This window comes from Paraburkholderia dipogonis (assembly GCF_046027395.1).
In the GTDB taxonomy this organism is placed as follows: Bacteria; Pseudomonadota; Gammaproteobacteria; order Burkholderiales; family Burkholderiaceae; genus Paraburkholderia; species Paraburkholderia dipogonis_A.
In genome coordinates this window covers 1-113,506 of sequence record NZ_JAQQEG010000026.1, presented here as the reverse complement: position 1 = coordinate 113,506, position 113,506 = coordinate 1, and the positions used below count along the sequence as shown (strand labels likewise).

Below are 113,506 nucleotides of genomic sequence, written 5' to 3'. Positions count from 1 at the left end.
GCGTTCTCGACCGATTTATCGGGCCGACCGTGCGCGCCCATGCGTTCGCGCGACACGCGAGCCTCGATAGCGAACATGCGCGACAGCATCGTGACGATATCGGCGTCATCGCGTCCGCACGCGATCTTCATACCGTCGCTTGTGATAAGCACATGAGAAACAAGTGTTTTACGCGCGTCGCGGAGACTGGTTAGATCGCTAGATCGGCTGACCGTCAGCCACTTCAGTTCAATCGCATTCTTGCCGGTCAGCGCTGACCCTTCTCGTCCTCAATCGTCCTCACACCAGGAGCTGCATAGCATGTCGAACCTCAGCCTCGCGACGTCCAACGCACTGGACATTCATCCCGTCACCGGCCGCATCGGCGCGGAAATTCGCGGCGTACGGCTGTCGAGCCAACTCGAAGCGGCCACCGTCGAAGCGATTCGCGCGGCGCTGGTACGTCACAAGGTGATCTTTTTCCGCGGCCAGACGCACCTGCAGGATGCCGATCAGGAAGCTTTCGCCAGGCTGCTCGGCGAGCCGGTTTCGCATCCGACGGTGCCCGTGGTGGACGGCACGGACTATCTGCTCGAACTCGACTCGCATCGCGGCGGCCGCGCGAATTCATGGCACACGGACGTGACTTTCGTCGACGCTTATCCGCAGGCGTCGATCCTGCGTGGCGTGACGATTCCGGAAGTGGGCGGCGACACGGTGTGGGCCAACACGGCCACCGCTTACGACGATCTGCCGCCGCCGCTCAAAGCGCTCGCCGATCAACTCTGGGCCGTGCACAGCAACGACTACGACTACGCGAATCACACCAGCGTCGGCGAGCGTGGCCGCGACGCCGAAGCGATCAGGCGTCACCGCGAGGCGTTCGTGTCGACACGTTACGAGACCGAGCATCCGGTCGTGCGCGTGCATCCGGAATCGGGCGAAAAGACGCTGATTCTCGGGCACTTCGTGAAGAGTTTCGTGGGTCTCGCGCCGAGCGCGTCGGCGCATCTGCTGGAACTGCTGCAAGGCTATGTGACGCGCCTCGAGAACATCGTGCGCTGGCGCTGGCAGGCCGGCGACGTCGCGATCTGGGACAACCGCGCGACCCAGCACTACGCGGTCAACGACTATGGCGACGCGCACCGCGTAGTGCGCCGCGTGACGCTGAAGGGCGACGTGCCGGTAAGCGTCGACGGCCGCCGCAGCTTCACGCGCAGCGTACAGCCGAATCCGGCGGCGAAGGCGGCCTGACGGCTTGAAATTCAGCCCGGCTCGGCGGCGATCTGTTCCGGCGCCGTCGCTTCGCGATAACCGAGCCGCGTCGAGATCGCGAGGCCCGACTTCCTGAGCAGCGCGACATAGTGCGACTTCGTGTCGGCGCCGCATCGCATGGTCGGAAACGAAATCGACAGGCCGGCGATCACGCGGCCGAAGCGGTCGAACACCGGCACCGCGAGGCATTGCAGACCTTCTTCCTGTTCCTCGTTGTCCTCGCCGTAGCCTTGCTCGCGCACGCGCGGCAAGATGCTCAGCACGGCTTCGGCGGACGAGAGCGTCTTTTGCGTCGACTTGCGGAATTCGACATGCGAGAGCACTTCGCGCGCGTCGGCCGGGTCCATCGAGGCGAGCAAGACTTTGCCGATCGCGGTGCTGTGCAGCGGATTGCGCCGGCCGATGCGCGACTGCATGCGCAGCCCGTAATCAGCGTCGATCTTGTGAATGTAGATGATGGCGTCTTCGTCGAACGCGCCGAGGTGCACCGCTTCGCGCGTCGCTTCGCCGATGCGGCGCATCTCGACGTCGGCCTCGCGCACCAGATCGACACTTTCCAGCGCCTTCGCGCCGAGCTCGAACAGGCGGATGGTCAGCCGGTAGCGCTCGGTTTCCACTTCCTGCGTCACGTAGCCGAGCGCCTTTAACGTCTGGATCACGCGGTGGACGGTGGTCTTCGACATGCCGAGCCGTTGCGACAGTTCGCTGATGCCGATCTGTCCGCTGTCGCCGATCGCGCCGAGAATCGCGAAGACGCGGCCGATCGACGAGGCCGATTCGCCCCGCTCGCCGCAGTCGGCATTCTCCGCGTCTTGCGCCTGGGCGCTGCCGTCGTCCTTGCGCTGTTTGCCTGTTGATGCCATTTCCGTCTTCCCTGTCTATCCGTTCCCGCGACGTTCCCGCGAAGTTCTCGCGAAGTTCTCGCGTTTCCTGGCGCATGCGCCGGCGAGGCGCCGAGAGCATACCCCGTCCGGCGCCCGCTGCCGAGTCAGCGCGCGAGCCAGCCGCCATCCACCGCCAGTGTATGCCCATGCACGTAGTCCGAAGCCGACGACGCGAGGAACACCACCGGTCCCGCGAGATCGTCCGGCGTGCCCCAGCGGGCGGCCGGAATGCGGCCGAGAATCTCGTCGTTGCGCTGGGCGTCGTCGCGCAGCGCCGCTGTGTTCGCGGTCGCCATGTAGCCCGGCGCGATCGCATTGACGTTGATGCCTTGCGCCGCCCATTCGTTCGCGAGCAGCCGCGTGAGGCCGAGCACGCCGCTTTTCGACGCCGTATAGGACGCGACGCGGATGCCGCCCTGAAACGACAGCATCGACGCGACGTTGATGATCTTGCCGCCGCTTTGCTGCTTCACGAACTGCCGCGCGGCGGCCTGCGAGAGAAAGAACAGGCTTTTCAGATTGACGTCCACCACGGCGTCCCAGTCGGCTTCGGTGAAATCGAGCGCGTCCTCGCGGCGGATGATGCCCGCGTTGTTCACCAGCACGTCGATGCGGCCGAACGCTTCGACAGCGGCGCGCACGATGTCCTCCACCGGCGCGATCGAGCCGAGATCGGCGCGCACGTCCGCGAAGCGGCGTCCGCGGGCTTCGACACGCGCGGCGGTGTCGCCGGCGTCGGCCCGGCTCACGCCGACGATGTCGCAGCCGGCCGCGGCGAGCGCGACCGCCATGCCAGCGCCGAGGCCCGCGTTGCTGCCGGTGACGATGGCGACGCGGCCGGTGAGATCAAAGGGGTTCACGGTGTTCGAGCCCATGTCGTGCGGTCGTAATGGCTGAGGTCAAAAAGCGGCGTAAAAAAGCGGCCCATCAACGCAAGTCCCGAACCGCGACGTGATCCATGTCGCTGAACACCTGGTTTTCACCGACCATGCCCCAGATGAACGTGTACGCCTGCGTGCCGACGCCCGAGTGAATCGACCAGCTCGGCGAGATCACCGCCTGCTCGTTGTGCACGAGAATGTGCCGCGTCTCGTTCGGCTCGCCCATCATGTGAAAGACGGCGGCGTCGTCGGCGACGTTGAAGTAGAAATACACCTCCATACGGCGCTCGTGCGTATGGCACGGCATGGTGTTCCACAGGCTGCCGGGTTCGAGTTTGGTCATGCCCATGGAAAGCTGGCAGGTGGGCAGCACCTCGGGAACGATGAACTTGTAGATCGTGCGGCGGTTGCTCGTGGCGGGGTCGCCAAGAGTTTGCGGCGAGGCCTGCGCGAGCGAGATAGTGCGGGTCGGATACGACGTGTGAGCAGGCGCGCAGTTCAGATAGAACTTCGCCGGACGTGCGGCGTCGTCGCTGCCGAAGGCGATGGCCTGCGCACCTTGGCCGATGTAGATCGCCTCTTCGTTGCGCACTGTGTAGCGCGTACCGTCCACGTCGACCCAGCCGTCGCCGCCGATGTTGATCGCGCCGAGTTCGCGCCGCTCCAGCAGATAGCTCACGCCGATCGTCTTGCCGAGCGAACTGGGCACCTCGACCGCGCGTGCCACCGGCATCACGCCGCCGACGATGATCCGGTCGATATGGCTATAGGTCAGCTTCAGCGCATCGCGCTCGAACACCTGATCGACCAGAAACGCCTTGCGCAGCCCGTCGGTATCCAGCGTCTTCGCGTATTCGCTGTTGATGGCCTGTCTCACTTCCATTGTTCTTTCTCCGCTGGGGTTGTGGGCTCGACTGTAGCGCAGAAATATCGTTTCGGAACAGTGGTCCGAAAATATTGCGACGCCGCATCATGACTGGCAAGGCTTTTGAAGATCACACGGGTAAACGATGAGCGAGATTTCTAACAGAAACGGAACAGCGTTCCTTTCGCGGTGCTATATTGCGCCGAAAGGGAGCAGCCCGGCGTCAGAACGGGGACATTACCCAGGGTGAATTACCCAATAACTGGACGCGAAGTCCATGGAGGAGGCATGAAGCTCAAGAAGGCCATCGACCGCATTCCTGGCGGCCTGATGTTGGTGCCGTTGCTGCTCGGCGCCTGCGTCCACACGTTTGCGCCGGGCGCGGGCAAGTACTTCGGCTCGTTCACCAATGGGTTGATCTCCGGCACCGTGCCGATTCTGGCGGTGTGGTTCTTCTGCATGGGCGCGACCATCGATCTGCGGGCGACCGGCACGGTGCTGCGCAAGTCGGGCACGCTGCTGGTGACGAAAATGCTCGTGGCGTGGATCGCGACCGTTATCGCCTCGCACTTCATTCCGATCGACGGCGTCAAGGCGGGGCTCTTCGCCGGCCTCTCGGTGCTGGCGATCACGACGTCGATGGACATGACCAACGGCGGTCTCTACGCGGCCGTGATGCAGCAATACGGCACCAAGGAAGAGGCGGGCGCGTTCGTGCTGATGTCGATCGAATCGGGCCCGCTCGTCAGCATGATCATTCTCGGCGCAACCGGCGTGGCGTTCTTCGAGCCGCGTCTGTTCGTCGGCGCGGTGCTGCCGTTTCTGATCGGCTTCGCGCTGGGCAATCTGGATGGTGAGTTGCGCGAATTCTTCGGGCGTTGCGTGCATCCGCTGATCCCGTTCTTCGGCTTTGCGCTCGGTAACGGCATCGACCTCAGCGTGATCGTGAAAAGCGGTTTGCCGGGGATCGTGCTGGGTCTCGTCGTGATCGTCGTGACGGGCATTCCGCTGATTCTCGCGGACCGCTGGATCGCGGGCGGCAATGGGGCGGCGGGGCTGGCGGCTTCGTCGACGGCGGGGGCCGCGGTGGCGAATCCGGCGATCATCGGCGAGATGATTCCGAGCTTCAGGCCGCTGGTGCCGGCCGCGACCGCAATGGTTGCGACGGCCTGCCTCGTGACGGCCATTCTGGTGCCGATCCTCACGGCGATGTGGGTGCGCCGCCATCATGCGCGCGATGCGTTACGCGAGGAGTTCAAGGCGGCGAATACGCCGCCGCTCAATGAGCGGGATGTGCATGTGTAGAGCAGGGTGAGGGCGGCTCGCTTGCGCTTTTCAGTCGGGAGCGCGAGCGGGCCGAGCATTTGCTTTCACCGCCCCAGCTTCGCCTCCAGCATCGCCTTCACGTCACTCCATTCCTCATCAATGATGCTAAAGCGCACCGAGTTGCGCTTACGCCCATCCGGCATGATGCGTTCGTGGCGAACCACGCCTTCCTGTTTTGCGCCGATGCGCAGAATCGCCGCGCGCGATTTCTCGTTGAGTTCGTCCGTGGTGAATTGCACGCGCACGCAGTGCATGGCTTCGAACGCGTGGGCGAGCAGCAGGTACTTCGCCTCCGTATTCACCGCCGAGCGCTGCACCGATTCGCTCAACCACGTGTGGCCGATTTCGAGCTTGCGATTCACCCGGTCGATCTTCCAGAAGCGCGTGCTACCCACGATCGCGCCGGTGTCGCGCCGCACGATCGCGCCGGTGTCGCGCCGCACGATCACGAACGGCATCACGGTGCCGGCCGCGCGGCCCTCGAGCGCCGTTGCGATATAGCTGTCGATGGTGCCGGGTCCGGGCACCACGGTCAGCTTCATATTCCACAGTTGCCCGTCCGCTGCGGCATCGAGCAAACCTTGCGTGTGTTCCCGCTGAAGCGGCCGCAGTTCCACGGTCTTGCCAGTCAGCGTGGGCTGCATGAGTCTTGAAGTCGTATCGTTCATGGCAATAAAAAAGGTCCGCGAGCAATGACTCGCGGACCCGGTACGGTGGTGTAAAAAGAGGCGGCTGGTAAGCCGCCTCTGTCCGCCTTAAACCGACATCACCGATACCGCCTTGGTGACCAGATAGCCTTCCATCGCTTCCGGACCACCTTCCGAGCCATAGCCCGAATCCTTCACGCCGCCGAACGGCATTTCCGGCGACGGCGTGGCCGGCTGGTTGATCCACAGCATGCCGACTTCCAGTTGCTGCGACAGCAGATGCACGTTGGTGAACGACTTCGTGAACGCGTAGCCCGCGAGACCGTACGGCAGACGGTTCGCTTCGGCGATCGCTTCCTCGAGCTTGTCGAAGCCGCGAATCGCGGCGATCGGGCCGAACGGCTCGTTGTTGAACACATCCGATTCGAGCGACACGTTGGTCAGCACGGTCGGCGCAAAGAAGTTGCCTTCCGAGCCCACGCGTTCGCCGCCCGTTTCGACCTTGGCGCCCGTCTTGCGCGCGTCGTCGAGCACCTTGCTCATCGCCGTGAGGCGGCGTGCGTTGGCGAGCGGGCCGAGCGTGGTGCCTTCGGCGAGGCCGTCACCGAGCTTGAGACTTTCAGCGTGCTTGACCAGCGCCGCGGCGAATTCTTCGCGGATGCTGTTGTGCACCAGGAAGCGCGTCGGCGAGATGCAGACCTGGCCGGCATTGCGGAACTTCGCGCCGCCCGCGGCCTTCACGGCGAGCGCCACGTCGGCGTCTTCGGCCACGATGACGGGCGCATGACCGCCCAGTTCCATCGTCGCGCGCTTCATGTGCGCGCCGGCCAGTGCCGCCAGTTGCTTGCCGACCGGCGTCGAGCCGGTGAAGGTGACCTTGCGGATCACCGGATGCGGGATCAGGTAGCTCGAAATTTCGGCCGGGTCGCCGAACACCAGGCCCACCGTGCCCGCCGGCACGCCGGCTTCGACGAAAGCCTGCAGCAGTGCGGCCGGCGACGCCGGGGTTTCTTCCGGCGCCTTGACGAGGAACGAGCAGCCGCACGCGAGTGCGGCGCTCAGCTTGCGCACCACCTGGTTGACCGGGAAGTTCCACGGCGTGAAGGCCGCGACCGGGCCGATCGGTTCCTTGAGCACCAGTTGCTGCGCTGCGAGGTTGCGCGACGGCACGATCCGGCCGTAGACACGGCGGCCTTCGTCGGCGAACCATTCGATGATGTCCGCCGCCGCCAGCACTTCGACGCGTGCTTCGGCAAACGGCTTGCCCTGTTCCAGCGTCATCAGGCGGCCGATGTCCGAGGCGCGCTCGCGCACCAGCGCGGCAGCCTTGCGCATGGTCGTGGCGCGCTCGTTGGCCGGCACTTTGCGCCAGGCTTCGAAGCCGCGCTGCGCGGCGGCGAGCGCCCGGTCCAGGTCGGCAATGCCGGCGTGCGCCACTTTGCCGATGGCCTTGCCGGTAGCAGGGTTGATGACGTCGAGGGTCTTGCCGCTGGCGGCGTCGCACCACTCGCCATTGATCAGAAGTCGGGTATCGGTGTAGCTCGAGGTGGCCATGCTGGGGTTCCTGTGTAGGGGAAAACGACAGGTCGCGCGGTCTTGAAACATTGGGCTGGACTTGCGCGGCCATGGATGGACTGCCGATAACCGATCATCTTATCCGATTGTGCGAAATCGCACCGGCGGCCTTGCCGGCCGTGGTGCGCGGCATGCGTCTTGCGGCATGGCTGCTGCGGCGGCGGAAAACCGGGCAAAGCAGCGCCGCGCAAAGAAGCGTAGAGTCGAGCAGCGGTGACAGGATCCGGCGCACACCCGCGGCGGCGGGCGAAGCTCGGCGAATGCTGCCCAATCAACCCAGATGCACAGAGGAATCAACATGCCAACCGGTACAGTGAAATGGTTTAACGACGCAAAAGGCTTTGGCTTCATCACCCCCGACGATGGCGGCGAAGATCTGTTCGCCCACTTCTCGGAGATTCGTTCCGAAGGTTTCAAGTCCTTGCAGGAAAACCAGAAGGTCAGCTTTGAAATCAAGCAGGGGCCGAAGGGCAAGCAGGCGGCGGATATCAAGCCGGTCTGACGTCATGGCCGGTTCGCGCGCGCAACGCGTGCGGCCGGCCATCATTCTGCGTGATCCAAACACCGAAAAAAGCGGCTCGTTCACACGCGTGACATGAAGTGCCGCGAGCGGGATTTTGCCCGCTCGATCCTCTCTGCTGCACCTGTTCCGACGCCTGTTTCGAAGCATATTGGACTGCGCCGCCGGCATTGTCAGCGCCCGCCTTTTCCTTAAGGTTTCCTTCAGCTTTGCTCCGTAGTATTTGCGCGATTCCCCCGCCTCCTGGCGGGCAATAGTTCCGATAGTTTGTCGACAGAGAACTGAAAGCGCCAGTCAATGGCTCGCTGGAGCATCCATGAAAACCCTGTTCTTGCAGGCACCGTCATTCGACGGTTTCGATGGTGGCGCGGGTTCGCGTTACCAGAACAAGCGTGAAGTCCGTTCGTTCTGGTATCCGACGTGGCTCGCGCAGCCCGCCGCACTCATCCCCGATAGCCGTGTGCTCGACGCACCCGCCGACGGCCTGTCCGTCGAGGCATCGCTCGACATCGCGCAGCACTACGAGCTGGTAGTCATTCATACCAGCACCCCGTCTTTCCCCACCGACGCTTTTTTTTCCGAACAACTCAAGAAGCGCAATCCTTCGGTCCTGATCGGTATGGTCGGCGCGAAGGTCGCGGTCGACCCGCACAATTCGCTGACAGCAAGCGACGCGATCGATTTCGTGTGCCGCGAAGAATTCGACTTCACCTGCCAGGAAGTCGCCGAAGGCAGGCCCTTCGACCAGATCCAAGGCCTGAGTTATCGTGCGCGCGACGGCTCGATCGAGCACAACGAAGCGCGCCCGATCCTGGAGAATATGGACGAGCTCCCCTTTGTGGCGCCAATCTACAAGCGCGATCTAAAGATCGAAAATTACTTCAACGGCTATCTGAAGCACCCATACGTATCCATCTACACCGGGCGGGGCTGCCGGTCGAAGTGCACCTTCTGCCTGTGGCCGCAGACGGTGGGCGGCCATCGCTACCGCACGCGTTCGGTCGAGAACGTACTGGCGGAAGTGAAGTGGATTCGCGACAACATGCCTGAAGTCAAGGAGATCATGTTCGACGACGACACCTTCACCGACTTCAAGCCGCGCGCGGAGGAAATCGCTCGCGGTATGGGGAAGCTGGGCGTGACATGGTCATGCAACGCGAAGGCCAATGTGCCCTATCCGACGCTGAAGATCATGAAGGAGAATGGCCTGCGGCTGCTGCTGGTGGGCTACGAATCCGGCGACGATCAGATACTGCTGAACATCAAGAAGGGGCTGCGTACCGATATCGCGCGGCGTTTCAGCGAGGATTGCCGCAAACTTCGCATCAAGATTCACGGCACCTTCATTCTCGGGTTGCCGGGCGAAACTCGGGAGACGATCCAGAAGACCATCGAATACGCGAAAGAAATCAATCCGCTAACGATCCAGGTGTCGCTCGCCGCGCCCTATCCGGGCACGACGCTGTATAACCAGGCGGTCGAAAATGGTTGGCTGCAGGAGAACAAGGTCATTAATCTTGTCAGCAAGGAAGGCGTGCAACTCGCCGCGATCGGCTATCCGCACCTGTCGCGCGAAGAGATTTATCACCAGCTCGAAAACTTCTATAAGCGTTTCTATTTCCGCCCGTCGAAGATCTGGGAAATCCTGCGTGAGATGTTGACGAGTTGGGACATGATGAAACGGCGCTTGCGTGAAGGCGTCGAATTCTTCCGTTTCCTGCGCGCCCACGAGGCGTGAGCGCCGCGCACCTGCTCGCCGTCACGCTGGCCTACGCTTGCGCGGCGGGCGCAGTTTTCGGCGTTGGCTATACGGTGCTCGCCGGCGCGTTGATTGGACGGTTCTTCGCGCGAGCGGTGTCCGAGCCGACCGCCTTTCCGCCGGTCACGATCGTCAAACCGCTGCACGGCAATGAGTGGGCGCTGCTCGCCAATCTGTCGAGCTTCTGCCGGCAGGATTATCCCGGACCCGTGCAATTCCTGTTCGGCGTGCACGACTCGGCCGACCCCGCGCTGCAAGCCGTCGACGACCTGCGACGCCTCTATCCCGAAGCGGACATCACCGTCGTGGCCGACGCGCGGCTATACGGCCCGAACCGCAAGATCAGCAACATCCTCAACATGCTGCCGCAGGCGCGGCACGACGTGCTCGTTTTCGCCGACAGCGACGTGAGCGTCGGCCCGGACTATCTGCGCAATGTGATCGGCGAGTTGCAGAAGCCGGGCGTCGGATTGGTCACCTGCGCGTATCGTGGGCAGCCCGATCCGGGCTTCTGGCCGCGCCTGTCGGCTAAGGCGACCAACTATCAGTTCCTGCCGGGTGTCGTGACCGGTCTCGCGCTCGGGCTCGCGCGCCCATGCTTCGGGCAGAGCATCGTGATGCGGCGCGAGACGCTCGAAAAAATCGGCGGTTTTACGCCGTTCGTGCGGCATCTGGCCGAGGACCATGCGATCGGCGAGGCGGTGCGCCTGATCGGCGAGAAGGTGGTGATTCCGCCGTTCACCATTTCGCACGCCTGTGTCGAATCGAGCGCGGCGCAACTGATCGCGCATGAACTGCGCTGGAGCCGCACCATTCGCCGCATCGATCCGCTCGGCCATCTCGGCTCCGCGCTGGTTCATCCATTCGCGTTCGCGCTGCTCGCGGTCATTTTCTCGGCCGGCGGGTGGTGGGCGTGGTCGCTCGCGCTGGCCGCCATGTGCGCGCGGCTCGCCTTGAAACTGCTGTCCGATCGCGCGTTGAAGCAGGCGCATCGCGATCTGTGGCTGCTGCCGCTATGGGATATCGTATCGTTTGCAATCTTCGTCGCGAGCTTCCGGTCGTCGCGCGTGATCTGGCGAGGCTTCAGCTTCAAGGTGGATGGCGACGGCCTGTTGTCGGCGGCACAGGACGAATGAACGGCAGCACGGATCGGTCATGATGCGCAGATTCTTTAAAGCAGCGGTTAAAAGCAGGGCAATGCGCCTGAAGCGCACGCGCGAGGTGTTCGCGTGATGAAGCATTTCGGCCGCATCGCCGCGCTAGCCGGCTTGCTGGTGTCGCTCTGGCTCGTCTGGCAGGACAATCCCGGCGCCGTGCTCGGCGCGTTGCGCGCGGCCGGCGCGGGACTGTTGCTGGCGGCGCTCGCGCACGTGCTGCCGATGCTCGCCAACGCTTGCGACTGGCGTTCGCTGATTCGCGGCGCGAACCGTCCCGGTCTCGTCAATATGCTGCACCTCGTGTGGGTGCGCGAATCGGTGAATAGCATGCTGCCGGTGGCGCGCATCGGCGGCGAAGTGGTGTCGTTTCGCATGCTCAAACGCTGGGGCGTGCGGCCGTCCACGGCGGTGGGCAGCATCATCGTCGATATGCAGCTCACGGTGATCAGCCAGTTGCTCTTCACGATGGTCGGCATCGGCTTTATGTTCGCGCACGCGCATTCCGACACGCTGCGGCTCGCCGGACAACTGGCGTGGGGCGTGGTGGTGCTCACGCCGTTGCTGGTGCTGTTCGCGCTGGTGCAGCACGCGAGTCCGTTCGAGCGCATCACGCGCGCGCTCAATCATCTGACGAGCGGCAAGCTTGCCGCGCTAGTCGGCCAGTCGGCGCAGATCGATCAGGCCATCAAGCTCATCTGGCGCCGGCGTGGCGCGGTGCTGCGCTATCTGTTCTTCTGGCAGCCGCTGCAGTGCTTCCTCACGTCGCTGGAAATCTGGCTGGCGCTGCACTTTCTCGGCGTACAGGTCACGCTCGTGGAAGCGGTGGTGATCGAATCGCTGATCCAGGCGATCAGCAGCGCGGCCTTCTTCGTGCCGGGCGGTCTCGGCGTGCAGGAGGGCGGCTTCATTCTGATCGGCGGCGCGCTGGGCCTCGATCCTTCCATCTGTCTCGCACTGGCTGGCGCGCGCCGTATTCGCGATCTCGTGATGTTCGTGCCGGGGCTCATTGCGTGGCAGTTCGCAGAGTCGTCGAGTCGGGCACCGCAGCGGGAGTTCGAGCGCGCGCCTTAGAGATGAACGGGCAGGGCGCGTGGGCCTGATGGAGCGCAGCGTCGCGAGCGGGGCGAGCAGGCGCGGCGCTGCTCGGCAATCTGCTCAGTTCGCCTGCGCATAAGCGGGAAACGACACCTCGACCGCGAGCCCGCGCTCGCCGATGCCCGTGCCCAGACGCAAGCTCGCGCCGAAATGCTCCGCGATCCGCGCGACGATCGAAAGGCCCAGCCCGCTGCCGGTGGCCTGATTGCCGGTTGCGCGAAAAAAACGATTCGTCAGACGGTCGAGATCGCCCGGCGCGACCCCGGGGCCGTCGTCGCGCACGGTCACCTGCACCCGGTCTTGCGCGTGCTGCACCGCCACTTCGATGCTGCCGCCGGCGTGCCCGTACTTGATCGCGTTATCGAGCAGATTGTCGAGCAGGATGCCGATCAGCACGGGCTCCGCGTTGATCTCTGCGCGCAGGTCGCCCGACAGCATCACATGAATGTTTTTCTGCTGCGCGTTGCGCTCGTTGGCGAGCAGCGCATCTTTTGCCACCGTTGCCGGTTTGAGCGGCGCCGTCGAGATTTTTTCATGCACGTCCAGACGCGCGAGCAGCAGCAATTGCTCCGCGAGCCGCGCGCTGCGATCGACGCCTTGCACCACACGTTCCATTGCCAGCCGCTGGCGCGCCGTGTCCGTTTCCGCCAGTGCGACCTGCGCCTGCACCTTGATCGCGGCCAGCGGCGTTTTCAGTTCGTGCGCGGCGTCGGCGGTGAACGCGCGTTCGCGCTCGAGTGAATGCAGCAAACGCGACAGCAGCAGATTGATCGCATCGACGAGCGGGCGCACCTCGGTCGGCGCGCGGCCGATATCGACCGGTTCCAAACGGTTGACGTCGCGTGAACGGATAGCGCGCGAGAGCAGCCTGAGCGGCGCCAGACTCCAGCCGATGCTGAACCACACCAGCACCGCCAGCACCGGCAGCGCGACCAGCGTGGGGCGGGCGATCCGGCTCGCGACGCCGCTCACCAGGTCGCTGCGCGTGTTGGCCGGTTCGAACACGCGCACGGTGTGGCCGAGCGCGGTGTCGCGCAAGGTGAACGAGTGGTACATCTGGCCGCCGAGCGTGATGTCCAGCGTACCGCTCACGGCCGGCACCGGCAGATCCCATGCCTTGAGCTCGCGCAATTGCGGGCTGCCCGCCAGCACGGCGCCGTTCGGGCCGCGCACCTGGAACAGCGCGTCGCGCGGCAGCGCGTCGTCGTCGTCGCTGTCATTGGCGCCGGGCTCGCCGCCTTTTTCTTCTTCGCGCACGTCGATGCGCGCATTGGCGAGCGTGGTCAGATTGCGCTGATCGAGCAGGGCGAGAATCTGCGCGAGTTCCGCGAGACGCGCCTCTTCCCATTCGGCGACTTCGCGGGTGGCCTGACGATAACTCGACACCAGCGCAATGCCCCAGACCAGCGCGATGCTGGTGAGGACCAACAGCACGAGACGCCGGCGAATCGACGCGCCCATCATTCTTTCTCCACCACGTAGCCGATATTGCGCACCGTCTTGATCAGCTTCGCGCCGAGTTTCTTGCGCAGATTGGATACGTGCACCTCGATCGCGTTGCTCTCGATTTCTTCCTGCCAGCCATACAGGCTCTCTTCGAGACGCGAGCGCGACTGGGGAATCCCCTGATTGGTCAGCAACTGCAACAGGATCGCCCATTCGCGCGAGGTGAGGGACACGCGCGTCGTGCCCACTTCGACGGTTTGCGCGGCCGGGTTGACCGTCAGATCCTGATAGCGGATGTGCTCGACGCTGCGGCCCTGCGCGCGGCGCAGCAAGGCGCGGCAACGGGCGATCAGTTCGGTCAGATCAAAGGGCTTGCCGAGGTAGTCGTCGGCGCCCGCTTCGAGGCCGCCGACACGGTCGACCACCGTGCCCCGCGCGGTCAGCACCAGCACCGGCACGTCCTTGCCCGAATCGCGCAGCCGTTTCAGCAGTTCCATGCCCGACACGCGGGGCAGGCCGAGATCGAGCAGCACCAGCGCGTAGGCGGTGGTGTCGAGCGCGAGACCGGCCTTGTGGCCGTCGCGAGCCCAGTCGACCGTGAAGCCGGCCTGACGCAGTCCCGCTTCGATACCGCAGCCGATCAGGTCATCGTCTTCTACGAGGAGTACGCGCATGAGTCCATTATTTCCGTTCGATGTTTCATTGCACAGCAGCCGCGATATTCAAGCAGGCGCCGGACTGTAATCCGAAGTTTAACCATGCTGTTCATCACCCGCTTTATACGCCTTCTTCCTTAAGTTTTCCTTCAGCTTGGATCGCTACTATCGCCCCTCAACAGGTCGCTGTCGCGGCGTCATCGCGGGCACGCGGCGGCGGGTCTGTTACGACGTTGTTGCAGTTCAATCGTAAGCACATCGATGGGATGGACAGTCGGTGCTTTTCCACGCCGACGAGTTGCGTCGAATCAGGGCGCCGGGCATTCCGTCAGGTCACGAGACCCAGCCATGAAGCCAGTCACCGTCGACATGCTACGCGCCCACCTGATGGTGGCTTCGCTCACCGCCATGGGCGCCGAGCTGCTCGCGTGCCTCGCGCTGCTGGTGCTGCCGGTTTCGCAGAGCGCCTTCAGTTCCATGCCGTTCCGGCTGCTCGCCATCGCGGTGATCGTGAGCGGCGTGATCGTGACGCGCCAGTTTGCGCACGCCGCCTTCGAACTCGCGTTGCAGGGGCATTACGCGACTGGGACCAACCGCCTCGCGCGGCCGGTCACGATCGCCTCGGATTGTCCGCGGCGCTGGCTCGTGATTCTTCATCTGCGCCTGACCGGCAGAGCGTTCGTGCTGGCCGAGTACTGACGGAACCGGACGATGGCGGCGCACGCAGTGACGGCATCCCAATGGATCCTGCTAGCCGGCTGCGCATGCGCGTCGCTTTATGCGCTGCTGGCGGCGGTCGCGATGCCGTTTTTTTGCTTGCACCGTGGCGCGGCCGGTCGTGCCTCTTATTCCGCCTCACAAGCTTCGCAGCCGCTGCATCGGTTCGCGCGTGTCGGCGTCAGCGTACTCAAGCCGCTGTGCGGCGCGGAGCCGCGTCTGTACGACAATCTGCGGACCTTCTGCGACCAGCGTCATGAGCATTTTCAACTCGTGCTCGGCGTGTCGTCACCGGACGATCCCGCAATTGCCGTGGTGCGCCGCTTGCAGGCCGCCTATCCCTTGCACGACATCGAACTCGCGATCGACACACGCGTGCACGGCAGCAATCTCAAGGTCAGCAATCTGATCAACATGGCGGCGCGGGCACGCCATGACGTGATCGTGATTGCCGATAGCGACATTGCCGTCGAAGCCGATTATCTCGACAGCGTGGCCGCGCCGCTCGCGGATGCGCGGGTGGGCGTGGTCACGTGCCTTTACGTGGCGCGGGGCATTGGCGGCTTCTGGCCGCGCGTGGGCGCGCTCTTCATCAACGAATGGTTCGCGCCGTCGGTGCGGGTCGCGCACGCGGCCGGCTCGCGCCGCTTCGGCTTCGGTGCGACGCTCGCGTTGCGGCGCGCGACGCTCGAGCGCATCGGCGGTTTCGAAGCGCTGAAAAACTGTCTCGCGGACGATTACTGGCTGGCCGAACACGTGCGCGCCCTCGGCCTGCAAACCGTGCTCTCGCGCGTGATGGTAGCCACCGACGTGATCGAGCCGACGTTTTCCGCCCTGTGGCAGCGCGAAACACGCTGGTTGCGTACGATTCGCTCGGTGAATGCATCGGGTTTCGCGTTCCTCTTCATCACGTTTTCCACGCCCTGGCTGGTGGCCGGCGGGTGGCTCACGGCCGGCCTCGCGGCCGGTTCGTCCGACGCGCTGCACGCGTGGGCCGCGTTCACGAGCGCATCCGGCACCGCCGCCGGCCTGGCCGCGCGTCTGTTGATGCATCTGCGCTCGGCGCGTCGTGAGCGTACGTTCTGGCGAGATCTGCCGCTGGTGCCGTTGCGTGATACGTTGCTGGCGTTGCAGTGGTGCGCCGCCATGTTCGGCTCGCATGTGATGTGGCGCGGTGCGCGCGTGCCCGTCGGGGCTTCCACGTCGAGGGCCGCGCGCAACGGCGCGTTGAACGTGATGGATGTCATGGAGGCGTCGGATGGCGGCTAAGCCACGCGCGTTGATCGTGACGGCCGACGATTTCGGCCTGCACGCGCGGGTGAACCTGGCGGTCGAGCGGGCGCATCGCGACGGCGTGCTGACGGCGGCGAGCCTGATGATCGGCGCGCCGGCTGCCGACGACGCGGTGGCGCGCGCCCGCGCCTTGCCGCGACTGCGCGTCGGCCTGCATCTGGTGCTCGCCGACGGCGACGCGGTCACGCCGCGTGCGGGGATTGCCGCTTTGCTCGACGAGCATGGCCGCTTCGGCGACAACATGGTGCGCGACGGCGTGCGGTTTTTCTTTTTGCCGCATGTGCGCGAGCAGCTTGCGCGGGAAATTCGCGCGCAGTTCGAGGCCTTTGCGCAGACCGGTCTGACGCTCGACCATGTCAACACGCACAAGCATTTTCATTTGCACCCAACGGTGCTCGGACTGATTCTGGAGATCGGCCGCGAGTACGGGATGAAGGCGATGCGCTTGCCGTTCGAAGCGAATGCGCCGCTGTGGTTGCGGCCGTGGATCGCGCGGGTCGCGGCACGTCTGGATCGCGGCGGCATCGCGCATAACGATTATGTAGTGGGGATCGCGGATAGCGGCCGGATGGATGAGGCGGCGTGGCTGGCGGCGCTCGCCGATCTGCCGCATGGGGTGGGGGAGATTTACTGCCATCCCGCGGTGGCTGGGGAAAGGGCGTTGAGTGACGGGATGAGGATGTATCGGCACGAGGATGAACTCCGTGCGTTGTTGTCGCCGAAGGTGGCTATGGCGATTCGGGCGGCGGGGGTGCGGGTTGGCGGGTTTGGGGATGTGCTGAAGGCGTAGGTCTCTCACTGCGTCAACTGAATCCGCGGTGCGCCCGCGGCGAGCCACGGGCGCACAAACAGGCAGCCGCGCAGGCCGCATAGCGCAGCTTAGATCGCCTCCTTCTTCATCAACAACTTCAACAACACCGGCAGCAACAACAACACCAGCGGCAACTGAACAATCAACCCCGAAATAATCGCGATCGCCAGCGGCTGCTGCATCGCCGAACCCTGCCCAAGTGCAAAGGCCAGCGGCAGCAGCGCCAGAATCGCGGCAATCGTCGTCATTGCGATGGGCCGCAGACGATTGCGCCCGGCGCTCAGCAGCGCGTCTTCGAACGGCATCTCGTCGTCCCGCACGAGCCCCTGCAACTCCGATACATAAAAAATCGCCACCTCGGTCACGATGCCGATGATCATCGTCATCCCCATCATCGCGGAAATGTTCAACTCGATGCCAGTGATCCATAAGCCGATGAACACCGCGCCCGCCCCCAGCAACGGCATCGCCATGACCGCCAGCGCGACGCGAAAGCGCTCGTACAGAAACAGCAGCAAGCCGAACACCAGCGCGATCGCCGCGCCGAACACGCTCAGCAGCCCCTTGAACGCGATCTGCTGTTGCTGATACAGGCCGCCCAATTCGTAATACACGCCGCTCGGCAACAGACTCTTATCGCTGAGCGTCTTCTGCACGTCGGCAATTGTCGAGCCCAGATCGCGGCCGTCGATGCGAGCGGTCACCGCCACCATCCGTTTCAGATTGTCGCGGCTGATCTCCGGCTGGCCGGTCACCGTCACCTGATCGGCGACGCGATCGAGCGCGAACAGGTGGCCGTCCGGCGCGCGAATCTGCAACTGTCCCAGTTGCGTATCCGTGAGCTTCATCGCGCCGGCCACGCGCACGCGCACGCCAACCGTTTTCGGCCCGCTCTGGAATTGCGTGGCCAGATTGCCTTCGACCATATCGGACACGGCCTGTGCGATCGATTGCGGGTCCATGCCTTCGGTGGCCGCCGCTTCCGGGCGGATGTGCAATTCGAGGGCGTCGCCGGCCGGATTGATGCCGTCGTTCACATCGACCACGCCCTGAATCTTGCCGATTTGCGCCGCCACCTTGCGCGCGGTCGTGTCGAGCGTGTTCGGGTCGTCGGAATAGATCTTGATCTGGACCGGTTGCGGCACCGCGGTCAGGTCGCCGATCAGATCCTCCATCAACTGCGCGAGTTCGATACTCACGCCGGGCACCTGAATCTCGATCTTCGAGCGGATTTCTTCCATCACGGTGTCGATCGGTTCGCGATTGCCCGATTTCAGCCGCACGAAGAAGTCACCCTTGTTGGGTTCGTTCAGATCGCCGCCGAGGCCAGCGCCGGTGCGGCGCGAATAGGTCGCGACATTCGGATTCGCGCGAATGATGCCCTCGATCTGCTTCATCAACCGGTCGGTTTCGGTCACGGACGTGCCCGGTTCAGTGTGATAGTCGAGCACGAAACCGCCTTCGTCCATGCTCGGCATGAAACCGCTGCCCACTTGCGTGAACGCGAACGCGGCCACGACGATCAGCGGCAGCACGCCCAATAACACGAGCACCGGCCGCGCGGTGACGCGCTCGACCAGAAGCGCGTAGCGCCGGTTCATCCACGAGGCGAAGCGAGTTTCCTTGTGTTCCTCGGCGTCTTTCGGTCTCAGCCAGCGGTCGCACAGAATCGGCACCGCGAGCCACGTGACGAGAAACGAAATGAACAGGGCGCTCGCCATGGTCACGGAGAGCGCCTTGAAGAACGCACCCGTCACGCCCGATAGAAACGCCAGCGGCACGAAAATGATCAGCGTCGCCGCCGACGACCCGGCCAGCGGCCGTGTGAATTCGAGCGCCGCCGCCATCACGCGCCCATGAAAAGCACGTGCGCCGCCTTCTCGCATGCGCCGCACGATGTGTTCGATCATCACGATCGCATCGTCGATCACGAGACCGACGGCGGCGGCCATGCCGCCGAGCGTCATGATGTTGAAGCCCATGCCGAACACGTCGAGCAGGAGGATCGTCGCGGCCATCACCACCGGCACGAGCGCGACCGCGATCGCGGTGATCTTCCAGTTGCGCAGAAAGGCGAACAGCGTCAATGCTGCCAGCACCACGCCGATCATGATCGCGTCGCGCACGCTGGTGGCCGACGCGATCACCAGTTCGCTCTGGTCGTACCAGTTCGACAGATGCACGCCGGCCGGCATCTGATGCTGGAAATCGGCGAGCTTCGCGCGGATCGCCTTCGCCATCGCCACACTGTTCGCGCCCGGCTGCTGATACACGTTGATGAGCACGGCGTCCTGGCCGTCGGCGGTGACGCGCATCCATTGCGGCGCCACGCCCTGGCGTACGGTCGCGATGTCGCCGAGGCGAATCTGTGTCGCGTCGTTGGCCGACACCACGACATTGCGCAATTCGTCGAGCCGCGTAATGGTGGTGTTGGCGATCACGAGATAGAGCTTGTAGTGATCCTCGATGCGGCCGTTCGCCATCAGCACATTGCTCGCGCCGATCGCCTTCGACACATCGGACAGCGAGAGCTTGTACGCGGCGAGTCGGGCGGGATCGATCGCGACTTCGAACTCGTCTTGCGCGCCGCCCGTCACGTCGACGCGCGCCACGCCTTCCACCGAAGACAGCAACGGCCGCATCTGGAATTGCGCGAGATCGTGCAGCGCGGAGAGCGACTGCCGCTTCGAAGTAAGGCTATACGCCAGCACCGGAAACACGGTCGGGTCCATGCGCCGCACCTGCATCGAGGTGCCTTGCGGCAGCGTCGCGAGAATCTCGCTGATGGCCGACTGCGCCTGCAAGGTGGCTTGGGCCATGTCGGTGCCCCAGTCGAAATTGATCGAAATTTCAGCTGCACCGCGGCTTGTTTTCGATTCGACGTCGCGCACGTTCGGCACGCGCCGCAGCGCTTCTTCGACCGGCATCGTGACGAGCGTGGCCATCTGTTCGGCGGGGCGGTCGCCCGCATCGAGTGAAACGACCGCGCGTGGAAACGCGACGTTCGGGAACAGCGAGATCGGCAGACGGAACGCGGTCAGTGCGCCCGCTATCGCCAGCAATGCGATCACGAACAGCAGCGAGCGGCGGTGCTTCTGCATCCATTGACCGAAATTCATCGCGGCGCGCCTCCGCTGGTTTGCACCGCCATGCCGTCCTTCAGCTCATAGTTGCCGCTGACCACGAGGCCCAGAGCGGCGTCGATCGGACCGTCCACGCCGTAGCGGTCGCCGTTCTCGACCTGCGTGGCCACCGCCACGCGGCGCGCCTTGTTCTGCGGTGTGATCTGGAACACGTACGCGCCTTTGTCGTCTTTCAGCATGGCGGCGCGCGGCACGATCCAGTGCGTGCCGCTGCGGGTCGCGATATCGGCGCTCACGCGCGTGCCGGGAATGAAGGCCGTCTGACCGAGCGGCACGTTCGCGCCGACGTCGACGAGCTGGCTCTGCTGATCCACCGAGGCGCCGACCAGCGCCACGTGGCCGTTCGCCGACGTCTTCGCCAGCGACGTGGACAGGCCGTGCAACGTGACGGTGTCGCCGGCGTGGATCGCGGCGGCATCGGCGGGCTCGACGCCGAGCATCACGTTGGCGCGAACGTCCTTGCCGCTGCCGCCGGCGAGTTGCAGGATCGCCGCGCCGGGCTGCACCTGGTCACCCTGAGCGGCGGTGACCTGCAGCACCACGGCGTCGTTCGGCGCGGTGATGATCTTGTTACCGCTTGCCACGCCTGTCTGGTTCTGCGCGGCGAGCGCCTGCTGCGCGTCTTCAGCGGCCTTGCGGGCGCTGGCGAGTTGCGACTGCGTGGCGAGCGCCTTGTCGTACAGGGATTGCGTGCGCGTCAGATCGCCTTGTGCGAGCGTCACGGCGCTTTTCGCCTGGGTGGCCGCGAGAACGGCGGCAGGGTCGGCCTGCACGACGAAGAGTGGCGTGCCGCGCGCCACGGTTTGCCCCGGCTGCACGCGCATCTGCACGATGCGCGCGGTGTAGGGCAGATTGACGGTGGTGAGGTTCGACGCGGACGCCGCGACGATGCCATACGCTCGCACCGGCTGCGCGATCTCGGCGCGCTGCACGTGCACGGTCTGGACGGCGACCACGGGTTGCTCGGAGGCGTCGGCGGCGGACGCTGCCGCGGTGCTTGCAGCGCGGGCCACATGGACGCCGGCGCACAGCAACGTGGCGCAGGCGATGAAGATCGCACCAGCGGCAATGCGCGGCCGCCGCGCTGAAATCAGGCTATTTCGCATGAGTGTCGGAGTAAGTCTGAGCGGTGGAGTAGGCATCGGGAATCGCGCTGCCCAGCAGCGCCTGCAAGCCGACGCGTTGTTCGGCGAGCGACTCGCGCAACGTCGCGACGTCGATGTGTTTGGTGAGCGAGCCGCTTTGCGCGTCGGTGTAAGCGCCGAGCGCGAGGTTGTGTTCCGCGTAGGCCGCGGCCGCGTCCTTAGCGGCGACGTCGACATCGGGCAGGGCGGCCTCGGTCTGCTGCAATTGCCGCGTGAGGATTGTGTTGTCCGCGCGCAGATGCGCGACGTCCGCGTAAGCGTTGTTCAGCCGCGCCTGATATTCGTCGCGCAGGTGCTGGCGGGTCGCTTTCTCGATCGCGACGTTGCCTTGATTGCGGTTGAAGATCGGCAGGCTGAGGTTGATCTGGAAACCACTCGTGTAGATGTTCGACGTATCGCGTGCCCGCACGAAGCCCACGGACAGACTCGGGAACTGGCTGAGAATCGCGGCGCGATACTTCTGTTCCTGCGCCTCGTAGCCCGCTTGCAGCGCGATCAGATCCGGGCGGCGTCGAGGCAGTCCGGCGAGCGCGGTGTCGAGCGTCGTGTCGGAGAGCGGCTCGATGTCTTCGCTGCCGGTGAGCTGCAGTTGCACCTCGGGCGAGACGCCGAGGAGCGCGTTCAGATCGTGGTGCGTTTGGCCGGCTGCGCGCTCGGCGTCGGTGTATTGCTTGCGTGCGTCGCTATAGGCGAGGAGCGCGGCGCTCAGCGTGTCGTCGGTGAGGTTGCCGTCATGACGCGCTTCGGCCATGCGTTCGTAGCGCGTGCGCGCGAGATCGCGCTGTCGCTGCAAAAGCGGCAACGTGTCCTGCTGGAAACGCGTCTTGATGAACAACTGCCGCGCCTGCGCGACGATCTGCCATTCCTGCCACAGCAGGCCGAGATCGGTTTTAGCCACGGTGGCGTCCGCGGAATGTTGGTTGGCGCTGCGCAGCACGATCGCCATCACATCCATGCTCAAGCCGTAGCTGAACGCGCGCGTGGTGCCGATCTGGCCGGGATAATCGCTCGATACGCTCAATTGCGGGTCCGGCAGCAGACCCGCCGAGTAGGCTTGAGCGCGGGCGATGCCGAGATCGTCGCGAGTCAGCTTGAGATCGGGATTGTTGGCCACCGCGAGCATCGCGACTTCGTCGATATCGAGCCCATCGGATGGGTCGAAGCGATGCGTGGCCAGTTCCGGCAACGGCATGCTCGACGGATCGATACGGATGCGTTCGAGCGACTGGGCGGAGGTGGACGTATCCTGCGGCGCGAGCGGCTCGCGGTGATACCACGTGCAGCCGCCCATCAGCAGCGCGCCGAGCGGCACGAGTGCGCGCAGCCGTTCGTAGGGTCGCGGCGTGTGTTTGACCGCGGGCTCGGCCGCCGCGGCGAACACAGACACGACCGCCGATATAGCCGCTGTTGCGGCATTGATAACGGGCAAAATCCGGCTCCTGAACGAAGAAGTGAGGCATCCGCGAAGGGGTGCCGCATGACAGGAGCCGATTCTGCGGATGGGCTGCTTAAGACACGCTTAACGGCAACTTAAGGCTCCCCTCAGCGTCCCTTCAGCAAAACATAAGCAAGCCATAAGGAAGCGTTAAGCTACCGGGCGGGACAATGCCGGGGCACACACGGGAGAGGAGAGACCATGCGTCTGCTACTGGTCGAAGACGACGACATGATTGCGGAAACGGTACTGGGCGCGATGCGCCGCGCCGGCTACGCGATCGACTGGGCCGAAGACGGCCGCGCGGCAGAGCTGTCGCTCGGCAATGGTGTGTACGACCTGGTGCTGCTCGATCTCGGCTTGCCGAAGAAGGACGGCATCGACGTCCTCAACGTCTACCGCAAGAACGGCGGTGCCGCGCCAGTCATCATCCTGACGGCTCGCGACGCCGTCGACGAACGGATTCGCGGCCTCGACGCCGGCGCCGACGACTATCTGATCAAGCCATTCGACCTCGACGAGCTGGCCGCGCGCGTGCGTGCGCTGCTCAGGCGCCGCACCGGCCAGAAGCAGCCGATATACGCGCATGGCGAGCTCACGCTCGACCCCGCCGCACACGAAGTCACCAAGTCCGGCGAGCCGGTGCCGCTCGTGCCGCGCGAATTCGCATTGCTGCAAGCGCTGATCGAAGAGCCGACGCGCGTCTTCACCAAGGCCGAGCTCGAAGAGAAGCTGTACGGCTGGGGTGAGGAAGTGGGCAGCAATACGATCGAAGTGCATGTGCATAGTTTGCGGCGCAAGATCGGCGCGGATCAGGTGGTGACCGTGCGCGGCGTGGGCTACCGTCTGAAGAGGTGCTGATGACGTCGATTCGCCGCTGGCTGCTGGGCTGGCTGATTTTCGGTCTGGCGGCTGCTTCGGGCGTGGCCGGCTACGGCATCTTCCACACGGCGCGCGAGGAAGCGAGCGAACTGTTCGACTATGAGTTGCGCACGATCGCGCTGTCGCTGCCGTCGAATCTCGCCGGCGCGGGCGACGGCGAACATCGCGACCCTGACCTCGGCGGTCTGGCCGACGACCGGGTCGTCATCGAAATCTGGGACGCCGACGGCAAGCTGATCTATCACTCGCTGCAGGCACCGGTGTTTGCGCGCCAGCCCGCGGGCTTCAACACGGTGGAGCGCAACGAGTATCACTGGCGCACTTTCGCCGTGCAGCAGGGACAGCGCTATATCCAGGTGGCGCAGCCTGTCTCCGTGCGCGAGGACCTCGCGATGCGACTCGCACTGCACACGCTCTGGCCGCTCGGCCTGCTGGTGCCGGTGACGATCGTGCTGGTCCTGCTGGTGGTGGCGCGCGGGCTGGCGCCGATCGGCGGGCTGTCGCGCGCGCTGTCTACCCGCACGATCGATTCGCTCGAACCGCTGCGTCTGGACGGCAGCGTACCGGTCGAAATCAAGCCGCTGGTCGAAGCGCTCAATGATCTGCTGCAACGGCTGCACACGGCGTCGCAGGCGCAGCGCACGTTCATCGCCGATGCCGCGCACGAGTTGCGCTCGCCGCTCGCCGCACTGAAGCTGCAATTGCAGGCCGCGTCACGCGACGGTTCGTTAAAGGGCGAAGGGCAAACGCTCGAACGTGTCGAAGGGCGCGTCAATCGCATCATTCACCTGGTGCAGCAACTGCTGACGCTAGCGCGTGAAGATGCGCATCCGGTCTCGTCGATGGTGCCGGTCAGCTTGCGCCGGATCGGTGAGCAGGCGGTGGGTGATTTTTCATTGCTGGCGGAAACGAAAGAGATCGACATCGGCCTGGAATGCGAGGGCGCGCGCACGGAGGGCGATGCTTATACCGTGCTGGCCGAGCCGCACGGCATGAGCGTGCTGCTGGGCAATCTGATCAACAATGCGATCCGGCATACCCCGCGCGGCGGCCGCGTCGATGTGATATTGAAGCGTGCCGGTACGCGCGTTGGCTTCGAGGTCGTCGATACCGGCGCGGGCATTCCGGAGACTGAACTCGAACGGGTCTTCGACCGCTTCTATCGCGGCGAAGAGGCGCAAGGCGAGGGCAGCGGCCTCGGGCTCGCGATTGTGTCGCGCATCGCCGAGCGGCATCAGATGGACCTTTCCCTGCGCAACAACGAGGGCCGGCACGGCTTGCGTGTGACGGTGTCGGGTCTGAAGGCGCATGACATAGACGCGCCGGTGGCCGTCAAAGGCTGACGGCCGTCGCGTCATCGCGCGGCGTTTATACGGGGCGCTCCTTGGACAAAGGCACTGAACGCGGCTCGTTCGATGCATCACTGGACGGCCCGTTCAGCGTTGCATCCAGTTCCGACGCGCTCGACACCTGGCGCAATTCGTCGGCGATGATCGACACCAGCGCATCCGCCGCGGCGCTCAACGGGCGTCGCGGATGGCTCACACACACGATATGCCGCACGATGCGCGGCGCGAGAATCGGATAGGCGCGCAGGCTGCCCCGGCGCACCGCGCGCTGCACGGCGATACGCGGCAAGATGGTCGCGAAGTGCGTGCTTTCCACCAGCTTCACGATCGTGCTCAATACGTCGATTTCGAAGCGCGGCGCGAGCAGCACGTCTTCATGCTGTGCGGCCGTGTCCAGCACGCCGCGCAAGCCGTGGCGTTTGGTCGGCAGGACCAGCTCCAGTTCAGGCAATTGCGCGAGTTCGATCGCATGCGGCAACTCGGGGCCGTGTTCGGCGCTCGTCACCAGCACCATTTCTTCGTCGAGCAAGGGCTGCGCGTCGAGCGAGAGGCGCGCGCGCGGTTTGTTGATCAGCGCCGCGTCGAGCTGGCCGCCCGCCACCCAGTCGATGAAAGTCGCGCTGTAGCCGTCCGCCACCGTTACTTCAACATGGGGGTAGCGCGCGTGGAAACGCGACAGCGCATCGGCCAGCACGCTTTCCGTGACCGACGCGATGAGCCCGATCGACACATGGCCGGTCACCACCTCGTCGCGCTGCACGAGTTGCTGGCGCGCGTGCGCGAGGTCGCGCATGATCGGCAGAAAGAGCCGGTACATAAGCCGGCCGGCGGCGGTCGGCGCCATGCCGTGGGCGTTGCGCTCGAAAAGCTGCTGATGCAGTTCGTCCTCGAGTTTGGCGATCTGCATGCTGAGCGCGGGCTGCACGATGTTCAGGCGTTTCGCCGCCCGCGTGACCGAACCGTCCTCGAAGAGCGCGATGAAATACTGGATTTGCCTGAGGTCCATGTTGGTATGAATAAAACATCAGCAAACGTAATGAGAATGGCGCGTCGTATCAGATGTAGGCCTGAACCGCGCCTCACGGATGCCGCGAAACCTCAGCCCGGCCCCCAGGATGCGCCGCTGCCCACGCGGTGTCTATTGATATCCTGCCTACAATTGCCTGTCATTGGTGCTAACACGCATATCATCGGGAATGATTCGACGCATCAATAATCAATATTAGAAGTTATAAGCTGATCTCGTTACGCTTCCATCATCAACTGGCAGTCCGGTTCGGACATGAAGCCAGGCATCGATGGAGACGTAGATGAACATTCGCGATGCGGCATCGCACGGTACCTTCCAGCTGACGTGGGCTCGCCCGTTCGGCGCGCTCACGTTGCGCGACTGGCTGGCGCATCTGGCACGCACGGGCCGGGTCGCGACGATCGACAAGCCGGTCGCGCTCGAACACGAACTCGCCGCGATTGCAAAGCGCCTGGACGGCACGCAAGCCGCGTTCTTCACGAAGCCGGGCGGCCACGACGTGCCGGTGGTCAGCGGCTTCATGTCGCGCCGCGCGTGGATCGCGGAAGCGATGGGCGTGGCCGAGGCCGATCTGCTGGCGCGCTTTCGCGACGCGGCCGATCAGCCGATTCCCTCGAAGGAAATCCCGCGCGCTGAGGCGGCCTGCCAGCAGGTCGTGCATACCAGCGGTATCGACCTCCACACGCTGTTGCCTATTCCGACCCATAGCGAGCACGACAATGGGCCGTACATCACCGCGGGTCTCGTGATTGCACGCAATCCGCGTACCGGTGTGCAGAACGTTTCGATCAATCGCATTCAGGTGCATGGGCTGGACCGCATGGCGATCCTGCTGTTGCCGCGCCATCTGTATGCATTCCAGAAAGCCGCGGAAGAGGCGGGCGAGGCGCTCGACGTCGCGATCGCCATCGGCGTCGATCCGTTGACGATGCTCGCCTCGCAAGCGATTTCCCCGATCGATTCCGACGAGCTGGAAATCGCCGGCGCGCTGCATGGCGCGCCGCTGCCGGTCGTCAAATGCGTGAGCAACGGCGTCAACGTGCCGGCTTTTGCCGAGATCGTGATCGAAGGGCGAATTCTGCCCAACGTGCGCGAAATGGAGGGCCCGTTCGGCGAATTCCCCAAGTACTACAGCGCTCAGGAAGCGCGTGAAGTGATCGAAGTCACCGCGGTGACGCATCGCGAGAAGCCGATCTTTCATACCATCGTGCCGGCGGAAATGGAACATCTGCTGCTAGGCGCGATTCCGCGCGAGGCGACTCTGCTCGCGCATCTGCAACGTAGTCATCCTAACGTGAAGGACGTGCATCTGTCCGTGGGCGGCGTGTGCCGCTATCACTTGTGGGTGCAGTTCGAGAAGAAGCGCGAGGGCGAAGCGAAGAACGTGATTCTGTGCGCGTTCGGCGCGCACTACGACATCAAACAGGTAGTGGTGGTCGACACCGATGTGGACGTGCACGATCCGGCCGAAATCGAATGGGCGATTGCCACGCGCTTCCAGGCCGATCGCGATCTGGTCTTGATCGAAGGCGCGCAAGGCTCGCCGCTCGATCCGTCGACCACCGTCGGTCAGCCGGAAGACGCGCCGCCGCATCTGCAAGGCGTGAGCGCGAAGATGGGACTGGATGCCACGCGGCCGGTGGTGTATCCGTCGCACGTGTTTACGCGGGTGCGCATTCCGGGGCAGGACACCGTGGATCTGGACGCGCTCGTCGCCGCCGACAACACCGCGCTCGACACCTATCTGGGTGACACTCATGTCTGAGCACAAACGTGAGCGCATCGTCGTGGGCGTTTCGGGCGCGAGCGGCGCGCTGATCGGCATGCGTCTGCTCGCCGCGTTGCGGCGCCTTGGCACGCATGAAACGCATCTGATCGTGTCGGCCTCCGGCGCGGTCACGGCGGCACAGGAACTCGGCATGACGCGCGGCGATCTGGAACGCCTCGCCGACGTGGTCTACAACGTGCGCGACATCGGCGCGGCCGTGGCGAGTGGTTCGTTCATCACCGCGGGCATGGTGATCGCGCCATGCTCGATGAAAACGCTCGCGGGCGTGGCCAACGGTTTCGCCGACAACCTGCTCACACGTGCCGCCGACGTCATGCTCAAGGAGCGCCGCCGGCTCGTACTGGTCGCGCGCGAAACGCCGCTCAATCTCGCGCATCTGCGCAACATGACTGCCGTCACCGAGATGGGCGGGATCGTCATGCCGCCGGTGCCCGCTTTCTATGCGCATCCCAAGACCATCGAGGACGTGGTCGACCACACGGTGGGACGGATTCTGGATCTGTTCGGTATCGAGCATCGCGAGATCGCGCAGCGCTGGAGCGGACTCGCCGACGAATTCGTGCAGCGCCGCGAATCGGGAGCGGACCAATGAATCAGTGCGACTCGCTTCATGCAGGCGACACGGCGACGCAGGAACGCGAGCCGGGGTTGGAGAAACGCCCACAACGGCATCTCGGCCGCCCGATGGAGCGTCTGGAAGATCCCGCGATTCTCACCGGCCGCGGCCGTTATGGCGACGACATCGGCATCCGTCCGGGCACGCTGCACGCCGCGATCCTGCGCTCGCCGCACGCGCATGCGGAACTGGTCTCGATCGACACCGATGCCGCCTCGACACTACCCGGCGTGCGCGCGATCCTGACCCGCGACGACCTGCGCGCCTGGTCGCGGCCCTTCGTGGTCGGCGTGAAATCGCCGATGGAACAGTGGGCGCTGGCGATGGACCGCGTGCGCTATGTCGGCGAACCGGTGGCGGTGGTGCTGGCGCAATCGCGCGCCATCGCCGAAGACGCGCTCGATCTCATCAAGGTCGAGTACGCGACGCTCGATCCGGTCACGTCGATCGAACAGGCGGCGAGCGACGAGTCGCCGGTATTGCACGAGAAGGTGGGCAGCAACGTGATCAGCGACCGGCACTTCCGCTACGGCGAGCCGGAGGCCGCGTTCGAGAAAGCGCCGCATCGCGTGAAACTGGTCGCGCATTATCCGCGCAATAGCTGCGCGCCGATCGAATGCGGCGTGGTGATCGCGGAGTATCTGGCGGGCGATGAAGGCTACGACGTCACGTCGAATTTCATGGGCCCGTTCTCGCTGCACGCGGTGATGGCGATGGCGCTGAACGTGCCCGCCAACCGTCTGCGTCACAAGGCGCCGCGCGATTCGGGCGGCAGCTTCGGCGTGAAGCAGGCGGTGTTTCCGTACGTCGTGCTGATGTGTCTCGCTTCCCGCAAGGCGGGCGCGCCGGTGAAGTGGGTCGAGGACCGGCTCGAACATCTGAGCGCGGCCACTTCCGCGACCGCGCGCGTCTCGACACTCGAAGCGGCCGTGGAAAGCGACGGCCGCATCACGGCGCTCTCCTACGATCAACTCGAAGATTGCGGCGGCTATCTGCGCGCGCCGGAACCGGCCACGTTCTATCGCATGCATGGCTGCCTGACCGGCGCGTATGCGATCGACAATCTGCTGGTGCGCAACCGCGTCGTGCTGACCAACAAGACGCCGACGGGTCTGGTGCGCGGCTTCGGCGGACCGCAGGTGTATTTCGCGCTTGAGCGGCTTATGCAGCGTATCGCGCTCGAACTGAAGCTCGATGTGCTCGACGTGTACCGCCGCAATTTCGTCGCCGCCGATGCGTTCCCGTATCGCGCCGCGGCCGGCGCGCTGCTCGACTCGGGCAACTATCAGGAAGCGCTGCGCCGCGCGCTGGCCGAAGGCGGTTATGACGAACTGCTTGCACGTCGCGAGGCGGCGCGCAAGGAAGGGCGTCTGTACGGCATCGGCTTCGCGGCGATCGTCGAGCCGTCAGTGTCGAACATGGGCTACATCACGACGGTGATGCCCGCCGACGCGCGCAAGAAAGCCGGGCCGAAGAGCGGGGCGATCGCGAGCGCGACGGTCAGCGTCGATCTGCTCGGCGGCGTGGTGGTGACGATTGCGTCGACGCCCGCGGGGCAGGGGCATATGACGGTGTGCGCGCAAGTCGTTGCGGACGTGCTCGGCGTCTCGCCGCACGATGTCGTCGTCAATGTCGAATTCGATACGCACAAGGACGCGTGGTCGGTGGCGGCGGGCAATTATTCGAGCCGCTTCGCCGGCGCGGTGGCGGGCACGGTGCATCTGGCGGCCGTACGGGTGCGCGACAAGATCGCACGCATCGTGTCGAAACAGTTGGGCTGCGCGCCGGACGATATCCGTTTCGAAGAAGGCCGCATCTATGCGAAGGGCGCCGAGGATCGCGCGCAGCCGTTCGGCCGCGTCGCCGCCAATGCGCCGCATTGGGCGCCCGCGCTGTTGCCCGAAGGCGAAGAGCCCGGCCTGCGCGAGACGGTGTTCTGGAATCCGCCCAATATGGCGGCGCCGGACGAGAACGATCGCGTCAATACGTCGGCGGCGTACGGTTTTGCCTTTGACATGTGCGGGGTCGAAGTGGATCGCGCCACCGGCCGCGTGCGGATCGACCGCTACGTCACCGCGCACGACGCCGGCACGCTGCTGAATCCTGCGCTCGCCGACGGCCAGATTCGCGGCGCGTTCGCGCAAGGGCTCGGCGCGGCGCTGATGGAGGAATTCCGCTACGGCGCGGACGGCAGCTTCCAGTCCGGCACGCTCGCCGACTATCTGATGCCGACCACCTGCGAAGTGCCGGATCCGGTGATCGTGCATCTGGAGACGCCGTCGCCGTTCACGCCGTTGGGCGCGAAAGGGCTCGGCGAGGGCAACAACATGAGCACGCCGCCGTGCATCGCGAATGCGGTGGCGGACGCGCTCGGCGTCGACGATATCCGTTTGCCGCTGACGCCGTCGAAGGTGATGGCGCTGATCGGCATCGACGACCCCGCGCCGTCGCGTCCCGAGTTGCGTGACGCGACGGCGGCCAAACCGGCGACGCCAAGCGGCGGCAAGGCGCTGACCGCGCAGGGCAGCGTCGATTTGCCGGCGTCGCCGGAAGCGATTTTTGCCGTGCTGCTCGATCCGGACGCGCTTGCCAAGGTCATTCCCGGTTGTCATGCGCTCGAAGCCGAAGGCACGAACCAGTATCGCGCCGACGTGACGGTCGGCGTCGGCATGATCAAGGCGCGCTTCGAGGCGAAGATCGGCCTGTCGGAAATCGACGCGCCGCATCGGCTGCGTTTGGCGGGCGCGGGCATGTCGTCGCTCGGCAGCGCGCGCGGCAGCGGCCTCGTCGAATTGACGCCGATTGAAAACGGCACGCGTCTTTCCTACGACTACGAAGCCCAGGTGTCGGGCAAGGTCGCGGCAGTGGGCGGACGCATGCTCGAAGGCGCGGCCAAAGTCGTGTTGCGGCAACTGTTCGAATCGCTGGGCCGGCAGGCGGCGGGCAAACCGGTTCACGCCGGCGGCTCGTGGCTCTCGCGCCTCTTCGCCCGTTTCAGGAGACACGCATGAAACCCGCGCCGTTCGATTATCTGCGCGCCATGACGACGCAGCATGCGCTCGATGCCCTCGCGCAAAGCGGCGAGGACGCGCGCGTGCTGGCCGGCGGCCAGTCGTTGATGGCGGTGCTGAACATGCGGCTCGCGCAGCCACGCATGCTGATCGATATCTCGCGGACCGACGAGCTGAACTCGGTGCGCGTCGATCACAAGGCGGGCTTGCTGGTGGTGGGCGCGGCGGCGACGCAAGGCAGCGTCGAGTGGCGTGAATCGCTGCGCGATGAAGTGCCGTTACTGGCGATGGCGTTCCCGCATATCTCGCACTTCCAGATCCGCAATCGCGGCACGGTGTGCGGCTCGATAGCGCACGCCGACCCGAGCGCGGAACTGCCGCTCGTGCTGGCCGCGCTCGGCGGTGACGTGATGCTGCGCTCGAAAAAGAGACACCGCGTGCTGCCAGCCAGCGAGTTTTTTCAAGGCATGTTGATGACCGCGCGCGAGCCGGATGAACTGGTCGAAGCCGTGCGCTTTCCGCTAAAGCGGCCGGGCGAACGCTACGGCTTCACGGAATTCTCCGCGCGCCATGGCGACTTCGCGATGGTCGCCTGCGCGGCCGTCGTGACGAGCGATTCGATCCGCCTCGCGGTGGGCGGCGTCGCGGACAGGCCGGTGGTCGAGCAATGGCCGCGTCTGCGCGACGAGGATCTGCGTAGCGCATTGAACGATTTGAGCTGGAAGCTGGGCGCGCAGGACGACGCGCATAACAGCGCGACCTATCGCCGGCATCTGGTCCGGCAACTCGGATGGCGCGTGATCGAGGAGGCGAAGTGAGCAACACATCGAACGGCAACGTCGTGCACGTGATGCGGCAGGGCGAGCGGCAGTGCGTCACGCTGACGCTCAATGGCCGTGAACGCAACGGCTATTGCGAGCCACGCGAACTGCTATCGGATTTCATCCGTCACGAACTGGGCGCGACCGGCACGCACGTCGGCTGCGAGCACGGCGTGTGCGGCGCGTGCACGGTGCACGTCGACGGCGTGGCGGGACGCTCGTGCCTGATGCTGGCGGTGCAGGCCGACGGCCGTCGTATCGATACGGTAGAGGGACTCGCGCCCGCCATGCAGTTGGGCGATCTGCAGCAGGCGTTCCAGCGTCATCATGCGTTGCAGTGCGGTTTCTGCACGGCCGGGATTCTCATGTCGTGCGCGGACTATCTGCAGCGCGTGCCCGATCCGAGCGAAGCGCAGGTGCGCGACATGCTCTCGGGCCATCTGTGCCGCTGTACGGGCTATACGCCGATCGTCGCCGCGGTGCTCGACGTGGCGGCGCGGCGCCGGCAAGGCAAGGCGGCCGGCGAGACTGTGGAGGCCGCCCATGCTTGACCTCGGCCGAACCTTTCTGCAAAGCGTGGAACGCAGCCCCAACGCACTCGCTCTGGTCGACGGTGAGCTGACGCTGACGTACGCGCAGTGGCACCGCCTCATTGTGAAGGTGGCCGAAGGTCTGCGCGGTCTGGGCCTGGCGCATGGCGACCGCTTGCTGGTGGTGTTGCAAAACCGCTGGGAGATGGCGACTCTGCATTGGGCCTGCCAGTTCGCGGGCGTGGTGATCGTACCGCTGAACTGGCGCGCGAAACCCGATGAACTCGAATACTGCGTGACCGATGCCGGTGTGAAGGCCATCGTGTACGAGCCGGTTTGCGCCGATGCCGTCGCGCAAAGTCCCGCAGCGCAACGTCTGCCGCGTATCGGTCTCGACGACGTGCAAGGCTGCACCGCGGGTTTCGAAACGTTGATGGCGCACAGCACGCCGGACGCGCTGAACGCCGGGCACACCTGCGCGGATGCCGACGACTACTCGCTGATTCTCTACACCTCAGGCACCACCGGCAAGGCGAAGGGCGTGCCGCGCCGGCATCGTCATGAACGTGCCGCCGCGCTCGCGCACGTCGCGCAGAATCTGTATGGCCACGGCGAACGCACACTCGGCGTGATGCCGCTTTATCACACGATGGGCGTGCGCTCGCTGCTCTCGATGGCGCTGGTGGACGGCCTGTTCGTCTGCGTGCGCCGCTGGAATGCGCGCTTCGCACTCGATGCGATCGCGCAACACAAACTCACCTGCCTCTATCTGGTGCCGACGCTGTATCACGATCTGCTTGCCGACCCGGCTTTCGTGTCGATTGATACATCGACGGTGAAGAAGCTCGGTTTCGCCGGCGCGCCGATGAACGACGGTTTGCTCAAGCGCCTCTCAGCGGCGTTCGAACCGGAACTGTTCGTCAATCACTACGGCTCGTCCGAGGTCTACACCTTCAGCATCGATCAGGACGCCACGCGAAAACCTGGCAGTGCGGGGCGCGCGGGCATCAACACGCGTTTGCGCGTCGTCAGGCTCGACGCCCACACGCCCGAGGACCTGGCGCAAGTGGGAGAAGAAGGCCAGATCATCGCGGACCTGCTCGGCGACGAAGCCTTCGAAGGTTACTGGAACCGTCCGGATGCAAACGCCAAATCATTGCGCGACGGCTGGTACTTCACGGGCGACACCGGTTTCTTCGACGCGCAAGGCGACCTGTACGTGTCGGGCCGCGTCGACGACATGATCATCAGCGGCGGCGAGAACATTTCGCCGGTCGATATCGAGTCGGTGCTGTCGCTGCATCCCGCGGTCGACGAGGTCGCGGTGGCCGGCGTGAAGGACGAGCGCTGGGGCCAGCGCGTGGTCGCCTTCGTCAAGCGCCGCGATTACGTCGACGCCGACACGCTCGATGCGCACTGCCGCACCTCCGACCTCGTCAACTTCAAGCGTCCGCGCGAATACGTGTTCGTCGACGACATACCGAAGTCGCCGGTCGGCAAGATCCTGCGCCGCAAGCTGTCCGCGGGCGAGTACCAACGCGACACGCGCGGCGAATCCATTGCACCTCACACGGAAACTACCAAGGAGTAACCTCATGACCGACCTGACTCACCGCGGCCAGAGCCTGCTGCAAGATCTCGACGGCTTTTCCATCGAGATCGACGCGCAACGCGAGCGGGCCGACATCATCCTGCACCGGCCGCCGCTGAACGTGATTTCGATGCATGCGCGCGACCAGTTGCGCGCGGCCTTCGAGGCGCTCGACGACGACCCGCGCGTGCGCGTGATCGTGGTGCGCGCCAAGGGTGAACACTTTTCGAGCGGCGGCGACATCAAGGGCTTTCTCGAAGCATCGCCGGAAACCGTGTCGAAGCTCGCCTGGAATATCGCCGCGCCCGCGCGTTGCTCGAAGCCGGTGATCGCCGCCAATCGCGGCTTCTGTTTCGGCGTGGGTTTCGAACTGTCGCTCGCGTGCGACTTCCGCATTGCCACCGACACCACCTTCTACGCGCTGCCGGAACAGAAACTCGGCCAGATTCCGGGGTCGGGCGGCTCGGCGCGTTTGCAGCAGATGGTCGGAATCGGCCGCACCAAGGACATCGTGATGCGCTCGCGCCGCATTCCGGGCAAGCAGGCCTACGAGTGGGGCATCGCGGTCGAATGCGTGGCCGACTCCGAACTCGAAGCCACGACCGACGCGCTGGTCGACGAACTGCGCGCCTTCTCGCCGCTCGCGCAGCGCACCGCGAAGAAGCTTCTGAACGATACCGAGGACGCGCCGCTGTCGATCGCGATCGAACTCGAAGGGCACTGCTATAGCCGTCTGCGTACCTCCGACGATTTCCGCGAAGGCGTTGAGGCATTTCACGGCAAACGCAAACCGGTGTTTCGCGGCAGCTAATGCGACCGCGGCGCAACGGCGAACGGGAAAACAGCAACCAGCTTGCATGGGACCGGAGTAAGCGCTAAAGCGCTAACTCCAGTCGACAGCCTTGCATGGGACCGGAGTAAGCGCTAAAGCGCTAACTCCGGTCGACAGCCTTGCATGGGACCGGAGTAAGCGCTAAAGCGCTAACTCCGGTCGACAAAGGAGACAGGTGGATGGAGCGCTTCGATTACGTGATCGTCGGCGGCGGATCGGCAGGGTGCGTGCTCGCGCATCGCCTGTCGGCGGTTGCGTCGTTGCGTGTCGCGCTCATCGAAGCGGGCGCGGATACGCCGCCGGGCAAGGTGCCCGCCGCGATTCTCGACAGCTATCCAATGCCGGTTTTCTGCGGCGACACGTACATCTGGCCGGAATTGAAGGCGAGCGCCACCCGCACCGCCGCGCCTCGCGTGTACGAGCAGGGCCGGGTGATGGGCGGTGGGTCGAGCATCAACGTGCAGTCGGCCAATCGCGGCTTGCCGCGCGACTACGACGACTGGGCCGCCAACGGCGCGAGCGGCTGGGCGTGGCAGGACGTGCTGCCGTATTTCCGCAAGCTCGAACGCGATGTGAATTTCCCCGCTGGCGAGTTGCACGGCAGCGACGGTCCGGTGCCGATCCGCCGTATCTTGCCGGCGTATTGGCCCGCGTTTTGCGATGCCTTCGCCGACGGCATGCGGAAGAACGGTTTCGCGGCCTTGCAGGATCAGAACGCCGAATTCGGCGACGGCTATTTTCCCGGCGCGTTTTCGAATCTCGACGACCGGCGCGTGTCGAGCGCAACCGCATATCTCGACGAGGTGACGCGCCAGCGCCGTAATCTGCACATCTATGCGGACTTGCACGTCGAGTCGATCGTCATGGAAGGGCGTGTCGCGCGTGGTGTAGTCGCGGTGGAGCGCAGCGGTGCGCGCATCCGTTTCGACGCGAACGAAGTCGTGGTAAGCGCGGGCGCGTTGCAATCCCCCGCGTTGCTGATGCGGGCCGGCATCGGCGCGAAGGCGGAACTCGACACGCTCGGCATTGAGTGCAGGGTCGAACTGCCGGGCGTGGGGCGCAATCTGCAGGATCATCCATCGCTCACGTTCTGTCATTTTCTCGGGCGGCGTTTTCGCATGCCGCTCTCGCGCCGTCGCGCGAGCATGACGGCCGCGCGTTTTACCTCGGGCGTCGCCGGTTGCGACGAGTCCGATCTGTATCTATCGAGTGCGACGCGCGCCGCCTGGCATGCGCTCGGCAACCGGCTCGGTTTGTTTTTCCTTTGGTGCAACCGGCCTTATTCGCGCGGCCGTGTGCAACTCGCTTCCGCTGATCCAGCTGTAGGCCCGCGCGTCGAACTGAATCTGCTCGACGATCCGCGTGATCTCGCGCGCCTCGCATACGGCGTGCGGATGCTGGCGAAGATCGTCGAGGCTTCGGGTCTCGGTGACCACTCACGCGACTTTTTCCCGGCTGCGTTTTCATCGCGTGTGAAAGCGCTCAGCCGCGTCGGCAAGGGCAATGCGGTGTTGACATCGCTGCTCGGCATGCTGCTCGATACGCCTGCGCCGCTGCGGCGACTGCTGATCGAGCGTTTCTTCACGCGGGGCCAGCGCATGTCCGCGCTGCTGGCCGAGCCGGGCGCGCTCGAAGACTTCATCCACGCGAATGTGTTCGGCGTCTGGCACGCGAGCGGTACTTGCCGGATGGGCCACGCGCACGACGTCATGGCGGTAACCGACGCTTCGGGGCGCGTGCACGGCGCGCACGGCCTGCGGGTCGTCGACGCGTCGTTGATGCCGCGCCTGCCCTCGGCGAATACGAATATCCCGACCATCATGATGGCGGAGAAGATCGCCGACGCGATGCTCGCGCAGCGCGAGGCAAATGCTGCATCGAATACGGCGCCGCTGACCACGGCCTCGCCATAAGGTTTCTTAACACCGCCAAGACCACGCGCAAGAGAACGTGCCTACAAACGGGGACGATCGAGAGACGGCCCGCTGATAGTCAAGGAGATGATGATGTCCGTAGCAGCGCAAAATGGCGCCGCCTTGCCCGCGGTAGACCAGCGGCAAATGATGGGTGCGGTAATGGCCTCGTGCCTCGGCTGGGCACTGGATCTGTTCGATCTGTTCGTGTTGCTGTTCGTCGCGCCGGTGGTCGGGCGGCTGTTCTTCCCGTCCGAGCACGCGATGCTGTCGCTCGCCGCGGTCTATGCGTCGTTCGCCGTGACCTTGCTGATGCGCCCGCTCGGCTCGGCATGGTTCGGCTCCTACGCGGACCGCCACGGACGCAAGGGCGCGATGATCATCGCCGTGGTCGGCGTGGGGCTCTCGACGGCCGCCTTCGGCGTGCTGCCGACCGTCGCGCAGGTCGGCCTCGTCGCGCCGATCCTGTTCCTCGTGCTGCGCCTCGTGCAAGGCGTGTTCGTGGGCGGCGTGGTGGCGTCGACGCATACCATCGGCACCGAATCGGTCGCGCCCAAATATCGCGGTGCGGTGTCGGGGTTGATCGGCGGCGGCGGAGCGGGCCTCGGCGCCTTGCTCGCCTCGCTCACGTATCTGGCGATGTCGGCGCTGTTCCCCGGCCCGTCGTTCGACGTGTGGGGCTGGCGCTGCATGTTCTTCACCGGCATCATCAGCTCGGTGCTCGGGCTGTTCGTCTTCAGTAGTCTCGAAGAGTCGCCGCTGTGGAAAAAGCTCGCCGCCGAAAAGGCCGCCAAGGCCGCGGCGCAGAAGCTCGACACGCCGGTCGAAATCGTGCGCTCGCCGGTGCGCACGCTGTTTTCGAGCGACTATCGGTCGATTCTGTTCGTCAACCTGTTGCTGACCATCGGCGGCGGCAGCGGCTATTACCTGACCTCGGGTTATCTGCCGACCTTTCTCAAAGTGGTGAGCCACGCGCCGAACGGCGCCGCGGCGGCGATCCTGCTGATCTGCAGCGTGGCGGTGGTGATCGCGTCGGTTGCGGCGGGGCATCTGAGCACGTTCATCGGGCGTAAGACCGCTTTCATCTGGCTCGGCCTGATTCGCCTGTTCGCGTTGCCCGCGTTGTTCCTGCTGCTGCCCACGGCGCAAAGCATCACGATGATCGGTGTCTACGCGGTGATTCTCAGCGCGCTCGGCAGTGCGGGCTACGCGCCGATGCTGATCTTCCTGAACGAACGGTTTCCGACCGCGATTCGCGCGACCGGCACGGGGCTCTCCTGGAACATCGGCTTTGCCATTGGCGGGATGATGCCGACCGCCGTCTCGCTGGTGGCGAAAGATGCGAGCGAGTTGCCGATGACGCTGGCGATCTTTGTAGGGGCGATCAGCGTGATTTTCCTGATCGGTGCGTTCGTCGTGCCGGAGACGCGCGGGCGGCTCGAGCAGGGGGCAGTGCGCGAGGCGGTTTAGGTCGCGGGTTGGGGCGTTCGCAGACGGCGTTTCAGACGACGGGCACACCCGTCGTCACCCGCCAGATCTCTTCGCCGATGATATCGATCAGCGCGTGCGCCGCGGGCCCGATCGGCCGCTTCGGATGGCTCACGCGAATGATGTGCCGCACGATCGGCGGCGACGTGATGGTGCGCGCGCACAGCACCCCTTCGTCGACCTTGCGCTGAACCACGACGCGCGGCAGGATTGTCGCGACGCCGCTCTGTTCGACGAACTGCACGATGGTATTCAGCAGGTCGATCTCGAACTTCGGCTTGATGACCACGTCGGCGGCCAGCAACGCCGCGTCCAGCACGCCGCGCAGGCCGTTGCGGCGGGTGGGCAGCACCAGTTCGATGCCGGCCAGTTTCGCGAGATCGACGGCCGGCGGCAGGTCGGGGCCTAGCGCGGCACTGGTCACCAGCACCATTTCCTCGTCGACCAGCGGCACCACGTCGAGCGTGAGGCGCCCGCGCGGCTTGTTGATGATGGCCGCATCCAGCCGGCCCGCTTCGACCGCGTCGATCAGCTGCGCGCTGAACCCGTCGGCGACCGACACTTCGACCTGCGGGAACATCGCGTTGAACCTGGCGAGCGACTCTGGCAGCACGCTTTCCGCCTCCGACGAGACCATGCCCAGCGACACGCGCCCTGTGACGATCGCATCCTGCCGGCTCAACTGGTCGCGCGCCCGCTCGATGTCGCGCATGATCGGCGTGTACAGGCGGTACATCTGGCGCGCCGCGTCGGTCGGCGTCATGCCGTGCGGCCCGCGTTCGAAGAGTTTCTGGCGCAATTCGGTTTCGAGCTTCGAAATCTGCATGCTGAGCGCGGGTTGCACGATATTCAGCCGTTTCGCCGCGCGCGTGACGGAGCCGTCTTCGAAAAGTGCGATGAAATACTGGATTTGCTTGAGGTCCATGAAGCGCGGGAGTGGGGACGGGAAGGAGCAAAAGGGCGCGGAAACGGGGCGGGTAGGGCCGGAAACAGTGAGTTTAACCGTGTCGCGCCGAGCGTACACGGAAACACACGCGGAAGCCCGCGCGGCGCCCCGCGCGGCGCGGCTCGCGGCGTCGTCACGAACGTGTTTCCTTACGCTGCTACAATCTCGTCTTTCTCGATCGATTGTGCGCTATGGGTTTCGAACAACTCGCTGAACTGAAGAAGCAATTGGCCGCGGCTCGCCGCGAGGCTGCGCCTGCCGCGAAGTCCGGCGCCAAGCCTGCTTCGAAGGACGCTTCCAAGCCGGCTAAGGACGCTTCCAAGCCTGCTGCAAAGGACGCGTCCAAGCCGGGCGCGAGGCCTGCCCGCAAGCCCGCGCCGCCGCGCCGTGCCGCGCCCGCCGCCGCATCCGACGCCAAACCGGCCGTGGATGCGAAGCCCGTGGATCCGGTGGTGAAATCGATCGGGCGGCTGCAGAAGCGCTTCCCCATCGCCTTCCCGAAGAATCCGGCGCCCAAGCTGCCGCTCAAGGTCGGTATTTTCGAAGACCTCGTGGTGCACGCCAAGGAACTGTCGTTGAGCGAAGCCGAATTGCGCGACGCGATCAAGACGTGGTGCCGTGGCAGCCGCTACTGGAAATGTCTCGTGGAAGGCGCGGCTCGCGTCGATCTGACGGGCGCGGAAGCCGGCAAGGTCACGGCGCAGGAAGCCGCGGGCGCGCAGCGTCTGCAGGCGCATCGCGCGGGCAGGGGTGCGCAGAAGGCGGCAGCCGGCGCGGCGAACGCGAACGCGACTGCGGCCGGCGAGGCAGCCACGCAACCGACGGCTGAGGTAGTCTCGCAAGCGTCCACCGAGACAGCCGCGCAGCCGAACGCTGAAGCAGCCGCCCAAGCCACCGCCGAGCCGGCCAACTCGCCGGCCACCCGCGAAGCGTAAAACCCGCCGCCCCGCCTAGGGGTGGCTGCCTTGCCGCGACGCAGCCCCCAGCCGGCCTCTCACGAAGCCGACGTGTTCTCGCAGCACATAGAACGCGTCGGCATAAGCGAGCGGCATGCGCAGCCGATCCAACGAATCCTCGATCTGATCCAGCTCGGCAAAGAGCCGCGTGCGCTCCTCGTCGGTCGAATCGGCGAGCGCGCCGCGTTCGATCGCAATCAGCGAACCATAGTAGCGATAGATGCGCGAGCGCACCCGCCAGCGGTACAGCGCCGGAATCAGGCGCATGGCCGGGAACAGCAGCACGGCCATCGGCAGCAGCAGAACGACCGTGCGGTCGCTGATGCTCGCCAGCCAGAACGGCAGCGTGCGGTACAGAAAGCTCTTGCCCGTCTTGTAGTAGCGCTGCGCGTCCTCGCTGATCTGATATTCGCGCGCGACCGGACTTGGGAATTCGCCCGCGCGCTGCAACAGTCCCGGCATGCCGTGCACTTCCTGAGCCGCCTCGATCAACGGATCGGAAATCGCCGGATGCAGTGTGGTGCGCGCCACCAGTTCGACCGTCGGGCTGATCAGATGCACCGTATCAGGCGGAATCCTGCGTTTCAGATCCAGCACGCCGGCCGGCAGGTCGATCTGGTCCAGATAGGGAAAGAGACGCGTATAGGCGCTCGCTTCGGCGAAGTTCATCACCGACACGCCGGGCACCTTGAGCAGACGCAGCATCAGGCCGCGCGTGGCCGAGTCGCCGTTCAGGATCGCCGCGTCTACCTCACCCGCCACCAGTTGGGTGGCGGCCTGCATGCCGTCGCTTGGCACCAATGTGGTGTCGCCGCCCGGCTCGATGCCGTTCGCATCCAGCAGTTTGAGCGCCAGCAGGCGCGTGCCGCTGCCTTCGCGGCCCACCGCGATCCGTTTGCCTTCCAGTTGCGAAAGCTGGCTCAAACCCGTGCCGCGATAGAACACCACCACCGGAATATAGAAAACGCTGCCGAGCGACATCAGCGACGAGGTGTCGAGGCCGTCGGCCACGCCGCCTTGCACGAGCGCGACGTCGACGCGCTGCTTTGGGTCCAGCAGACGTTGCAGGTTCTGCACGGAGCCGTCGGACTCCAGCACGTTCAGCTTGATGCCGTTGCGGGCGAGGATTTTCCTGTACTGCTCGGCGGCGACGAAAAACGAGCTGTCATGCGGACCGGCGCTCAGGGTAATCGTCTTGGGCGGCGCCGGATCGACCAGCCAGACGACCAGTGTGACCATGAGTATGACGAGCGCCGCCACGACGACATAGAGCAGGGTATGGTCGCGCCACTCGGCATGCGGCTCTTCGCCGGGAAAGTGCGGGGGACGCGGGCGCTGCGCTTTCATGGACACTCCGTGCCGGGAGCCGGGATGATCGCATTGTCCACTGTCCGCGGTGGGTTTGCCGTTGGCAGTTTGCTCTATTGACCGGGCGGGCGCGAAGCTCTTGTCGTTCGGCGACGCGAGCGCACGGCGCGGCACGTTCGAAGATGTGCGCTGCATGCGTGGCGCATGAGTGAAATGCCCAACATGACTGCCGCTGTCACGACCGGCATGCGGCATTGACCGTGGCATAATCCGCGACAGCTTCCCCCATCGTGTCGCCGGGCGCATCGTGAGTCGTTTCTATCGGAAGATCGGCAGTTGGCTGGGATTGTTCGCGATCCTGATGGCTACGCTCGCTCCGACGATCTCGCACACGCTCGCCGCACGCAGCGATGAAAGCGCTATGTCAGCCGAGCATTGCGACATGCCGTCAATGGCGTCCATGGGCTCGATGGACTCGATGGGTTCGATGGATTCGATGAGTTCAATGGGTTCGATGCAGGAAGACACGCCGGACGCGATGTCGGTCGCGTCGAACGCGCCCGATCAGGCAAGCGACAAACACACCCAACACACCGCCCTGTCCGACGGCGACGCCTGCGGTTATTGCAGCCTGCTCGCCCACATGCCGGCCGTGCCGAGCGTCGAGGCGCTGTTCGTCGTCACCGTGCGCGCTTTGCAGCACACGGTCGCGACCCGCTTCGAGAGCGTGCGCCGCGTCGAACCGCTCACCTTCGCTCAACCCCGCGCCCCTCCGTTCGCATCCTGATTCGAGTCACCACGGCGCGATGCATCGAACGCATCGCGGCTGCCGCCGCGCGTCCCTATCGACCCTGCGCGCCGGCATTGTCACGACCCATGAAACAGGATGAATCATGCCTACCCACACAACGTCCCGCAGGCAACCGCTGCGCTCGGCGGCGCTTCTCGCGGCCACCGCCGGCGCTTTGTTGTGCGCGCCAACGCTTGCCGGCGCCCACGCCATTGCGGGCAACCGCGTCTTCCCATCGACGATGGCCGTCGACGACCCCGGCGTCGGCGACGAAGCCAACTTCGAGTTCGGCCATCAACGCGTGCCGGGCGACAACGGCGACCAGAGCATCAACACCTTCGACTTCGAATACGACAAGCTGATCACGCCGCGGCTCGCGGTGTCCGTCGACGGCACTTATGCAATGCAGAACAATCCGCGGGCGCACGGCTTCGACAACTTCGGCGTTGGCTTGAAGTACCTGCTGTACGTCAACGACGCGCACGAATTCATGACCTCGATCGGCGTGGACGCCGAACTCGGCGGCACGGGCAGCCGCGCGATCGCCGACAACTTCTCGACGATCTCGCCGACCATCTACGCCGGCAAGGGCATGGGCGATCTGCCCGACTCGCTGGCGTATCTGCGGCCGATCGCCATCACGGGTGAAGCGGGACCGGCGCTGACCACCGGCGCGGGACAGCCGAACGCCTTCAACTACGGCTTCACCGTGCAATACAGCTTGCCGTATCTGCAACAGCATGTGCGCGATGTCGGCCTGCCGCAGCCGTTCGCCAATCTGATTCCGCTGGTGGAAATTCCGCTGTCCCGCAGCCAGGGGCAGACGACTGGCACGGTCAATCCGGGCTTCATCTGGATCAACCGTTATGGGCAGTTCGGCGTGGAGGCGCAAATCCCGATCAATCGTGCGAGCGGCTCGCATGTGGGCATTCTGGTGCAGGCCCATATCTTCTTTGACGACGTTGCGCCGACCACGATCGGCAAACCGCTGTTCCAGTGACGCAGGAGAGTGATGATGAATGGCACGATGAAACACCGACATTTGCGCGGTATTAACGCTACGGCGAAACTGGCGGCGCTGTTCGCCGGCCTCGCGCGCGCGCGCGCGGGCTTCGCTCACGTGTTTCCCCAGAAGCAGGAGCCGGGAGCGGGCGCGACGGTGGCGTCACCCGCGCAGGTGCGGGTGATTTTCGACGGGCCGCTCGAAGCGGCGTTCAGTTCGCTGACGGTGACCGACGCGAGCGGCAAGCAGGTCAACACGCAGAAGGCCGCGGTCGACGAGCAGCAGCCGGCGCTGATCGCCGTGCCGCTGCCGCCGCTCGCGGCCGGTCACTACACGGTGCATTGGGTGGCAGTGGCGTCGGACGGGCATCGCACCCATGGCGACTATGCGTTCAATGTGAAGTAGCCTGAAGCGGTGATGCGCTGCGTCATCCATCGAGCGATGGCGCAGCGCGTGAAAAGGTCTATTATCGAAAAGACGCATCGAGCGCCTGGCTGTGCAATGCAGCCGCCTTCGCCTTCGCTCCGGGGAGAAGAACACATGACGGAGTTCGTGAAGGCGTTCCCGGCAGTGGCGTCCGGCCATCAGCGCCGGCGGATCGCGTGGCTCTACGCGTTGCTACTGACCTTCAATCTCGCCGCGTGGCTTGCGGCCTTGATGGCATTTCGCGGCTATCCGCTGCTGATGGGTTCCTGTCTGCTGGCTTACTCGCTCGGTTTGCGGCACGCCGTGGACGCGGACCACATCGCCGCCATCGACAACGTCACGCGCAAGCTCATGCAGTCCGGCCAGCGTCCGCTGACGGCAGGGCTGATGTTCTCGCTCGGCCACTCCACCATCGTCGTGCTGGCCACGCTCGGCATTGCCGTCACCGCGATGGCCTTGCAAACCCGCTTGAGCGGATTCAGGGAAACGGGCGCCATGATCGGCACGCTCGTGTCGACGGTTTTCCTGTTCGCCATCGCGCTGCTGAACCTCATCGTGCTGCGCTCCGTGCTGCGCGCGTTTCGGCGCGTGCGCCGCGGCGAGCCCTACGTCGACGAAGATCTCGACATGCTGCTCGCCAATCGCGGTTTTCTCGCGCGCATGTTCCGGCCGCTGTTTCGCCTGATCACACGAAGCTGGCATATGTATCCGCTCGGCTTTCTGTTCGGCCTCGGTTTCGACACCGCGACCGAGGTCGGCTTGCTCGGCATTTCCGCGGCGGGCGCCGCGCAAGGCATGTCGATCTGGTCGATCCTCGTGTTCCCGGTGCTGTTTACGGCGGGCATGACGCTGATCGATACCACCGACAGCATCCTCATGCTGGGCGCTTACGGCTGGGCCTTCGTGAAGCCGGTCCGCAAGCTTTACTACAACCTCACGATCACGACGATTTCGGTGCTGGTGGCGCTGCTGGTCGGCAGCATCGAAGGGCTTGGGCTCGCGGCCGACAGGCTGCATCTGAATGGCGGATTCTGGCAGACGGTGGCGGTTCTCAACGATCACTTCGGCATGCTCGGCTATGCGATCGTCGGCGTATTCGCGGCCGCCTGGTTATTGTCCGTGGCGGTCTACAAATGGCAGCGAATCGGGGAGATGGAGATCCGTTCCTGATTGGCACGTAACGGCAGATCAGTTTGGCGCAAACCCTTAAGGGCTATCGTCAGAGAATTGAGTAGAGCGCGTGGACGCGGCTATCGCGGTGCGCGAAGCTTCGCGAATAAGCTATGAAAATTGGGTTATTCCGTGTCGCTGACCTATACTCGAAAAAGTTTTGCGGGCTCATTGCGATGAGCACCATTCAAACGAAAACATGCAGCAAATCCGATCTTTTTAACCGCTCCCCACGCGGAAATGACCCCTGATCGATTGCTGGACACGTGACTGCCGTGCGGCGCTCGCCACGTATCTTTGCTTGTCCAAAAGAACGTGAACGCAGTGGAGACACATCATGGCAGAAGCAGACAACGTCCCCTATGGGCGCAAGACTCAGCACGCGCCGGCCCTCAAGGAAGTGCACATCATCTGGATTACCGCGGGCCTCGGCTGCGACGGCGATTCGGTTTCCATTACCGCCGCCACCCAGCCGAGTATCGAGGACGTGATTCTCGGCGCGATTCCCGGCTTGCCGAAGGTGCATTTACACAATCCCGTACTGGCGTATGAAAACGGCGACGAGTTTCTCAAACCGTTTCATCAGGCCGCGCGTGGCGAGCTCGACAACTTCGTGCTGGTGATGGAAGGCTCGATTCCCAATGAGCGTATCAATCGCGAGGGCTATTGGGCCGCCTTGGGCACCGACCCCGAGACGGGCGACCCGATCACGATTCCGCAGTGGCTCGACCGCCTCGCACCGCGCGCGCTGGCGGTGGTCGGCGCGGGAACCTGCGCGACGTACGGCGGCATTCACGCGATGCAGGGCAACCCGACCGGCTGCATGGGCCTCGCCGATTATCTCGGCTGGGACTGGAAGTCGAAAGCGGGCCTGCCGATCGTCAACGTGCCGGGCTGTCCGGTGCAGCCGGATAACTTCATGGAGACGCTGCTCTATCTGCTGTATCAACTCGCCGGCCTCGCGCCCATGATTCCACTCGACGAGGCGTTGCGGCCGAAGTGGCTGTTCACCCGCACCGTGCATGATGGTTGCGACCGGGCGGGTTCGTACGAGCAGGCGATCTTCGCGACCGAATACGGCAGCCCGAATTGTATCGTCAAGCTCGGCTGCTGGGGACCGGTCGTGCAATGCAACGTGCCCAAGCGCGGCTGGATGGCGGGCATTGGCGGTTGTCCGAACGTGGGCGGCATCTGCATCGGCTGCACGATGCCGGGTTTTCCGGACAAGTTCATGCCGTTCATGGACGAGCCGCCCGGCGCGGTGTTGTCGTCGAATCTGATCAGGAGCTATGGCCCGCTGATCCGCAGCTTGCGCAAGCTGACCAAAAACACGCTCAACGATGAGCCGAAATGGCGGCACAACCGTTCGGAACTCACCACCGGTTACCGTCGCTGAGCGGGCGGAATACGCGCAGTCAGTGTCGTCAGCATAGTCAGCAGGAGAAGGTCATGGCCGTCAGCACAGCACCTGAAGCGACCAGCACCACCCAGGCAGCGCCGGGCAAGCTGGTCGAAATGAACTGGGATCCGATCACGCGGATCGTCGGCAGTCTGGGAATTTACACCAAGATCGATTTTGCGAACCGGCGGGTGGCGGAATGCTATAGCACGTCGTCGATCTTTCGTGGCTATAGCATTTTCATGAAGGGCAAGGACCCGCGCGACGCGCATTTCATTACGAGCCGGATCTGCGGCATTTGCGGCGACAATCACGCGACCTGCTCCGTCTACGCGCAGAACATGGCCTACGGCGTGAAGCCGCCGCCGATCGCCGAGTGGATCGTCAATCTCGGCGAAGCGGCCGAATATATGTTCGATCACAACATCTTCCAGGACAACCTGGTGGGCGTGGACTTCTGCGAGACGATGGTCAAGGAGACCAATCCGGGTGTGTGGGACAAGGCCCAGAAAACACCCGCGCCGCACGCGGACAAGCACGGCTATAAAACCATCGCGGAGATCATGACCGCGCTCAACCCGTTTACCGGCGAGTTCTACCGCGAGACGCTGATGGTGAGCCGCTACACGCGTGAAATGTTCTGCCTGATGGAAGGGCGCCACGTGCATCCGTCGACGCTGTATCCCGGCGGTGTGGGTACCGTGCCGACCATCCAGCTCTTCACCGACTACATCACGCGCTTGATGAAATATGTGGAGTTCATGAAGAAGGTCGTGCCGTTGCACGACGATCTGTTCGACTTCTTCTACGAGGCCCTGCCCGGTTATGAAGAAGTGGGCCGGCGCCGTGTTCTGCTCGGCTGCTGGGGCTCGTTCCAGGACCCGAACGTGTGCGACTACAACTACAACAGCATGACGCAATGGGGACGCGGCATGTTCGTTACGCCGGGTGTGGTGGTGGACGGCGAACTGGTCACGACCGACCTCGTCGACATCAACCTGAACATCCGCATTCTGCTCGGCAGCTCCTATTACGACGACTGGGATCACGAAGAAACCTTCGTGAAGAATGACCCGCTCGGCAATCCGGTGGACCGCAAGCATCCGTGGAATCAGACCACGCTGCCGCATCCGCAGAAGCGCAAATTCGACGGCAACTATACGTGGGTGATGTCGCCACGCTGGCTCGACAAACGCACGGGCGACCACCTCGCGCTCGATACTGGCGGCGGTCCGATTGCGCGACTGTGGTCCACGGCGTTGGCCGGACTGGTGGATATCGGCTATATCAAGGCGACCGGTCACAGCGTGAAGATCTATTTGCCGAAAACCGCGCTCAAGCCCGAAGTCGAGTTCGAGTGGAAGATTCCGAAGTGGAGCAACGCGCTCGAACGCGATCGCGCCCGCACGTATTTTCAGGCTTATTCGGCAGCGGCGGCGTTGTATTTCGCCGAGCAGGCGCTTGCCGAATTGCATGCGGGACGCACCCGCACGTTCAGCGATTTCACGGTGCCGGAAGAAGGGCTCGGCTGCGGCTTTCATGAGGCGGTGCGCGGCGTGCTCTCGCATCACCTCGTGATTCGCGAGGGTAAGATCGCCAACTATCATCCGTATCCGCCTACGCCCTGGAACGCCAATCCGCGCGATATCTACGGCACGCCCGGACCTTATGAAGACGCGGTGCAGAACACGCCGATCTTCGAAGAGAACGGCCCCGACAAATTCAAGGGCATCGACATCATGCGCGCGGTGCGCAGCTTCGATCCATGCCTGCCGTGCGGCGTGCATATGTATGTGGGCAACGGCAAGACCATCGATACCTCGCACTCGCCGACCTTCGGCGTGATGCAGGGAGCGCATACGTGAGCGCCCAGACGAGCGACCAGCACGCAGTCGCCGCCCAGCAACGCCGCATCGAGGAACTGATTGCGGCGCTGGAGACGCTCGACGATCCGCCTGCGCGCGAGAGTGCTCAGGAACTGTTGCAGGTGGTGCTCGATCTGCATACGAACGGACTCGCGCATCTGCTGGAAATCGTTTCGGCGGCCGGGGCGATGGATGACGCCATGCTCGAAGCGTTCGAACGCGACGCCAGCGTATCGGCGCTGCTGCTGTTGCATGGTTTGCATCCGCAAGACCTGCCGACCCGTGTATCGCGCGTGGTGGAGAAGATGCGGCCGCTGCTCGGCGTGCAGGGCGTCCAGATCGAATTGATCGACGCCGCCGAAGAGGCCGTGCGGGTGAAAGTGGCCGGGCGTCTGCAGGGCAAGCACAATTCGGTCGGCGAATTGCGGCAGGAAATCGAGCTTGCGATTTTCGAAGCTGCGCCCGAGGTGATGCGCGTCGACATCGCGGGTTTGCAGGACGTCAACGTGCATGAATTGCGCTTCGTGCCCAATGCGCACACTGAGCACACCGAGGTAGCCAGCCGGACCGAGGCCGGCGCGCAATGACACCCGCTGCCGCCACGACGCGCGGCTGGGTCGCGGCCGTGCGGCATTTCGTGCGCAAAGCCGACGACATGCATTGCGAGCTGTGCGGCGCGCCGTTGCTGGCCGACCATCCTCATCTGTTCGAAATCGCCAAACGTCAACTGTATTGCTGCTGCCGTGCCTGCGCGCTGCTGTTCGGCAATCAGCAGAACGCGCGCTATCGTCCGGTACCGCGCGACGCACATTATCTCGACGGCTTTCGCATGAGCGACGCGCAGTGGGACGCGCTGGCGATTCCCATCGACATGGCTTTCTTCTTTCACGACAGTTCGGCGCAACGTATCGTCGCGCTCTATCCCGGACCGGCGGCCGGCACGCAGTCGCTGCTGGATCTGCAGGCGTGGACCGAACTCGTCGCCGACAATCCGTGGCTCGCGCAACTGGAGCCCGACGTCGAAGCGCTGCTCGTGAATCGCAGCGAAGGCGCGCGCGAGTACTACCGCGTACCGATCGACCAATGTTATGCGCTGACCGGCGTGATTCGCGCGCGATGGCGCGGCGTCTCGGGCGGACGGCAGGCCTGGGACGCGATCCATCGCTTCTTCGCCGCGCTGAAGACCCAGGGCCGCGTACCGGAGGGCTTGCTCCATGCCTGATCTCGGGTTCACTGTCGAGTCGGCGGAAGTCGTGCCGTTTGCCGCGGCGCCGCTGCTGATGTTCAAGCTGCATATCGTCGATACGTCGGTTGAAGGTGCACCGAACCGCGAGATCGCCAGCATCACGCTGCAATGCCAGATCCAGATCGAAGCCGCGAAACGCCGCTACGCGCCCGCCGAGCAATACGGTCTCGAAGACCTGTTCGGCATTCCACCGCGTTGGGGCGATACGTTACGCACGATGCTGTGGACGCATGCGTCGGCGGTTGCGCCACCCTTTAGCGGCGAATGCACGCTCGATCTGCCGGTGCCGTGCAGCTACGACTTCAATGTAGCCGCCACCAAATATTTTCACGGACTCGAAGAGGGCGAGATTCCGCTGATGCTGCAGTTCAGCGGCACCGTTTTCTATCGCGAGGCCGATGGCGCATTGCAGGTCGCGCCGATTCCGTGGCACAAGGAGGCGGCGTACCGTCTGCCGGTGGCGCTATGGCGTGACATGATGGCGCGCTATTACCCGAACGGCGCATGGCTATGCCTGCATCGCGACGTGTTCGATCGCCTCTCGCGCTTCAAAACCCGTGGCGGGCTGACGAGCTGGGAGCAGGCGGTCACGAGCCTGCTCGACAAGCTCGAGGAGGACATATCGTGAACGCGGTCGAGAGCGTGGTGCAGGCGGTGCTGTACGAAGGCTACATGCTGTATCCGTACCGGCCGACTTCGGTGAAGAACCGCCAACGGTGGACCTTCGGCGGCGTGTATCCGCGTGCCTATGCGGAGGCGTCCGGCAGCGATCCGTGGGTGACGCAAAGCGAGTGTCTGCTGCGCGGCGGCGAGCACACGCGCGTCGCGGTGCGGCCCGGGTTTTTGCAGGTGATCGAGCGGATGGTGCTGGGCGTGCCGGAAAACGCCGCGGTACGCCCGGAGTCGGGTGAGCCCGCGTGGCGCACGGTGCCCGTGCTCGATATCGACGAACGGCGCTACACGCCGTGGCAGGAAGCGGCTGAACGGCATCTCGCGCTGCCCGTGCTGGCGCTGGGCGAATTGGTGAACGTTCCACGCGATATTTCTTTTTTATTCGATGCCGGCAGCGAACTCGAACCGCTGGCGGACCGGCACGGCACGCTGCGTGGCGCGTTGCGCCGCACGCGCGCGGCCCTGCAAGGCCGCGTCGAAATCAGTGCGGCGAGCGTGGCGGCGGGCGTCTATCGGCTGAAGGTGCGCATCGTCAACGAGACGCCGCTCGAATATGCGCGCAGCCTCACGCGCGACGCCGCGTCGCTGTATGCGCTGGTCTCGTGCCATACCGTACTGACCATCGAGCGCGGCACATGGATTTCGTCAATCGATCCGCCCGACGATCTCGCGGCGGCGTCGGCTGCATGCCGCAATATCGGCGTATGGCCGGTGCTGATCGGCGATGAACAACGGCCCGACACCATGCTCGCCTCGCCGATCATCCTCTACGATTTCCCGCAGATCGCGCCCGAAAGCGCCGGCGATCTGTTCGACGCCACGGAGATCGACGAGATTCTCACACTGCGCATTCTCACCATGACCGACGAGGAAAAGCGCGAGATGATCGCCACCGACGAGCGCGCTCGCGCCTTGCTCGCGCGTACCGAAGGCCTGGGTGCCGAGCAGATGCAGAAGCTGCACGGCACCTTGCGGCAGGTGCGCGCGCTCGACGCGGCAAGCGTGGGCGCGTCCCTCTCTGCGGCGCGGACCACCATGCCCGTTTCGCCGTGGGCCGAACTCGATGCGCGACCGCATCTTGCCTGCGTGCGGGTCGCGGGCGTGGAAATCCGCATTGGCGATCAGGTGCGCTTGCGCCCGCGCGGCCGCGCGGACATCTTCGATATCGCGCTGAGCGGCATGGTCGCGACGATCGAATCGATCGAACGCGATTTTGACGACCACGTGCATGTCGCCGTGACTATCGACGACGATCCGGGCAAGGACTTCGGCGTGCAGCGCATGCCGGGCCATCGGTTCTTCTTCGGACCGGACGAGATCGAACCGCTCGGCCACGCTGCCGGTGCTCGACGGGGCCGCGTATGAGCACGATTCTGGTGGCCGGCATCGGCAACGTGTTTCTCGGCGACGACGGCTTCGGCGTCGAAGTGGTGCGGCGCTTGCAGGAACAGTTGGCTGCGGGCGAATTGCCGGGATTCGCGGCGGGCGTCAACGTCGCGGACTTCGGCATTCGTGGCGTCGATCTGTGTTACGCGCTGCTCGACGGTGTGGACAGCGCGATTCTGATCGACGCGACGCAGCGCGGCGGCGCGCCCGGTACCCTGTACGTGATCGAGCCGTCCATGGATGAGTCGGGCGGCGCTGCGAGCGGCGATCCGTACGCCGTGCCAATCCTGATGTCGCCGCATGAGATGGACCCGGCCAAGGTGCTGCAAACCGTGCGGATGCTCGGCGGCCGGTGCGAGGACATCGTCGTGCTCGGCTGCGAGCCGCAGGACTTCGGTTGCGAAGAGGGTGAAGAAGGACGGATGAGTTTGAGCGGCCCCGTGGCGGCCGCGGTGGAACAGGCCGCTGAAGTGGTGGTGCGGCTCGTGACGGCAAGGCTGGAACAGCGCGCCGCGCGCATGGTTTGACATGCCGGACGCGCTGACATGCGATGGATACGGCGTGAAATAACTGAAGCGGGAGACATCATGAAAGGGTTTTTCAAGTACCTCTTGTTGCCGGCATTGGTGGTCGGCGTGTTGGCGAATATGAAGGACATCAAGCGCTATATCCGCATCCGCAACATGTAGGCGGCAACGGCCAGGGAGATGGCGATGAGCACGCATGCACAGCCCGCCGGGCAGGGTTCGACGCAGCATCCGGCGGTCGTGGGACCGGTCGGCGAAGAGATCCGCGTGCGCGGACTGGTGCAGGGCGTCGGCTTCCGGCCGACCGTGTGGCGGCTTGCGCATGCCTGCGGCGTGGTCGGCGACGTGTGCAACGACAGCGACGGCGTGCTGATTCATGCATGGGGCGACGCGTGGATGCTGCAGCGTTTCATCGACAGCCTGAGCGCCGAATGTCCGCCGCTCGCGCGCATCGACGCGATCGAGCGGCATCAGTTGAGCGAGGCGGCCGAGGCGAACGACTTTCGTATCGTGCCGAGCGTGAGCGGCCATGTGCAAACCGGCGTCACGCCCGACGCGGTCATCTGCGGCGACTGCGCGGCGGACATCGCCGACCCGGCGAACCGCCGCTACCGCTATCCGTTTACGAACTGCACGCACTGCGGCCCCAGGCTGTCGATCGTGCAAGCCATTCCCTACGATCGCGCCAATACGACGATGGCGGCGTTCGTCATGTGCGACGCGTGCCGCGCGGAATACGACGACCCCGCCGACCGGCGCTTTCACGCGCAACCGGTGGCGTGTCCCGCATGCGGCCCGCGTGTCTGGCTGGAGAGCCGCGACGGCGCGCGCGTGCATGGCGACGACCCGTGCCGCGCCGCGAGCCAACTGTTGCGGCACGGCGCGATCGTCGCGATCAAGGGCTTAGGCGGTTTTCAACTGGCCTGCCATGCGAGCGATGAAACCGCGGTCGCGCGTCTGCGGCGGCTGAAACGGCGCGAGCGCAAACCCTTCGCGCTGATGGCGCGCGATCTGCAAGCCGTGCGCCGGTATTGCACGCCGAGCGAAGCCGAATGCGCGCTGCTCGCGAGCGCCGGCGGACCCATCGTGATCATGTCCGCCGATGGCGCCGAATGCGTCGCGCCGAGTGTTGCGCCGGGCGTCGGCACGCTCGGCTTGATGCTGCCGTCCACACCGCTGCATCGGCTGCTGACCGAGTCGATCGATTCCGCGCTGGTGGTGACGAGCGGCAACACCAGCGACGAGCCGCCGTGCATCGACAACGCGGACGCCCGCGCGCGTCTCGGCCGTATCGCCGATGTCTTCCTGATGCACGATCGCGACATTTCGCGCCGGGTCGACGACTCGGTGGCGCGCGTGATGCAGGGCACCGCGCGGGTCGTGCGGCGCGCGCGCGGTTATGCGCCGGCGCCGCTGCTGTTGCCCAAAGGTTTCGCCAATACCCCCGCGGTGCTGGCGATGGGCGGCGAACTCAAGAACACCTTCTGCCTTGCGCGCGATGCCCAGGCAATCGTCTCGCATCACATCGGCGATCTGGAAGACGCGCTGACGTATGCGGACTATCGCCGCGCGGTGGCGCAGTATCTGCGTTTGTTCGAGCATGAGCCGCAGGTCATCGCACTCGACCTGCATCCCGAATACCTGTCGCGCAAGATCGGTTACGAGCTCGCGCAAGCCTCACAGATTCCCGTGGTCGAAGTGCAGCACCATCACGCACATCTCGCCGCGTGCATGGCCGAAAACGGCGTCGCCTTCGATGCGTTGCCCATGCTCGGCGTCGCGCTCGACGGTCTCGGTTACGGCGACGACGGCACGCTGTGGGGCGGCGAATTCATGCTGGCCGACTATCGCGGCTATACGCGGCTCGGCCGCTTCAAACCGGTGGCGATGCCGGGCGGCACGCGCGCCATCGACGAACCGTGGCGCAATGCGTACGCGCATCTGCAGGCGGCTTTCGACTGGTATGGATTCACGCGGCACTACAGCGGTCTCGACATGCAGCAGTTCCTGAGCAGCCGTCCGCGCGCCGCGCTCGACGCGATGATCGCGCAGCGCGTGAACAGCCCGCTCGCGAGTTCCGCGGGACGTCTGTTCGACGCGGTGGCGGCCACCCTCGGCGTGTGCCGTGAGCGTGTGCTTTACGAAGGCCAGGCCGCGATCGAACTGGAGGCGCTGGTCGATCAGCACACGCTGCGCAACGATAGCGACGCGCATGCGTACCCGTTCGAGTTGACCAACACCATACCGGGTGGTTTGCGCTGCATCGAACCCCGGCCGATGTGGGAAGCCTTGCTCGACGATCTGCTGCGCTGCACGCCCGTGCCCGTGATCGCGGCGCGTTTTCATAAGGGCGTGGCGATCGCGATCGTGCGCATGGTGGAGTGTCTTGCCGATCTGCTGACCGGCCCGGCCGACGCGCGCAGCGTCGCGCTTTCGGGCGGCGTGTTCCAGAACCGCATCCTGTTCGAACAGGTCGCAATGCGCCTTGGCGAAGCGGGTTTTCGCGTACTGACGCATCGCCAGGTGCCGGCCAACGACGGCGGATTGTCGCTCGGGCAGGCGGTCATCGCGGCGGCGCGGCAGCGCGGCGAGGGTTGATAGTTTGCACGGGGCAGAGGGGAGAACGACATGTGTTTGGGCATCCCAGGGCAGATCGTCGAAGTGACCGATGCGGCGAACGATCTCGCGCTCGTCAACGTCGGCGGTGTGCGGCGCGTGATCAACATCGCGTTCGTGATCGACGAAGGCCGGCCGGCGAGCGCGTGCGTCGGCGAATGGGTGCTGGTGCATGTCGGCTTTGCGATGAGCCGGCTCGACGAGCAGGAAGCGGCGCGCACGCTTGCGCTGCTGCACGAGTTGGGCGTCGCGCAGGGCGAGATGGATGAGCTGCGCGCGGCGCCGTGAGCGCGCTGTCACCAGCACATGGAGACCGACCATGCCCGAACATGAATCGCTGCAAGCGCTGTATCCGTTCCTGCACGGCGCGCATCAGGACGCGGAGCGGCTCGATGCGGCCCTGCTCGAATCGGTGCGCGGCAAGGCGCAGGACAGCGTGGATGCGAAGACGCGCTTCTTCGAGGAAAGCGCACCCGAGGTCGTGCGCGTTGCTCACGCCATTGCCGACGTGTATCGTCGCGGCGGCAGGCTCTTTGCAATGGGCAACGGTGGCTCGAGCTGCGACGCGGCGCATATCGCGGTCGAGTTTCTGCATCCCGTGACGACAGGACGTCCCGCGCTCACCGCCATCAATCTCGTCGCCGATATGGCGATGTTGACGGCGGTCGGCAACGACGTCGGCTTCAATCATATTTTCGTGCGGCAACTGGTGGCGCAGGCGCGGCGCGGCGATGCGCTGATCGGCGTGTCGACGAGCGGCAATTCGGAGAACCTGCTGGCGGCGTTCGCGAAGGCGAAAGAGATGGAGCTGCTGACCATCGGACTCTCCGGTCACGACGGCGGACGCATGGCCACGAGCGCCACGCTCGATCATTGCCTCGTGGTGAGAAGCGACAGCATTCATCGCGTGCAGGAGACGCATGTCGCGATTTATCACATTCTGTGGGACCTTGTGCATACGCTGCTCGCCGACGACCGCGGCGGTCTCGGCGCTTCGGCCTCGGCGGCTGCGGGAGGCACGCCATGAAATACGTCGATGAGTTTCGCGACCCGGAGAAGGCGAAAACGCTCGCGAGGGAAATCCGCGCGCTGGTGTCGCGCATCGAGCGCGCGAAGCAGCGGCCGCTGCAAATCATGGAAGTGTGCGGCGGCCACACTCACACGATTTTCCGCTACGGCATCCAGCAATTGCTGCCCGACGCCGTGGAGTTCGTTCACGGTCCGGGCTGCCCGGTGTGCGTGCTGCCGATGGGTCGCGTCGACGATTGCGTCGCGCTGGCAGAGCGCCCGGAAGTCATCTTCACGACGTTCGGCGACGCGATGCGCGTGCCCGGTTCGAAGAAAAGCCTGCTCAAGGCGAAAGCCGACGGCGCCGACGTGCGCATGGTCTATTCGCCGCTCGACGCATTGAAGATCGCGCAACTCAATCCGCAACGCGAGGTGATCTTCTTCGGCCTCGGTTTCGAAACGACCATGCCGAGCACCGCGATGACCGTCTTGCAGGCACACGCGCAAAAGATCACCAATTTCTCGCTGTTCTGCAATCACATCACGATCATTCCGACCATCAAGGCGATTCTCGATTCGCCCGACTTGCACCTCGACGGCTTTCTTGGTCCGGGCCATGTCAGCATGGTGATCGGCACGCGGCCGTATGACTTCATCGCGCGGCACTATCGCAAGCCGATCACGGTGGCGGGCTTCGAGCCGCTCGACGTGCTGCAATCGATGTGGATGGTGCTCAAGCAGATCGCGGATGGCCGCTGCGAGGTCGAGAACCAGTATGGACGGATCGTGCCGGAGGATGGCAACGCGCAGGCTTTGTCGGCGGTGGCGCGCGTGTTCGAGACGCGTGAGTTTTTCGAGTGGCGTGGACTCGGCTCGATCGATCATTCCGGCGTGCGGATGCGCGAGGCGTTTGCGGGATTCGATGCGGAGCGCAAGTTCGCGGTGCCGAACGTGAAGATCGCCGATCCGAAAGCATGTCAATGTGGCGAGGTGCTCAAGGGCGTGATCAAGCCGCATCAATGCAAAGTGTTCGGCACGGCGTGCACGCCCGAGTCGCCGCTCGGCTCGCTGATGGTGTCGAGCGAAGGGGCTTGCGCGGCGTATTACAACTATGGGCGGATCGATACGTCGCGGATCGATGAACGGCGCGAGGCGCGGCAAGCGGCGGCGCAGACCGCGGCATGTCTCGGCGCGGGCAGCATGGCCGATGCGGCTGTCACCTCCAGCGTGCGAGGCGGGCCATGAACGACCGCGCTTCCACTTCGATCAGAGCCAGCACGCCGCACCGTGTACGCGACGCTACCGTCAACCTGGCGCAAGGCAGCGGTGGCCGCGCCATGCGTGATCTGATCGAAGACGTGTTCGTGTCGACCTTCGACAATCCCACGCTCGCGGCGCTGGAAGATCAGGCCGTCTTCGCGCTAGCCGATCTCGCCGCGCACGGCGACCGGCTCGCTTTTACGACCGATAGTTACGTGGTCGATCCGCTGTTCTTTCCGGGCGGCGACATCGGCACGCTGGCCGTGTCCGGGACGGTGAACGACCTGGCGGTGTGCGGCGCGACGCCTTTATATCTGTCGTGCGCGGTGGTGATCGAGGAGGGGTTCTCCGTCGATCTTCTGCGCCGTGTCGCGGCGAGCATGCAGCGCGTCGCGCTCGAAGCGGGCGTCGCGATCGTCACAGGCGACACGAAAGTGGTGGAGCGCGGTTGCGCCGACAAGCTGTTCATCAACACCACGGGCATTGGCGTGGTGCGCCACGATGTCTCGATCTCGGCGCGCAACGCACGTCCGGGCGACGTGGTGATCGTCAACGGCTGTCTCGGCGATCACGGCGCGGCGATTCTGGTGGCGCGTCAGCAGCTTGCACTCGAAGCCGACATAGAGAGCGACTGCTGTCCCCTTAATGGCCTGATCGCGGCGATGCTCGACGCGTGCCCGCAGATCCGCTGTCTGCGCGATGCGACGCGCGGCGGTGTGGCGACCGTGCTCAATGAATTCGCGCAAAGTTCGAACGTGACGATACGGCTCGATGAAGCCGCGCTGCCCTTGCGCGAGCAGGTGAAGGGCGCGTGCGAGATTCTCGGCCTGGACCCGCTGTATCTGGCCAATGAAGGCAAGCTGGTGGCCGTCGTGCCCGCCGACGCCGCCGAACGCGTGCTGGCGGCCATGCGCGCGCATCCGGTGGGGCGCGAGGCGGCGGTGATCGGTACGGTTGAACGGAGCGAGGCGGAGACGAATGGGCTCGTCGTGATGCGGACCGTATTCGGCGGGCAACGCATTGTCGATATGCTGGTGGGCGAGCAACTGCCGCGCATCTGTTGAGCGGCCAACGGGGAGCGCGCCGTGCACGAGTTGAGTATTGCGAACAGCGTCGTCGAGATTTGCGCGGAACAGGCGCACGGCGCGCGCGTGCGGCGCGTGACGCTGGAGATCGGGCAATTGTCGGCCGTCATGCCGGAAGCGATCCGGTTCTGTTTCGACGTGTGCGCGAAGGACACCGCCGTGGAGGGCGCGGCGCTCGATATTGTCGTGATGCCGGGCGAGGCTCGCTGTCTGACGTGTGGCGCGACGCTGGCGGTCGACGTGCCGTTCGGCCAATGCGCTTGTGGCAGCGAGAATCTCGAACTGATTTCCGGCCAGCAGTTGAAGATCAGGCAGATGGAGGTGGTGTGATGTGTACGACATGCGGATGCTCGAATACGCAGAGCGCGGCGGTGACCGATCTGGATGAAGCGGCGGAGGGTGGTGCTCAGTCTGGGTCGACAACCGGAGGCGCGGGCCCGGCCGGAACTGCTTATCGGCGGGTCAGCTCGCATCTTCTTGTGGGTGTCAGTGCGCATTCGCATTCACACTCGCATAGCCATCACGATGATCACGTGCATGAGCACGGAGACGTCCACCACCATCACGAACATCACCACGAACACGAACACGAACACAGCACCTCGATCAACCTCGAACGCGACATCCTGGCCAAGAATCAGCTACTGGCCGAACGCAATCGCGGCTGGCTCGCCGGCCGTTCGATACTGGCGCTGAACCTGATGAGCTCGCCGGGCGCCGGCAAGACGACATTGCTGGAACGAACGATCCACGATCTGGGTAACGCGTTCCCGCTGACGGTGATCGAAGGTGATCAAGCGACGCTCAACGACGCCGAGCGGATTCGCGCGACCGGCGTACGCGTGGTGCAGATCAACACCGGCACCGGATGCCATCTCGACGCGGAGATGGCGTCGAGGGCACTGACGCAACTCGACCCGCCCATGCATTCGGTGGTGATGATCGAAAACGTCGGCAATCTGGTGTGTCCGGCGTTATTCGATCTAGGAGAAGCTGACAAGGTATTGATTCTTTCGGTGACCGAAGGCGAGGACAAGCCGATCAAGTATCCGCATATGTTCCAGGCGTGTTCCTTGTTGTTGCTGAACAAGATCGACTTGTTGCCGCATTTGCGTTTCGATGTCGAGCGGTGCATCGAGTATGCGAAGCGTGTCAATCCTCGAATGCAGATTCTTCAGGTGTCGGCGCAGAGCGGCGAGGGAATGGAGGGGTGGTATGGATGGTTGCGGACGAGAGCAACCTCGATTCACGCGTAGAGTGGAGCGGGGCCGCCGCATATACACGGTGAGCCACCGCTTCTGTGAGCCAGTATCAGAATTTATGCCGCATCCCAATCCGGACCACCGCCTGCTTATCATCCGCCGAAGCAGATGGTCCGTTGATCGCGGCAATCGCCTCTTTGCCGGTCGAGTCGGTTCCCGACGCCTTCTGATAAACCCCAATCAGATACACGTCCGTACGCTTCGACACGAAGTAATCGATACCTGACGCGAACTGATGATAAGTTGCCGCCGTCATGCCCTTTACCGAACTTCCCTTCGTATAGTCATACGCGAGTCCGCACAGCAGATCCGGGGTAATCTGATACTTGAAGTTCACCTCTGCATTATTCAACGTCGCATTGCCGCTTAATCCAGCCGGATTCGGTCCCGAAGATAAATCCCCGAGATCGCGAAAACTCGTATTCGAATAGGTCGCGCCGAAAGTCGCCGCACCAAAAAGGTAGGAGGCGCCCGCGCCGATCACGTGCATGGATTTCGCCGACGCATAGCCCGAATACACCGGCGAGAGCATATTGCTCCCCGGCACGCCGTTCACCGTCGCGGCAGGACTCCCCGTGCTGCCGAAGAAAGACGTATTCGGATTGGCGACGTCGAGATACCCCACACCCAGTGCCAACGGCCCGTTCACATAGCCAGCGGACGCCGACCAGATGCGATTGCGCGAGAAATTGCCGGCCACGCCTCCGAGACTGTATAGCGCTTCCACCGTCAACCCGCCATACGTATTGCTGGTGAACTTGACCGAGTTATTCGTCGAGTTGGTGTTGTTGATGTTGTCGAGATCGCCCGGATGCGCGGCCATGTAGCCGCCCCATTGATCGCCCACTTCGAACGGGCCGAGAATATCGACGTTGGTATCGTATTGCCGCCCGAGCGTCACCGTGCCTAACGCGCCCGACAATCCCACCCATGCCTTTTTGCCGAACAGGAGCCCACCCTGGCCGAACTTGCCGGTGCTCGCGTCGAAGCCGTTCTCCAGCATGAAGATCGCCTTCATGCCGCCGCCGAGATCTTCAACCCCGCGCAAACCCCAGCGGCTTTGCTGCATCACGCCGCTTAACAGACGAACCGCGCTGTGGCCCGAGACGCTGCCGTTGCCGTTGGTCGTCGCCGCATTGCTCGTATAACTCAAACCTTCATCGATGATGCCGTATAGCGTGACGGCACTCTGTGCGTGTACCGCTGCCGGAAAGGTCGCGGCGAGGCATACTGCCAGTAGCGTTTTTTTCATGTGGTCTGACGCTCAGGTGGAGAAAATGCGAAAAGTGACGGACGTGTTCGCTCCCGCGAGCCACGCGTTGCTTGTCTGCCAGCAGCCGGCGGGAAACCGGCTACTGGAAGAACCCGGGGGTTAAGGAAGCGCGTTTAGCGCGCGCCGGTGATCAACGGCGGCCGCATCGCTCCATGTGACGCCGCCGCTTCATAGGCGTGGCCGAATTGCAGCAGGCCCCAGTCGTCGCGAAAGCGTCCGGCGATCTGCAGGCCGATCGGCAGGCCGGACGCGCTGAGCCCGCACGGCAACGCCAGCACCGGCGATTCGGTGGATGACAGATACCAGCAGATCCGCATCCAGTCGATGTACGAGTCGTAGTGCGTGCCCACGAATTCAGCGGGCCAGCGCAGATCGGCATCGAAGGGCAGCATCTGTGTGGCGGGCAGCACGTAGAACGCGTGGTTCTCCATGAAGCGGCGCATACGCTCGAACAGCACGGTCTTGCGCACGAACATGTCGCCTAGGTCCGCCGCCGAGAGCGAGCGATGCAGACGGCACTCTGCTTCGATTTCTGGCTTCAATTGTGCGCGTGCGTCCTCATCGAGCCGATCGACGAGGCTGCCGATCATCCACGCACGCTCCATGCGGAACACGTCCTCGGCGTCGCCGAGATCGGGGTCGGCGAATTCAACCTCGCAGCCCATGGACTCGAACACGGCGGCCTGCGCGTGCACGGCGCGCTGAATCTCGGGATCGACGGCGAGGCCCGCGAGCTGCACCGACATGGCGATGCGCGTGCCGCGAAAGTCGCGTTGCAACGACAGTGCGAAGCGTGAACCGGGCTCGCTGATCTCAGTCGCGGTTTCGCCCGACGGACCGGCGATCGCGCTCAACAGCAGCGCTGTGTCGGCGACGTTGCGCGCCATCGGCCCGTCCACGCCGAGCGTCGCCCAGCCGTTCGAATCCGGCGCGCGCGGCACGCGTCCCGGCGACGGCCGCAAGCCGACCACCGCATTCCACGCCGCCGGATTGCGCAGCGAGCCGCCCATGTCGCTGCCGCACGCGAGCGGATTCATGCCGCACGCCACCGATGCCGCCGCGCCGCCGCTGCTGCCGCCCGCCGATTTGCTCAGGTCCCATGGATTGCGTGTGACGCCGAACACCTCGTTGAACGTATGCGAGCCCGCGCCGAACTCCGGCGTATTCGATTTGCCGATCATCAGCGCGCCCGCCGCATCGCAGCGGCGCGCGATCAGCGCACTATGTCGCGGCACATGGTGTTCGAAGATTTTCGAGCCAAAGGTGGTGCGTACGCCTCGCGTCGCGGTCAGGTCCTTCTGCGAAACAGGGAGCCCGTGCAGCGGACCTTGCCAGATGCCGCGCGACCATTGCGCATCGATTTCCGCGGCACGCGCGCACAGGGCGGAGGGATCGGCGATCGTCACCAGCGCGTTGACTTGTGGGTTCACGGTTTCGATACGCGAGAGGTGGGCATCGAGTATCTCGACGGCGCTTACGGTTTTTTTGCGCTGCAGATCCAGCAAGGTGACGGCGGACAGATCGCAGAGTTCGCTGCCCGTGGCGAGCGGTACATCGGCATGGAGAGTGTCTGACATGAGAATTTCGCGTTGAAAAAGAGTGAATGACGCGGGAGTCGCGGCTCAAATATCCTGGCGAGTGCGGTCGACCACGAACAGCAGCGCGATCAGCGAGAGCACGCCGCAGACGATCACGTACCACGCGGGCGCGGCGGGATCACCAGTCGACTGGATCAGCCACGTCACGATGAACTGCGCGAAGCCGCCGAAGATGGACACGCCCGCGGCATACGCGATCGACAGCCCAGTTGCGCGCGTGCTGCGAGGAAACATCTCGGGCAGCATGGTGCCGTTCGCGCCGGCGTTGACGGAGTGCAGCGCGGCAAGCCCGCAGACGACGAGATAGAGCGTGCTGGCGGATGGCGCGTGCTCGATCAGATAGAAGCCCGGCAGGATCAGCAGCGTCAGCAGCAGGCGCGAGATGAACGTGACGCGTTTGCGTCCATACATGTCGGACCAGATGCCGCCCACCGGCGACATCACCAGCATGACGGCGCCGGCGAGAATTCCGCACCACAAGGCCGCGTCCATGGGCAGATGCAGCACCTTGATCGCGTACGTCGACATGTAATAGATCACGATGAAATGCGCGGACGTGCCGCCGATCACGAGCAGAAACGCGACGAGCACGAGACGCCAGTCGCGTTTCATCACCGTCTTCAACACGCCGGCCGAATCGCGCGCGGCGTCGGCGGGCGCATCGGCTTCGCTGCCCAGACGCGAACGCAGATACAGGCCGAGCGGCGCGATAAGAATGCCCGCGAGGAACGGAATGCGCCAACCCCACGCTTCGAGCGATGCCTTGTCGAGGTAATGCGAGAGCAGGAAGCCCACCAGCGAGCCCGCCAACGCGGCCGCGCCTTGACTTGCGAACTGCCAGCTCGTGACGAACCCGCGCCGCGCGGTGGGCGCGCGTTCGGCGAGCAGCGTGGTCGCGACGCCGACCTCACCGCCCGCGGAGAAGCCTTGCAGCAAGCGTGCGGCGACGATGGCGAGCGGCGCTGCGATGCCGATTTGCGCGTAGGTCGGCATCACGCCGATCAGGCCGGTGCCGACTGCCATCGTGACGAGCGTGAGATTCATCGCGGCGATGCGTCCGAAGCGGTCGGCCAGCACGCCGAACAGCACGCCGCCGAGCGGCCGCGCCACGAAGCCGATGCCGAACGTGCCGACCGAGAGCAGCAGTTGCTGTTGCGACGAAGCAAGCGGAAAGAACAGCTTGCCCAGCAACACGGCGAAAAAACTGTAGACGGTGAGATCGAAGAATTCGAACGCGTTGCCGATGGTCGTCGCGACGATCAAGCCGCGGGTCGAAGCGCCGTGCGCGGCGCTGTGACTGACATCGTGCAGCGAGGAACTGAGTGACGGTGACTTCATGAACGGGATCCCTGTGGAGGTGAATCGAACCGTGATGCTTCAGGACACTGGCGCGCAGCGCCTTCAATGACGACGACATGAAAAGTCTAGGGAGTTCAAAAAACCATCTGGACTTGCTTTTTCTTATTGTGATAACGCTGGGTTATCGCGCCCGGCGGGACGGCCGTGAGCGGCGTGGGCAATGCGTATTTGGGAGCATGGCCGGGGTTTTTATCGCGGTGTACCATCGATTCAAGCCTTCAGCCGCCGCTCTGGCGCTGACTGTGAGTCCTTTCCACCAACGGTTCAACTAACCGCTCACGCCCGTGAAATACAACCAGTTGCGCGCTTTAGTGGCCATTGCCCAGCACGGCAGCATCCGCGCCGCGGCGAGGCCGGTGTGCCTGTCCCAGCCTGCATTGACGAAGGCGATCCGCGAGCTCGAACAGGAATTGGGCGTGCCGCTCGTGACGCGCAGCGCGCGTGGCGCGCAACTCACGCAATACGGCCAGGCCGTTTGCGCGCGGGCGAAACTCATCCTCGCCGAAATGCAGCATGCGAAAGACGATGTGGTGCTGCTCTCGGGCCAGGAGGGCGGCACGGTGTCATGCGCGGTCACGCCGCTGGTATCGTTGAAGTATCTGACGCGCGCGATCCATACATTCCGGCAGCGCATGCCGAAGACCCGGCTCTCGGTTCAGGAAGGTTTTCTCACAGCCGCTCTCGCGCGCCTGCGCGACGGTTCACTCGACTTCGTCATTGCGATCGTCGATGAAAAGAAGCTCGCGCCGGAGTTCGTGTTCCGTTCGTTGCTCGACGGCGAATTGATTATCTCGGCGCGAAAGGGGCATCCGTTGGCGAATGCGCAGTCGATCGCGGAACTGGAAGGCGCGGACTGGATGCTGAACACGACACCCGAAAGCATCGGCCAGTCGTTGCAGGATTTTTTCGTGCGGCACGGGGCGAGTGCGCCGCGCGTGGTGGTGGAGTGCAGTTCGTTCAGCGCGAGCTTTTCGCTATCGGTCAACAGCAATCTGCTGTCGTGCTGCCCGAAGAGTTTTCTCGAGACCGACTGGATCCGCGAGCGCATCGTCTCGGTGCCGGTGCGCGAAGCGTTGCCGCGCGTGTCGGTGGGGATCATTTCGCGGCGCGACGCATTGAATACGTCGGCCTGCGATTATCTGCTCGACTGTTTCGTCGAGGCCGTCGCGTCAGCGCCGCTTTTTCAATTCGACACCGATCGCGCGGACGTGATCTGAGCCGCCCACGCGCCGCGGTCATGCATCAATGCGATGCCGCGCGTTTGATGCGATGGAAGTTGCGATCGAAGTAAATCAGTCCATCGCCGTCGCTTCGCACGCTGATGCGTGTGATCTTCACGAACATCACCGAGTGCGAGCCGACTTCCTTCAGGTCGACGATCTCGCCTTGCAGACTCGCGAGCGCGTCGCGCAAGACCGGCACGCCCTGCGTGCCTTCATCCCAGATCGGCCAGCCGAAACGTTCTTCCATCGGCACCTGGGTCATGCCCGCGAAGTGACGCGCGAGCAATTCGTGCTCGCCGGGCAGCACGTTGACGCAAACATGACGGTTGCTCTGGAACGTCGCGTGCATCGCGCTCGACCGGTTCAGGCAGACGAGCAGCGTGGGCGGCGTATCGGTGACGGAGCACACCGCGCTCGCGGTGACGCCGCATCGTCCATGCGGGCCGGCTGTCGTAATGACGTTCACGGCGGCGCTGAGGTGCGCCATGGCCTGACGGAATTGTTGTTTCGCGTCCATATGGGCTTCGGCTTCGGGAGTCGCTTGAGGGGTCGGCGTCATCGTTCGGGTTCCTGCGGCAGGTGTCGAGTGATTGGATTCAAGCGTACTCAATCGCCGTGCAGAAAAAAATCCGCGCGAGCGCCAGCCGGGCAGGCGTGTTTCCTGGTCCGTCTAAAGCTTTCCCCAATGTTTGGTTGAGCGCTGGACGCACGGACCATGATTAATGAGTCTTTCAGGGTAACTATCGCTTTGCAGCGCTTTTTCCGCTGGTTATGATGGACCGGGTATCACGCTTCGAATCGCATTTAAAACGACCACTATGCCCCAGCCTTCGCAATCCGCCACAGCCCTCGCACCGATCGTCTACATCGTCGACGACGACAGCGGCATGCGCACGTCGCTCGCGTGGCTGCTCGAATCGGTTGGCGTGAAGTCGGCGGGTTTCGCCAATGCCGGCGAGTTTCTCGGTGCGTTCGATCCGGACGTGCCCGCCTGTCTCGTGCTCGACGTGCGCATGCCCGAGCAAAGCGGCTTCGACGTGCAAGCGGAATTGAACCGCCGAGGCGCCACGCTGCCGATCATTTTCGTCAGCGGCCACGGCGATATTCCGATGTCGGTGCGTGCGTTGCAAAACGGCGCGATCGATTTCGTCGAGAAACCGTATAACTCGCAGCAGATGCTCGACCGCGTGCAAAGCGCACTGAAGCTCGCCGCGCAGCGTCATGTGGCCGGTCAGAAGCAGCGCGAGCTGCGCAAGCGGATCGAGTCGCTGACCGCGCGTGAAAAGGAGGTGCTGCGCGGCGTGATCGACGGCAAGGGCAGCAAGCGCATTGCCAGCGATCTGTCGATTAGCGTGAAGACCGTCGACGTGCATCGCGCGAGCATCAAGGACAAGCTCGGCGCGGGCTCGATCGCGATGCTGGTGCGCGAGGTGATGGCGGTGTGGGATCAAGATGCGGCCACAGGCGGCATGCAGCGTTGACGCATGCCGCCGTGATGCGCAGGCGCATCAGCATCAGCGCATGAACAGCCCGCCGTTCACATCCCAGCACGCGCCGTTGGCGAAGTAGGCGTTTTCCGCGGCAAGCATCACGGCCACATCGGCGACATAATCCGCTGAGCCCAGACGTCCCGCCGGAATGTTCGCGATCACTGCCTTCAGTTTGTCGGGCGCCACGCTTTCATGCACGATCGGCAGATCCATCGGTCCAGGCGAAATGGCGTTGACGGTCACGCCCGCCGCGCCGAGATCGCGCGCGAAAACCTTGGTGAGCGTGATCACCCCGCCTTTCGCGGCCGCATAATGCGCGCCGGTTGCCGAGCCACCGTTCTGTCCCGCCAGCGATGCGATATTGACGATGCGGCCCGCGCCCGCGTCGGCGAAATGCTGGCCGAACACCTGGCAGCCGAACAGCACGCTGCGCAAGTTCACGTTGATGACCTGATCGAATTGCTCGGCGGTAATGTCCATCACGGACACGACTTTCGACGCGCCCGCGTTATTGACCAACGCGTCGACGCGGCCCCAGCGTTGAAGAATCGCGTCGCGCGCCGTAGTGAAAGCGGCCTTCGCGGTGACATCGAGATTCAGCGCGAAAGCCGTGGAACCGTCGGCGCTCAGATCGCGCGCGAGAGCTTCCGCGGCATCGAACGCGATGTCGCCGATGGCGACCGCGTAACCCGCCGCATGAAAGCGCGTGGCGATCGCGGCGCCCAGACCGCGCGCGGCGCCGGTGACAAGAACGACTCTTTTCTGCATTGCATCCACTCCACTTCGCTCCAGTTCGATAAAACGGCCGCTATTCGAGCGGCCTGAGGCACGGCTCAAGGGAATCAAGCGGCGAGGGCGGCTTCGAAACGCGCCGCGATCGCGCACACCTGCTCATCCTGACCCTTGTGTCCGACGATCTGCAAACCCGCCTTGAGCGGCGAGCCGTCGATCGGCAGCGGCAAACTCAGCGCGGGATGCCCGCTCAGATTGAACGGCCGGATCAGCGACGACATTGCGATCACCGACGTGCCGCCGCGCGCTTCGTCGAGAGTAATCGGCAGGGCGGGCAGCGTGGGAAGAATCAGCACGTCGACGTTGTCGAGCGCGTGATCGACTGCCGCGGTGAAGTCGCGGCGCACCTGTTCGGCCGCGTCGAGTTGCGCGATGGTGGTGTTGGCCGCGGCGCGCAGGCGCGCGTCGAGATCCGCGCCGAGCCTGCCGCTTGCCACCAGGTGACCGAACGCGCGCGAAGTCTCGGCATTGATGACGGCGAGGCCCGCGTCGAAGGCGGCGGCGAGGCCGGCGAGCGGCAACGTGTGCGCGGCGCACCCGGCTTTATCGGCCGCGCGTGTCACGGCTTCGAGGATCTCGGCCGTGGCCTCGGCCTGCACGATGCCGACCTTGCACACGCCTGGCCAGGCGTGTGCGGTGTTCCCATCGAAGTGAGCGGTGATGGCTTGCATCGCGGCAACGAGCATACGCATGTCACGTGCAAACGGCCCGACACAATCGAGCGTGGACTCTCGCGGCGCCACGCCGAGCCGCGACACGCGCCCGAAGGTGGGCTTCAAACCGATCACGCCGCAACATGCGGCGGGGCCGCGAATCGAGCCGCCGGTGTCGGTGCCGAGCGCGGCGTCGGCGAGTTTCAGTCCGACTGCCGCCGCCGATCCACTCGACGATCCGCCCGGAATGCGCGCAGCGTCTTGCGGATTCTGCGGCGTGCCGGTGTAGTCGTTGATGCCGGTCATGCCGAACGCCAGCTCATGCATGTTCGCCTTGCCGACGATGTGCCAGCCGGCCGCGAGCAATCGTTCGACGACTTCCGCATGCTTTTGCGCGGGCGGCGTATCGGCCAACGCGCGGCTCGCAGCGGTCGTGGCGTAACCGGCGATATCGATCGTGTCCTTGATCGCGATGCTCGGACCGGTGCCGCCTAACGACAGCGTCTGGATAAACTCGTTCATGGGTGCGGTTTCCTTGCATTGACTTGCCACGGTGCATCGAACAGGCGCTCCGTGCGAAAGTGCGTGATGAGCCAGTCGCGGCCGGTGCCGGCAGGCGCGAAATCCACTTCCAGGCGCGCCGAAATCAGTTCGGCTTTAGTGTCGACATAGCCCGAGGTCTGCAGCATGATCCAACGGCCTTTCGCCCTCGCGCCTTGCACGTCGATGGATTCCGACGTGAGGAAGTGCACGTTCACCGAGAAATGCGGCGAGGGCGGCAGGTAGCGCGTGAGCATCGCGAGAATTTCAGTGTGGCCCGTCAGGCGGCCGAACTTGTTCGCGTACTGTGGTCCGATGCCTTCCCAGATCGCGTCTGCGGCGAACAGTGCCGCGAGCGTCTCGTCTTCGAGCGCGCCGGACGGTACGTCGCACAGCGCCATATAGCGCGCCATCGTGCGGCGCACGGCTGATTCGGCTTCGAGCGCGGCGAGGCGTTCGGTCAATATGGCAAGCGTATCCTGGTTCGCGTTCATTGCGGCACGCTCAAGCGGCGTTGGCATGTTGCGGCGGCACTTGCAGCGCACGCCCGACACGCGCTTCGATCTTGCCGTAGCGCCACAGGTTGTATTCGCCCACCGGCGTGGTGCGATACAGGTTGCACACCGCCACGGTGGTGTCGAAATCGCGCACGTCGGCCATGATATAGAAGGTCCAGGGCGAGTTGTCGGCATGGCCTACCGTGAGGCGGTCGTCGTCCATGATGCCGAGCACCTTGACCCCTTCCATCGACTCGATCGCGGCCAGCATCTTGCCGTACGCCTGCCAGACTTCGCCGATTTGCTCGCGCGGCAAGTCGAAGAAATTCTGCGTGACGCCGCAGCAGAACAGAACACGCAATGGCAGCGTTGACGTATCGGACATGAGGTATTGCTCCTTTGCAATCTTGGTTGTGCGGATAGTGATCAATCAGAAAATGGCTTACAGGTAGCCCGGAATCGGTGGCACGCCCACGAATACCGCGCCGGCGCCGTCGTAGTTGCCTTCACCGAGAAACGCGTGCTGGGTCACGACCATCGAGTCGCGCATCAGCCGCTGCAACGGATGCGAGCGATAAATCGCCATCGTGCCGCCGAGCCGGTAAGCGCGCTGCACGACATCGGCGCCTTCGCGGGCGATCTGCGTCGCCGAGAGACGCAGCAGGCTCACCTGATCCGCAGTGACGGGATTGCCGGCGAGAATCGATTGCCAGACCTGGTGGGTGGTGTCGTAGAAGAATGCGCGGGCCGAGCGCAATTGCGCTTCGGCTTTCGCGAGTTCGATGCGGTAGTATGCGCGGTCGGCGAGTTGCGGCGCGCCGGTTGTGGTCTTGCGACCGCCGGCCATGTGGTTCGCGACGTCGAGCGCGGCGCGCGCGAGGCCGAGGTTGACCACGGCGAGCACTTGCGCCGCGTAGGCGATAGTCGGGTAGCGATACAGCGGTTCATCCACGCAGGGTTCGCCGCCGCGCACGAAGGTCCAATCGTCGGCGACGAACTGGTCGGAGATGCGCAGATCGTGGCTGCCGGTGCCCTGCATGCCGACCACATCCCAGTTCTCGACGATCTCCACCTGATGCGGACGGAACACGGCCGTGCGCGGTTTGCCGCCGGCACCGGGGGCGCCCACACCGATCCCCACGCCGAGCCAATCCGCGCCCTTGCAGCCGCTCGCGAATTTCCACGTGCCGTTCACACGCCAGCCGCCTTCAGCGGGCTGCGCCGGTTGCACCGGGAAGAGGCCGCCCGCGAACACCTGATCGGGGCCGTCGGCGTAAATCTCCGCCTGGGTCTGCAACGGCAGCGCCGCCAGGTAGACATTGGCCGAGCCGAAGCTCGCGACCCACGCCGCCGAGCCATCCGCCACCGCGATGCGCTCGATCATGTCGAGAAACGCGGCGGGCGCGAGCGCGTCGCCGCCAAAACGCCGCGGCGTGGCAGCGCGATAGACGCCCGCGCGTTTGAGCTTGGCGATCACGTCGCGCGGCACATGCGAAAGGCGGTCGAATTCGTCGCGGCGCGCGGCGATCTCGGCGATCACTTCGTCGAGCGTCAGACGGGCGGCGCTCGACGTGATCGAATGGTCGGCAGCGACGGCGGTGGCGGTGTCGGACATGATGGGGTTTCTCCTTGATTCGTTATTGGCTCGAACTCGCGGCACGTTGGGCTCGAAATGACGCGTCGTGCAGGTTCAGACCAGTCTAGAAATGCAAAAAGAACGCTTCAATTGGGACGCGGGGTGCTTGTTTAGGTAACGCTCCGGGGTCATCTAAAGAAATCTTCAGACGTGCAACACACGCACTGGTGTTATGTTTCTGCCCATACGTGATCGAACCTGTGTGCCGTACTGCCCGATGAATTTCCCCGCCGAAGAAGATTTCCACCGCCTGCTCGACGCGCTCACGCTGTGCGTGCTGTTGCACGACGCCGAGACCAAGGCGATCGTGTGGGCCAATCGCGCGGCCTGCGAGGCGCTCGGTTTTACGCTCGCCGAATTGCTGCCGCTCAAGGCGAAGGACATGACGCGTCCGGTGCCGAAGTACCGTCGCGAGATCGGCGTCGGCGCGATGGACCGTTCGATCGCCGAAGGCCCGCAGGTGTACGAATGGTGTTACCGCTCGCGCACTGGTGCCGACATGTTGTCCGAGGCGATCGCCACTTACGTGCCGCTGCGCGAGCGCGCGGTGGTGATGGTGCAGTTCCGCGATATCAGCGCCGAAGACACGCTCAAGCAAACGCTGCGCCGCTACGAATCGCGGCTGCGCGAATTCATGCAGGATCTCGGCGAAGGCGTCGCGGTGCTGACGCCCACGGGCGAAGTGGAGTTCGTCAGCGAATCCGGCCGGCGCGTGCTCGATCTGGAAGAGGGTGCGCCGATGGGGGACGTGCTCGACTATTGCAGCGAGCCGGACCGCAAGCGTCTGCTGGAACAGCTCGCGAACGCGCCGCGGATTCAACCGTCGGCGCCGCAGCGTTACCGCATCACGCGCCGCGACGGTACGCCGGGTTGGTTGCGCATTACGTGCCGGCGTATCGAGATCGAAAACGACCTGAATGGCCGGCTGCTGCACTTTCGTGACGTGACGGACGAAGTCGCCGTCGAAGAAGCGCGGCGCACCGAAGCGCGCCTGCTCGAATATGCGGGACGCTACAACGCGATGGGGGAAATGGCGACGGCGATCGCCCATGAACTGAGCCAGCCGCTTGCCGCCGTGCGCAACTTTATCGAAGGCGCGATCCGGCGGCTCGCCCAACCCGCTTCGATCGACGACGTCGTGTGGGGCCTGCGCAGCGCCGATCGTCAAGCGGAACATGCGGCATTGATCATCAAGAGCGTGCGCGATTACATCGTCAAGCGCGAGCCGAGCGAGACGCATGCGGATCTGCGCGAGGTGCTCGCGGACGTGGCGTACTTCATCGAATTGCGCGCGCGCGAGGCCGGCGTGATGCTCACGATCGAGCAGGCGACTGAGCCGCTGCCTGTTTATGTCGAGCGTGTGTTGATCGGGCAGGTGGTGTTGAATCTGGCCTTCAATGCGATCGAAGCGCTTGGAGAAGGGACAAGCGAAGGCGCGACCCTGGAGCGCCGTGAGCTTCGCCTCGTCACGCATTTGCGTGGCAAACACGCTATCACGCAGGTGATCGACAATGGCCCAGGCGTTCCCACCGATGCACACGGCCGTCTCTTCGACGGCTTCTCCTCGTCGAAAGCGGGCGGCAATGGCATCGGACTCTCGCTGTGCAAGAACATCGTCACGCGCCACGGCGGCGAGATCTGGGCGAAACCGGCGCAGCACGGCGGGCTCGAATGCAGCTTCTCGCTGCCGCTCGTCGCCGCGCCGGCCGGCTGATCGCCGCTCAATCATGCGTCGTGACGGTGTTGCGGGGAATCGTCACGAGCGTGAGCGCGGTGATCACGCCGAAGCCGATCAACATCAGCGCGACCGGCCACGGGGCGCGCACTTTCGCATACAACGCGGTGGCGACGAGCGGCGCGAGTCCGCCGGAAAAGACCGAAGCGATTTCGTGACCGAGCGCCATGCCCGAGTAACGCACTTCCGTGGGGAACAGTTCGCCCATCAGCGCGGGTTGCGTGCCGATCATCGCCGCGTGGCAGAACGGCAGGCCGAGCACGAGCGACAGGAATACGAGCATCGGCTGATGCGTGTCGATCAGCCAGAACGCGGGAAACGCGATCACCACCAACCCTAGCGCGCCGATCATATACACCGGCCGCCGCCCGATCACATCCGACAGACGCCCCCACAGCACGATCGTCACGAGTTCGAGCAGCATGGCGACCATCACGCCGCCGAGCATCACCGACACGGGCACGCCGATCGTCTTGCCGTACACCAGCACGAACGAAAGAAAGATATACGTCCCGCCGTTTTCAGCAACGCGCAGCCCCATTGCCTGCAAGACCTGCTTCGGATGATTGCGCAGCACCGTCAGCACCGGCATGTGTTTCGGTTTGGCGGCCGTGAAGTCGCGGCTCTCCGGCAAGCGCCGGCGAATGTACACGCCGACGCCAAAGATCAGCACGCTGGCGAGAAACGGCACGCGCCAGCCCCAGGACATGAAGCTTTCGAGCGGCAAGCGCTGCACCAGATAGAACGCGGCCGCCGACAACACGAAGCCACCCGCCACGCCCAACTGACTGAACGCCGCATAGTAGCCGCGACGATTAGCCGGCGCACTCTCGCTGATCAGCAGCACACCACCGCCCCATTCGCCGCCCGATGCGATGCCTTGCACGACTCGCAGACACACGAGCGCGGCAGGTGCGAGAAAGCCGACTTGCGAGAATGTGGGCAACAGGCCGATGCCGAAGGTCGCCACGCCCATCATCATCAGCGTGATGACGAGTGCGCGTTTGCGGCCATGCCGGTCGCCGATATGGCCGAATACGATGCCGCCCAGCGGCCGCGCCAGAAAACCGATCGCAAAGCCCGCGAACGCGGCGAGCGTGCCGAGCAGCGGGTCGCCATGCAGCGGGAAGAACAACGGTCCGAAGATCAGCGCGGCGGCGGTGCCGTACAGAAAAAAGTCGTACCACTCGAGCGCATTGCCAAGCACGGAGGCGACGATGATCCGCCGCAAGGTTTGCGAGGTGGCTGGCGCCGCGGATGCAGGAGGCGCTCCGGCCGTGGGAGAAAACGTGTCGTTTTGCATCGTCGTGCCCGCTGGTTCGCGTTAATTGGTAAGGGGAAAGGCGCTAGCGCCCGAGTGATTTCGCGGTTTGCCCGCCGATGCCGAAATCGGTATTCGGAATGTCCTTGATCATCACGCGAGCGGTGGCAAGCGGCGTGTCGAGTAACTCCGCGCTGGTTTGGCTGAGCGCGGCGATCAGGGCTTCCTTTTGCGCGGGCGTGCGGCCTGCGATCAGGATCGCCACGATGGTGAGCAGCGGCGCTCGAGTGTTCGCATTGCTCACGCCGCCCAGACCGAAATCGTGCGGCGGCAATTCACTCAGCAGAATCCGCACCGATTCGGCAGGCGCGCCGATCGCTGCCACGGTGGCCTGCGTAAGGCCTGCAATCAACTGCGCTTTGCGTGCCGGCCAGTGGCCTTCGGGTACATAGACTTCCAGTGTGGGCATCGTATCGTGTCGCTGCGCGGGCGGTTTTATGGATCAGAGTAGAAAGCCGATCGCGCTCAACGCTTCGGTCGAGTCGATCAGGCGGATCACCTTCTGCACGATGCGCGGCGCGCCGCTCGCGAAACTGATGCGATGCGTGAGGTCCGCCGCGAACAGCGTCGACTTGCCGCGTTTATAGGCGACGATGATTTGCGCCGAATTCACCGTGACTTCATCGCTCGCGTCGCTCGTCAGCGTGAAACGCGAAACCGTGCGCACCGTGCGGGCGGCGTCGCTCGCCGATGCCGAATAGCCGGACGTCATGCGTTGCACGCGTTTTTCGCGCATGTCCTGATCGTCGTACGCGTAGTTCAGCGTGGCGGCGAAGTCGGTGGTGTCGTGATCGATCGGCACCACGTAGAAGCCAGTCGGGTCCCACAACGTGAGCCATTCGCGATAGTCTTTGCGGTCCAGCAATTCGGCTTCGCGCCAGATGAGTTCGATCGCGCCGGCGAATGTCTTCTGCGAAAACAGCGTGTTTCTGTCGTCCATCATGCTTGCTCCATCATCGTGCGCCATTGCGCGTACGCTTCGCGCATGCCGGTTTCGTCGGTGGCGTGGGCGGTTTTTTCGCCGTTCGGCGCGGTGCTCTCGCGGTTCAGGCCGCGGTTCACGAGAATCGGCAGATCGGGTCCGGCCTGCGAGCCGCGCTGCACGCGCTCCCACGCTTCGGCGTCGTCCGGGCTGCCGAAGCCGAACGGGCCCTGAAAGTGTTCGTGAATGCGCAGGCGCACGCGGTTCGCCTCCTCGGGTCCGCCGTCCATCGCAAGCGCGACGTGGCGGATCTCGGTCTCATTTGCCGAAATGGGCCGCAGCACGCGGAAAAACGCCATCGACAGCGCGAGGTTCGGAAACAGATTCAGGTTGAAGCCGACGCCCATCAGCGAGCGCACGATGCGGCGCACTTCTTCGGGCGTGTGGTCCTTCGCGAGCGAGGCGGCGAGTTCTTCGAAGCGCTCCGGAATCGGCGCGCCGTCGTCCTTGTCGAGATCGACGATTTCCGGCACCAGTACGGCGAGGCTATGGCCGTTGCCGAGCGAGCGGCAGAAGGCTTCGCCGCTGGTCATGAAGCTCGTGATCGCGGCGGCGGTTTCGTCGTCGATCGATTTCATCCAGGACTTGTGGACCACCGGGAAGTGATACAGGTCAGTGGTGTTCTCGAGCTGGATCTTCCAGTTGCCGTTGAAGCGGAAGCGATGCTCGCCGTTAGCCTTGATCGGATAGCCCGCGCCTTGCTTCATGAACAGATCGATCCACGGCCTGGCGCCGCCGAGGAAATCCTCCAACGGCTCGATCTCCTGATTGAAGCTCGCGAAGATCAGGCCTTGATAGATACCCACGCGCAGACTGGCGAGCGGCAGTTCGGTCTTGTCGACCACGCCTTCATAGCCGTCGCCGTAGGGCAGTGCGCGCAAGGCGCCGTCGAGGCCATAGGTCCAGCTGTGATACGGGCACGTGAAGCCTTTCGCGTTGCCTTTGTGCTGTTCGCAAACGGTCGCGCCGCGATGACGGCAGCGGTTCTGCAGGACGTTGACCGCGCCGCTCTTGTCGCGCACCACGATCACCGGCTGACGGCCGATCGTGGTGGTGCGGAAGTCGCCCGGATTCGGCAGTTCGCTTTCGTGCGCGACCCAGATCCATGTCTTGTAGAAAATGCGCTCGAGTTCCGCTTCGAAGACGGCCGGGTCGTAATACAGCGACGGGGCCACGCGATCGGACTGCGCGCGCTGATACAACGCGCTCGTGTCGACGGTCTGATAGGAGGATTCGCTCATGGCTCTTGTAGGTGGGGTGGTCGATGAAGCGAAGTTTCGTCGACTCGTTGATATGCGTCAAATTGATCTAAAATGAAATGTAAGATCAACCGCATGGATATCTCGATGAATTCGCTGGACCACGTCGATCTCAATTTGCTGCGCGTCTTTCAGGCGATCGTCGAAGAGCGCAGCCTCACTCGCGCGGGCGAGCGGCTCGCGCTGTCGCAGCCCGCCATCAGCTATTCGCTGGGGCGTTTGCGCACGCTATTCGACGATCCGCTGTTCATCCGCACGCGCGCCGGCATGCAACCCACGCCGATTGCGCTGGAACTGTCGACTATCGTGTCCCGCGCGCTCGACACCGTGCGCGAAGCGTTGCGTTACGCGGAGCATTTCGATCCGGCGGTGAGCACGCGCACGTTCCGCCTTTCGCTCTCGGATGCGGGCGAATTGGCCTACTTGCCGCCGATTTGCGAGGCTTTGCATCAGCAGGCGCCGCGTGTGAGGCTGCGCATCGAGCCGTTGCCGGTCGAGGAAATGGAAGACGCATTGCGCGCGAGCCGGCTCGATTTCGCCATCGGCAATCTACCCACGCTGACCGCGCGCACGCGGCATCAGGCACTGTTCGAAGAGACGTACGTGTGCATGACGAGGAAGCGACGCGGCTTGCCGCGCACGAAGGAGCTGAGTCTGAAGGCGTTTCTGGATGCTTCGCACGTGCAGATCACGTCGGTCGAGCACAGCCACCACGCGCTCGACGACGAATTCCGCACGCAAGGCGTCGGGCGTCATATCGCGCTGGAATTGCCGCATTTCGTGGCGTTGCCAAGCGTGCTAGCCGTCACTGATCTGTTTGCCACGCTGCCGCGGCGGCTCGCGCACATCTTCAATCGCGACGGCGGTTTTCAGATCTACGAGTTGCCCGTGACGCTGCCGATCGCGGCGGTCACGATGCACTGGCACGAGCATTTCGATCAGGACGAGGGCAACGTGTGGCTGCGCAACCTGATGGCGGATATCGTGCGGCGCTTCGACGAGAAGTAACTGCGAGGCCGCGTCAGGCCCGTTTGAACAGGTCTCGTGCGATCGAACACAGTAACGTCGTGGTCGGCGATTCGTCCTGCAGACGCCGGCTCATGATGATCGGCGATGCGATATTGGCCGCCGGAATGGGCCGATACACCACGCCGTGCGCGCGCAGACCTTCCACGCTTTCCGGCACCAGACACACGCCAACCTGCGCCGCCACCAGACCCAAAGCGGTTTGCAATTCCCGCACTTCGTGGATCGCCTTCGGCTCCAACGCATGATCGTGCATGGCCGACAACTGCTGGTCGGCATAGCTCGGCCGCGGCGTGCTCGGGTAGACGATCAGGGTTTCCTGCGCAAGGGCCGCCAGCGTCAGTGGCTTCTTTTGTCGCGCGAGTGGATGATCTTGCGGCAGTGCGGCAATCATTCTTTCTTCCAGAAGGACTTCGCGTGCGAGCTGCGCGTCGTCGAAACGCAGGCGGCCGAAGCCCACGTCGATACGGCCGCCTTTGAGCGCAGCGAGTTGCTCGATCGTGAACATTTCGATCAGCGACAGTTCGATATGCGGCGCGGCCTCGCGAAACGCGCGGATCACGGCGGGCAACGCGCCGTATAGCGTCGACGGCACGAAGCCGATCACGACGCGCTCGGCCAGTTGCGCCAGGCGCCGCGTGAGCGGCGCGAGTTCGTCCGCTTCGTCGACGAGGCGCTTGGCCTGCGTATAGAAAATCCGGCCGGCTTCGGTCAGGCGCAGCGGCCGCGAGCCGCGCTCGAACAGCGCCAGGCCGACGCTTTCCTCGATCTGCTGGATCTGACGGCTGAGCGGCGGCTGCGTCATGTGCAGGCGATGGGCGGCCCGCGTGATGTTCATTTCTTCCGCGACCGCGATGAAGTAGCGGAGTTGGCGAAGTTCCATGCATACCCCTACGGTATGGAAGTAGTCGGAATCGGTGTTGGACTGCTTCGCGAGTTGTTTTTACTATTGGGGCTCCCGGTTCAGGCAGTTCAGGAGGGCAACGAATGATAGCAACACCCGTGAAGATCGAGAGCGTGGAGACGATTCTCGTCGACGTACCGACGATCCGTCCGCACCGCCTCTCGGTCGCAACGATGAATTGCCAGACGCTGGTGCTGGTGCGCATCCGTTGCGGCGACGGGTTGGTCGGCGTGGGCGAGGGCACTACGATCGGCGGCCTCGCTTACGGCGAGGAAAGCCCGGAAAGTATCAAGGTCAACATCGACACCTATTTCGCGCCGTTGCTCAAAGGGTTGGACGCGACGCGTCCGGGCGTCGCGATGGCGAAACTGCGCGAACTGTTTCAGGGCAACCGCTTTGCGAAATCCGCGCTGGAAACGGCGTTGTTCGATGCGCAGGCGCAGCGTCTCGGCGTGCCGCTGTCGGAACTGTTCGGCGGCCGTGTGCGCGATTCCGTGGACGTGGCGTGGACGCTCGCGAGCGGCGACACCAGGCGCGATATCGAGGAAGCCGAGCAGGTGTACGAGACGAAGCGCCATCGCGTGTTCAAGCTGAAGATCGGCACGCGCGCCGTGGCCGACGACGTGGCGCATGTCGTCGCGATCCGGAAAGCGTTGGAAGGACGCGGCGAAGTGCGCGTCGACGTGAACCAGGCATGGAGTGAATCGGACGCGATCTGGGCCGCGCGGCGTTTTGCCGATGCGGGCGTGACGCTGATCGAGCAACCCATCGCCGCGGAGAACCGCGCGGGTCTCAGGCGTCTGACCGACCTCGCGCTGGTGCCGATCATGGCCGACGAAGCGCTTCACGGTCCGGCCGATGCGTTCGCCGTTGCCAGCGCGCGCGCCGCCGATGTCTTTGCCGTGAAGATCGCGCAATCGGGCGGCCTCGTGGGCGCCGCGCACGTGGCGGCCATCGCGTCGGCCGCGAATATCGACCTGTATGGCGGCACGATGCTCGAAGGCGCGGTCGGCACGATCGCCTCGGCGCAGCTCTTCAGCACCTTCGGCGAGTTGAAGTGGGGCACGGAACTGTTCGGCCCCTTGCTGCTGACCGAAGAGATTCTCACCGAACCGCTGCGCTACGAGAATTTCGCGCTGCATCTGCCTCAAGGTCCGGGTCTTGGCATCACGCTCGACTGGGACAAGATCGACCGCCTGCGGCGCGATACGCGCAAAGGCGCCAGCGTCACGACCAACTGAACCACTGAAGGCTCATCCGTTAGCCATCCAGAACATCAAACGAAGGAGATATCCCATGAACAAGCAAGCAATCGACGCGCTGCTCAATAAAATCAACGACAGCGCCACCAGCGAAGGCAATCCGCGCACCAAGCAGATCGTCAACCGGATCGTGCAGGACCTGTTCTATACGATCGAAGACCTCGACGTGCAACCCGCCGAATTCTGGACCGCGCTGAACTATCTCGGTGACGCCGGCAAGAGCGGCGAACTCGGTCTGCTGGCCGCGGGTCTGGGTTTCGAACATTTTCTCGACCTGCGTCTGGATGAAGCGGAGGCGAAGGCCGGCATCGAAGGCGGCACGCCGCGCACGATCGAAGGTCCGTTGTATGTGGCCGGCGCGCCGCTCTCCGACGGGCATGCGCGTCTCGACGACGGCACCGATCCGGGCCAGACGCTGATCATGCGCGGCCGCGTGCTCGGCGAAGATGGCAAGCCGCTCGCTCACGCGCTCGTCGAAGTGTGGCACGCGAACCATCTCGGCAACTACTCGTACTTCGACAAATCGCAGCCGGCCTTCAATCTGCGCCGCTCGATCCGTACCGATGCCGAAGGCAAGTACAGTTTCCGCAGCGTCGTGCCGGTCGGCTATAGCGTGCCGCCGCAAGGGCAGACGCAACTGTTGCTCGATCAACTCGGCCGTCATGGACATCGTCCGGCGCATATTCACTTCTTCGTTTCCGCGCCGGGTTTCCGCAAGCTGACCACGCAGATCAACATCGACGGCGATCCGTATCTGTGGGACGACTTCGCCTTCGCCACGCGCGACGGTCTCGTGCCGGCGGTCAAACAGGCTGAAGGCGCCGAAGGCAAACCGTATGGCGTGGACGGCCATTTTGCGCTGATCGATTTCGACTTCACGCTGTTCAAGGAGCGCGACAATCTGCCGGACGCAGAAGTAGAGCGTCTGCGCGCTGAAGCCTGATGCTGCTTTCGCAGGGCTGAAGCCGGGTGCTTGAGAGAAAACGCCCGCACGTATCGCACGAATCTGTCGGCCCTGGTTGCGCGGCGCGATTGGCCGGGCCGCCAGGGCTTTTTTGTTACCGATCAGAGAGGAGAGCAAGCATGCTGTTTCACGTTGAGATGACCGTCCGCCTGCCGGCCGATATGGATGCCGAACGCGCCGCGCGCCTCAAGGCCGATGAGAAGGCGATCTCGCAAAGGTTGCAACAGGAGGGCGTGTGGCGGCATCTGTGGCGCATCGCCGGCCGCTACGCGAATATCAGCGTGTTCGACGTGGAGAGCCCCGCGCATCTGCACGACGTGCTGAGCCAGTTGCCGCTGTTTCCGTATATGGATGTCGAAGTGCGCGCGCTGTGCCGGCATGCGTCGTCGATTCGCGACGACGACCGGTAAGACGAGGCGTTTGTGAAAGGTGCTGCGAATGCAGCACCTCGTTCGGGCTTTAAAGATCCAACACCAGCACCGGCGACGCGGCGCGTGAAATGCAACAGCAGATCACCTTGCCGCTCGCTCGTTCCGCTTTGCTCAGGCAATGGTCACGATGCTCGGGCGTGCCGCTCACCACGTCGACCATGCACGTGCCGCACACACCTTCGCCGCACGACGTATCCACTTCGATGCCGATCGACGCCAGCGCCGCGACGATGGTCGTGTCCTTGTCCACGCGCACGGTCGCGCCGCTGCTCGCGATCTGCACGTCGAAGGTATCGAGCGTGGCCGATCCGGCGCTCGTGGTTGAAGCCGGTTCAGCGGCAAAGCGTTCGAGATGAATCGCTTCAGACGCGACACGCGTTTCGCCGATCGTCACCACACGTTCCATGAAAGGCGCCGGCCCGCAGGTATAGACGTGCGTGCCTTCGCGTGCATTCACAAGGCAGTTGCCGAGCACCGAATCGAGTCGCTCGCGCGCGACGCCGAAGTGGAGCTTCACATAATCACTAAACGGCGCGCGTGAGAGCAGCGGCAAAAACGCCGCGTGCTCCGCGCTGCGCGCGAAATAGTGCAACACGAAGCGCTGTTGCTGCTTGAGCAGACGGTACGCCATGCTCAGGAGCGGCGTCACTCCGATGCCCGCGGCAATCAGAACATGTTCTTCGGCGCCCGGCGCGAGCTGGAACAGATTGCGTGGCGCGCCAATGGTCAATTCGCTGCCGACGGTGACGTCCTCATGCAGCGAACGCGAGCCACCGCGTGACGTGTCTTCGCGCTTCACGGCGAACAGATGCGCGTCCCGCTGATCCGGGTCGCCGCACAACGAATATTGCCGCGTGACGCCGGATGGTCCTGTGACGTCGATGTGCGCGCCGGGTTCGTAGTGGTCGAACGGTTGCCCGTCCAGACGCGACACGCTGAACGAGCGCACGCCATGCGCTTCGTCGCGGACGCTATCGACGCGCACGTTGAAGGTGGTTCTTTCCATGATCTTGCCGGCAAAAAAGGAGCGGACGGCGCATGCAGCGAGCGGCATGCGGTTGTGCGTCAAGGATAAGAAACCGCGCTAAATCAGGCAAATCGATTAAAAATGACAGGTTAAATAAGTCAGGCTGATATTGCTCCGGAGCTGGAGGGCCGCGCTCACAGCCTCAAATCCCCGCCAGATGCCGTACCAGCGCCTTTTCCGGCCGCGGCATCGCGTTCAGATCGCGCGTGCAGATCAGCAACTGGCGCGCGGCCCAGCTATCGGTCAGCTCGATCGTGCGGATGCCGGGCGTGCCGCGATAGCGCTTCGCGGCCGTGGCCGGCACGATTCCGACGCCGGCGCCTTGTTCGACCATGCAGCAGATGGCGTCGAACGTCCGCACGTGGGTGCGGAAGCTGAGCGGCTGGCCGGCCAGCAGCGAGCGCTCGCCGAGATAGGCCTGCAACGCGCTGTCCGCGCTTAGTCCGATGAATTCCCTATCCGTCACTTCCGCCAACGTCGTGCGGCGGCGGGTGGCGAGCGCGTCGTCGCGGCTCGTGATCAGCACCAGTTTGTCGACGGCGAAGGGGAAGGTCTGCAACGCTCCGTGTTCGACCGCGTCGGAAATGATGCCGATTTCAGCCGCTCCGGTCAGCACCGCCTTGACCGTTTCGCTGCTTTGACGTTCCTTCAGGTCGATCTGCACGTTCGGATGATCGCGCAGAAAGAGGCCGATCGCGGAGGGCAGGAACTCGGTGATGGCCGCCGTGTTGGTCCACAGCCGTATGCAGGCTTTGCGGCCTTCCTGATGCTCGCCCAGTTCGCCCTGCATTCTTTCGATTTGCCCGAGCACGAGCCGCGCGTGATGCGCGAGCGTGTCGCCGGTCGGCGTGGATTCGACGCCGCGTCGCCCGCGTTCGAGCAGCGGCATGCCCAGCGCGTCCTCCATGCCGCGCAGCCGCGCGCTCGCCGACGGCAGCGACATGTTCGCGCGCGCGGCGCCGTGGGTGATGCTGCCGGTTTCGAGGATGTACAGAAAAAGGCGAAGGTCGATGAGGTCGAAGCGCATGGGGAACGGATTGTCGTGCGGTTGCCGGTAAGGTTCAGCCTGTCGTCACAGGCTTAGCCCTAGCCTAAGTCAGAGTAAGTATCTTACGCATTGTGGCCGGCCCTGCGGCGATTGAAAATTGCCGACATCACTTCAATAACAACATTCCGATGATCTCTTCGTTTGCAATGCGTGCGGGCGTGGTCGCCGCGACTTTCGTGGTCGCCGGCTTCGTCAAGGGGGTGACCGGCATGGGACTGCCGACCGTCGCCATGGGTGTGCTCGGCACGCTGATGCTGCCGGCGCAGGCTGCCGCGATGCTGTTGTTGCCGTCGTTCGTGACGAACGTCTGGCAACTGTTCGCGGGGCCGAGCGTGCGGGCGCTCGTCAGACGCTTGTGGCCGATGATGCTGGGCATCGTCGCCGGAACGGTCGCGGCCGCGTCGTTCATTGCGGGCGGGGGCGGCGTGTGGGCCGTGGTCGGCCTCGGCGCCGCGTTGACGCTCTACGCCGTGGCTGGTTTGCTGGCATGGCGCTTCTCGGTGCCGGCGCGGCACGAGCGCTGGTTGTCGCCGGCGATCGGCGCGGTGACGGGCGTGGTCACCGGCGGCACTGGCGTGTTCGTCGTGCCGGCAGTACCGTATCTGCAAGGGCTGGCGTTGAAGAAAGAGGATCTGGTGCAGGCGCTCGGTTTGTCGTTCACGGTGTCGACCATCGCGTTGGCAATCGGACTCGCCAGAGAGCACGCGTTTGCCGCCGGCGATCTGGGCGAATCGCTCGTCGCCGTGGTCCCGGCGCTGCTCGGCATGTGGATCGGACAGCACGTGCGCGGACGTATCAGCGCGCAGACCTTCAGGCGCTGGTTCTTTATCTGCCTGCTCGGACTGGGCATTCAATTGATGGCGCGCGCATTCGTTTAATCAAACAATGGTGAAAGCGAATGTGAAAGGAGCGATGTTGTGTGGCCCACTATTCTGGATACGCTCGGTGCGCTGGCGGTACTGGCCAGCGTGGCCGTGCAGATTGTGTTGATGCGTAAGTGCTGAATTCATTGCGCCGTAAGCCGTGTCAGCGCCATTGATGGAGCCGTTCTCACCAGAACGGCTCCGCTGTCGCGTCAGAACGGTTTGGTCGGCAGATACTTGCCGTCCAGCGTGATGACGGCACGCTGACCGCCTTCCGGATCGTCGACCTTCTTGATGTCGAGCTTGAAGTTGATCGCGCTGATGATACCGTCGCCGAACTTCTCGTGAACGAGTGCCTTCAGCGTCGAACCGTAGATCTGCACCATTTCGTAGAACCGGTAGATGGTCGGATCGGTCGGCACGCCGCCCGGAATGCTGCCGCGTAGCGGGATGGTTTGCAGCAGGCGCACCGCGTCTTCGCCGAGTTCGAGTTTGTCGGCTACGACCTTTGCGGCGTTTGCCGGCAGCGGATGCTGGCCGAGCAAGGCGGCGGTGACGAATGCAAGACTCAGACCCGTGCCTTCGTTGATCTGCTCGAACGTCAGATTCTTGCGAACCTTTGCGTCGATGATCGCGTCGGTCAGGGCTTCACGCGGGGCCTGGCTGTATTGGGATTGCGTCATGATGAATTTCCTCGGGGGTAAGTAAAGTCAGGCCGCGACGTCGAGTCGAGCCGGGGTGGCACACGCATGCGGATGTTCCGCGAGAGAAACGAAGCGGTTCGTCGAACCGTCGAGCGTATCGATCGAGCCGGTTTGGATGTCGTACACCCAGCCGTGCAGCGCCAGATGTCCCTGTTCGAGGGCGAGCCGCACGGAAGGATGGGTCTTGATGTTCGCGAGTTGCGCGATCACGTTTTCGCGGACCATCGAGTCGACCCGGTCGCGCTCGCTCTTGTGCTCGCGCGCCTCGTTGACGACTTTCGCGGAGTCCGCGTAATGCAGCCAGTTGCGCACGGCGGGCATATGGTCCATGCATTTGCAGGTCGCGATGGCCGTCATCGCGCCGCAGTCGGAATGACCGCAGATTACTACATCGGTGACGCCGAGCGCGGCGACTGCGTACTCGACCGTGGCGGTCACGCCGCCCGGCTCCGGACCGTACGACGGCACGATGTTGCCCGCGTTGCGGATCACGAACAGATCGCCGGGCTCGCGCTGCGTGACGAGTTCCGGCACCAGCCGGCTGTCTGAGCACGAAATGAACAGGGTACTCGGATGCTGGCTCGTGGCCAGCTTCCTGAACAGCTCGGAGCGCTGCGGGAAGGCGTCGCGCTGAAACTTCAGGAAGCCGTCGATGATGTCTTGCATGTTTCGCTCCATCGGGTTGCTGGTTGGGAATCGATGGATGAAGAATGCGCCGATCAAACTATAGCGTCCAAGACTGGTTTATTATTCTCTCGATAGGAAAGACCAATAGTTCGAGAGGACATCATGCTGCTCAGGCACATCCGATATTTCCTTGCAGTCGCCGAGCACCGCAATTTCACGCGCGCGGCCGAGGCGCTGCACGTGTCGCAGCCCACACTGTCACAACAGATCAAGCAACTGGAAGATACCTTGCGGGTGCAATTGCTCGACCGGTCCGGTCGCACGATCCAGTTGACCGATGTCGGCACGGCCTATGTGCGCTACGCTCAGCGCGCGCTGCAGGACCTGGAGGCGGGCAAGCGGGCGATTCACGACGTACAGGAGTTGAGCCGAGGTTCGCTGCGTCTCGCGATGACGCCGACGTTCACCGCCTACCTGATCGGCCCGCTTCTGGAGAAGTACAACCGCCGTTATCCGAACATCACGCTCAACATCCTCGAAATGCCGCAGGACCGGATGGAAGCGTTGCTGAACGAAGATGCGCTCGACGTCGGCATCGCGTTCGACGAGACGCATACACCCGACATCGAGACACAGACGCTATTCGTCGAAGCACTGGCGATGGTGGTCGGCAAGTCGCACCCGTATGCGAAGCGTCGTTCCGCGTTGAAGCTGGGCCAATTCGAAAACGAAGCGCTCGTTCTGCTCAATGAGGAGTTTGCGACGCGTCAGTACATCGATCGATATTGCAGACAGCACGGCATTTCGCCGCGCATCGCGATGGAGGTGAACTCGATTGGCGCGGTCGTCCAGATCGTGCGCCGCAGTGCGCTCGCCACGCTGCTGCCGGCCGCGATCGCGCGCGAGCATAGCGATCTGTTTCTCGTGCAGTTGGAGCCGGCTCTGCCACAGCGTACGGCTGCGCTGCTATTGCGGAAGGGCGCGTATCGGAACGCGGCAACGCGGGCGTTCATCGAACTCGCGCTCGAAGAGCGTGCGGCTGATACGGGCGGCCGGCGTACAAAGACTGTTTTATAAAAACGCCGACGCTGTGAACCGCCTACACTGACAAAGGGAGAGCGCTGGTCGGTCTTATGTGCGCGCTTACTCGTGATCCTCCCATTCGCGCTGGCGGGTGACGCCGCCACGCGCATCAAGCCTTCGAGCTATCCGCGTCACCTGTCTTCCGATTGTTCGGCTCAACCGACGTATCTATTCGCCTTCAGCCGCTTTATCCACACGGCCGAGGTGCCTACATTGTCACCAGTGTCAGCGCCAGTGCATTTCCAGCGCAACCCGCGAATCTTCGCGACAGCGTCGGCGCCAATCCCATTTAAAGGAATCGATCATGAGCAAGCTCACAGGTAAAGTTGCAGTCGTAACGGGTGCATCGAAAGGTATCGGCGCGGCGATCGCCAAGGCATTGGCCGCGCAAGGCGCTTCAGTGGTGGTGAACTACTCGTCGAGCAAGGCGGGCGCGGACAGCGTGGTCGATGCGATTACCGCTGCCGGTGGCAAGGCCGTGGCCGTTGCAGGCGACGTGTCCAAAGCGGCGGACGCGCAAGGCATCATCGATACGGCTGTGGAAACGTATGGCCGTCTCGACATTCTCGTCAACAACTCGGGCGTGTATGAATTCTCGCCAATCGAAGAGATCACCGAAGAACATTTCCATAAGCACTTCAACGTGAACGTGCTGGGTCTGCTATTGACCACGCAGGCTGCCGTCAAGCATCTCGGCGAAGGCGGCAGCATCGTCAATATCAGTTCGGTGGTGAGCCGCATCACGCCGCCGGGCAGCGCGGTCTATACCGCCACCAAGGGCGCCGTCGATGGCATTACGGGCGTGCTGGCACGTGAACTCGGCCCGCGCAAGATCCGCGTCAATTCCGTGAACCCGGGCATGGTTGCAACCGAAGGCACGCACGCCGGCGGCATCCTGGGTTCCGACTTCGAAACGTGGGCCGTCAGCACGACGCCGCTCGGCCGTATCGGCCAGCCTGACGATATCGCCGATGTCGTCGCCTTCCTCGCCTCCGACGACGCACGCTGGCTGACCGGTGAAAGCCTGATCGCAAGCGGTGGATCGCGTTAAGCGGTTCGGCGTGAAGCGATGACGCGTGGCCGCAAAGCGGCACGCCTTGTTGCGATGCGAAGAAGAAAAGCCGCCCGCAGGCATCGCCTGCCGGGCGGTTTGTCGTTTCATTCAGCGGGCGCAGCGTGAGCTGGCTTATCGTTTCACGCCGCCGGCGCAGATGTGGCCGTAGCCGGTTTCCCTAACTCCACCGCGAACAACGCGTCCAGCAGATTCGATCCCGGCCGCTCGGCGAGCCGCGTCAGCGATTCGATCATCCGCACCTGACAGTCCTGTAGCGGAATCATTCTGATCCGCCGCGATTCGTTGAATTCGGCGCGCGCGATCACACCCACGCCCATGCCTTGCGCGACTGCTTCCTCGAGCGCCTCGCGGCCGTCCACGTACATCACCGGTTCCACCTGCAGCGATTCGCGCACCAATTCGATCTCCAGCAACTGCTGCGTGACGGATTGCGACTCGCGGAAAATCATCGGCTGCTGCACCAGTTCGGCGTAGCTCAGCTTGCGTTTCTTCGCCACCGGATAGCTCGCCGGCACCATCGCGACCAAAGGATCGCGTCGCAACACCCGCGCCTCCAGCCGGCTGTGCACTTGCGGCGCGGCGGTAATGGCCGCGTCGACGGCACTCGAGAGCACGCGCTGCATGCAGTCCGCGGCGTTGGCGATGGACAGCGTCACGACGATGCCCGGATGGAGCTTGCGAAATGCGCTGATCAGCGCGACCGCCAGATCGGGCGCGTCCGCGGCCAGCGACAGCGAGCCGGATTCGAGCCCGCCCGCCGATTCGAGCAGTTGCCGCGCGTCGCGCTCGCAACTGATCATCTGCCGCGTCACGCTGAAAAGGCGCAGACCCAGTTCGGTGGTCTCGACGCCGCGCGGTCCGCGTTCGAACAGTTTGACGCCGTAATCCTGCTCCAGCCGCCGCACGTGATCCGACACGGCCGGCTGCGTGAGCGAGAGCGCCTGCGCCGCTTTGGAGAACCCGCCATGTTCCGCGACCGCATGAAACGCCCGCAATTGCGCGTATTGCACGTGTGCCTCGCTAGGCTATAAGTTATTGCGATATCAGTATCGATTATATCGATTTTACCGATGTCGCGCGTTTCTGTAGTGTGTGAGTCACCGAAACAGCGATATCGGAGATTCCGACATGGACAGCGTGATCGACCGTTCCCCAGCCGTGAGCGCCGCAGGACCCGCCGCAGTCACCTGCGCGCCGCCCGCCAAGGGCGAGCCGTACTTGTTGACGCCGGGGCCGCTTACCACGGCGTTCTCCACCAAAGAAGCGATGCTGCGCGACTGGGGGTCGTGGGACGGCGATTTCCGCGCGATGACTGCGCTGCTGCGCAGCAGCCTGCTGGAGATCGCCGGTGACACGGCGGGCGACTACGACTGCGTGCCGCTGCAAGGTAGCGGCAGCTATTGCGTCGAAGCGATGCTCGGCAGCCTGATTCCGCGCGACGGTCACGCCCTCGTGCTGGCCAACGGCGCGTACGGCAAGCGCATCGCGACCACGCTCGGCTATCTCGGCCGCGCCTGCACGGTACTCGACAAGGGTGATTACCTGCCGCCGCGCGGAGCGGAAGTGGAACGCATGCTGGACGCCGATCCGCGCATCACGCACGTGGTCGCCGTGCATTGCGAAACCAGTTCGGGGATTCTCAACCCTATCGAGGAAATCGCTGCCGCCACCGCAAAGAAGGGCCGCAAGCTGCTGATCGATTCGATGAGCGCCTTCGGCGCGGTGCCGCTCGACGTGCGCGAGATTGCCTGCGAGGCCTTCGTGTCGTCGGCGAATAAATGCATCGAGGGCGTGCCTGGTTTTGGGTTCGTGATCGCGCGCAAGAGCGCGTTGCAGCAGGCGAAGGGCCGCAGTCACTCGCTCTCGCTCGACGTCTACGACCAGTGGGACGTGATGAACCGCACCGGCCAGTGGCGTTTCACGCCGCCCACGCACACCGTGGCCGCGTTTATCGAGGCACTGCGTCTGCACAAGCTCGAAGGCGGACAGGCCGGGCGTCTCGCGCGGTATGCGAACAATCGCGACGTGCTGGTGGCCGGCATGCACGAACTCGGCTTCGAGCCGCTGCTGAACGCACGCTGGCGCTCGCCGATCATCGTGACGTTTTTCGCGCCGGCGCATCCGTCGTTCAGGTTCGAGCGTTTCTATGAATTGATGAAGCAGCAGGGCTTCATCATCTATCCGGGCAAATTGACGGTGGTGGACAGCTTCCGTATCGGCTGCATCGGCCAGGTGGATGAGCATGTCATGCGCCGCGTCGTGGCGGCGTGCGGCAACGCGCTGCGGACGATGGGCGTCGACCACGCCGCCCCGCCGGCGGCTGCGATCGAAGAACGCAAGAGATTGGCCGACGCGGCCTGAGGATCGAAGTCAATGAAACACGTAAAAGCAGTGATTTTCGATTGGGCCGGCACGGTGGTCGATTACGGTTCGCTGGCGCCAATGGGCGCCTTCGTCGAGACATTCGAGCAGTTCGGCGTGGCGATCACGATCGACGAAGCGCGCGGCCCGATGGGCATGGCCAAGCGCCCGCATATCGCGGCGCTGATGGCGTTGCCGCGCGTCGCGCAAGCCTGGGCCGACAAGTACGGGCACGCGCCGGGCGAAGCGGATATCGACGCCGTGTACGACGTATTCGTGCCGAAGAACATCGCGGTGGCGGCGAGCTACAGTTCGGTGATCCCCGGCGTGGCCGACGTGGCGAGCGCACTGCGCGGCGACGACATCCGGATCGGCACGACCACCGGCTACACGCGCGAAATCATGGCGGAGATCGTGCCGGGCGCGGCGGCGCAGGGTTTCTCGCCGGACAGCATCGTGTGCACCGGCGATACGCCGGAAGGGCGGCCGTCGCCGTACATGATCTACAAGACGTTGCCGGAACTGGGCGTCTGGCGCGCGAAGGATGCGATCAAGGTCGACGACACCGAGGTCGGCATCGAAGAGGGCATCAACGGCGGCACGTGGGCGGTCGGAGTCGCGGTGAGCGGCAACGCTTTCGGCATGGCCGAAGACGACGTCAAGGCGTTGGCGCCCGATGAGTTCGCATGGCGTCGCAAGGCGGCGATCGAGAAGCTGCAGGCAGCGGGCGCGCATTATGTGATCGACAGCGTAGCGGATCTGATGCCAGTGGTGTATGACATCGAGGCGCGCCTGGCGCGAGGCGAGCGGCCTTGATTAGGTGAGGGGCCGGAGAGGCCTCTCTATCCCCGCAGAACTACTCGAAAAACCCCACCGCCAGATCGATAAACTCCCGGATCTTGCGCGGCACGAACTCCCGGCTCGGGTACACGAGCGAGACCGCGACGTCGCCATTGAGCACGGCGTGGTCGTCGAGAATCCGCACCAACGTGCCCGCGCGCAATTCATCGTCGACCATCTCGAGCGGCAGCAGCGCGATGCCCATCGCGCCGAGCGCCGCCTGTTTTTGCATGATCATGCTGTTGACGGTGAACGACGCATCGAGCGCGATGCTCTCTTCGCCGCCGTCGCCCTTGCTGAACACCCAGGTCTGAGGGCTCGTGTCGAGCGGCGCGGTGATCACCCGGTGCCGCGCGAGGTCGGCGGGCGTTTTCGGATGACCGGCCTGGGCGAGATAGGCAGCCGACGCCACCGGCACCGCGTGCGAGTTGATCAGGCGGCGCACCACCAGCGACTCCGAGCGGATCATATGCTCGGTCACGATACCCACATCGAAACCGCCTTCCAGCAGATCGACGCGTTTTTCGGTCAGCGTGACGCGCAGATTCACGTGCGGAAACTTGGCTTGATATTCCGCGAACAGCGGCGTGAGGCGGAATAGCGAAAAGCTGCCCAGCGCCACGATGCGCAGGTCGCCCGCGACTTCCTTCGAGGCGGTGGTCGCGCGCGATTCGACTTCCTCGAGTTCGGCCATCAGGAGGCGGCAGCCGTCGGCATACTCGGCGCCGGCTTCGGTCAGCACCACCTTACGCGTGGTGCGCTGGAACAGGCGAATGCCGAGATGCTTTTCAAGGCTCGACACGTGGCGCGTCACCACCGAGGTCGAGACGCTGAGTTGCTCCGCGGCCTGCGCGAAGCTGCCCGCGTCGGCAACCTTGACGAACGCCTGCATGGCCTGAAAGAGATTGATCATGTGAGTGCGAAATGCGTTGTAGCGGGTGACGTGGCGCGACCGCCGCCATGCGTGCGCGCAGCCTCGCCAGCGTCGTGTTCAATTCAAGGATTCGGGACTCGCGCCGTGGCGTGCGACGATCCGGCCATTGGCCACCACCAGCTTGCGCGGCGGCCGCGCGACGAGCGCGTGCGCGAGCGTGTCGGCGTCGACCAGCACGAGGTCGGCGCGCGCGCCGGCGTGCAGGCCGTAGTCCTTGAACCCGCAGGCGCGCGCGGCCGTGCTGCTCACGCAGTCGAAGGCGAGGGCGAGATCGTCGTCACGGCGCAGGCCGTAGCGCATCGCAATCAGCATCGCGCGTTCGAGCATGTCCGGCGAGCCGTAAGGCGTCCACGTATCGCGAATGCCGTCGTTGCCGCCGAACAGCGTGACGCCTTTTTCAAGGCAGGTTTTGAGCGGCGGCACGGGCGTCGAGGAGGGTGCGGTGGTCAGCAGTGCGACGCGGAGATCGGCGAGGCGGTCCAGCAACGCGTCACGTTCGCGCTCGGGCAGCGCGCCAAGACAGAACGCGTGACTGACCACCACCTGGCCTTGCATGCCGAGCGCAGCGACGCGGTCGAGCAGAAGACCGAGCGTGAATGCGCCGATCTCGCCGGGCTCGTGCAGATGAATATCGATCGGTTTGTGATGGCGTTCCGCGAGCCCGAACGTCACGTCCAGCGAAGCCACCGGATCGCCGTCGATCAACGCCGGATCGAGCGCGCCGAGCACATCGGCGCCGGCGCTCAGCGCGCCGTCGAGCAACGCATCCGTACCCGCGCGGCCGAGCAGCCCCGATTGCGGAAACGCGACGATCTGCATGTCGAGCACGTCGCGCAGCGCGTCACGCGTGGCAAGCACACCTTCCAGATGACGCAGGCCCGCGTCGGTGTCGATATCGACGTGCGTGCGCAAGCGCGTCGTGCCGGCCTGCAGAAACGCGCGCGCGAGGGCGAGCGACTGCGCGCCCGCGTCATGGCCGCTCTCGGCGCGAAAGCGTCGTTCGTTTTCGATGCGGTCGGTCAGCTTCGGCCCAACCTCGTTGCGATACCAGCGCATGCCCCAGTTAGTCTTGTCCAGATGCGTATGGCCTTCGACTAAACCCGGCAGCAGCAACGCGCCCGCGCCGTCCTCGCGCGTCACGCCAGGCTCGCTCGGCAGATCCGCGCCGATTGCGGCGATGCGGCCGTCGGCGATCGAAACGTCGACACGGGTGCCGTCGGCGAGGCGGACGTCGGTGATGAGCAAAGCGCTCGTCGGGCGGTGATGGGCGGTTGTCGTCATGAGAACAGGTCGGCGGCGTCGCCCGCTTGAACAAAGCGCGGCGAAGGCATGGGCAATTGTCTGTTGAAAAGGATGTGCCGCCTGTTTTTTGAGCAAACGCAGGCGGCGCGTGACTGGCGGGTGAATTGTACTTCCTGGCGCCACGCGTCGATCCGCGCCGCCATGCCTGGCTTGCGCACGGACAAACTTCACGGCCGCTCAAGTTTCGCGTGCGTATGCCGTTGACACGAGCTAATTACATTCTGGAACCCAGCCGTGCAACTCGCCTTCAGTAACGACCGTCTGTCCAGCCGCATGCAGTTCGATTCGTCCGCCGCCGGCGAACCCGAGGTGGAATCGTCGGTGATCGAATGGCTGTTGCACGACGATCAGGTGATGCGCGAATGCTTCACCCACGCAGCCGAAATTCTCAAGAGCGTGACCGGCGCGGCGATCACCGCGATCACGCTGCTCGACGAGGAGTATCAGCATTACCGCGCCGAGGTCGGCATGGCGATGCCGCTCGTCACGCGTGCCCGCTCGCTCGCCGACTATGCCGTGCGCGACGAGGAGCTGTTCGTCATCGAAGATGCGCACAACGACGCGCGTTTCGGCGAATGCATGCTGGTGCAGCGGCATCCGTTCGTGCGTTTTTATGCGGCGATTGCGCTGCGCGCGCCCAATGGCGAGATCGTCGGCGCGTTGTGCGCGATGGACCCGTCGCCCGGCCGGCTCGACGCAGGGCAGCGCGGCGTGTTCTACCACCTGCGCGCGATGATCGAGAACGATCTGAAGATGCGCACGGCCACCGCGATCGATCCGCTGACGCAGTTGTACAACCGCCGTTTCCTGCTGGAGAGCATCACGCGCCGCTGGAAAGAAGCCCAGGACGGCGACGTCATGGGTTCGGTCGTGGTCGACGTCGACTGGTTCAAGCAGTACAACGACACCTACGGCCACCAGGCGGGCGATCAGTGCCTGCGCAAAGTGGCTTCAGTGATGCAGGCGGCGGCCGATGGCGAACGCATCATCGTCGGGCGCATGGGCGGCGAGGAGTTCGGCCTGCTGGTGTTGCAAGCGGAGCACGCAGCGCTCGAAGACACGCTCGACACGCTGCGCCAGCGCGTGGTGGATCTGGCGATCGAGCATCGCGCGTCGCCGCTCGGCAGGGTGACGGTGAGCGTGGGCGCGTCGTTGACACGCATCTGCGAGTCTTCACGGCCGGCGCATCGTGAGGGTTTCGCGAGCGCGGACCAGGCGCTGTATCGATCGAAACATGGCGGTCGAAACCAGGTGACGATGGCGTAGGGCGCCTTTGCGTTCAGGACGTCTCGTGCAGCGCGCAGAGCTGGCTCACCCAGTCGGCGAACACGCGAAGTTTGGTGCTGTAACGGCGGCTCGGTGGGTAGGCGAGATAAACCTGCAGCGGCTCCGGCCGCCAGTCCGTCAGGATCGGCACGAGATCGCCGCGCTCGACCGCCGGCCGCACCATGAAATCCAGCGTATGAACGATGCCGAGGCCCGCGAGCGCGGTGGCCAGATGCGCATTGCTCTCGCTCACCATGACTATATTGCGGACGTTGTCGAGCACGAGAGGCTCGCTGTTCTTGAAGAAATGCAAGGGCTGCACGATTCCGCTGCTTGCCGAGAAGTAGCCGACCACCGCATGCCCCTCGTCGACGATCTGGCGCGGGTGCAAGGGCGCGCCATGTGCGGCCAGATATGCCGGGCTCGCGCAAGTCGTCCAGCGTAGCGTGCCGATCGCGTGTGTCACCAAAGCGGGGTCATCCGCCGAGCTGCGAATCGCGCAGTCGATGTTCTCGGCGATCAGATCGGCCGTACGGTCCGTCACGCTCAAGCGCACCTGAATGTCCGGGTAACGCGCGCAAAATTCGGGGAGCGCGGGAATCAGGATGCCGCTCGCGGTCGAGCCGCCGGTGTCGACCCGCAGCACGCCGCGCGGACTCGCGCGATCACGGCCCAAGGTCGCCTCGATATCGTCGAGTTCGCTCAGCAGGTGCCGCGTGCGCTCGTAATACGCCGTGCCGTCCGTCGTGACACTGACGCTGCGCGTGCTGCGCTCGAGGAGTTTCACGCCCAGGTGATCTTCGAGCGACTTGACCCACTTGCTGACCGTCGCGTTGGGCATCTGCAGCGATTGCGCCGCGCGGCCGAAGCCACCGGTTTCCACCACGCGCGCAAAAATGCGGATGGCCTGCAAATGATCCATGAGGGTTCCGTTCGAGTGGATTATCCACAGATGTGAATAAAGAAACCACAGGATACATATTTATCTCCCTGTGTGCATGAAATAAGCTGGGTGTCATGGTCAACCGACCTCACACACAGGAGCAGTTCATGAATCAGTCCGCACTCGAAAACGTCAATCCCCGCAAACACGCCGGCAAGATCGTGCTGGTGACCGGCGGCAGCAGCGGCATCGGCCTCGCCGCCGCAACGCGTTTCGCCCAGGAAGGCGCGACCGTCTACATCACCGGCCGGCGTCAGGCCGAACTCGACGACGCGGTGGAGCACATCGGCCACGGCGCCATTGCGATTCGTGCGGACATCTCGTCGGCCGCCGACCTCGACCGGATGTTCAGCACGGTGCAGGCCGCCCACGATCGGCTCGACGTCCTGTTCGCGAATGCGGGCGGCGGCGAGTTTTCGCCGCTCGGCGCGATCACCGAGGCGCAGTTCGACAAGTACTTCGGCATCAACGTCAAAGGCACGCTGTTCACGGTGCAGAAAGCCTTGCCGTTGATGCGGCCGGGCAGCGCGATCGTCGTCACGGGTTCGATCGCCGGAAGCAAGGGCATGCCGGCCTTCGGCGTGTATGCCGCGACCAAGGCCGCGCTGCGTTCGTTCGCGCGCACATGGGCGACCGATCTGAAGGGCCGCGGGATTCGCGTCAACGTGGTGGCGCCGGGCGTGGTGGTCACGCCGGCCTACAAGTCCGAACTGGGCATGAGCGACGAGCAGATCGACGCCTTTCGCCAGCAGGCCAGCGAGACCACGCCGCTTGGCCGCGTCGGCGAACCGGACGAGATCGCCAAGGCCGTCTCGTTCCTGGCTTCCGACGACGCGAGCTTCATCACGGGGATCGAATTGGCTGTCGACGGTGGCATGACACAGGTGTAGTACTACCAAACAATCGTCGAGTCGTCATACAAAAAGGCCGGGTTTTCCGGCCTTTTTTGCATATTGAGAGGTAGAGCGACGCGGCGCCTAAAGCAAAACTTACCGATACTCATCAGGCAATTGGCAGCATGTATCGATCATGCGTCTGCGCATGACGTTTATTCGCCACGCATAAGGTTCCCTTAAGCTTCAACTGTTCAGATAGAAGGAGATGGTTGCGTCAGGCCGAAGCATAAGAACGCTTGGCTGCGCCGGCAGAGGAGAGCTGCTGGTTGTACACGCAACGAAAAAGACAACCGAGAAAAACAACGATGCGCAACGGACGAAAATCCGCTCGAGAGGCAGAGAAGGCGCTCTGCAGATCCACTTACATGATGGATCTGGCGCGCGGTAGTTCGTACATAGCCAGCACGTTGACGCCGGCGACGCAACAGGCCGCCATCGCCGAAGTCTTGAACGGATTTCGCGCGCAGCACGGCGCCGACACACTGCTCATATTCCGCGAGCTGCTCGCGGAGAGTCTCAAGAATCGCAAGGACACGCTTGCGGCGGAAGCAGTGCTGAGTTTCGCGCTGCCCTAGTCGCGCGAGCCTCAGTTCGCGATCAGCTTCAGTCCCGCCGGCAGCGACTCGCCGAACACGCGGCCTTCGTCGGCGTTATCGAGCTCGACGTTCTCGCTCACCATGGTGATCCACGCACGCGGCGCGTTGGCCGCTTCGAGCCGGCGCACTACCGCAAGACGCAAGTCTTCGGGCAAGTCGCGCGAGCGGTCGCCGGTCATGCGAGCGATCTGCACGGCGGCAAATGCGGCGGGATCGACCTTCTTCCAGTCGAGCGCGAGGATTGCGCGGAGCCATGCTCCCGCAATCTCCGGCGGCACGACGCTATGCGCGCTGCCGTAGAACGGCCGCCGTGCACCGATACGGCCGACCGCCCACCAGCTTTGATGATTCTCAGCGGGCTTCTTCAGACGCGTCAGCACCGATTCGCCGAGCTCGATCTTGCGCTCGACAGGAATCCGTTCGAGCGACGCGCTCAGGCGAACCATGTCGGTGAAGCCGGTTTTCGCCACGTCGAACGGCAGCTTGTGACGCGACTGCGCGGCGCCTTGCAGATACGCCATCGCGTCGAGCACACGCAGTTGCGCGCTTTCGTCGAGCCCGCCGGCGGCGCGGCGCCACAGTGTCCACCACTCCGACCAGACCTGGCTCTCGTTGACGTACTGGATGCCGTCGTCGAAGAGCGACCAGAGTTGTTCGACGCGCCATTCGTCGAGCGGATAGCCGAAGCCGGGACGCACGCAATAGCCGGCCAGATTCAGCCAGAGGCGCTCGTGATCCGCCGAGCGGCGCCGGCGGCGCGCGCGTTCCCACAGCGCGCCAAACAGTTCGCGCAGCAACGCGCTGTTCCAGGTTTCGCGCGGGCCCAGCAGTTGTTCGAGTTGCGCGCGCAGGCGTTTGACTTCTTTCGGATCGACCTTCTGCGCACGCGAGCCAAAGCTGCGGTCGATGTGTTCGATCGCCTGATCGAGCGCCGGATGACGAGCCGGTGCTGCATCGCCCGCCAGATTCACTTGCGCGTCTTCACGGCGCAACTGGAATTCGAGCAACCAGCGCTGCGCGGGATTGTCGAGTTCGATGCAGTGGACTTCGAGCGTGCCCACTTCGGTCAGTGACGTCGCGATCTGCACCGCGGTTTCGCGCGCGCTGCCCGCGCCGCGCGGCTGCACGATGGTCGCGATCGGCGGCAAGCGGACGAAGTCGCCGCCGGCGAGATCGATCAACTCGCCTGGTTGATACACCGTGTCCGCGCTCGACGACACGAGGTGAAAGCGCACCGGATGCCCGAGGCGCAGCGCGAACGTGCGATCCGCGATCAGAATCTCGTGGCCTTCTTCCGTGCCGCGCGGCAGCAGGCAGATGCCGCGTTGCACGGGCTCGGCATCATGCTTGCCGTCGCCGGCTTCGTCGAGCACGAGGAAGTAACTGCGCGGCGAGCCGCCGCCGATTTTCGGCGCGTTGCCCGCGCGCGCGAGCGAATAGGCGACCGCGCCGCGCGCCACGGCGACGTCGGGGTTGTCGTTGTGCAGCACGTTGAGCGGCTCGCCGCGCCACGTGCCCAAGGTGCTGGCCAGACGCTGCGTGAGCGCTTCGGCCCGGAACACGCCGCCGTTCAAGAGCAGCGTGTCGGGCACTGGCAACGCGTCTTCGTCCGGTGAACTGGAGGACTCGACGCCCAGCGCTTTACGCGACTGCGCTGCGAAGCGGCTCAGGAATGCCGCGATATGACGCGTGACCGCGGCATCGGTCGCATAGGGCAGGCCGAATTCGACGATCGCGCCACGCGGCCTGCCCGGCCGTTCGTGCGAGGCCACCGCCGGAAAGAAGCCGTCGACGATGATCCGCTCGACCTCCTCGCGCGTGACCTGCGCCGTGCGCGCGCCGCCGATCAGCTTCGAGCCCGCGCCGAGCAGCGTGATGGAGGCGGAGTCGGGCGCCTGCGGGCCGAGCAGTTGTTCCTTCGCATTGCGGCAACGCTCGACCAGTTGCGACAGACTCGCCGCCGACAGGCGCGCGCGCTCGCCCGCCTGGTTCGCGCCCGGCAGCCGCGCTTCCACCAGATGCGCGAGCGCCAGATCCATGTTGTCGCCGCCGAGCATCAGATGATTGCCCACGCCGATCCGCGTGAGCTGCGGCTCGCCGTCGCGCAGGCTCACTTCGATCAGCGTGAGGTCGGTGGTGCCGCCGCCGACGTCGCAGATCAGCACGAGGCGGGTATCCGCGAGCTCGCTTGCCAGCCGCTCGCGATGATGAAACAGCCAGTCGTAGAACGCCGCTTGCGGCTCTTCCAGCAGCTTCAGGTTGTGCAGGCCGGCCATGCGGGCGGCTTCCACGGTCAGCGCTCGCGCGCCTTCGTCGAACGACGCCGGCACCGTGAGCACCACATCCTGGCGTTCGAGTGGCGCATCCGGAAAACGCTGGTTCCAGGCCGCGCGCACGTGCGCCAGATAGCTCGCGCTGGCTTCGACCGGCGAGACTTTGCGGACGTCGTCGGCGGCGCCCCACGGCAGGATCGGCGCGGTGCGATCCACTGACGCATGCGAGAGCCAGCTCTTCGCGCTCGATACGAGCCGGCCAGGCACCTGAGCGCCCAGCACACGCGCGAACCGGCCGATCACGACCGGCTGTGCGTCCGCTTGCGCGCTGGTTTGATCCGCGCTGGACCACGGCAATTGCAGATCGCCGGGGTTCAGCTCGCCTTGGGCCGCGTGATAGCGCACCGAGGGCAGAAGCGGCCGCGCGGCCACTTCGCCAGGGCTCACCAACTGTTCGATCTCGAAGACCTGGATCGACGGTGACCCCGCCTCGGCATAGGCGAGCACCGTGTTGCTGGTGCCGAGATCGATACCGACGCTGTACCGCTTCATCTCATTCATGCATTCGCGTTGCCGCGCACGTCGAACTCGACTTTCCAGCGCTCGTCGGTGCCACGCGGCACGGCTTCGAGTTCGAGCGTGCCCGCCTCGGTGACGCGCGCATGCAGCTTCACCGGCACGACTTCACCGGCGGTGCGGCCGGCGGCGGGCAGCGTCGCCTGAATCTCCTCGAGTTCCTGCAATTCCTCGGGGCCCCAGAAGTCGAGCAACGTGCCGACCTGATCCTGACGGCGCACCGACGACCCGAAGAAGCGGAAGTGCACCGGCTCACCGACCACCAGCCCGAATTCCTGCGCGGGCAGTTCGGCATCGGTGCCTTCCTCCATGCCGAACGGCGCGACGCACAGCGCCTGGATCGGCGGCTCGAGACCGGGCACGGCGGGCATCGCCGATTCGATCGCGATGTAGTACGCGCGCGCCGTGCCGCCGCGGATCCGCACGCCGCGGCCGCGTCGCACGTAGCCGTAATAGGCCGCGCCGCGCGCGACGGCGAGATCGAGATCGGCGCCTTCGAGCAACCGCGCCGGTGCCGCGTCTTCCGCAGCGAGCCAGTTGTTGAGCGTGCCCATGATGCGTTCGACCAGCAGTGGCGACTTGAACACGCCGCCGTTGAACAGCACCGCCGTGGGATGCAGGAAGCTCGCATTCTCCGCAGCCGCGATGCCGCTCACACCTGCGAGTTCAGCCAGCGCGCCCACTTGACGGCCGAGAAACGCCGCGAGGTGCCGCGTGATGCCCGCGTCCTGCGCATACGGCAGGCCGAGCTGCGTCAGACCGGCACGCGCGCGGCTCACCGGACGCGCGGCACTGTCCACCTGCGGGAAGAAGCCTTCGAGGATCGTCTGGGTCAGTTCGGCCCGCGTGAGCTCGGTGCGGATCGAGCCGCCGATCAGCTTCGAGCCGCGGCTCGGCACGACGAGCGGGACCGTGTCGGTGGCCGGATCGCTGAGCAGCGTTTCCTTGGCCGAGCGGCACGCATAGGTGAGGGCGCGCAGTTGCCACGCGTCGGCCTGGGTACCATGTGCCGCCAGCTTGCGGGCGACCACGTGCGCGAGCGCGAGGTCCATGTTGTCGCCGCCGAGCAGAATGTGTTCGCCGACCGCCACGCGATGCAGTTCGAGATTGCCTTCGCGCTCGATCACGGCGATCAGCGAGAGGTCGGTCGTGCCGCCGCCCACATCCACCACGAGGATGATGTCGCCGACCTTGACCTGCTTGCGCCAGTCGCCGCCGCTCTTCTGGATCCAGCTATACAACGCGGCCTGCGGTTCTTCCAGCAGCGTCATGCGGCCAAAGCCTGCTGCCTCGGCGGCTTCGGCGGTCAGTTCGCGCGCGGCCGGATCGAACGATGCGGGGATCGTCACCGTGATGTCCTGCTCGCTGAACGGCGCGTCGGGATGCGCGTGATCCCAGGCTTCGCGCAAGTGCGTCAGATAGCGCACCGAGCTTTCGAGTGGCGAGACGCGCGCGACTTCAGGCGGCGCGTCGTTGGGCAGAATCGCCGCGCGCCGGTCGACGCCCGGATGGCACAGCCAGCTCTTCGCGCTCGACACGAGCCGGATCGGCGTGGCCGCGCCGCGGCTGCGGGCGAATTCGCCGACCGCGAATTCGCGCTGGCCGGTCCACGGCAGATAGAGGTCGCCCGACGCGAGTTCGTCCGGATGCGGCAGATAGAGGAACGAGGGCAGCAGATCGAGGTTGTCGATCGCGCCGGGGCCCGTGAGTTGCGCGATCGGCAGCACGCCTTGCGAAGTCTTTTCGCCGTCGCTGGCGCTCGTGTCCACGTAGGACAGCGCGCAGTGCGTGGTGCCGAGGTCGATGCCGATGGCGTAGCGTGATTGGCGTGCGTCGCTCATAGCTCCACCTCGGCCGGTGCGATCACTTTCGCGTTGTGGCTGTCCGCGAGTTTCGGCAGACGCACTTCGTCGACGCGCCAGCCGCGATGGCTGATGCTGCCGTTAAACGGCGCGCGGCCGACGACGTTGCCGGTCAGGCGAATCGAGGCCGCATCGAAACCTTCGGCGAGCGTGACGCGGCTGCCTTCGGCTTCGTCGCGCACCGGGCGGATCGTGAAGTGCTCGCGCAGCGTCGCGCGGCAACCGTCGTGCACGAGGCGCGCGGCCGCGCCAATGTCGGCGTCGCTATAGCTCTTGATGTCTTCCTCGACGAAATCGATGAAGCGTGCGTCGCGTTGCAACAGGCCGAGCAGTTGCAATGCGGCGTCGGGGCTGGCTTCCTTCAGCACGGGCGCCGGCTGCGGTGCGGGTGCGGGCGTGGGAGCCTGGGCGGGCGCGGCGCTGGCGGTCACGCCGCCGTCACGCAGACGCAAAACGCCGGCGGCGAATTCGCCATCGCCGAGAATGCGGAAGAACGTGCCCACGGCCAGGGAAATCCTGCCGAGGAAGGATGGGTTCGAATCGGTCATAAATGCTCCTGAGGTGCTCTGTTAAAGGACGAGCTGTCCTGGCTGCGCCGCACGCGATTGGCCGCCAAGCCGCGCACAGCTTGAGCGGGCCGTCGTCGTGCGAGTTTGCGAAGGTCGGCGGCGCGCGTGCCGCCGGCGTCTGATTCAGCGGATGCGCGGCGCGGTTTGCGCGCGCAAAACTCGTATTTTGCCTTGTGGCGCGCCCGAAGCGGCCAAAGCCGGCCATTCTAGCGGGCAATGCGGCGAGATTGGCGGGTTGTCACGGGCGTGTGGTGAGCATTGGCATGCGGCTCGTTCGCGCGTTGTTCACGCTTGGTTCACGCGTTGTGCGGGCCGAATTCGGCCACGACCTGGTCGATGAACGCGCGCAATTTCGGCGTGACGCGGCTGGCGGGGAATACCAGATGCATCGGCCGCGCGGTTGCCTCATAGCCGGACAGCAGGCGCACGAGGCGGCCCGCCGCGAGTTCGTCCTTGACCGCCACTTCGGGAGCGAGTATGACGCCGCCGCCGTTCAGCGCGGCGGCCAGTAGCGCCTTCACGTCATTGGCCTCGAAGCGGCCGGCGATCGGCACCACGTGCTCGCCTTGCGCGTCGGCGAAACGCCATTCGGTGTCGGCCGGCATGCTCGTATAGACGAAGCTCAGACATTCGTGCGCCGTCAGTTCTTGCGGCGTGCGCGGTTCGCCGCGTTCCGCCAGATAGCCGGGCGACGCGCACGCGACCAGCCGGTAAGGCATCAACGGCCGCGCGATCAGCGACGAATCCGACAGCGCGCCGAGGCGGATCGCAGCCTCGTAACCCTCGTCGATCAGATCGACGAAGCGGTCGGTCAGCGTCAACTCGACCCGCACCTCGGGATGCGCTTTCAGATAGCGCGTGATCATCGGCGCGAGACAGCAGGCGCCGAACGTGACGGGCGCGGTAATGCGCAGGCGTCCGCGCGGCGATGCCGACAGTTCCTGGGCGACCGACTCGGCTGCCGCGGCGTCGGCCAGCAGCGCCTTGCAGCGCTCGTAGAAGATCTGGCCGATCTCGGTGAGGCTCTGGCGGCGCGTGGTGCGGTTCAGCAGCCGGGCGCCGATGCGCTCTTCGAGCGTGCTGACGTGCTTGCCGGCCATTTGCGACGAGATGCCGAACGCGAGCGCCGCCGCGGCGAACGAGCCGCTGTCGGCGGTTTTGACGAAGATCGCCATGCTGGTCAGTCGATCCATGATTCCCCATTCCTGCTTTCGACAGTCATCGAAATAGGCGTATTTATTCCGTTTAAGTTTTGAATCATAGTGGTTCTGACCGGCGAGCGGGTGCTCGGCGGAGCGATCCTCGAACAGGCACGGAGTGTGAAACATGAAGATAGGCATTCTCGGCGCGGGCTTTATTGGCCGCGCGATGGCGGCTTTGGCGAAGCAGAACGGTCACGAAGTCATGATCAGCAATTCCCGCGATCCGCGGACTTTGATCAGCACGGCTGCGGCGCTCGGCTGCGCGCTCGGCACCGCGCAAGAGGCGGCGAAGTTCGGCGAGGTGGTGGTGGTCGCCGTGCCGTTCAGCAGCATCGACGCGCTGCCGGTGGCGGCGCTCGACGGCAAGATCGTGATCGACACGTGCAATCATTATCCCGAGCGCGACGGCCAGATCGAGGCGCTCGACAGTCACGCCACGACCACCAGCCAGATGCTTGCCGCCGCATTGCCTGGCGCTCGCGTGGTGAAAGCCTTCAACGCGATTCTGGCGAGGGATCTCGAAACCGATGGCTCAGCGCCGCATACGCCGAAGCGCCGTGCATTGCCGTTTGCCGGTGACGATGAAGCGGCCAAACGCGTCGTGAGCGGGCTGCTGGATCAGTTCGGTTTTGATCCCGTCGATGCCGGCGCGCTGGCGGACAGTTGGCGCTTCGAGCGCGCCAAGCCGGTGTATTGCATTCCGCTCGACCGCGCGGGCATGCTGGAAGGATTGGCTGCGGCACAGCGGGATGTGGAGTTGCCGCACGGCTCGTGGCGGCATTGATTGCCGTTGTCGTGGTTGCTTTGGAAATTGAAGCATCGGTGCTGATTGCGACGCGCATACCATGGACCGTGCAGCTGTCCTCCTGCGCGTCGTCGTTGGCCTTGCGTTCGACGTGTTCGATCTTCCGACGGCGCTCAAGGTATGGTTCTCGCGCGCCGTCGTCGCGATGGTGATCGGCGTGGTCGCCTTGCATATCGGCGGCAAGCGCGCCGAGGCGCTTTAGGGCGAAGCTGAACAAGCCGCCAGATCGGCGACGTTCAGAGCATTCATTGGCCAGGCAGCGATCGAATGTGTCGGCAAAATCATATTGCCGGGCCGTGACGGTATGCGTCCTGCTATCCGTCAAAACAGGCACGCCGTTCTATCCCCTCCACTGCGAGTCCTGTAGACGGGCGGATCCGTACGCACGATCCGCCCTGAGTTTCGCTACTTCAGCACACCATTGCGCTTGGCGATATGCGTGGACATCGCGTCCATCAACGGCGGGTTGAGCGCATCGTACGGTGGCAGTCCGAGCTCAGTGAGCCGCGCACGCACATCGTCCATCTGTTCCGGTTTCGCGCCGCCAGCTTCGATTACCGACGAGACGAAAGCCGCAAAGCGCGGCTCTTCCCAGCCGCTATCATCGGAGAGTTCGACGTGGATGAAGTCAAGACCGTAGAACGGATGGTCACGGTTTTCTATCCGGCCATACATGTGCGTTCCGCACGCCTTGCAGGCATGGCGCTGGATTGCCGCTTTCTCGTCGACGACCTGGAGTCTCTCGGCATGAGCGGTGACCGTGACCTTGTCGCGCGGCACCACGCCTATCATTGCGAAAGCCGCGCCAGCCGGCTTCCAGCACTTCGTACAGCCACAAATGTGGTTGTGTGCGACGTTACTTTCTACCCGAACTTCGACTCTGTCGCTCTGGCATTGGCAGTGGAGCGTACCGCCGGTGAAACCCGGCGTGCCCTTCCTGACACCGGCGTCCACTGACGGATGTATTGTCAAGGTACTCATTCTGCCACCTCCAACGTTTCTGAATGAAAATCGGCGCAATGACGCTGCACCGAAGACGGCGCACAGTCGTGTCCTAGTAGTTGATCACGGTGCGAATCGACTTGCCGTCGTGCATCAGATCGAATGCTTCGTTAATCTGATCAAGCGGCAATCTATGCGTGACGAACGGGGCAAGCTGGATGTCGCCTCGCATGGCGTCTTCCACCATGCCCGGCAGTTGCGAGCGGCCCTTCACGCCACCAAATGCTGTGCCTTTCCATGTGCGGCCCGTCACCAACTGGAACGGGCGTGTCGAGATTTCCTGGCCGGCCCCCGCAACACCGATGACGACGGACTGTCCCCAGCCGCGGTGTGCGCACTCGAGCGCCGCACGCATGACATTGACGTTGCCGATGCATTCGAATGAATGGTCGACGCCCCAACCGGTCATTTCAACGATGACCTGCTGGATCGGTTTTTCGTGGTCTTTCGGGTTCACGCAATCGGTGGCGCCGAAGACTTTTGCCAGCTCGAACTTCGAAGGGTTCGTGTCGATCGCGATGATCCGGCCGGCCTTGGCCTGGCGAGCCCCCTGAATGACAGCGAGTCCGATGCCGCCGAGTCCGAACACGGCGACGCTGTCGCCTGGCTGCACCTTCGCGGTATTGTGCACGGCACCGATACCCGTGGTGACGCCGCAACCCAGCAGGCAGACCTGTTCGTGATTGGCAGCCGGATTGATCTTTGCAAGGGAGACTTCGGCGACCACGGTGTACTCGCTAAACGTCGAGCAACCCATGTAGTGGTAGACCGGCTGGCCGTTGTAGGAGAAGCGGGTCGTACCGTCCGGCATCACGCCTTTGCCCTGGGTGGCACGTACGGCTACGCACAGGTTCGTCTTGCCCGACTTGCAGAACAGGCATTCGCCGCACTCCGCTGTGTAGAGCGGGATCACGTGGTCGCCCGGCTGGACCGACGTGACGCCTTCACCGATTTCCACCACAACGCCTGCGCCTTCATGCCCGAGCACGCAGGGGAACAGGCCTTCCGGGTCGTCGCCCGAGAGCGTGAAGGCGTCCGTGTGGCATACGCCCGTATGGGAGATCTTTATAAGCACTTCGCCTTTCTTCGGCGGTGCAACGTCGATCTCGACGATTTCCAGGGGTTTTCCTGGCCCGAATGCAACTGCAGCACGTGATTTCATGACAGATCCCTCAATGACTTGCGCGATAAATTTGTATAGACAAGTTTGCACAATTAAAAAATGTGCCGCAAGAGGTTTTGATCCTGAAGTCGTCAATCCTCGGGAAACTCCTTACATATTAAGAGTACTTAGCATCATGCCGGGGAGCGTTGCACGAAGCGAATTGAAGTACTCGCGTGTGAGTCTTTAGAAAAACTAAGCCTCGCCTGTAGTTCAAATCGTTTGATGATCCGCGGCTGTTGTTCCTATCCTTTGCCCACTGGACGATTGATTGAACACGAAAGGGGGCAGGGAATGTATTTGCGGAACGCGTGGTATGTCGCTGCCTGGAGCGACGAGATCGAAGACAGGCCGGTGAGGCGAATCATTCTGGAGGAGCCGGTCGTACTCTATCGCGATTCGGGGCGCGCGGTGATCGCGCTTGAAGATGCGTGCCCGCATCGCAAGCTGCCCCTGTCGATGGGCGAAGTGACAGGCGATAACCTGCGCTGTGGTTATCACGGACTGGAGTTCAGTCCTGACGGCGTTTGCGTGCATGCGCCGGGTCTTGCCAGGATTCCGCCGAAGGCCTGCGTGAGACGCTATCCGGTGGCCGAGCGCTACGGATTGGTCTGGATCTGGACGGGCAACCCTGAGCTGGCTGATCCGGACGAAATACTGACCGTTGCGCACTATGACGATCCGGCGTGGGGTGTCAATCTCGGTCCTGCGATGGACGTCAACTGCGGCTATCTGTACATGACGGATAACCTGCTCGATCCGTCTCACGTCACGTATGTCCACAAGACTTCGCTGGGTAACGTCGCCACCGCGGATGTGCCGGTCAGGATGACTGTCCTCGATAACGGCGTGCTCGCCTCGCGATGGATGCTGGATTGCGAACTCGCACCGTTCTTCCGACCGTATGTGAGCTTCGCCGGTCATGCCGACCGGTTGCAGCACTATGAGGTGCGCTATCCGTCGCACGCGATTATTCGCGACATCATTGCGCCGGCGAATTCGGGCGCGCCGCAGGGGCAATTGCATCCGGATGTGTTCCTCCTCGACTCATATAACTTCGTGACACCGGTGACCGAGCATACCTGCCGCTACTTCTGGTTTCAGGTGCGCAACTTCCGGCCCGACTGCGCGGCGACAGACCGGACGCTCACCGACGATTTCATCAGCGCATTCAATGAGGATCTGGTCGTGCTGTCCGCGGTCGATTACGGCATGACGAACAAGCGAACGCCTAATACGGACATCGAAACCGACGCAGCGCCGCTGCGTTTTCGCCGCATGCTGCAAAAGATGATCGAAGCCGAACATGCGCCACAACCTGTCGTTTCGTGACTTCCCCGGAGATACTGCGATGAGCGCCGGTACAGATACGATTGAAGTGCGCATCACGGACGTCGACGCGGCGGCCGACGACACCCGCGTGTTCTGGCTGGCCCGTGCAGATGGTGCGGCGTTGCCGGCGTACGCGCCCGGCTCGCATATCGACGTTCATCTTCCGGGTGGACTGGTACGCCAGTACTCGTTGTGCGGCGCCGACGCCAGTGCACCGGCGTACCGGATCGCCGTCAAACGCGAACCCGCGTCCCGGGGCGGATCCGCATGGCTGCATAGCGCCGCGCAGGTCGGCACGCAAATGCGGATCGGGACTCCGCGCAACGCGTTTGCGTTGAGCGATACGGCAGATCAGCACCTTTTGATTGCTGGCGGAATCGGCGTCACGCCGATTCTCTCGATGGCTTGCGCGCTCGCGGCATCGGGAGGGCGTTACACGCTCGCCTATTTTGCGCGCAGCGACGCGTCTGTCGTATTCCGTTCGGAGTTCGGACGATCACCTCTTGCGGATCAGGCGCGTATCCACGTCAGCCAGTCGCCAGCCGCGACTCGCGAGTGCATTACCGGTCTGCTATCCGCAGCGTTGCCCAACACGCATCTCTATGTTTGCGGTCCACCCGCCTTCATGGAGATGACGGTAGGCCTTGCCCGCGACATGCTGGGCGAACAGTTCGTGCATCAGGAGTCGTTCGGCCCTGCGGTGCCGGTTGCGGGCGATGAACGCGAGTTTTCGGTACAACTCGAAGGCAGGAGCGACGCAATACCCGTTCCGGCAGGCAAGACCGTGCTGGCGTGTCTGCGCGAGGCGGGATTCGACCTGCCATCGTCGTGCGAAGTGGGCGTGTGTGGGACTTGCATGATGCGCGTTCTCGCGGGCGAGCCCGATCATCGCGACACCTATCTGACCGATGACGAGCGCGCGGCCGGGACGTGCTTCCTGCCATGCGTATCGAGGTCGAATTCAGCGGTGTTGGTGCTTGACGAGTTGGCGTGAGCGGCACCTGGTTTTTCATTCAAATCCATAGGCAGGGAGACTTCAAATGAACCTCAGTCGTCGGGACGTTGTAAAGGCAGTGGCTTGCGCGGCGTCCGTCATGGCCGTCGCGTTTTCTTCAACCAGCTACGCGAAGGAGTGGAAAACCGTCACCATTGCCCTCGAGGGCAGCTATGAACCGTGGAATCTCACGCGTCCGGACGGGACGCTGGATGGCTTCGAACCGGAGCTCGCGAAAAATCTCTGCACGCGTATGCACGTCCAGTGCAAACTGATCGCGCAAGACTGGGACGGGTTGATTCCCGGGTTGAACTCCGGCAAATTCGACGTGATCATGGATGCCCTGTCGATCAGTGACGAGCGCAAGAAGGCGATCACCTTCTCGAAGCCGTATGCGAATACGCCGGCCGCTTTTGTCTCGGTCGGGTCGGGCGTGCTGCCGAAGCTGCCGCCGGGCGCCGTACCCATCAAGCTGACCGGCAATCCGGCAGCCGACAAGCCGGCCGTCGACCTGTTGCGCGTCAGCCTGAAGGGCAAATCGATCGGGATCGTCACGGGGACGGTCTATAGCAAGTTCATCAACGAGAACTTCAAGGATATTGCGAGCATTCGCGAATACAAGAACGCTCCGGAACACGATATCGATCTGATCGCAGGACGCATCGACGTGGCGTTCGACGACGCGTCCTACTACGCGTCCGCCTTGTCGAAACCCGCCAACGCGACGCTGGGATTCACCGGTCCGAAGATTGGCGGTCCAATCTGGGGGGATGGTGAAGCGCTCGGTTTGCGCAAAGCCGACACGGACCTGAAAGCCATGTTCGATCAGGCGATTGCCGCGGCGCTTGCTGACGGGACGGTGCACACGCTCAGTCAGAAGTGGTTCAAAACGGACGTCACGCCCTGAAGTTGAATTTCAGATCGATACTTAGTTTAGTTTTACTGATTGAATGAGCCGTCGATATCCATGGAATCGACGGCTCTCATTTGCCATTCCTGGAGCGGTTATTCGTGCAGCGCGCCGGTGATGTTTTCGACGACGCTCAACAGGTCGCCTTGCGTAACCAGTTCGTGAATGTGCACCATGTCCGGATGGAAGAAGCGATCGTCTTCCACCTTGGGCACCTTCTGCCTGATCCGGGCGTAGACCGCTGCCGTCGCAGGCGAGGCGTCTGCCGGGTCGAAGAAATCCAGAGCCTGGGTCGCCACCATCAGTTCGATCGCGAGGACATGCTGGAGTTTCTGCGACGTCTCATAGGCCTTGCGCGCGGCAAGATATGCAAAGCTCACGGGGTCCTCCTGATTGCCACTCGTCGAGACGCTATCCACGCTCGCAGGATGAGACAGAATACGCATTTCTCCGAGCAGGCCCGCGGCGGTGTACTGAACGATCATGTAGCCGCTATTCAGACCGGGGCGCGGCGCGAGGAACGCCGGCAGTTCGCTGAAGTGCGGATTCACCAGCCGATCGGTCCGGCGTTCGGAGATTTTGGCGAGGTTGGTCATTGCGATACAGAGGAGGTCGCTCGCGATGCCAACGAACGTGCCATCGAAATTCGCGCCTGAAATGGCGAGGCCGTCGCCCTCGTGCGGATAGATGACGGGGTTGTCGCCGCAGGAACCGACCTCGTCGAGAATGGCCTCGCGCGCGTCGTTGATGGCTCGCTTCGAGGCGCCATGGACTTGCGCCATCGCGCGCAGACTGTAGGTATCCTGCAAGCGGTAATCGACAAAGCGTTCGGTCAATGCACTGCCAGCGAGAATTCGTCGCAGATTGTCTGCCGCGTTGGACTGGTCCTGGTGCTTCTTGACCGAGTGGTAGCGAGCGTCGAGCGCGCGTGTGGTGCCCTTGAGCGGCTGTAGAGACATGGCAGCAGCAATGTCAGCAACCTTGGACGCTTCCAGCGCGTTATGCAGCGCGAGCATTCCGATTGCGGTCACCGAGGTCGTGCCGTTGACCAGTGAGAGCCCCTCCTTGCAACGCAGGGTATGAGGTTTCAGGCCGGCTTTCTTCAGCGCCTCCAGACCGCTCATCCGTTCATCGCGATAAGTCGCTTCGCCCTCGCCAATCAGGACGAGGGCCATGTGCGCTTCGGGTCCAAGGTAGCCGACCGAGCCGTCACCTGGCGCAACCGGCGTGATGCCGTTATTGAGCAGGTCCGCGATCTGCTGCAGCAAATCGAGCGTGACACCGGAATAGCCTTTTCCAAGGCTGTTCAGGACCATGAGCTGGGTGGCCCGGACTACCTCGCGCGGCAGCGGGGCGCCCACCGAGACCGCGTGTGACCGCACGATATTGCGTTGCAGGTCCTCTGCTTCTTCTGGCTGGATCACGCGGGTGGAATTGTCGCCGAATCCGGTAGTGACGCCGTAGACGAGGCGATTCTCCTCGAGAAACCGCTCGACCAGCATGCGTGAGCGCGACACGCGTTCACAATATTCTTGCGAGAAGCGTACCTTCGCGCCATGTTTTGCTACCGCGATAAATTCCTCGATCGATATGTCGTCATCGCCGAGCAGCACTTCGCTAATGTGCTTTGGACGAGCCCGCAGGCTATCGTGCCTTGTATTGATGTTCATGCGTGATCCCTATGATTTGGCTGGTTAGCTGAAGCCATGCGGCCAGGCATGCACCGGCAAACAGCTATGGCTGACGCGCATGGATTCGCTTTCGAGCATAGGGTGGCGCATGGACGCCGACAAACCATTTAATCTGCGGAGTCTCTATAGTTTTTCTAAAACACGAGCAGCGCTGTCGGGACCTGTAAAGATGAACGGATCAATCAAATATCGTGTTGATGTCGCGTTGCGTCTGTACGGCTTCCTCGGTCAGCCAGTCAAGGAATTGCCGTGCGTCCGGCGTATCGAGCGCGCCGGGTTGCCACACTAGGTAGTACGGGTACGGCATGGGCAGCGAGATCCTGAAGGGTGCGATCAGCAGTCCCTGCTTCAGACTATCGGCAGTGAAAAGTCCCTGACCGAGCGATACACCTCTGCCGCGTAGTGTCGCATCGACGGCCATTCCTGAAAGCGAATAGGTCAACGGAGCAAGTGTGTCCGGCACAGGGACGCCGGCTGCGCGCAACCAGTCGCCCCAGGTCGGCGGCGATCTGTCGTCCCAGCCCCACTCGACATGGACAAGCGGGTAGTGCAGCAAATCCGCGGGCTGCTCGATCGGGCGGTCCGCCAGCAGCAGCGACGGCGAGCACACGGGTGTCACCCGGTCGGTGAACAGGAGGCGGCAGTGGGCTCCGTCCGCCGGCGGCGATCCGTACGTCATACGGATATCCCAATTGCTTTCCCCGCGCTTCGGCTCGCGATCCGTGGCCTCGACGTGGACGCGCACGCCGGGTGATAGCGTGTGCCACTTATCCAGCCGGGACGCAAACCAATGCGTTGCAACCGAAGGGAACGTGCTAAGTGTCAAGTGGGGACCATGCTGTGCCGCTTCCAGGGTCGTGTGCGCGGTATGAAAGCATTCGAAGCCGCGGGCCACGTGCTCGTGGTAGAGCTGACCGAGCGCGGTGGGGCGCAGGCCGGTGCTTTCGCGATCGAACAGCGCGACGCCGAGGAATTCTTCGAGCTGGCGGATCTGTTGACTGACCGCTCCGGGCGTCACGTGCAGTGATTCGGCGGCGGCGACTACATTCTTGTTGCGGACCACGGCATCGAATGCCTGGAGGGCGCGCAGCGGCGGCAAACGGTTCATCTTCAGGGTTCCGGAACTGGCGGCACGCTGGCCATTCGGAGCGGACGCCAGCGCCCCGATATTAGTGTAAAAAGACGGTCCGAAGCTGCTCGCCAAAATAATCAGGATGCCGTTCGTGGATAGCCTTATCGTCGTGCGGGATCGTTCATCCCGAGCGCCGTTCGCCGTGTCGCGGCGAGAGGCCGAAGTTCGATCCATGGCGGCGGTCAGACCATGTCGCGCGTTACGCGAATGTGCGAGGAAGGATTCGTGGAGCATCAGGCCGCGAGCTTTGTCCGGCCGTGAGACCGGACAAAGCAGCCTGTTCACGTTCGGCGAACCAGGGCCTCGATTCGCCAGGCGCCGCCGCCTGCAAGCCGCTTCAAACCTTGACGACGGAGGCCTGATAGATCTCGTCGACGGACTTCTCGAGCGTCGCGTTGAACTCGCTGTCGCTCATCGATTCCTTGAGCTCGTTGATCAAAGCCCTTGAGAAGCTGGCGATCATGCCGTGATTCGAAGCGAGCCGTTCGCACGCGTCGGCTCGCGTGTAGCCTCCGGAAAGCGCGACTACCCGTGCGACGCGCGGGTGCTCGATCAGTGGACGATAGAAGTCCGCTACGTCCGGTATGGTCAGCTTGAGCATCACTTGACGGCTATCCGGCAACGCATCGAGACCTTTGGTCAGTTCGGCGAGGAGGGTGGCTTCCGCTCCGGGCTTGTCCGGACTCTTGATCGAAATCTCGGGCTCCAGGATCGGCATGAGACCGTGCGCGTCGATCTGTGCTGCCACTGCGAACTGTTGCTTGACGATCGCAGCGATCCCGCCTGGCGAATTCAGGTTGATGACCGAGCGCATCTTGGTGCCGCAGATACCGAGCTTCACGGCGCGGGCGAGCAGATCGTCCAGGCCGGGAATCGGCTTCATCAACTGGACACCGTCGGCTTCGGCTTCCAGGCCCTTATCGACCTTCAGGAACGGCACGACGCCGCGTTCCTCCCACAGGAAGGCCGGCACGGGTTTCCCCTGTGCCTGTCCGTCCATGGTCGCTTCGAACAGGATGGCGCCGATGATCTTGTCCCCCGTAAAGGCGGGCGCCGTGATGATGCGCACGCGCATCTCGTGTATCAGTTTGAACATCTCGGCGTCATTGCTGTAGGCGCTCTCCGGAATGCCATAAAGCCGCAGTGCGCCAGGGGTCGAGCCGCCGCTCTGGTCCAGGGCGGCAAAAAATCCCTGTTTTTCACAAACTTGCGCCAGCATCTTCTCATCAGCCACGATCGTCTCCCTCTTTCACAGTGGAATATCAAACCAGCACGTCTGGTCGCGACACGTTGCGTTCAATACGTTCAGTGTGATGATGTTAATGCAAATGTGAGACTCAATGAAAAAACGGTCATCCCTTGTTTCAGGGAAGGAGAAGTAGGTCGTTTTCATTACGCGTGACGCGCAAACATTATTTAACATACACTTACATCGCATTTTGCTAGGCTTGACGTCGCATGCGGCGCGGCCGGGAAGCAGACTCACGGCCGCTCACCAGCCAGTCGGTCAGAGGCAACCTCGCGCGCTGAACCGTCCGTTAAACCGCGCGCCAAACCGATTCCCCGCCATTCTCTCTGGGACACAGACATGAAGTCGAGAATCATCGCACCGCTTTTGATCGCTTCGTTACTTGGCACGTCGGCGGCGGCTTTCGCGCAGCCGCATCATGACGATCACGGCGGCGGCCAGCCTTCGCACGGCGGGCCAAACCCTGGTCACGGAACTCCGCATGGAAAGGGCCACGGGCCTGCTCCGCACGACGCGTCGCGTGGTGGTCCCGGTGGTCCCATTCCTCATAACGACTGGCACAAGGGCGAGCGGCTTCCGGCGGAGTACCGCGATCGCAATTACGTGGTCGACGACTGGCACGGGCATGGACTGCAAGCGCCGCCGCGCGGGTATCAGTGGGTGGGCGTGAACGGGGACTATGTGCTCGCTGCCATCGCGACAGGTGTCATCGCCAACGTTCTGCTTTCCGGGCACTGAGCGGCCGGATCGATATCGATCGATCCTCCGAACTGCCTGGCGTTGTTCGTTCTGCTGATATGAGGACCGGGGGGGGGGCGCGCGCGGGCGGCGCGGGGGGGTGGGTGAGTTTG

At 64.1% G+C, this 113,506-nt stretch carries 106 protein-coding genes (1 of these 106 cut by a window edge); 61 read left to right on the top strand and 45 right to left on the bottom strand.

The annotated features are described in order from the left end of the window. Positions 1-131, bottom strand: the 5' portion of a protein-coding gene (locus PQR32_RS25935) for a hypothetical protein (protein WP_408233514.1). It extends 16 nt beyond the left edge of the window; only the first 131 of its 147 coding nucleotides appear in the window; its start codon is at positions 129-131; its stop codon lies beyond the left edge, outside the window. A 169-nt stretch (positions 132-300) separates the two neighbouring features. Here PQR32_RS25935 and PQR32_RS25930 point away from each other — a divergent pair, with 169 nt between their 5' ends. After that, positions 301-1,233, top strand: coding sequence for a TauD/TfdA dioxygenase family protein (locus PQR32_RS25930; protein ID WP_408233511.1), 933 nt, complete (start codon positions 301-303; stop codon positions 1,231-1,233). Between the two features lie 11 nt (positions 1,234-1,244). Here PQR32_RS25930 and kdgR read toward each other — a convergent pair whose 3' ends face one another. The 3 genes from kdgR to kduI form a co-directional block, all read right to left on the bottom strand. Continuing rightward, a complete protein-coding gene (kdgR, locus tag PQR32_RS25925; protein WP_408233508.1) occupies positions 1,245-2,117 on the bottom strand; it encodes a DNA-binding transcriptional regulator KdgR in 873 nt (290 codons plus the stop codon). Positions 2,118-2,242: 125 nt separating this feature from the next. Continuing rightward, positions 2,243-3,013 (bottom strand): 2-dehydro-3-deoxy-D-gluconate 5-dehydrogenase KduD, encoded by a 771-nt coding sequence (gene kduD / locus PQR32_RS25920; protein WP_408233505.1) that lies wholly within the window; start codon positions 3,011-3,013, stop codon positions 2,243-2,245. 52 nt (positions 3,014-3,065) lie between these two features. After that, positions 3,066-3,902 (bottom strand): 5-dehydro-4-deoxy-D-glucuronate isomerase, encoded by an 837-nt coding sequence (kduI, locus tag PQR32_RS25915; protein WP_408233502.1) that lies wholly within the window; start codon positions 3,900-3,902, stop codon positions 3,066-3,068. A gap of 270 nt (positions 3,903-4,172) precedes the next feature. Here kduI and kdgT point away from each other — a divergent pair, with 270 nt between their 5' ends. After that, a complete protein-coding gene (kdgT, locus tag PQR32_RS25910) occupies positions 4,173-5,189 on the top strand; it encodes a 2-keto-3-deoxygluconate transporter (protein WP_408233499.1) in 1,017 nt (338 codons plus the stop codon). A 65-nt stretch (positions 5,190-5,254) separates the two neighbouring features. Here kdgT and PQR32_RS25905 read toward each other — a convergent pair whose 3' ends face one another. Continuing rightward, positions 5,255-5,878, bottom strand: coding sequence for a GNAT family N-acetyltransferase (locus PQR32_RS25905; RefSeq protein ID WP_408233496.1), 624 nt, complete (start codon positions 5,876-5,878; stop codon positions 5,255-5,257). Between the two features lie 87 nt (positions 5,879-5,965). Next, entirely contained in the window at positions 5,966-7,411 is a 1,446-nt protein-coding gene (locus PQR32_RS25900) for an NAD-dependent succinate-semialdehyde dehydrogenase (protein ID WP_408233493.1), read from the bottom strand. A 319-nt stretch (positions 7,412-7,730) separates the two neighbouring features. On the opposite strand from PQR32_RS25900, the gene PQR32_RS25895 reads away from it, so the two are divergent. The 4 genes from PQR32_RS25895 to PQR32_RS25880 all read left to right on the top strand — a co-directional run bounded on the left by PQR32_RS25895 (position 7,731) and on the right by PQR32_RS25880 (position 11,939). Beyond that, positions 7,731-7,934 (top strand): cold-shock protein, encoded by a 204-nt coding sequence (locus tag PQR32_RS25895; protein WP_007181784.1) that lies wholly within the window; start codon positions 7,731-7,733, stop codon positions 7,932-7,934. A gap of 334 nt (positions 7,935-8,268) precedes the next feature. Next, positions 8,269-9,690: a hopanoid biosynthesis associated radical SAM protein HpnJ gene (gene hpnJ, locus PQR32_RS25890; RefSeq protein ID WP_408233490.1), complete on the top strand. Its 1,422-nt coding sequence runs from the start codon at positions 8,269-8,271 to the stop codon at positions 9,688-9,690. After that, entirely contained in the window at positions 9,687-10,847 is a 1,161-nt protein-coding gene (gene hpnI / locus PQR32_RS25885; protein ID WP_408233487.1) for a bacteriohopanetetrol glucosamine biosynthesis glycosyltransferase HpnI, read from the top strand. Before hpnJ ends, hpnI (PQR32_RS25885) begins: the two co-directional genes overlap by 4 nt. A gap of 96 nt (positions 10,848-10,943) precedes the next feature. Then, positions 10,944-11,939, top strand: a complete 996-nt coding sequence (locus PQR32_RS25880; protein ID WP_408233554.1) for a flippase-like domain-containing protein — start codon at positions 10,944-10,946, stop codon at positions 11,937-11,939. Between the two features lie 84 nt (positions 11,940-12,023). Here the strand turns inward: PQR32_RS25880 and PQR32_RS25875 are convergent, their stop codons facing one another. Continuing rightward, positions 12,024-13,427, bottom strand: coding sequence for an ATP-binding protein (locus PQR32_RS25875; RefSeq protein WP_408233484.1), 1,404 nt, complete (start codon positions 13,425-13,427; stop codon positions 12,024-12,026). Continuing rightward, entirely contained in the window at positions 13,424-14,083 is a 660-nt protein-coding gene (locus PQR32_RS25870) for a response regulator (protein WP_408233481.1), read from the bottom strand. The genes PQR32_RS25875 and PQR32_RS25870 overlap by 4 nt, the downstream gene beginning before the upstream one ends. A 330-nt stretch (positions 14,084-14,413) precedes the next feature. Here PQR32_RS25870 and PQR32_RS25865 point away from each other — a divergent pair, with 330 nt between their 5' ends. The 3 genes from PQR32_RS25865 to hpnK are packed head-to-tail and all read left to right on the top strand — an operon-like array spanning position 14,414 to position 16,865. Further along, positions 14,414-14,764, top strand: coding sequence for a hypothetical protein (locus tag PQR32_RS25865; RefSeq protein ID WP_408233478.1), 351 nt, complete (start codon positions 14,414-14,416; stop codon positions 14,762-14,764). Positions 14,765-14,776: 12 nt separating this feature from the next. Next, positions 14,777-16,051 carry a bacteriohopanetetrol glucosamine biosynthesis glycosyltransferase HpnI gene (gene hpnI / locus PQR32_RS25860; RefSeq protein ID WP_408233475.1) on the top strand — a complete coding sequence of 425 codons (1,275 nt, stop codon included), beginning with the start codon at positions 14,777-14,779 and terminating at the stop codon, positions 16,049-16,051. After that, complete coding sequence (gene hpnK, locus PQR32_RS25855) at positions 16,041-16,865, top strand: hopanoid biosynthesis-associated protein HpnK (protein ID WP_408233472.1); 825 nt, start codon at positions 16,041-16,043, stop codon at positions 16,863-16,865. Before hpnI (PQR32_RS25860) ends, hpnK begins: the two co-directional genes overlap by 11 nt. Before the next feature lie 89 nt (positions 16,866-16,954). Here the strand turns inward: hpnK and PQR32_RS25850 are convergent, their stop codons facing one another. From PQR32_RS25850 to PQR32_RS25840, 3 genes are read right to left on the bottom strand one after another with little or no spacing between them, the layout of a single operon-like run. Continuing rightward, entirely contained in the window at positions 16,955-20,005 is a 3,051-nt protein-coding gene (locus tag PQR32_RS25850; RefSeq protein ID WP_408233469.1) for an efflux RND transporter permease subunit, read from the bottom strand. After that, positions 20,002-21,135 carry an efflux RND transporter periplasmic adaptor subunit gene (locus PQR32_RS25845; protein ID WP_408233466.1) on the bottom strand — a complete coding sequence of 378 codons (1,134 nt, stop codon included), beginning with the start codon at positions 21,133-21,135 and terminating at the stop codon, positions 20,002-20,004. Before PQR32_RS25845 ends, PQR32_RS25850 begins: the two co-directional genes overlap by 4 nt. Then, positions 21,125-22,603, bottom strand: a complete 1,479-nt coding sequence (locus PQR32_RS25840) for a TolC family protein (RefSeq protein ID WP_408233463.1) — start codon at positions 22,601-22,603, stop codon at positions 21,125-21,127. The genes PQR32_RS25845 and PQR32_RS25840 overlap by 11 nt, the downstream gene beginning before the upstream one ends. Before the next feature lie 207 nt (positions 22,604-22,810). Between PQR32_RS25840 and PQR32_RS25835 the strand changes: the two genes are divergently transcribed. Together PQR32_RS25835 and PQR32_RS25830 are read left to right on the top strand one after the other, a co-directional pair. Next, positions 22,811-23,470, top strand: coding sequence for a response regulator (locus PQR32_RS25835; protein ID WP_408233460.1), 660 nt, complete (start codon positions 22,811-22,813; stop codon positions 23,468-23,470). Continuing rightward, positions 23,470-24,834 (top strand): sensor histidine kinase, encoded by a 1,365-nt coding sequence (locus PQR32_RS25830; protein WP_408233457.1) that lies wholly within the window; start codon positions 23,470-23,472, stop codon positions 24,832-24,834. Before PQR32_RS25835 ends, PQR32_RS25830 begins: the two co-directional genes overlap by 1 nt. Positions 24,835-24,859: 25 nt before the next feature. Here PQR32_RS25830 and PQR32_RS25825 read toward each other — a convergent pair whose 3' ends face one another. Further along, entirely contained in the window at positions 24,860-25,846 is a 987-nt protein-coding gene (locus PQR32_RS25825; protein WP_408233454.1) for a LysR family transcriptional regulator, read from the bottom strand. A gap of 304 nt (positions 25,847-26,150) precedes the next feature. On the opposite strand from PQR32_RS25825, the gene PQR32_RS25820 reads away from it, so the two are divergent. The 9 genes from PQR32_RS25820 (at position 26,151) to PQR32_RS25780 (ending at position 38,443) form a co-directional block, all read left to right on the top strand. Then, entirely contained in the window at positions 26,151-27,635 is a 1,485-nt protein-coding gene (locus tag PQR32_RS25820; protein WP_408233451.1) for a UbiD family decarboxylase, read from the top strand. Beyond that, complete coding sequence (locus PQR32_RS25815) at positions 27,628-28,251, top strand: UbiX family flavin prenyltransferase (protein WP_408233448.1); 624 nt, start codon at positions 27,628-27,630, stop codon at positions 28,249-28,251. The genes PQR32_RS25820 and PQR32_RS25815 overlap by 8 nt, the downstream gene beginning before the upstream one ends. After that, complete coding sequence (locus PQR32_RS25810; protein ID WP_408233445.1) at positions 28,248-31,286, top strand: xanthine dehydrogenase family protein molybdopterin-binding subunit; 3,039 nt, start codon at positions 28,248-28,250, stop codon at positions 31,284-31,286. Before PQR32_RS25815 ends, PQR32_RS25810 begins: the two co-directional genes overlap by 4 nt. Beyond that, positions 31,283-32,104: an FAD binding domain-containing protein gene (locus tag PQR32_RS25805; protein ID WP_408233442.1), complete on the top strand. Its 822-nt coding sequence runs from the start codon at positions 31,283-31,285 to the stop codon at positions 32,102-32,104. Before PQR32_RS25810 ends, PQR32_RS25805 begins: the two co-directional genes overlap by 4 nt. A gap of 32 nt (positions 32,105-32,136) precedes the next feature. Further along, complete coding sequence (locus tag PQR32_RS25800) at positions 32,137-32,658, top strand: (2Fe-2S)-binding protein (protein WP_408233551.1); 522 nt, start codon at positions 32,137-32,139, stop codon at positions 32,656-32,658. After that, positions 32,651-34,228, top strand: a complete 1,578-nt coding sequence (locus PQR32_RS25795; protein WP_408233439.1) for an AMP-binding protein — start codon at positions 32,651-32,653, stop codon at positions 34,226-34,228. The genes PQR32_RS25800 and PQR32_RS25795 overlap by 8 nt, the downstream gene beginning before the upstream one ends. Positions 34,229-34,232: 4 nt before the next feature. Continuing rightward, positions 34,233-35,039 (top strand): enoyl-CoA hydratase/isomerase family protein, encoded by an 807-nt coding sequence (locus PQR32_RS25790; protein WP_408233436.1) that lies wholly within the window; start codon positions 34,233-34,235, stop codon positions 35,037-35,039. Positions 35,040-35,239: 200 nt separating this feature from the next. Then, positions 35,240-36,973 (top strand): GMC family oxidoreductase, encoded by a 1,734-nt coding sequence (locus PQR32_RS25785; RefSeq protein WP_408233433.1) that lies wholly within the window; start codon positions 35,240-35,242, stop codon positions 36,971-36,973. Between the two features lie 93 nt (positions 36,974-37,066). After that, entirely contained in the window at positions 37,067-38,443 is a 1,377-nt protein-coding gene (locus PQR32_RS25780) for an MFS transporter (RefSeq protein ID WP_408233430.1), read from the top strand. 31 nt (positions 38,444-38,474) lie between these two features. On the opposite strand, the gene PQR32_RS25775 is transcribed toward PQR32_RS25780, so the two are convergent. Further along, complete coding sequence (locus PQR32_RS25775) at positions 38,475-39,386, bottom strand: LysR family transcriptional regulator (protein ID WP_408233427.1); 912 nt, start codon at positions 39,384-39,386, stop codon at positions 38,475-38,477. Between the two features lie 212 nt (positions 39,387-39,598). Here PQR32_RS25775 and PQR32_RS25770 point away from each other — a divergent pair, with 212 nt between their 5' ends. After that, the gene (locus PQR32_RS25770; RefSeq protein ID WP_408233424.1) at positions 39,599-40,342 is read left to right on the top strand and encodes a ProQ/FinO family protein; all 744 of its coding nucleotides are present in this window, start codon (positions 39,599-39,601) and stop codon (positions 40,340-40,342) included. 15 nt (positions 40,343-40,357) lie between these two features. On the opposite strand, the gene PQR32_RS25765 is transcribed toward PQR32_RS25770, so the two are convergent. After that, positions 40,358-41,710: a TAXI family TRAP transporter solute-binding subunit gene (locus tag PQR32_RS25765; RefSeq protein ID WP_408233421.1), complete on the bottom strand. Its 1,353-nt coding sequence runs from the start codon at positions 41,708-41,710 to the stop codon at positions 40,358-40,360. A gap of 268 nt (positions 41,711-41,978) precedes the next feature. Between PQR32_RS25765 and PQR32_RS25760 the strand changes: the two genes are divergently transcribed. The 19 genes from PQR32_RS25760 to hypB all read left to right on the top strand — a co-directional run bounded on the left by PQR32_RS25760 (position 41,979) and on the right by hypB (position 59,380). Then, on the top strand, positions 41,979-42,458 hold the full coding sequence (locus PQR32_RS25760) for a DUF2946 domain-containing protein (RefSeq protein WP_408233418.1): 480 nt from the start codon (positions 41,979-41,981) through the stop codon (positions 42,456-42,458). Between the two features lie 106 nt (positions 42,459-42,564). Further along, a complete protein-coding gene (locus tag PQR32_RS25755; RefSeq protein ID WP_408233415.1) occupies positions 42,565-43,461 on the top strand; it encodes a hypothetical protein in 897 nt (298 codons plus the stop codon). A gap of 27 nt (positions 43,462-43,488) precedes the next feature. After that, positions 43,489-43,869 carry a copper resistance CopC family protein gene (locus PQR32_RS25750; RefSeq protein WP_408233412.1) on the top strand — a complete coding sequence of 127 codons (381 nt, stop codon included), beginning with the start codon at positions 43,489-43,491 and terminating at the stop codon, positions 43,867-43,869. A gap of 135 nt (positions 43,870-44,004) precedes the next feature. Then, entirely contained in the window at positions 44,005-45,060 is a 1,056-nt protein-coding gene (locus tag PQR32_RS25745; protein WP_408233409.1) for a HoxN/HupN/NixA family nickel/cobalt transporter, read from the top strand. A gap of 337 nt (positions 45,061-45,397) precedes the next feature. Then, positions 45,398-46,456, top strand: coding sequence for an NADH-quinone oxidoreductase subunit B family protein (locus tag PQR32_RS25740; RefSeq protein WP_408233406.1), 1,059 nt, complete (start codon positions 45,398-45,400; stop codon positions 46,454-46,456). 53 nt (positions 46,457-46,509) lie between these two features. Beyond that, the gene (locus tag PQR32_RS25735) at positions 46,510-48,324 is read left to right on the top strand and encodes a nickel-dependent hydrogenase large subunit (protein WP_408233403.1); all 1,815 of its coding nucleotides are present in this window, start codon (positions 46,510-46,512) and stop codon (positions 48,322-48,324) included. Further along, entirely contained in the window at positions 48,321-48,911 is a 591-nt protein-coding gene (locus PQR32_RS25730; protein ID WP_408233400.1) for a NifU family protein, read from the top strand. The genes PQR32_RS25735 and PQR32_RS25730 overlap by 4 nt, the downstream gene beginning before the upstream one ends. Further along, the gene (locus PQR32_RS25725; protein ID WP_408233397.1) at positions 48,908-49,546 is read left to right on the top strand and encodes a DUF5947 family protein; all 639 of its coding nucleotides are present in this window, start codon (positions 48,908-48,910) and stop codon (positions 49,544-49,546) included. The genes PQR32_RS25730 and PQR32_RS25725 overlap by 4 nt, the downstream gene beginning before the upstream one ends. Further along, a complete protein-coding gene (locus PQR32_RS25720; protein WP_408233394.1) occupies positions 49,539-50,198 on the top strand; it encodes a DUF6084 family protein in 660 nt (219 codons plus the stop codon). The genes PQR32_RS25725 and PQR32_RS25720 overlap by 8 nt, the downstream gene beginning before the upstream one ends. Continuing rightward, on the top strand, positions 50,195-51,607 hold the full coding sequence (locus PQR32_RS25715) for a hypothetical protein (RefSeq protein WP_408233391.1): 1,413 nt from the start codon (positions 50,195-50,197) through the stop codon (positions 51,605-51,607). The genes PQR32_RS25720 and PQR32_RS25715 overlap by 4 nt, the downstream gene beginning before the upstream one ends. Next, positions 51,604-52,155, top strand: coding sequence for a hydrogenase maturation protease (locus tag PQR32_RS25710; protein ID WP_408233388.1), 552 nt, complete (start codon positions 51,604-51,606; stop codon positions 52,153-52,155). The genes PQR32_RS25715 and PQR32_RS25710 overlap by 4 nt, the downstream gene beginning before the upstream one ends. Before the next feature lie 60 nt (positions 52,156-52,215). Beyond that, positions 52,216-52,317 carry a DUF6893 family small protein gene (locus tag PQR32_RS25705; protein ID WP_408176547.1) on the top strand — a complete coding sequence of 34 codons (102 nt, stop codon included), beginning with the start codon at positions 52,216-52,218 and terminating at the stop codon, positions 52,315-52,317. Between the two features lie 24 nt (positions 52,318-52,341). Continuing rightward, complete coding sequence (gene hypF, locus PQR32_RS25700; protein ID WP_408233385.1) at positions 52,342-54,753, top strand: carbamoyltransferase HypF; 2,412 nt, start codon at positions 52,342-52,344, stop codon at positions 54,751-54,753. A 30-nt stretch (positions 54,754-54,783) separates the two neighbouring features. Continuing rightward, complete coding sequence (locus tag PQR32_RS25695; RefSeq protein WP_408215925.1) at positions 54,784-55,059, top strand: HypC/HybG/HupF family hydrogenase formation chaperone; 276 nt, start codon at positions 54,784-54,786, stop codon at positions 55,057-55,059. Positions 55,060-55,090: 31 nt separating this feature from the next. After that, the gene (locus PQR32_RS25690) at positions 55,091-55,798 is read left to right on the top strand and encodes a D-sedoheptulose-7-phosphate isomerase (protein ID WP_408233381.1); all 708 of its coding nucleotides are present in this window, start codon (positions 55,091-55,093) and stop codon (positions 55,796-55,798) included. Next, positions 55,795-57,024, top strand: coding sequence for a hydrogenase formation protein HypD (hypD, locus tag PQR32_RS25685; protein WP_408233378.1), 1,230 nt, complete (start codon positions 55,795-55,797; stop codon positions 57,022-57,024). Before PQR32_RS25690 ends, hypD begins: the two co-directional genes overlap by 4 nt. Next, positions 57,021-58,103, top strand: coding sequence for a hydrogenase expression/formation protein HypE (hypE, locus tag PQR32_RS25680; RefSeq protein WP_408233375.1), 1,083 nt, complete (start codon positions 57,021-57,023; stop codon positions 58,101-58,103). The genes hypD and hypE overlap by 4 nt, the downstream gene beginning before the upstream one ends. Before the next feature lie 21 nt (positions 58,104-58,124). Beyond that, positions 58,125-58,454: a hydrogenase maturation nickel metallochaperone HypA gene (gene hypA, locus PQR32_RS25675; RefSeq protein ID WP_408233372.1), complete on the top strand. Its 330-nt coding sequence runs from the start codon at positions 58,125-58,127 to the stop codon at positions 58,452-58,454. Positions 58,455-58,657: 203 nt separating this feature from the next. After that, a complete protein-coding gene (hypB, locus tag PQR32_RS25670) occupies positions 58,658-59,380 on the top strand; it encodes a hydrogenase nickel incorporation protein HypB (RefSeq protein ID WP_408233369.1) in 723 nt (240 codons plus the stop codon). A 55-nt stretch (positions 59,381-59,435) separates the two neighbouring features. Here hypB and PQR32_RS25665 read toward each other — a convergent pair whose 3' ends face one another. The 3 genes from PQR32_RS25665 to PQR32_RS25655 form a co-directional block, all read right to left on the bottom strand. After that, positions 59,436-60,638 carry a porin gene (locus PQR32_RS25665; protein ID WP_408233366.1) on the bottom strand — a complete coding sequence of 401 codons (1,203 nt, stop codon included), beginning with the start codon at positions 60,636-60,638 and terminating at the stop codon, positions 59,436-59,438. Between the two features lie 134 nt (positions 60,639-60,772). Next, positions 60,773-62,236, bottom strand: a complete 1,464-nt coding sequence (locus PQR32_RS25660; protein ID WP_408233363.1) for an amidase family protein — start codon at positions 62,234-62,236, stop codon at positions 60,773-60,775. A 45-nt stretch (positions 62,237-62,281) separates the two neighbouring features. After that, the gene (locus PQR32_RS25655; protein ID WP_408233360.1) at positions 62,282-63,595 is read right to left on the bottom strand and encodes an MFS transporter; all 1,314 of its coding nucleotides are present in this window, start codon (positions 63,593-63,595) and stop codon (positions 62,282-62,284) included. Between the two features lie 305 nt (positions 63,596-63,900). Between PQR32_RS25655 and PQR32_RS25650 the strand changes: the two genes are divergently transcribed. Beyond that, complete coding sequence (locus tag PQR32_RS25650) at positions 63,901-64,833, top strand: LysR substrate-binding domain-containing protein (RefSeq protein ID WP_408233357.1); 933 nt, start codon at positions 63,901-63,903, stop codon at positions 64,831-64,833. A gap of 25 nt (positions 64,834-64,858) precedes the next feature. On the opposite strand, the gene hpaC is transcribed toward PQR32_RS25650, so the two are convergent. Further along, the gene (hpaC, locus tag PQR32_RS25645; RefSeq protein ID WP_408233354.1) at positions 64,859-65,398 is read right to left on the bottom strand and encodes a 4-hydroxyphenylacetate 3-monooxygenase, reductase component; all 540 of its coding nucleotides are present in this window, start codon (positions 65,396-65,398) and stop codon (positions 64,859-64,861) included. Between the two features lie 259 nt (positions 65,399-65,657). On the opposite strand from hpaC, the gene PQR32_RS25640 reads away from it, so the two are divergent. Then, on the top strand, positions 65,658-66,320 hold the full coding sequence (locus PQR32_RS25640; protein WP_408233351.1) for a response regulator transcription factor: 663 nt from the start codon (positions 65,658-65,660) through the stop codon (positions 66,318-66,320). Between the two features lie 33 nt (positions 66,321-66,353). Here PQR32_RS25640 and PQR32_RS25635 read toward each other — a convergent pair whose 3' ends face one another. From PQR32_RS25635 to PQR32_RS25615, 5 genes are all read right to left on the bottom strand, one after another. Beyond that, positions 66,354-67,097, bottom strand: a complete 744-nt coding sequence (locus PQR32_RS25635; RefSeq protein ID WP_408233348.1) for an SDR family NAD(P)-dependent oxidoreductase — start codon at positions 67,095-67,097, stop codon at positions 66,354-66,356. A gap of 74 nt (positions 67,098-67,171) precedes the next feature. Beyond that, positions 67,172-68,296, bottom strand: coding sequence for an amidase (locus PQR32_RS25630; RefSeq protein WP_408233345.1), 1,125 nt, complete (start codon positions 68,294-68,296; stop codon positions 67,172-67,174). Then, positions 68,293-68,808, bottom strand: a complete 516-nt coding sequence (locus tag PQR32_RS25625; RefSeq protein ID WP_408233342.1) for a nuclear transport factor 2 family protein — start codon at positions 68,806-68,808, stop codon at positions 68,293-68,295. Before PQR32_RS25625 ends, PQR32_RS25630 begins: the two co-directional genes overlap by 4 nt. 10 nt (positions 68,809-68,818) lie before the next feature. Beyond that, complete coding sequence (locus PQR32_RS25620; RefSeq protein ID WP_106284362.1) at positions 68,819-69,196, bottom strand: hypothetical protein; 378 nt, start codon at positions 69,194-69,196, stop codon at positions 68,819-68,821. A gap of 57 nt (positions 69,197-69,253) precedes the next feature. After that, positions 69,254-70,426: an acyl-CoA dehydrogenase family protein gene (locus tag PQR32_RS25615; protein WP_408233334.1), complete on the bottom strand. Its 1,173-nt coding sequence runs from the start codon at positions 70,424-70,426 to the stop codon at positions 69,254-69,256. Between the two features lie 238 nt (positions 70,427-70,664). On the opposite strand from PQR32_RS25615, the gene PQR32_RS25610 reads away from it, so the two are divergent. Beyond that, entirely contained in the window at positions 70,665-72,161 is a 1,497-nt protein-coding gene (locus PQR32_RS25610) for a PAS domain-containing sensor histidine kinase (RefSeq protein ID WP_408233331.1), read from the top strand. A 7-nt stretch (positions 72,162-72,168) separates the two neighbouring features. On the opposite strand, the gene PQR32_RS25605 is transcribed toward PQR32_RS25610, so the two are convergent. Genes PQR32_RS25605 through PQR32_RS25590 form a run of 4 tightly spaced genes read right to left on the bottom strand, consistent with a single transcriptional unit; the run spans position 72,169 to position 75,726 of the window. Next, positions 72,169-73,485 (bottom strand): MFS transporter, encoded by a 1,317-nt coding sequence (locus PQR32_RS25605; protein WP_408233328.1) that lies wholly within the window; start codon positions 73,483-73,485, stop codon positions 72,169-72,171. A gap of 43 nt (positions 73,486-73,528) precedes the next feature. Beyond that, positions 73,529-73,912: a tautomerase family protein gene (locus PQR32_RS25600; protein ID WP_408233325.1), complete on the bottom strand. Its 384-nt coding sequence runs from the start codon at positions 73,910-73,912 to the stop codon at positions 73,529-73,531. 33 nt (positions 73,913-73,945) lie between these two features. Beyond that, entirely contained in the window at positions 73,946-74,446 is a 501-nt protein-coding gene (locus tag PQR32_RS25595) for an aromatic-ring-hydroxylating dioxygenase subunit beta (protein WP_408233322.1), read from the bottom strand. Beyond that, on the bottom strand, positions 74,443-75,726 hold the full coding sequence (locus PQR32_RS25590) for an aromatic ring-hydroxylating oxygenase subunit alpha (RefSeq protein ID WP_408233319.1): 1,284 nt from the start codon (positions 75,724-75,726) through the stop codon (positions 74,443-74,445). Before PQR32_RS25590 ends, PQR32_RS25595 begins: the two co-directional genes overlap by 4 nt. A gap of 105 nt (positions 75,727-75,831) precedes the next feature. On the opposite strand from PQR32_RS25590, the gene PQR32_RS25585 reads away from it, so the two are divergent. Continuing rightward, the gene (locus PQR32_RS25585) at positions 75,832-76,752 is read left to right on the top strand and encodes a LysR family transcriptional regulator (protein WP_408233316.1); all 921 of its coding nucleotides are present in this window, start codon (positions 75,832-75,834) and stop codon (positions 76,750-76,752) included. A gap of 13 nt (positions 76,753-76,765) precedes the next feature. On the opposite strand, the gene PQR32_RS25580 is transcribed toward PQR32_RS25585, so the two are convergent. Beyond that, a complete protein-coding gene (locus PQR32_RS25580; protein ID WP_408233313.1) occupies positions 76,766-77,653 on the bottom strand; it encodes a LysR family transcriptional regulator in 888 nt (295 codons plus the stop codon). A gap of 104 nt (positions 77,654-77,757) precedes the next feature. Between PQR32_RS25580 and PQR32_RS25575 the strand changes: the two genes are divergently transcribed. The 3 genes from PQR32_RS25575 to catC all read left to right on the top strand — a co-directional run bounded on the left by PQR32_RS25575 (position 77,758) and on the right by catC (position 80,310). Beyond that, a complete protein-coding gene (locus tag PQR32_RS25575; RefSeq protein WP_408233310.1) occupies positions 77,758-78,915 on the top strand; it encodes a muconate/chloromuconate family cycloisomerase in 1,158 nt (385 codons plus the stop codon). A 55-nt stretch (positions 78,916-78,970) separates the two neighbouring features. Continuing rightward, positions 78,971-79,879: a catechol 1,2-dioxygenase gene (catA, locus tag PQR32_RS25570; protein WP_408233307.1), complete on the top strand. Its 909-nt coding sequence runs from the start codon at positions 78,971-78,973 to the stop codon at positions 79,877-79,879. Between the two features lie 140 nt (positions 79,880-80,019). Further along, positions 80,020-80,310, top strand: coding sequence for a muconolactone Delta-isomerase (catC, locus tag PQR32_RS25565; protein WP_408233304.1), 291 nt, complete (start codon positions 80,020-80,022; stop codon positions 80,308-80,310). Positions 80,311-80,359: 49 nt separating this feature from the next. On the opposite strand, the gene PQR32_RS25560 is transcribed toward catC, so the two are convergent. Both PQR32_RS25560 and PQR32_RS25555 read right to left on the bottom strand, forming a co-directional pair. Further along, positions 80,360-81,337: a PDR/VanB family oxidoreductase gene (locus PQR32_RS25560; protein WP_408233301.1), complete on the bottom strand. Its 978-nt coding sequence runs from the start codon at positions 81,335-81,337 to the stop codon at positions 80,360-80,362. Positions 81,338-81,500: 163 nt separating this feature from the next. Next, positions 81,501-82,385 carry a LysR family transcriptional regulator gene (locus tag PQR32_RS25555; protein WP_408233298.1) on the bottom strand — a complete coding sequence of 295 codons (885 nt, stop codon included), beginning with the start codon at positions 82,383-82,385 and terminating at the stop codon, positions 81,501-81,503. Between the two features lie 149 nt (positions 82,386-82,534). Here PQR32_RS25555 and PQR32_RS25550 point away from each other — a divergent pair, with 149 nt between their 5' ends. After that, positions 82,535-83,284, top strand: coding sequence for a sulfite exporter TauE/SafE family protein (locus tag PQR32_RS25550; protein ID WP_408233295.1), 750 nt, complete (start codon positions 82,535-82,537; stop codon positions 83,282-83,284). 197 nt (positions 83,285-83,481) lie between these two features. On the opposite strand, the gene cynS is transcribed toward PQR32_RS25550, so the two are convergent. Both cynS and PQR32_RS25540 read right to left on the bottom strand, forming a co-directional pair. After that, positions 83,482-83,952, bottom strand: coding sequence for a cyanase (cynS, locus tag PQR32_RS25545; RefSeq protein WP_408233292.1), 471 nt, complete (start codon positions 83,950-83,952; stop codon positions 83,482-83,484). 27 nt (positions 83,953-83,979) lie between these two features. Then, the gene (locus tag PQR32_RS25540; RefSeq protein ID WP_408233289.1) at positions 83,980-84,639 is read right to left on the bottom strand and encodes a carbonic anhydrase; all 660 of its coding nucleotides are present in this window, start codon (positions 84,637-84,639) and stop codon (positions 83,980-83,982) included. A 123-nt stretch (positions 84,640-84,762) separates the two neighbouring features. Between PQR32_RS25540 and cynR the strand changes: the two genes are divergently transcribed. Both cynR and PQR32_RS25530 read left to right on the top strand, forming a co-directional pair. Continuing rightward, a complete protein-coding gene (cynR, locus tag PQR32_RS25535; RefSeq protein ID WP_408233286.1) occupies positions 84,763-85,677 on the top strand; it encodes a transcriptional regulator CynR in 915 nt (304 codons plus the stop codon). Between the two features lie 310 nt (positions 85,678-85,987). Continuing rightward, the gene (locus PQR32_RS25530; protein ID WP_408233283.1) at positions 85,988-86,734 is read left to right on the top strand and encodes a glucose 1-dehydrogenase; all 747 of its coding nucleotides are present in this window, start codon (positions 85,988-85,990) and stop codon (positions 86,732-86,734) included. A 143-nt stretch (positions 86,735-86,877) separates the two neighbouring features. Here PQR32_RS25530 and PQR32_RS25525 read toward each other — a convergent pair whose 3' ends face one another. Next, positions 86,878-87,768 carry a LysR substrate-binding domain-containing protein gene (locus PQR32_RS25525; protein WP_408233280.1) on the bottom strand — a complete coding sequence of 297 codons (891 nt, stop codon included), beginning with the start codon at positions 87,766-87,768 and terminating at the stop codon, positions 86,878-86,880. Positions 87,769-87,886: 118 nt separating this feature from the next. On the opposite strand from PQR32_RS25525, the gene PQR32_RS25520 reads away from it, so the two are divergent. Both PQR32_RS25520 and phnX read left to right on the top strand, forming a co-directional pair. Next, entirely contained in the window at positions 87,887-89,119 is a 1,233-nt protein-coding gene (locus PQR32_RS25520; protein ID WP_408233277.1) for a 2-aminoethylphosphonate--pyruvate transaminase, read from the top strand. A gap of 12 nt (positions 89,120-89,131) precedes the next feature. Beyond that, the gene (gene phnX, locus PQR32_RS25515) at positions 89,132-89,935 is read left to right on the top strand and encodes a phosphonoacetaldehyde hydrolase (protein ID WP_408233274.1); all 804 of its coding nucleotides are present in this window, start codon (positions 89,132-89,134) and stop codon (positions 89,933-89,935) included. Between the two features lie 40 nt (positions 89,936-89,975). Here phnX and PQR32_RS25510 read toward each other — a convergent pair whose 3' ends face one another. Together PQR32_RS25510 and PQR32_RS25505 are read right to left on the bottom strand one after the other, a co-directional pair. Then, positions 89,976-90,872, bottom strand: coding sequence for a LysR family transcriptional regulator (locus PQR32_RS25510; protein ID WP_408233271.1), 897 nt, complete (start codon positions 90,870-90,872; stop codon positions 89,976-89,978). 78 nt (positions 90,873-90,950) lie between these two features. After that, positions 90,951-92,174 (bottom strand): amidohydrolase family protein, encoded by a 1,224-nt coding sequence (locus tag PQR32_RS25505; protein ID WP_408233268.1) that lies wholly within the window; start codon positions 92,172-92,174, stop codon positions 90,951-90,953. A 255-nt stretch (positions 92,175-92,429) separates the two neighbouring features. Between PQR32_RS25505 and PQR32_RS25500 the strand changes: the two genes are divergently transcribed. After that, positions 92,430-93,461 carry a GGDEF domain-containing protein gene (locus PQR32_RS25500; RefSeq protein ID WP_408233265.1) on the top strand — a complete coding sequence of 344 codons (1,032 nt, stop codon included), beginning with the start codon at positions 92,430-92,432 and terminating at the stop codon, positions 93,459-93,461. A gap of 13 nt (positions 93,462-93,474) precedes the next feature. Here PQR32_RS25500 and PQR32_RS25495 read toward each other — a convergent pair whose 3' ends face one another. After that, positions 93,475-94,383 (bottom strand): LysR family transcriptional regulator, encoded by a 909-nt coding sequence (locus tag PQR32_RS25495; protein ID WP_408233262.1) that lies wholly within the window; start codon positions 94,381-94,383, stop codon positions 93,475-93,477. A 128-nt stretch (positions 94,384-94,511) separates the two neighbouring features. On the opposite strand from PQR32_RS25495, the gene PQR32_RS25490 reads away from it, so the two are divergent. Next, positions 94,512-95,294 carry a glucose 1-dehydrogenase gene (locus tag PQR32_RS25490; RefSeq protein WP_408233259.1) on the top strand — a complete coding sequence of 261 codons (783 nt, stop codon included), beginning with the start codon at positions 94,512-94,514 and terminating at the stop codon, positions 95,292-95,294. A gap of 272 nt (positions 95,295-95,566) precedes the next feature. Further along, positions 95,567-95,875: a hypothetical protein gene (locus PQR32_RS25485; protein WP_408233256.1), complete on the top strand. Its 309-nt coding sequence runs from the start codon at positions 95,567-95,569 to the stop codon at positions 95,873-95,875. Between the two features lie 11 nt (positions 95,876-95,886). On the opposite strand, the gene PQR32_RS25480 is transcribed toward PQR32_RS25485, so the two are convergent. The 4 genes from PQR32_RS25480 to PQR32_RS25465 form a co-directional block, all read right to left on the bottom strand. Further along, the gene (locus PQR32_RS25480; protein WP_408233253.1) at positions 95,887-98,730 is read right to left on the bottom strand and encodes an Hsp70 family protein; all 2,844 of its coding nucleotides are present in this window, start codon (positions 98,728-98,730) and stop codon (positions 95,887-95,889) included. Then, positions 98,727-100,586, bottom strand: coding sequence for an Hsp70 family protein (locus PQR32_RS25475; RefSeq protein WP_408233250.1), 1,860 nt, complete (start codon positions 100,584-100,586; stop codon positions 98,727-98,729). Before PQR32_RS25475 ends, PQR32_RS25480 begins: the two co-directional genes overlap by 4 nt. Continuing rightward, positions 100,583-101,155, bottom strand: a complete 573-nt coding sequence (locus PQR32_RS25470) for a DUF2760 domain-containing protein (protein WP_408233247.1) — start codon at positions 101,153-101,155, stop codon at positions 100,583-100,585. Before PQR32_RS25470 ends, PQR32_RS25475 begins: the two co-directional genes overlap by 4 nt. Positions 101,156-101,472: 317 nt before the next feature. Then, positions 101,473-102,369, bottom strand: a complete 897-nt coding sequence (locus PQR32_RS25465) for a LysR family transcriptional regulator (RefSeq protein ID WP_408233244.1) — start codon at positions 102,367-102,369, stop codon at positions 101,473-101,475. Positions 102,370-102,502: 133 nt separating this feature from the next. On the opposite strand from PQR32_RS25465, the gene PQR32_RS25460 reads away from it, so the two are divergent. Beyond that, positions 102,503-103,162, top strand: a complete 660-nt coding sequence (locus PQR32_RS25460) for an NADPH-dependent F420 reductase (RefSeq protein WP_408233241.1) — start codon at positions 102,503-102,505, stop codon at positions 103,160-103,162. A gap of 61 nt (positions 103,163-103,223) precedes the next feature. Continuing rightward, a complete protein-coding gene (locus PQR32_RS25455; RefSeq protein ID WP_408233238.1) occupies positions 103,224-103,385 on the top strand; it encodes a hypothetical protein in 162 nt (53 codons plus the stop codon). Between the two features lie 203 nt (positions 103,386-103,588). Here the strand turns inward: PQR32_RS25455 and gfa are convergent, their stop codons facing one another. Beyond that, a complete protein-coding gene (gene gfa / locus PQR32_RS25450; protein WP_408233235.1) occupies positions 103,589-104,164 on the bottom strand; it encodes an S-(hydroxymethyl)glutathione synthase in 576 nt (191 codons plus the stop codon). A 73-nt stretch (positions 104,165-104,237) separates the two neighbouring features. Next, entirely contained in the window at positions 104,238-105,347 is a 1,110-nt protein-coding gene (locus tag PQR32_RS25445; RefSeq protein WP_408233233.1) for an S-(hydroxymethyl)glutathione dehydrogenase/class III alcohol dehydrogenase, read from the bottom strand. Positions 105,348-105,641: 294 nt separating this feature from the next. On the opposite strand from PQR32_RS25445, the gene PQR32_RS25440 reads away from it, so the two are divergent. The 3 genes from PQR32_RS25440 to PQR32_RS25430 all read left to right on the top strand — a co-directional run bounded on the left by PQR32_RS25440 (position 105,642) and on the right by PQR32_RS25430 (position 108,580). Continuing rightward, positions 105,642-106,679 carry an aromatic ring-hydroxylating dioxygenase subunit alpha gene (locus PQR32_RS25440; protein ID WP_408233230.1) on the top strand — a complete coding sequence of 346 codons (1,038 nt, stop codon included), beginning with the start codon at positions 105,642-105,644 and terminating at the stop codon, positions 106,677-106,679. 19 nt (positions 106,680-106,698) lie between these two features. Next, on the top strand, positions 106,699-107,673 hold the full coding sequence (locus PQR32_RS25435) for a PDR/VanB family oxidoreductase (RefSeq protein WP_408233227.1): 975 nt from the start codon (positions 106,699-106,701) through the stop codon (positions 107,671-107,673). A gap of 100 nt (positions 107,674-107,773) precedes the next feature. Continuing rightward, positions 107,774-108,580, top strand: coding sequence for a transporter substrate-binding domain-containing protein (locus PQR32_RS25430; protein WP_408233548.1), 807 nt, complete (start codon positions 107,774-107,776; stop codon positions 108,578-108,580). Positions 108,581-108,678: 98 nt separating this feature from the next. Here the strand turns inward: PQR32_RS25430 and hutH are convergent, their stop codons facing one another. The 3 genes from hutH to PQR32_RS25415 form a co-directional block, all read right to left on the bottom strand. After that, the gene (gene hutH / locus PQR32_RS25425) at positions 108,679-110,253 is read right to left on the bottom strand and encodes a histidine ammonia-lyase (protein WP_408233224.1); all 1,575 of its coding nucleotides are present in this window, start codon (positions 110,251-110,253) and stop codon (positions 108,679-108,681) included. 199 nt (positions 110,254-110,452) lie between these two features. Further along, entirely contained in the window at positions 110,453-111,580 is a 1,128-nt protein-coding gene (locus PQR32_RS25420) for a LysR substrate-binding domain-containing protein (protein WP_408233221.1), read from the bottom strand. Positions 111,581-111,743: 163 nt separating this feature from the next. Further along, the gene (locus tag PQR32_RS25415; protein ID WP_408233218.1) at positions 111,744-112,640 is read right to left on the bottom strand and encodes a fructose bisphosphate aldolase; all 897 of its coding nucleotides are present in this window, start codon (positions 112,638-112,640) and stop codon (positions 111,744-111,746) included. Positions 112,641-112,994: 354 nt separating this feature from the next. Here PQR32_RS25415 and PQR32_RS25410 point away from each other — a divergent pair, with 354 nt between their 5' ends. Then, positions 112,995-113,393: an RcnB family protein gene (locus PQR32_RS25410; RefSeq protein WP_408233215.1), complete on the top strand. Its 399-nt coding sequence runs from the start codon at positions 112,995-112,997 to the stop codon at positions 113,391-113,393. Positions 113,394-113,506 lie beyond the last annotated feature (113 nt).

Bases quoted from the DNA above. Each gene is read 5' to 3' on its own strand.
- PQR32_RS25930 (WP_408233511.1), top strand. From the start codon at position 301: ATGTCGAACCTCAGCCTCGCGACGTCCAACGCACTGGACATTCATCCC.
- kdgR (WP_408233508.1), bottom strand. From the start codon at position 2,117: ATGGCATCAACAGGCAAACAGCGCAAGGACGACGGCAGCGCCCAGGCG.
- kduD (WP_408233505.1), bottom strand. From the start codon at position 3,013: ATGGGCTCGAACACCGTGAACCCCTTTGATCTCACCGGCCGCGTCGCC.
- kduI (WP_408233502.1), bottom strand. From the start codon at position 3,902: ATGGAAGTGAGACAGGCCATCAACAGCGAATACGCGAAGACGCTGGAT.
- kdgT (WP_408233499.1), top strand. From the start codon at position 4,173: ATGAAGCTCAAGAAGGCCATCGACCGCATTCCTGGCGGCCTGATGTTG.
- PQR32_RS25905 (WP_408233496.1), bottom strand. From the start codon at position 5,878: ATGAACGATACGACTTCAAGACTCATGCAGCCCACGCTGACTGGCAAG.
- PQR32_RS25900 (WP_408233493.1), bottom strand. From the start codon at position 7,411: ATGGCCACCTCGAGCTACACCGATACCCGACTTCTGATCAATGGCGAG.
- PQR32_RS25895 (WP_007181784.1), top strand. From the start codon at position 7,731: ATGCCAACCGGTACAGTGAAATGGTTTAACGACGCAAAAGGCTTTGGC.
- hpnJ (WP_408233490.1), top strand. From the start codon at position 8,269: ATGAAAACCCTGTTCTTGCAGGCACCGTCATTCGACGGTTTCGATGGT.
- PQR32_RS25880 (WP_408233554.1), top strand. From the start codon at position 10,944: ATGAAGCATTTCGGCCGCATCGCCGCGCTAGCCGGCTTGCTGGTGTCG.
- PQR32_RS25875 (WP_408233484.1), bottom strand. From the start codon at position 13,427: ATGATGGGCGCGTCGATTCGCCGGCGTCTCGTGCTGTTGGTCCTCACC.
- PQR32_RS25870 (WP_408233481.1), bottom strand. From the start codon at position 14,083: ATGCGCGTACTCCTCGTAGAAGACGATGACCTGATCGGCTGCGGTATC.
- PQR32_RS25865 (WP_408233478.1), top strand. From the start codon at position 14,414: ATGAAGCCAGTCACCGTCGACATGCTACGCGCCCACCTGATGGTGGCT.
- hpnI (WP_408233475.1), top strand. From the start codon at position 14,777: ATGGCGGCGCACGCAGTGACGGCATCCCAATGGATCCTGCTAGCCGGC.
- hpnK (WP_408233472.1), top strand. From the start codon at position 16,041: ATGGCGGCTAAGCCACGCGCGTTGATCGTGACGGCCGACGATTTCGGC.
- PQR32_RS25850 (WP_408233469.1), bottom strand. From the start codon at position 20,005: ATGAATTTCGGTCAATGGATGCAGAAGCACCGCCGCTCGCTGCTGTTC.
- PQR32_RS25845 (WP_408233466.1), bottom strand. From the start codon at position 21,135: ATGCGAAATAGCCTGATTTCAGCGCGGCGGCCGCGCATTGCCGCTGGT.
- PQR32_RS25835 (WP_408233460.1), top strand. From the start codon at position 22,811: ATGCGTCTGCTACTGGTCGAAGACGACGACATGATTGCGGAAACGGTA.
- PQR32_RS25830 (WP_408233457.1), top strand. From the start codon at position 23,470: ATGACGTCGATTCGCCGCTGGCTGCTGGGCTGGCTGATTTTCGGTCTG.
- PQR32_RS25825 (WP_408233454.1), bottom strand. From the start codon at position 25,846: ATGGACCTCAGGCAAATCCAGTATTTCATCGCGCTCTTCGAGGACGGT.
- PQR32_RS25820 (WP_408233451.1), top strand. From the start codon at position 26,151: ATGAACATTCGCGATGCGGCATCGCACGGTACCTTCCAGCTGACGTGG.
- PQR32_RS25815 (WP_408233448.1), top strand. From the start codon at position 27,628: ATGTCTGAGCACAAACGTGAGCGCATCGTCGTGGGCGTTTCGGGCGCG.
- PQR32_RS25810 (WP_408233445.1), top strand. From the start codon at position 28,248: ATGAATCAGTGCGACTCGCTTCATGCAGGCGACACGGCGACGCAGGAA.
- PQR32_RS25805 (WP_408233442.1), top strand. From the start codon at position 31,283: ATGAAACCCGCGCCGTTCGATTATCTGCGCGCCATGACGACGCAGCAT.
- PQR32_RS25800 (WP_408233551.1), top strand. From the start codon at position 32,137: ATGCGGCAGGGCGAGCGGCAGTGCGTCACGCTGACGCTCAATGGCCGT.
- PQR32_RS25795 (WP_408233439.1), top strand. From the start codon at position 32,651: ATGCTTGACCTCGGCCGAACCTTTCTGCAAAGCGTGGAACGCAGCCCC.
- PQR32_RS25790 (WP_408233436.1), top strand. From the start codon at position 34,233: ATGACCGACCTGACTCACCGCGGCCAGAGCCTGCTGCAAGATCTCGAC.
- PQR32_RS25785 (WP_408233433.1), top strand. From the start codon at position 35,240: ATGGAGCGCTTCGATTACGTGATCGTCGGCGGCGGATCGGCAGGGTGC.
- PQR32_RS25780 (WP_408233430.1), top strand. From the start codon at position 37,067: ATGTCCGTAGCAGCGCAAAATGGCGCCGCCTTGCCCGCGGTAGACCAG.
- PQR32_RS25775 (WP_408233427.1), bottom strand. From the start codon at position 39,386: ATGGACCTCAAGCAAATCCAGTATTTCATCGCACTTTTCGAAGACGGC.
- PQR32_RS25770 (WP_408233424.1), top strand. From the start codon at position 39,599: ATGGGTTTCGAACAACTCGCTGAACTGAAGAAGCAATTGGCCGCGGCT.
- PQR32_RS25765 (WP_408233421.1), bottom strand. From the start codon at position 41,710: ATGAAAGCGCAGCGCCCGCGTCCCCCGCACTTTCCCGGCGAAGAGCCG.
- PQR32_RS25755 (WP_408233415.1), top strand. From the start codon at position 42,565: ATGCCTACCCACACAACGTCCCGCAGGCAACCGCTGCGCTCGGCGGCG.
- PQR32_RS25750 (WP_408233412.1), top strand. From the start codon at position 43,489: ATGAAACACCGACATTTGCGCGGTATTAACGCTACGGCGAAACTGGCG.
- PQR32_RS25745 (WP_408233409.1), top strand. From the start codon at position 44,005: ATGACGGAGTTCGTGAAGGCGTTCCCGGCAGTGGCGTCCGGCCATCAG.
- PQR32_RS25740 (WP_408233406.1), top strand. From the start codon at position 45,398: ATGGCAGAAGCAGACAACGTCCCCTATGGGCGCAAGACTCAGCACGCG.
- PQR32_RS25735 (WP_408233403.1), top strand. From the start codon at position 46,510: ATGGCCGTCAGCACAGCACCTGAAGCGACCAGCACCACCCAGGCAGCG.
- PQR32_RS25725 (WP_408233397.1), top strand. From the start codon at position 48,908: ATGACACCCGCTGCCGCCACGACGCGCGGCTGGGTCGCGGCCGTGCGG.
- PQR32_RS25720 (WP_408233394.1), top strand. From the start codon at position 49,539: ATGCCTGATCTCGGGTTCACTGTCGAGTCGGCGGAAGTCGTGCCGTTT.
- PQR32_RS25710 (WP_408233388.1), top strand. From the start codon at position 51,604: ATGAGCACGATTCTGGTGGCCGGCATCGGCAACGTGTTTCTCGGCGAC.
- PQR32_RS25705 (WP_408176547.1), top strand. From the start codon at position 52,216: ATGAAAGGGTTTTTCAAGTACCTCTTGTTGCCGGCATTGGTGGTCGGC.
- hypF (WP_408233385.1), top strand. From the start codon at position 52,342: ATGAGCACGCATGCACAGCCCGCCGGGCAGGGTTCGACGCAGCATCCG.
- PQR32_RS25695 (WP_408215925.1), top strand. From the start codon at position 54,784: ATGTGTTTGGGCATCCCAGGGCAGATCGTCGAAGTGACCGATGCGGCG.
- PQR32_RS25690 (WP_408233381.1), top strand. From the start codon at position 55,091: ATGCCCGAACATGAATCGCTGCAAGCGCTGTATCCGTTCCTGCACGGC.
- hypD (WP_408233378.1), top strand. From the start codon at position 55,795: ATGAAATACGTCGATGAGTTTCGCGACCCGGAGAAGGCGAAAACGCTC.
- hypE (WP_408233375.1), top strand. From the start codon at position 57,021: ATGAACGACCGCGCTTCCACTTCGATCAGAGCCAGCACGCCGCACCGT.
- PQR32_RS25665 (WP_408233366.1), bottom strand. From the start codon at position 60,638: ATGAAAAAAACGCTACTGGCAGTATGCCTCGCCGCGACCTTTCCGGCA.
- PQR32_RS25660 (WP_408233363.1), bottom strand. From the start codon at position 62,236: ATGTCAGACACTCTCCATGCCGATGTACCGCTCGCCACGGGCAGCGAA.
- PQR32_RS25655 (WP_408233360.1), bottom strand. From the start codon at position 63,595: ATGAAGTCACCGTCACTCAGTTCCTCGCTGCACGATGTCAGTCACAGC.
- hpaC (WP_408233354.1), bottom strand. From the start codon at position 65,398: ATGACGCCGACCCCTCAAGCGACTCCCGAAGCCGAAGCCCATATGGAC.
- PQR32_RS25640 (WP_408233351.1), top strand. From the start codon at position 65,658: ATGCCCCAGCCTTCGCAATCCGCCACAGCCCTCGCACCGATCGTCTAC.
- PQR32_RS25635 (WP_408233348.1), bottom strand. From the start codon at position 67,097: ATGCAGAAAAGAGTCGTTCTTGTCACCGGCGCCGCGCGCGGTCTGGGC.
- PQR32_RS25630 (WP_408233345.1), bottom strand. From the start codon at position 68,296: ATGAACGAGTTTATCCAGACGCTGTCGTTAGGCGGCACCGGTCCGAGC.
- PQR32_RS25625 (WP_408233342.1), bottom strand. From the start codon at position 68,808: ATGAACGCGAACCAGGATACGCTTGCCATATTGACCGAACGCCTCGCC.
- PQR32_RS25620 (WP_106284362.1), bottom strand. From the start codon at position 69,196: ATGTCCGATACGTCAACGCTGCCATTGCGTGTTCTGTTCTGCTGCGGC.
- PQR32_RS25615 (WP_408233334.1), bottom strand. From the start codon at position 70,426: ATGTCCGACACCGCCACCGCCGTCGCTGCCGACCATTCGATCACGTCG.
- PQR32_RS25610 (WP_408233331.1), top strand. From the start codon at position 70,665: ATGAATTTCCCCGCCGAAGAAGATTTCCACCGCCTGCTCGACGCGCTC.
- PQR32_RS25605 (WP_408233328.1), bottom strand. From the start codon at position 73,485: ATGCAAAACGACACGTTTTCTCCCACGGCCGGAGCGCCTCCTGCATCC.
- PQR32_RS25600 (WP_408233325.1), bottom strand. From the start codon at position 73,912: ATGCCCACACTGGAAGTCTATGTACCCGAAGGCCACTGGCCGGCACGC.
- PQR32_RS25595 (WP_408233322.1), bottom strand. From the start codon at position 74,446: ATGATGGACGACAGAAACACGCTGTTTTCGCAGAAGACATTCGCCGGC.
- PQR32_RS25590 (WP_408233319.1), bottom strand. From the start codon at position 75,726: ATGAGCGAATCCTCCTATCAGACCGTCGACACGAGCGCGTTGTATCAG.
- PQR32_RS25585 (WP_408233316.1), top strand. From the start codon at position 75,832: ATGAATTCGCTGGACCACGTCGATCTCAATTTGCTGCGCGTCTTTCAG.
- PQR32_RS25580 (WP_408233313.1), bottom strand. From the start codon at position 77,653: ATGGAACTTCGCCAACTCCGCTACTTCATCGCGGTCGCGGAAGAAATG.
- PQR32_RS25575 (WP_408233310.1), top strand. From the start codon at position 77,758: ATGATAGCAACACCCGTGAAGATCGAGAGCGTGGAGACGATTCTCGTC.
- catA (WP_408233307.1), top strand. From the start codon at position 78,971: ATGAACAAGCAAGCAATCGACGCGCTGCTCAATAAAATCAACGACAGC.
- catC (WP_408233304.1), top strand. From the start codon at position 80,020: ATGCTGTTTCACGTTGAGATGACCGTCCGCCTGCCGGCCGATATGGAT.
- PQR32_RS25560 (WP_408233301.1), bottom strand. From the start codon at position 81,337: ATGGAAAGAACCACCTTCAACGTGCGCGTCGATAGCGTCCGCGACGAA.
- PQR32_RS25555 (WP_408233298.1), bottom strand. From the start codon at position 82,385: ATGCGCTTCGACCTCATCGACCTTCGCCTTTTTCTGTACATCCTCGAA.
- PQR32_RS25550 (WP_408233295.1), top strand. From the start codon at position 82,535: ATGATCTCTTCGTTTGCAATGCGTGCGGGCGTGGTCGCCGCGACTTTC.
- cynS (WP_408233292.1), bottom strand. From the start codon at position 83,952: ATGACGCAATCCCAATACAGCCAGGCCCCGCGTGAAGCCCTGACCGAC.
- PQR32_RS25540 (WP_408233289.1), bottom strand. From the start codon at position 84,639: ATGCAAGACATCATCGACGGCTTCCTGAAGTTTCAGCGCGACGCCTTC.
- cynR (WP_408233286.1), top strand. From the start codon at position 84,763: ATGCTGCTCAGGCACATCCGATATTTCCTTGCAGTCGCCGAGCACCGC.
- PQR32_RS25530 (WP_408233283.1), top strand. From the start codon at position 85,988: ATGAGCAAGCTCACAGGTAAAGTTGCAGTCGTAACGGGTGCATCGAAA.
- PQR32_RS25520 (WP_408233277.1), top strand. From the start codon at position 87,887: ATGGACAGCGTGATCGACCGTTCCCCAGCCGTGAGCGCCGCAGGACCC.
- phnX (WP_408233274.1), top strand. From the start codon at position 89,132: ATGAAACACGTAAAAGCAGTGATTTTCGATTGGGCCGGCACGGTGGTC.
- PQR32_RS25510 (WP_408233271.1), bottom strand. From the start codon at position 90,872: ATGATCAATCTCTTTCAGGCCATGCAGGCGTTCGTCAAGGTTGCCGAC.
- PQR32_RS25505 (WP_408233268.1), bottom strand. From the start codon at position 92,174: ATGACGACAACCGCCCATCACCGCCCGACGAGCGCTTTGCTCATCACC.
- PQR32_RS25495 (WP_408233262.1), bottom strand. From the start codon at position 94,383: ATGGATCATTTGCAGGCCATCCGCATTTTTGCGCGCGTGGTGGAAACC.
- PQR32_RS25490 (WP_408233259.1), top strand. From the start codon at position 94,512: ATGAATCAGTCCGCACTCGAAAACGTCAATCCCCGCAAACACGCCGGC.
- PQR32_RS25480 (WP_408233253.1), bottom strand. From the start codon at position 98,730: ATGAATGAGATGAAGCGGTACAGCGTCGGTATCGATCTCGGCACCAGC.
- PQR32_RS25475 (WP_408233250.1), bottom strand. From the start codon at position 100,586: ATGAGCGACGCACGCCAATCACGCTACGCCATCGGCATCGACCTCGGC.
- PQR32_RS25470 (WP_408233247.1), bottom strand. From the start codon at position 101,155: ATGACCGATTCGAACCCATCCTTCCTCGGCAGGATTTCCCTGGCCGTG.
- PQR32_RS25465 (WP_408233244.1), bottom strand. From the start codon at position 102,369: ATGGATCGACTGACCAGCATGGCGATCTTCGTCAAAACCGCCGACAGC.
- PQR32_RS25460 (WP_408233241.1), top strand. From the start codon at position 102,503: ATGAAGATAGGCATTCTCGGCGCGGGCTTTATTGGCCGCGCGATGGCG.
- PQR32_RS25455 (WP_408233238.1), top strand. From the start codon at position 103,224: ATGGACCGTGCAGCTGTCCTCCTGCGCGTCGTCGTTGGCCTTGCGTTC.
- gfa (WP_408233235.1), bottom strand. From the start codon at position 104,164: ATGAGTACCTTGACAATACATCCGTCAGTGGACGCCGGTGTCAGGAAG.
- PQR32_RS25445 (WP_408233233.1), bottom strand. From the start codon at position 105,347: ATGAAATCACGTGCTGCAGTTGCATTCGGGCCAGGAAAACCCCTGGAA.
- PQR32_RS25440 (WP_408233230.1), top strand. From the start codon at position 105,642: ATGTATTTGCGGAACGCGTGGTATGTCGCTGCCTGGAGCGACGAGATC.
- PQR32_RS25435 (WP_408233227.1), top strand. From the start codon at position 106,699: ATGAGCGCCGGTACAGATACGATTGAAGTGCGCATCACGGACGTCGAC.
- PQR32_RS25430 (WP_408233548.1), top strand. From the start codon at position 107,774: ATGGCCGTCGCGTTTTCTTCAACCAGCTACGCGAAGGAGTGGAAAACC.
- hutH (WP_408233224.1), bottom strand. From the start codon at position 110,253: ATGAACATCAATACAAGGCACGATAGCCTGCGGGCTCGTCCAAAGCAC.
- PQR32_RS25420 (WP_408233221.1), bottom strand. From the start codon at position 111,580: ATGGATCGAACTTCGGCCTCTCGCCGCGACACGGCGAACGGCGCTCGG.
- PQR32_RS25410 (WP_408233215.1), top strand. From the start codon at position 112,995: ATGAAGTCGAGAATCATCGCACCGCTTTTGATCGCTTCGTTACTTGGC.